This window comes from Allopseudospirillum japonicum (assembly GCF_900108915.1).
Lineage (GTDB): Bacteria > Pseudomonadota > Gammaproteobacteria > Pseudomonadales > Halomonadaceae > Pseudospirillum > Pseudospirillum japonicum.
Genome location: NZ_FNYH01000007.1, coordinates 1 through 115,343, shown reverse-complemented (window position 1 = coordinate 115,343; position 115,343 = coordinate 1). Strand labels below are relative to the sequence as shown.

The 115,343-nt window shown below is 46.3% G+C and carries 101 protein-coding genes, 1 tRNA gene and 2 pseudogenes (1 of these 104 running past the window's edge); 46 read left to right on the top strand and 58 right to left on the bottom strand.

The genetic code is table 11. The features are described from left to right. The 10 genes and pseudogenes from BMX05_RS08005 to BMX05_RS07955 form a co-directional block, all read right to left on the bottom strand. Positions 1-348: the 5' end (the start) of a D-alanyl-D-alanine carboxypeptidase family protein gene (locus BMX05_RS08005; RefSeq protein WP_093309986.1), read on the bottom strand. It extends 801 nt beyond the left edge of the window; only the first 348 of its 1,149 coding nucleotides appear in the window; its start codon is at positions 346-348; its stop codon lies beyond the left edge, outside the window. A gap of 133 nt (positions 349-481) precedes the next feature. Continuing rightward, a complete protein-coding gene (locus BMX05_RS08000) occupies positions 482-1,285 on the bottom strand; it encodes a septal ring lytic transglycosylase RlpA family protein (protein ID WP_093309983.1) in 804 nt (267 codons plus the stop codon). A 62-nt stretch (positions 1,286-1,347) separates the two neighbouring features. Further along, positions 1,348-2,409 carry a lytic murein transglycosylase B gene (mltB, locus tag BMX05_RS07995; protein ID WP_093309851.1) on the bottom strand — a complete coding sequence of 354 codons (1,062 nt, stop codon included), beginning with the start codon at positions 2,407-2,409 and terminating at the stop codon, positions 1,348-1,350. A 37-nt stretch (positions 2,410-2,446) separates the two neighbouring features. After that, entirely contained in the window at positions 2,447-3,586 is a 1,140-nt protein-coding gene (gene rodA, locus BMX05_RS07990) for a rod shape-determining protein RodA (RefSeq protein ID WP_093309849.1), read from the bottom strand. Further along, positions 3,583-5,535, bottom strand: a complete 1,953-nt coding sequence (gene mrdA / locus BMX05_RS07985; RefSeq protein WP_093309846.1) for a penicillin-binding protein 2 — start codon at positions 5,533-5,535, stop codon at positions 3,583-3,585. The genes rodA and mrdA overlap by 4 nt, the downstream gene beginning before the upstream one ends. A 309-nt stretch (positions 5,536-5,844) precedes the next feature. Continuing rightward, a pseudogene (locus tag BMX05_RS07975) lies at positions 5,845-5,928 on the bottom strand (hypothetical protein); the annotation flags it as partial. A gap of 27 nt (positions 5,929-5,955) precedes the next feature. Continuing rightward, complete coding sequence (gene rlmH, locus BMX05_RS07970; RefSeq protein ID WP_093309978.1) at positions 5,956-6,423, bottom strand: 23S rRNA (pseudouridine(1915)-N(3))-methyltransferase RlmH; 468 nt, start codon at positions 6,421-6,423, stop codon at positions 5,956-5,958. A 42-nt stretch (positions 6,424-6,465) separates the two neighbouring features. Continuing rightward, a complete protein-coding gene (gene rsfS, locus BMX05_RS07965; protein WP_093309843.1) occupies positions 6,466-6,834 on the bottom strand; it encodes a ribosome silencing factor in 369 nt (122 codons plus the stop codon). Positions 6,835-6,915: 81 nt separating this feature from the next. After that, on the bottom strand, positions 6,916-7,539 hold the full coding sequence (gene nadD, locus BMX05_RS07960; RefSeq protein ID WP_218139011.1) for a nicotinate-nucleotide adenylyltransferase: 624 nt from the start codon (positions 7,537-7,539) through the stop codon (positions 6,916-6,918). Positions 7,540-7,567: 28 nt separating this feature from the next. After that, positions 7,568-8,836 carry a glutamate-5-semialdehyde dehydrogenase gene (locus BMX05_RS07955; RefSeq protein ID WP_093309835.1) on the bottom strand — a complete coding sequence of 423 codons (1,269 nt, stop codon included), beginning with the start codon at positions 8,834-8,836 and terminating at the stop codon, positions 7,568-7,570. A 395-nt stretch (positions 8,837-9,231) separates the two neighbouring features. On the opposite strand from BMX05_RS07955, the gene BMX05_RS12495 reads away from it, so the two are divergent. The 4 genes from BMX05_RS12495 (at position 9,232) to BMX05_RS07940 (ending at position 13,556) form a co-directional block, all read left to right on the top strand. Further along, positions 9,232-10,179, top strand: coding sequence for a hypothetical protein (locus BMX05_RS12495; RefSeq protein WP_177166842.1), 948 nt, complete (start codon positions 9,232-9,234; stop codon positions 10,177-10,179). Then, the gene (locus BMX05_RS07950; protein ID WP_177166841.1) at positions 10,166-11,140 is read left to right on the top strand and encodes a GGDEF domain-containing protein; all 975 of its coding nucleotides are present in this window, start codon (positions 10,166-10,168) and stop codon (positions 11,138-11,140) included. Before BMX05_RS12495 ends, BMX05_RS07950 begins: the two co-directional genes overlap by 14 nt. A gap of 70 nt (positions 11,141-11,210) precedes the next feature. Beyond that, the gene (locus BMX05_RS07945; protein WP_093309830.1) at positions 11,211-12,617 is read left to right on the top strand and encodes a bifunctional DedA family/phosphatase PAP2 family protein; all 1,407 of its coding nucleotides are present in this window, start codon (positions 11,211-11,213) and stop codon (positions 12,615-12,617) included. A 12-nt stretch (positions 12,618-12,629) separates the two neighbouring features. Then, positions 12,630-13,556: a DMT family transporter gene (locus tag BMX05_RS07940; protein WP_093309826.1), complete on the top strand. Its 927-nt coding sequence runs from the start codon at positions 12,630-12,632 to the stop codon at positions 13,554-13,556. Between the two features lie 15 nt (positions 13,557-13,571). Here the strand turns inward: BMX05_RS07940 and BMX05_RS07935 are convergent, their stop codons facing one another. Beyond that, entirely contained in the window at positions 13,572-14,387 is an 816-nt protein-coding gene (locus BMX05_RS07935) for a carbon-nitrogen hydrolase family protein (protein WP_218139010.1), read from the bottom strand. A gap of 119 nt (positions 14,388-14,506) precedes the next feature. Here BMX05_RS07935 and thrH point away from each other — a divergent pair, with 119 nt between their 5' ends. Next, complete coding sequence (gene thrH / locus BMX05_RS07930; RefSeq protein WP_093309815.1) at positions 14,507-15,118, top strand: bifunctional phosphoserine phosphatase/homoserine phosphotransferase ThrH; 612 nt, start codon at positions 14,507-14,509, stop codon at positions 15,116-15,118. A 63-nt stretch (positions 15,119-15,181) separates the two neighbouring features. Here thrH and BMX05_RS07925 read toward each other — a convergent pair whose 3' ends face one another. From BMX05_RS07925 to BMX05_RS07880, 10 genes are all read right to left on the bottom strand, one after another. Then, on the bottom strand, positions 15,182-17,326 hold the full coding sequence (locus tag BMX05_RS07925) for an O-linked N-acetylglucosamine transferase, SPINDLY family protein (RefSeq protein ID WP_093309810.1): 2,145 nt from the start codon (positions 17,324-17,326) through the stop codon (positions 15,182-15,184). 55 nt (positions 17,327-17,381) lie between these two features. Continuing rightward, the gene (ispH, locus tag BMX05_RS07920; protein ID WP_093309808.1) at positions 17,382-18,359 is read right to left on the bottom strand and encodes a 4-hydroxy-3-methylbut-2-enyl diphosphate reductase; all 978 of its coding nucleotides are present in this window, start codon (positions 18,357-18,359) and stop codon (positions 17,382-17,384) included. Next, a complete protein-coding gene (fkpB, locus tag BMX05_RS07915; protein WP_093309805.1) occupies positions 18,359-18,799 on the bottom strand; it encodes an FKBP-type peptidyl-prolyl cis-trans isomerase in 441 nt (146 codons plus the stop codon). Before fkpB ends, ispH begins: the two co-directional genes overlap by 1 nt. After that, positions 18,796-19,323, bottom strand: coding sequence for a signal peptidase II (gene lspA / locus BMX05_RS07910; protein WP_093309800.1), 528 nt, complete (start codon positions 19,321-19,323; stop codon positions 18,796-18,798). The genes fkpB and lspA overlap by 4 nt, the downstream gene beginning before the upstream one ends. A gap of 179 nt (positions 19,324-19,502) precedes the next feature. Further along, positions 19,503-20,714: a glycosyltransferase family 4 protein gene (locus BMX05_RS07905; RefSeq protein ID WP_093309795.1), complete on the bottom strand. Its 1,212-nt coding sequence runs from the start codon at positions 20,712-20,714 to the stop codon at positions 19,503-19,505. Continuing rightward, positions 20,707-22,164, bottom strand: coding sequence for a mannose-1-phosphate guanylyltransferase/mannose-6-phosphate isomerase (locus BMX05_RS07900; RefSeq protein ID WP_093309790.1), 1,458 nt, complete (start codon positions 22,162-22,164; stop codon positions 20,707-20,709). The genes BMX05_RS07905 and BMX05_RS07900 overlap by 8 nt, the downstream gene beginning before the upstream one ends. Before the next feature lie 102 nt (positions 22,165-22,266). Beyond that, positions 22,267-23,688 (bottom strand): undecaprenyl-phosphate glucose phosphotransferase, encoded by a 1,422-nt coding sequence (locus tag BMX05_RS07895; RefSeq protein WP_245710577.1) that lies wholly within the window; start codon positions 23,686-23,688, stop codon positions 22,267-22,269. A gap of 17 nt (positions 23,689-23,705) precedes the next feature. Further along, positions 23,706-25,172, bottom strand: coding sequence for a TolC family outer membrane protein (locus tag BMX05_RS07890; protein ID WP_177166840.1), 1,467 nt, complete (start codon positions 25,170-25,172; stop codon positions 23,706-23,708). Positions 25,173-25,213: 41 nt separating this feature from the next. Next, a complete protein-coding gene (locus BMX05_RS07885; protein ID WP_177166839.1) occupies positions 25,214-26,596 on the bottom strand; it encodes an HlyD family type I secretion periplasmic adaptor subunit in 1,383 nt (460 codons plus the stop codon). Further along, a complete protein-coding gene (locus BMX05_RS07880; RefSeq protein ID WP_093309785.1) occupies positions 26,593-28,329 on the bottom strand; it encodes a type I secretion system permease/ATPase in 1,737 nt (578 codons plus the stop codon). The genes BMX05_RS07885 and BMX05_RS07880 overlap by 4 nt, the downstream gene beginning before the upstream one ends. A 326-nt stretch (positions 28,330-28,655) precedes the next feature. Here BMX05_RS07880 and BMX05_RS07875 point away from each other — a divergent pair, with 326 nt between their 5' ends. After that, complete coding sequence (locus BMX05_RS07875) at positions 28,656-28,895, top strand: DUF6447 family protein (protein ID WP_093309780.1); 240 nt, start codon at positions 28,656-28,658, stop codon at positions 28,893-28,895. 75 nt (positions 28,896-28,970) lie between these two features. Further along, entirely contained in the window at positions 28,971-29,492 is a 522-nt protein-coding gene (locus tag BMX05_RS07870) for a hypothetical protein (protein ID WP_093309776.1), read from the top strand. Positions 29,493-29,518: 26 nt separating this feature from the next. On the opposite strand, the gene BMX05_RS07865 is transcribed toward BMX05_RS07870, so the two are convergent. From BMX05_RS07865 to BMX05_RS07845, 5 genes are all read right to left on the bottom strand, one after another. Then, a complete protein-coding gene (locus BMX05_RS07865; RefSeq protein ID WP_093309772.1) occupies positions 29,519-31,351 on the bottom strand; it encodes an HD domain-containing phosphohydrolase in 1,833 nt (610 codons plus the stop codon). A gap of 278 nt (positions 31,352-31,629) precedes the next feature. After that, on the bottom strand, positions 31,630-32,634 hold the full coding sequence (locus BMX05_RS07860) for a DUF4340 domain-containing protein (protein ID WP_177166838.1): 1,005 nt from the start codon (positions 32,632-32,634) through the stop codon (positions 31,630-31,632). Between the two features lie 28 nt (positions 32,635-32,662). Then, positions 32,663-34,435, bottom strand: coding sequence for a GldG family protein (locus BMX05_RS07855; protein ID WP_093309762.1), 1,773 nt, complete (start codon positions 34,433-34,435; stop codon positions 32,663-32,665). A 114-nt stretch (positions 34,436-34,549) separates the two neighbouring features. Beyond that, entirely contained in the window at positions 34,550-35,128 is a 579-nt protein-coding gene (locus BMX05_RS07850) for an ABC transporter permease (protein WP_093309757.1), read from the bottom strand. Continuing rightward, on the bottom strand, positions 35,091-35,864 hold the full coding sequence (locus BMX05_RS07845; protein ID WP_093309752.1) for an ABC transporter ATP-binding protein: 774 nt from the start codon (positions 35,862-35,864) through the stop codon (positions 35,091-35,093). The genes BMX05_RS07850 and BMX05_RS07845 overlap by 38 nt, the downstream gene beginning before the upstream one ends. Before the next feature lie 14 nt (positions 35,865-35,878). Between BMX05_RS07845 and BMX05_RS12490 the strand changes: the two genes are divergently transcribed. After that, entirely contained in the window at positions 35,879-36,016 is a 138-nt protein-coding gene (locus BMX05_RS12490; protein ID WP_177166837.1) for a hypothetical protein, read from the top strand. Between the two features lie 3 nt (positions 36,017-36,019). Continuing rightward, a complete protein-coding gene (locus tag BMX05_RS07840; RefSeq protein ID WP_093309748.1) occupies positions 36,020-36,988 on the top strand; it encodes an AEC family transporter in 969 nt (322 codons plus the stop codon). A 124-nt stretch (positions 36,989-37,112) separates the two neighbouring features. Here BMX05_RS07840 and BMX05_RS07835 read toward each other — a convergent pair. Beyond that, positions 37,113-37,199, bottom strand: a tRNA-Leu gene (locus tag BMX05_RS07835). A 117-nt stretch (positions 37,200-37,316) separates the two neighbouring features. On the opposite strand from BMX05_RS07835, the gene queA reads away from it, so the two are divergent. The 8 genes and pseudogenes from queA to BMX05_RS13015 all read left to right on the top strand — a co-directional run. After that, positions 37,317-38,354: a tRNA preQ1(34) S-adenosylmethionine ribosyltransferase-isomerase QueA gene (gene queA, locus BMX05_RS07830; RefSeq protein ID WP_093309746.1), complete on the top strand. Its 1,038-nt coding sequence runs from the start codon at positions 37,317-37,319 to the stop codon at positions 38,352-38,354. A gap of 29 nt (positions 38,355-38,383) precedes the next feature. Further along, positions 38,384-39,496 (top strand): tRNA guanosine(34) transglycosylase Tgt, encoded by a 1,113-nt coding sequence (gene tgt / locus BMX05_RS07825; RefSeq protein ID WP_395855199.1) that lies wholly within the window; start codon positions 38,384-38,386, stop codon positions 39,494-39,496. A 28-nt stretch (positions 39,497-39,524) separates the two neighbouring features. Continuing rightward, positions 39,525-39,872 (top strand): preprotein translocase subunit YajC, encoded by a 348-nt coding sequence (yajC, locus tag BMX05_RS07820; protein ID WP_093309740.1) that lies wholly within the window; start codon positions 39,525-39,527, stop codon positions 39,870-39,872. A 98-nt stretch (positions 39,873-39,970) separates the two neighbouring features. Continuing rightward, a complete protein-coding gene (gene secD / locus BMX05_RS07815) occupies positions 39,971-41,827 on the top strand; it encodes a protein translocase subunit SecD (RefSeq protein WP_093309736.1) in 1,857 nt (618 codons plus the stop codon). An 81-nt stretch (positions 41,828-41,908) separates the two neighbouring features. Beyond that, positions 41,909-42,832: a protein translocase subunit SecF gene (secF, locus tag BMX05_RS07810; protein WP_093309732.1), complete on the top strand. Its 924-nt coding sequence runs from the start codon at positions 41,909-41,911 to the stop codon at positions 42,830-42,832. A gap of 78 nt (positions 42,833-42,910) precedes the next feature. Continuing rightward, complete coding sequence (locus BMX05_RS07805) at positions 42,911-45,253, top strand: Tex family protein (protein ID WP_093309727.1); 2,343 nt, start codon at positions 42,911-42,913, stop codon at positions 45,251-45,253. Between the two features lie 70 nt (positions 45,254-45,323). Next, complete coding sequence (gshA, locus tag BMX05_RS07800; protein WP_281246220.1) at positions 45,324-46,982, top strand: glutamate--cysteine ligase; 1,659 nt, start codon at positions 45,324-45,326, stop codon at positions 46,980-46,982. 116 nt (positions 46,983-47,098) lie between these two features. Next, a pseudogene (locus tag BMX05_RS13015) lies at positions 47,099-47,191 on the top strand (BREX system Lon protease-like protein BrxL); the annotation flags it as partial. A 28-nt stretch (positions 47,192-47,219) separates the two neighbouring features. Here the strand turns inward: BMX05_RS13015 and BMX05_RS12485 are convergent. After that, positions 47,220-47,447, bottom strand: coding sequence for a hypothetical protein (locus BMX05_RS12485; protein WP_177166830.1), 228 nt, complete (start codon positions 47,445-47,447; stop codon positions 47,220-47,222). Between the two features lie 90 nt (positions 47,448-47,537). After that, on the bottom strand, positions 47,538-48,518 hold the full coding sequence (locus BMX05_RS07790) for an integron integrase (protein ID WP_093309723.1): 981 nt from the start codon (positions 48,516-48,518) through the stop codon (positions 47,538-47,540). Between the two features lie 167 nt (positions 48,519-48,685). Here BMX05_RS07790 and BMX05_RS07785 point away from each other — a divergent pair, with 167 nt between their 5' ends. The 9 genes from BMX05_RS07785 (at position 48,686) to BMX05_RS07745 (ending at position 56,580) form a co-directional block, all read left to right on the top strand. Next, complete coding sequence (locus tag BMX05_RS07785; protein WP_093309720.1) at positions 48,686-49,768, top strand: HEPN domain-containing protein; 1,083 nt, start codon at positions 48,686-48,688, stop codon at positions 49,766-49,768. A 106-nt stretch (positions 49,769-49,874) separates the two neighbouring features. Beyond that, positions 49,875-50,624, top strand: a complete 750-nt coding sequence (locus BMX05_RS07780) for an NYN domain-containing protein (RefSeq protein ID WP_093309717.1) — start codon at positions 49,875-49,877, stop codon at positions 50,622-50,624. A gap of 43 nt (positions 50,625-50,667) precedes the next feature. After that, positions 50,668-51,108 (top strand): hypothetical protein, encoded by a 441-nt coding sequence (locus BMX05_RS07775; RefSeq protein ID WP_143051952.1) that lies wholly within the window; start codon positions 50,668-50,670, stop codon positions 51,106-51,108. Next, positions 51,108-51,419, top strand: coding sequence for a hypothetical protein (locus tag BMX05_RS07770; RefSeq protein WP_093309709.1), 312 nt, complete (start codon positions 51,108-51,110; stop codon positions 51,417-51,419). The genes BMX05_RS07775 and BMX05_RS07770 overlap by 1 nt, the downstream gene beginning before the upstream one ends. Further along, positions 51,406-51,816: a hypothetical protein gene (locus BMX05_RS07765; protein WP_093309704.1), complete on the top strand. Its 411-nt coding sequence runs from the start codon at positions 51,406-51,408 to the stop codon at positions 51,814-51,816. Before BMX05_RS07770 ends, BMX05_RS07765 begins: the two co-directional genes overlap by 14 nt. 108 nt (positions 51,817-51,924) lie before the next feature. Then, positions 51,925-53,529, top strand: a complete 1,605-nt coding sequence (locus BMX05_RS07760; protein ID WP_093309699.1) for a DUF4435 domain-containing protein — start codon at positions 51,925-51,927, stop codon at positions 53,527-53,529. Between the two features lie 94 nt (positions 53,530-53,623). After that, complete coding sequence (locus tag BMX05_RS07755; RefSeq protein WP_093309694.1) at positions 53,624-54,301, top strand: hypothetical protein; 678 nt, start codon at positions 53,624-53,626, stop codon at positions 54,299-54,301. 423 nt (positions 54,302-54,724) lie between these two features. Continuing rightward, a complete protein-coding gene (locus BMX05_RS07750) occupies positions 54,725-56,239 on the top strand; it encodes a hypothetical protein (protein WP_093309691.1) in 1,515 nt (504 codons plus the stop codon). Between the two features lie 146 nt (positions 56,240-56,385). After that, positions 56,386-56,580: a hypothetical protein gene (locus BMX05_RS07745; protein WP_093309688.1), complete on the top strand. Its 195-nt coding sequence runs from the start codon at positions 56,386-56,388 to the stop codon at positions 56,578-56,580. Between the two features lie 69 nt (positions 56,581-56,649). On the opposite strand, the gene BMX05_RS07740 is transcribed toward BMX05_RS07745, so the two are convergent. Next, positions 56,650-56,922 carry a Txe/YoeB family addiction module toxin gene (locus BMX05_RS07740; protein ID WP_093309686.1) on the bottom strand — a complete coding sequence of 91 codons (273 nt, stop codon included), beginning with the start codon at positions 56,920-56,922 and terminating at the stop codon, positions 56,650-56,652. Beyond that, positions 56,903-57,175 (bottom strand): type II toxin-antitoxin system Phd/YefM family antitoxin, encoded by a 273-nt coding sequence (locus BMX05_RS07735; protein WP_093309683.1) that lies wholly within the window; start codon positions 57,173-57,175, stop codon positions 56,903-56,905. Before BMX05_RS07735 ends, BMX05_RS07740 begins: the two co-directional genes overlap by 20 nt. A gap of 158 nt (positions 57,176-57,333) precedes the next feature. On the opposite strand from BMX05_RS07735, the gene BMX05_RS07730 reads away from it, so the two are divergent. From BMX05_RS07730 to BMX05_RS07710, 5 genes are all read left to right on the top strand, one after another. Next, a complete protein-coding gene (locus BMX05_RS07730; RefSeq protein WP_093309679.1) occupies positions 57,334-58,284 on the top strand; it encodes a DUF5655 domain-containing protein in 951 nt (316 codons plus the stop codon). A gap of 71 nt (positions 58,285-58,355) precedes the next feature. Beyond that, the gene (locus BMX05_RS07725; RefSeq protein ID WP_093309677.1) at positions 58,356-58,814 is read left to right on the top strand and encodes a hypothetical protein; all 459 of its coding nucleotides are present in this window, start codon (positions 58,356-58,358) and stop codon (positions 58,812-58,814) included. Positions 58,815-59,159: 345 nt separating this feature from the next. After that, positions 59,160-60,746 carry a peptide chain release factor 3 gene (locus BMX05_RS07720; protein WP_093309673.1) on the top strand — a complete coding sequence of 529 codons (1,587 nt, stop codon included), beginning with the start codon at positions 59,160-59,162 and terminating at the stop codon, positions 60,744-60,746. An 18-nt stretch (positions 60,747-60,764) separates the two neighbouring features. Further along, on the top strand, positions 60,765-61,550 hold the full coding sequence (locus BMX05_RS07715) for a TatD family hydrolase (RefSeq protein WP_093309671.1): 786 nt from the start codon (positions 60,765-60,767) through the stop codon (positions 61,548-61,550). 127 nt (positions 61,551-61,677) lie between these two features. Continuing rightward, complete coding sequence (locus BMX05_RS07710) at positions 61,678-64,044, top strand: methyl-accepting chemotaxis protein (protein WP_093309666.1); 2,367 nt, start codon at positions 61,678-61,680, stop codon at positions 64,042-64,044. A gap of 59 nt (positions 64,045-64,103) precedes the next feature. On the opposite strand, the gene BMX05_RS07705 is transcribed toward BMX05_RS07710, so the two are convergent. The 12 genes from BMX05_RS07705 to BMX05_RS07650 all read right to left on the bottom strand — a co-directional run bounded on the left by BMX05_RS07705 (position 64,104) and on the right by BMX05_RS07650 (position 81,440). Next, positions 64,104-65,528 (bottom strand): GspE/PulE family protein, encoded by a 1,425-nt coding sequence (locus tag BMX05_RS07705; protein WP_218139009.1) that lies wholly within the window; start codon positions 65,526-65,528, stop codon positions 64,104-64,106. Between the two features lie 10 nt (positions 65,529-65,538). Further along, positions 65,539-66,756, bottom strand: coding sequence for a type II secretion system F family protein (locus BMX05_RS07700; protein WP_093309661.1), 1,218 nt, complete (start codon positions 66,754-66,756; stop codon positions 65,539-65,541). Further along, positions 66,753-67,994 (bottom strand): ABC transporter ATP-binding protein, encoded by a 1,242-nt coding sequence (locus BMX05_RS07695; protein ID WP_177166836.1) that lies wholly within the window; start codon positions 67,992-67,994, stop codon positions 66,753-66,755. The genes BMX05_RS07700 and BMX05_RS07695 overlap by 4 nt, the downstream gene beginning before the upstream one ends. After that, the gene (locus BMX05_RS07690; protein ID WP_177166835.1) at positions 67,981-68,811 is read right to left on the bottom strand and encodes an ABC transporter permease; all 831 of its coding nucleotides are present in this window, start codon (positions 68,809-68,811) and stop codon (positions 67,981-67,983) included. Before BMX05_RS07690 ends, BMX05_RS07695 begins: the two co-directional genes overlap by 14 nt. After that, complete coding sequence (locus tag BMX05_RS07685) at positions 68,805-69,776, bottom strand: GDP-mannose 4,6-dehydratase (protein WP_218139008.1); 972 nt, start codon at positions 69,774-69,776, stop codon at positions 68,805-68,807. Before BMX05_RS07685 ends, BMX05_RS07690 begins: the two co-directional genes overlap by 7 nt. Positions 69,777-69,839: 63 nt before the next feature. Continuing rightward, a complete protein-coding gene (gene gmd, locus BMX05_RS07680) occupies positions 69,840-70,826 on the bottom strand; it encodes a GDP-mannose 4,6-dehydratase (protein WP_093309648.1) in 987 nt (328 codons plus the stop codon). Positions 70,827-70,832: 6 nt separating this feature from the next. After that, a complete protein-coding gene (locus BMX05_RS07675) occupies positions 70,833-71,999 on the bottom strand; it encodes a glycosyltransferase (RefSeq protein WP_093309646.1) in 1,167 nt (388 codons plus the stop codon). Positions 72,000-72,076: 77 nt separating this feature from the next. Next, positions 72,077-74,908, bottom strand: coding sequence for an isoleucine--tRNA ligase (gene ileS / locus BMX05_RS07670; protein ID WP_093309643.1), 2,832 nt, complete (start codon positions 74,906-74,908; stop codon positions 72,077-72,079). A gap of 39 nt (positions 74,909-74,947) precedes the next feature. Continuing rightward, complete coding sequence (gene ribF / locus BMX05_RS07665; RefSeq protein ID WP_093309638.1) at positions 74,948-75,952, bottom strand: bifunctional riboflavin kinase/FAD synthetase; 1,005 nt, start codon at positions 75,950-75,952, stop codon at positions 74,948-74,950. Between the two features lie 370 nt (positions 75,953-76,322). Continuing rightward, the gene (locus BMX05_RS07660; RefSeq protein WP_093309632.1) at positions 76,323-77,663 is read right to left on the bottom strand and encodes a DUF1329 domain-containing protein; all 1,341 of its coding nucleotides are present in this window, start codon (positions 77,661-77,663) and stop codon (positions 76,323-76,325) included. Between the two features lie 36 nt (positions 77,664-77,699). After that, complete coding sequence (locus BMX05_RS07655) at positions 77,700-79,670, bottom strand: DUF1302 domain-containing protein (RefSeq protein WP_093309627.1); 1,971 nt, start codon at positions 79,668-79,670, stop codon at positions 77,700-77,702. A gap of 51 nt (positions 79,671-79,721) precedes the next feature. Next, on the bottom strand, positions 79,722-81,440 hold the full coding sequence (locus BMX05_RS07650) for a fatty acid--CoA ligase (RefSeq protein ID WP_093309622.1): 1,719 nt from the start codon (positions 81,438-81,440) through the stop codon (positions 79,722-79,724). A 282-nt stretch (positions 81,441-81,722) separates the two neighbouring features. On the opposite strand from BMX05_RS07650, the gene BMX05_RS07645 reads away from it, so the two are divergent. From BMX05_RS07645 to panD, 6 genes are all read left to right on the top strand, one after another. Next, complete coding sequence (locus BMX05_RS07645) at positions 81,723-84,185, top strand: methyl-accepting chemotaxis protein (RefSeq protein ID WP_093309619.1); 2,463 nt, start codon at positions 81,723-81,725, stop codon at positions 84,183-84,185. 188 nt (positions 84,186-84,373) lie between these two features. After that, a complete protein-coding gene (gene pcnB / locus BMX05_RS07640; protein ID WP_093309615.1) occupies positions 84,374-85,696 on the top strand; it encodes a polynucleotide adenylyltransferase PcnB in 1,323 nt (440 codons plus the stop codon). A gap of 10 nt (positions 85,697-85,706) precedes the next feature. Further along, entirely contained in the window at positions 85,707-86,213 is a 507-nt protein-coding gene (folK, locus tag BMX05_RS07635) for a 2-amino-4-hydroxy-6-hydroxymethyldihydropteridine diphosphokinase (RefSeq protein WP_093309612.1), read from the top strand. A 262-nt stretch (positions 86,214-86,475) separates the two neighbouring features. Beyond that, positions 86,476-87,270, top strand: coding sequence for a 3-methyl-2-oxobutanoate hydroxymethyltransferase (gene panB / locus BMX05_RS07630; RefSeq protein ID WP_093309610.1), 795 nt, complete (start codon positions 86,476-86,478; stop codon positions 87,268-87,270). Further along, positions 87,267-88,115: a pantoate--beta-alanine ligase gene (panC, locus tag BMX05_RS07625; RefSeq protein ID WP_093309608.1), complete on the top strand. Its 849-nt coding sequence runs from the start codon at positions 87,267-87,269 to the stop codon at positions 88,113-88,115. Before panB ends, panC begins: the two co-directional genes overlap by 4 nt. 83 nt (positions 88,116-88,198) lie before the next feature. Beyond that, positions 88,199-88,579, top strand: a complete 381-nt coding sequence (gene panD / locus BMX05_RS07620) for an aspartate 1-decarboxylase (RefSeq protein WP_093309605.1) — start codon at positions 88,199-88,201, stop codon at positions 88,577-88,579. An 86-nt stretch (positions 88,580-88,665) separates the two neighbouring features. Here the strand turns inward: panD and BMX05_RS07615 are convergent, their stop codons facing one another. Beyond that, positions 88,666-90,729, bottom strand: a complete 2,064-nt coding sequence (locus BMX05_RS07615) for a putative bifunctional diguanylate cyclase/phosphodiesterase (RefSeq protein ID WP_093309603.1) — start codon at positions 90,727-90,729, stop codon at positions 88,666-88,668. Between the two features lie 3 nt (positions 90,730-90,732). Further along, complete coding sequence (locus tag BMX05_RS07610; protein WP_177166834.1) at positions 90,733-91,590, bottom strand: transporter substrate-binding domain-containing protein; 858 nt, start codon at positions 91,588-91,590, stop codon at positions 90,733-90,735. A gap of 387 nt (positions 91,591-91,977) precedes the next feature. Here BMX05_RS07610 and BMX05_RS07605 point away from each other — a divergent pair, with 387 nt between their 5' ends. Then, positions 91,978-93,561 (top strand): methyl-accepting chemotaxis protein, encoded by a 1,584-nt coding sequence (locus BMX05_RS07605; protein WP_093309600.1) that lies wholly within the window; start codon positions 91,978-91,980, stop codon positions 93,559-93,561. A 52-nt stretch (positions 93,562-93,613) separates the two neighbouring features. On the opposite strand, the gene BMX05_RS07600 is transcribed toward BMX05_RS07605, so the two are convergent. Then, positions 93,614-95,563 (bottom strand): acetoacetate--CoA ligase, encoded by a 1,950-nt coding sequence (locus BMX05_RS07600; protein WP_093309599.1) that lies wholly within the window; start codon positions 95,561-95,563, stop codon positions 93,614-93,616. 215 nt (positions 95,564-95,778) lie between these two features. On the opposite strand from BMX05_RS07600, the gene BMX05_RS07595 reads away from it, so the two are divergent. Further along, positions 95,779-96,705 carry a DMT family transporter gene (locus tag BMX05_RS07595; protein ID WP_218139007.1) on the top strand — a complete coding sequence of 309 codons (927 nt, stop codon included), beginning with the start codon at positions 95,779-95,781 and terminating at the stop codon, positions 96,703-96,705. Here BMX05_RS07595 and BMX05_RS07590 read toward each other — a convergent pair. The 4 genes from BMX05_RS07590 to BMX05_RS07575 form a co-directional block, all read right to left on the bottom strand. After that, on the bottom strand, positions 96,646-97,095 hold the full coding sequence (locus BMX05_RS07590) for a type IV pilus modification PilV family protein (RefSeq protein ID WP_093309597.1): 450 nt from the start codon (positions 97,093-97,095) through the stop codon (positions 96,646-96,648). The genes BMX05_RS07595 and BMX05_RS07590 overlap by 60 nt on opposite strands. A 25-nt stretch (positions 97,096-97,120) precedes the next feature. Then, positions 97,121-98,041 carry a hypothetical protein gene (locus BMX05_RS07585; protein WP_143051951.1) on the bottom strand — a complete coding sequence of 307 codons (921 nt, stop codon included), beginning with the start codon at positions 98,039-98,041 and terminating at the stop codon, positions 97,121-97,123. A gap of 103 nt (positions 98,042-98,144) precedes the next feature. Continuing rightward, positions 98,145-98,870 (bottom strand): hypothetical protein, encoded by a 726-nt coding sequence (locus BMX05_RS07580; protein WP_093309594.1) that lies wholly within the window; start codon positions 98,868-98,870, stop codon positions 98,145-98,147. Beyond that, on the bottom strand, positions 98,864-99,418 hold the full coding sequence (locus tag BMX05_RS07575) for a hypothetical protein (protein ID WP_093309592.1): 555 nt from the start codon (positions 99,416-99,418) through the stop codon (positions 98,864-98,866). The genes BMX05_RS07580 and BMX05_RS07575 overlap by 7 nt, the downstream gene beginning before the upstream one ends. An 84-nt stretch (positions 99,419-99,502) precedes the next feature. On the opposite strand from BMX05_RS07575, the gene BMX05_RS12895 reads away from it, so the two are divergent. Continuing rightward, a complete protein-coding gene (locus BMX05_RS12895; RefSeq protein WP_093309589.1) occupies positions 99,503-99,919 on the top strand; it encodes a type IV pilin protein in 417 nt (138 codons plus the stop codon). A gap of 5 nt (positions 99,920-99,924) precedes the next feature. Here BMX05_RS12895 and BMX05_RS12480 read toward each other — a convergent pair whose 3' ends face one another. Further along, the gene (locus BMX05_RS12480) at positions 99,925-100,071 is read right to left on the bottom strand and encodes a hypothetical protein (RefSeq protein WP_177166833.1); all 147 of its coding nucleotides are present in this window, start codon (positions 100,069-100,071) and stop codon (positions 99,925-99,927) included. 130 nt (positions 100,072-100,201) lie between these two features. Beyond that, entirely contained in the window at positions 100,202-101,395 is a 1,194-nt protein-coding gene (locus BMX05_RS07565; protein ID WP_093309586.1) for an amino acid aminotransferase, read from the bottom strand. A gap of 435 nt (positions 101,396-101,830) precedes the next feature. On the opposite strand from BMX05_RS07565, the gene BMX05_RS12745 reads away from it, so the two are divergent. Continuing rightward, positions 101,831-102,430, top strand: a complete 600-nt coding sequence (locus BMX05_RS12745; protein ID WP_093309584.1) for a DNA-J related domain-containing protein — start codon at positions 101,831-101,833, stop codon at positions 102,428-102,430. A 21-nt stretch (positions 102,431-102,451) separates the two neighbouring features. After that, entirely contained in the window at positions 102,452-103,546 is a 1,095-nt protein-coding gene (locus tag BMX05_RS07555; RefSeq protein ID WP_093309581.1) for a polysaccharide deacetylase family protein, read from the top strand. Here the strand turns inward: BMX05_RS07555 and ntrC are convergent. The 3 genes from ntrC to BMX05_RS07540 all read right to left on the bottom strand — a co-directional run bounded on the left by ntrC (position 103,543) and on the right by BMX05_RS07540 (position 106,893). Next, complete coding sequence (ntrC, locus tag BMX05_RS07550; protein WP_093309578.1) at positions 103,543-104,976, bottom strand: nitrogen regulation protein NR(I); 1,434 nt, start codon at positions 104,974-104,976, stop codon at positions 103,543-103,545. The two genes, BMX05_RS07555 and ntrC, sit on opposite strands and share 4 nt — an antisense overlap. 10 nt (positions 104,977-104,986) lie before the next feature. Further along, on the bottom strand, positions 104,987-106,108 hold the full coding sequence (glnL, locus tag BMX05_RS07545) for a nitrogen regulation protein NR(II) (RefSeq protein ID WP_093309575.1): 1,122 nt from the start codon (positions 106,106-106,108) through the stop codon (positions 104,987-104,989). Positions 106,109-106,299: 191 nt separating this feature from the next. Then, entirely contained in the window at positions 106,300-106,893 is a 594-nt protein-coding gene (locus tag BMX05_RS07540; RefSeq protein WP_177166832.1) for a DUF4124 domain-containing protein, read from the bottom strand. A 37-nt stretch (positions 106,894-106,930) separates the two neighbouring features. On the opposite strand from BMX05_RS07540, the gene BMX05_RS07535 reads away from it, so the two are divergent. Both BMX05_RS07535 and BMX05_RS07530 read left to right on the top strand, forming a co-directional pair. Then, positions 106,931-107,593: a DUF1007 family protein gene (locus BMX05_RS07535; protein ID WP_177166831.1), complete on the top strand. Its 663-nt coding sequence runs from the start codon at positions 106,931-106,933 to the stop codon at positions 107,591-107,593. A gap of 33 nt (positions 107,594-107,626) precedes the next feature. Further along, positions 107,627-108,628, top strand: a complete 1,002-nt coding sequence (locus BMX05_RS07530) for a nickel/cobalt transporter (RefSeq protein ID WP_093309570.1) — start codon at positions 107,627-107,629, stop codon at positions 108,626-108,628. A 39-nt stretch (positions 108,629-108,667) separates the two neighbouring features. Here the strand turns inward: BMX05_RS07530 and BMX05_RS07525 are convergent, their stop codons facing one another. Genes BMX05_RS07525 through BMX05_RS07515 form a run of 3 tightly spaced genes read right to left on the bottom strand, consistent with a single transcriptional unit; the run spans position 108,668 to position 112,956 of the window. After that, positions 108,668-110,047: a sigma-54-dependent transcriptional regulator gene (locus BMX05_RS07525; RefSeq protein ID WP_093309568.1), complete on the bottom strand. Its 1,380-nt coding sequence runs from the start codon at positions 110,045-110,047 to the stop codon at positions 108,668-108,670. Next, the gene (locus tag BMX05_RS07520; protein ID WP_093309567.1) at positions 110,031-112,346 is read right to left on the bottom strand and encodes an ATP-binding protein; all 2,316 of its coding nucleotides are present in this window, start codon (positions 112,344-112,346) and stop codon (positions 110,031-110,033) included. Before BMX05_RS07520 ends, BMX05_RS07525 begins: the two co-directional genes overlap by 17 nt. Before the next feature lie 34 nt (positions 112,347-112,380). Next, positions 112,381-112,956: a plasmid pRiA4b ORF-3 family protein gene (locus BMX05_RS07515; RefSeq protein WP_093309565.1), complete on the bottom strand. Its 576-nt coding sequence runs from the start codon at positions 112,954-112,956 to the stop codon at positions 112,381-112,383. Positions 112,957-113,087: 131 nt separating this feature from the next. Here BMX05_RS07515 and BMX05_RS07510 point away from each other — a divergent pair, with 131 nt between their 5' ends. Further along, the gene (locus BMX05_RS07510) at positions 113,088-114,110 is read left to right on the top strand and encodes a hypothetical protein (protein WP_093309564.1); all 1,023 of its coding nucleotides are present in this window, start codon (positions 113,088-113,090) and stop codon (positions 114,108-114,110) included. Between the two features lie 422 nt (positions 114,111-114,532). Then, positions 114,533-115,261, top strand: coding sequence for a TonB-dependent receptor plug domain-containing protein (locus BMX05_RS07505; protein WP_218139006.1), 729 nt, complete (start codon positions 114,533-114,535; stop codon positions 115,259-115,261). The last annotated feature ends 82 nt before the right edge of the window (positions 115,262-115,343 follow it).

Genomic DNA, 115,343 nt, shown 5'->3' with positions numbered 1-115,343 from the left:
AATAATTCCCTTGAGCAAATCATTTAACTCAACAAAAGTGCCTTCACGTACAAACATGCGCGAGCCAGGCGCACGCCAAGCTTTTTCACTAATACGCACCTTGTCTGTGAGTTTTAAATTACCACGTGCTAGTTCATGCTCAACTAAATAACTGGTCATCATTTTAGTTAAACTAGCTGGTGGTAAGCGTTGATCTGCTTGATATTCTACAATCACCTTACCACTATGCGGATCAACTAATAAGTAAGAGCTAGCAGATAGGCTCGGCGGTGCAGGAATTAAGACTTCATCAGGTGCTGCCTGTGCACTAGAAATACCGCAGATTAAGGTGGCTATCCAAGCCCACATAGGCTTAAAGTGAGGTTTAGATATGGAAGCTAAATAACCCATGCGTCTTATCTTCTTTAGATTAGTAATTAAAAAATAATAGTTTAACATACTCATGCCCCTAATTCTGACAATCCTGACATTGATACTGACTTCAAGGGTTGACAACTAAGGGTTGGCCCAACCCCTGTCCGCGTACTTGGGTACTGGCTTGGTTTAACGAGTTCTGATCGTATAAAGGACCGGCTTGAATGCGATACCAAGTTTGTTGCTGAATTTGCTGACGTTGGATGCGCACAGGCAAACCTAAGGATTGAATCAAGCGTGCCTTGAGTTTTTCTGCAGCAGGTGCAGAACTTAAAGAGGCAACTTGTAAATAGACCGGCCAAACTTGGTTTTGTTGTGCTTGCCATTGTTTAGGGTCAATCGCCTCCACTTTTACCTTGGCAGTGCCTTTTTGATGAAATCCTAAACGATGTGCAGCAGCATAAGATAAGTCAATTAAACGATTATCATGAAAAGGGCCACGGTCATTCACACGTACAATGACTTGACGACCATTTTCCAAGTTCGTCACCCTCGCATAAGTAGGCAAAGGTAAATGTTTATGGGCAGCGGTCATCTTGTACATATCATAGATTTCACCGTTTGAGGTGGCATGACCATGAAACTTGGTACCATACCAAGAGGCATAACCTATCGCTTGATAGCCTTGGTTGTGAGGTAACACGCGATACGTTTTCCCAAGAACACGATAGGTTGGCCCATTCCCCGAACGACTAAAAGGTTCGATTTGAGGTACAGCATCAGGGATCTGAGAAACATCAGGTGGATTTGCGGGATAAGCATCCTGCGCTTGTTGATAGCGGCTACTTTGGCTAGTAGGCTTAGGTGGTGATGAACAAGCACTTAGTATCAGCAAAGCACTTGCTGCTATTGCTAGTCGAGGTCTTTTCATAAAAGACGCTATAAAAGAGCGAGCCAAAAACAAGCGCATCTATAAAGTACCTAGTTAAAAAATTAGGGTGCCTTTGCCGCTGCTGCAATCGCCTGACTGAGCTGATACACAGCCATGGCATATAAGCGACTATGATTATAGCGAGTAATCACATAGAAGTTATGCAAGCCCGCCCAATGTTTAAATTGATTATCCGCCACCTCAAAGCGAATCGGCATCATCAGTGTCTGTGCCGATAAAGCCCCTTGGGTGACTTGAAAACCGGCTTGCTGCGCTTGGCTATAAGGCAAGTCCACTTTCAGATACTTACGATCCATGGAAGGTAACGCTTGTGGGTCACCTTGGAACTGAGCTTCTAACACAACCGCTTCCCCAGCACGCCATTGATGCGCCTTGAAATAGTTAGCAACACTGCCGATCGCATCTGTGGTGTTAGTCCAAATATCACGGAAGTGGTCACCATCAAAATCTACCGCATAAGCTCGATAACTTGATGGAATAAACTGGCCGTATCCCATCGCCCCTGCATACGAACCAATTGGGAGCTCAGGACGCAAACCTTCTTCACGCGCCAAGATTAAAAATTCGACCAGCTGCTTACGGAAAAAACTCGATCTTGGTGGATAATTAAAAGCCAGTGTTGATAAGGCATCTAGCACCCGATAGCTGCCTTTATTGCGCCCATAAAAGGTTTCTACACCAATAATCGCGGTAATAATTTCCTTGGGCACTCCGTAAGTTTGCTCTGCCCGTGCCAGAGTTTGCGCATTTTCACGCATAAAATTTACCCCGGCTTGTATACGGGATTCAGTAAGGAAAATTTTACGGTATTCATGCCACTTTAATACACGCTCTGCTGGCCGGCTGATCGCGTCAATAATCTTTTGTTGATATTTCGCTTCAGCAAATAAAGGCTGCAACTGCTGTGGATCAAACTGGTGTTCGCGTGCCATTTCTTCAATAAAAGCGGCCACTTCAGGGTGTTGACTAGGCACATAACTCGCTTGGTCTTGCAATGCTTGTGCTGAGGGACTCAACACTAAAGCACTGCCACTTAACGCCAATGCTGCTAGCCAGGTTTTATAAGCCGATTTTTTTGTCGTCAGTCGGTGGAAATTAAGCAAAATCTCGCTCCTTTATTTGCTTTGCACGCTCAACAAGTCAGCGTTTGAGTAAGTTTTTATGCGTTTGTATTGACATCAACATGCCAAAGCCAGCTAAGAGGGTGACACTTGAAGTCCCGCCAAAACTAATCAGAGGCAAAGGCACCCCAACGACCGGCAAAATTCCGCTGACCATGCCTATATTAACAAAAACATAGGTAAAAAATGTCAGGGTAATGCTGCCTGCAAGTAAGCGTCCGTAAGTATCTTGTGCATTCATGGCAATCATCATGCCACGCCAGATAATCACCAGATAGACACATAGAAGAATACATACACCAATTAAGCCGAATTCCTCAGCTAAGACGGCCACAATAAAGTCCGTATGACGTTCTGGCAAAAACTCCAACTGGGATTGCGTCCCTTGTAGCCAGCCTTTGCCGTCAATCCCCCCAGAACCAATAGCGGTTTTAGATTGGATAATATTCCATCCGGTACCTAAAGGATCTTTTTCTGGATCTAAAAAGGTTAGCACCCTTTGTCTTTGATACTCATGCATCACCATCCATAACAAAGGCAAACTTGCCCCTGCCAGCGCACCCAAAAACCCAATAATGCGCCAGCTTAAACCTGCAAGTAAAAGTACAAAAACTGCTGCTACCCCAACTAATAAAGAAGTCCCTAAATCAGGCTGCTTGGCAATTAAAAGCACAGGACCGGCTATAATGACTGCACTAATGAGCAAATGTTTCCAGCGTGGTGGTAAACCTTGACGCGCCAAATACCAAGCCATCATCATGGGCATGGTTAATTTCATCACTTCTGAAGGCTGAAAACGAAAAACACCCAGATTGAGCCAGCGTTGTGCTCCTTTGGCTTGTACTCCAAATAAAAGTACTGCAAGTAATAAAAGCACTCCGATTAAAAATAACATGGGGGAGAAACGTTGGAGTTGGCGTGGTGAGATTTGCGCAACCAACACCATTACCCCTAACGCAAATAATAAACGGTATACTTGGCGCAAGATGTCTTCTTGGTTTTCACTGGTCGCGCTATACAAAATAAAAAGTCCGCCCACAATCACAGTGAGCAGCGCCAGAAGTAACCATAAATCAATATGAACCCGCTCTAGCCAGCCGGCTTGACGTTGTAAATACACATCTGCATTCGGCAACTGACGGCGAAAATCTCGACTCATGCGCCTCTCCCCAAAGCTTGCCCTTGAGATGCAGGGACTGCTTCTTGTTGGGCCACGGCTGTCGGTTGGGTTGCTAATTTAGGTAATAAATAAGCATCCACGACCTTACGTGCGATAGGCGCGGCAGTCGTACTACCACCACCGCCATTTTCGACAACCACAGCAATCGCGATTTGTGGATTTTCCAGTGGTGCAAAGGCCACAAATAACGCATGATCTCGATGTCGTTCAGGGATTTTGGTTTCATCATAGGTCTCACCTTGGCGAATACTACGCACTTGTGCGGTTCCTGTTTTACCCGCCATCAGATATTGAAGGCCGTGACTAATACCACGTGCGGTTCCCCTTGGGCTATGTACGACATCTTTCATCACATCAAATACATAATCCCAGTTGGAAGCATCTCTTAATTTGACATCTGCTGGTGTATCCTGGAAATATCTGGGGAGTTCTTTGCCATCTGCAGAATGCAACAAACGTGCCTGCACCCAATGACCACGATTGGCTAAGATGGCAGTTGCACTTGCCAGTTGCAAAGGTGTGGCTAACCAATATCCTTGGCCAATACCAATACTTAAAGTTTCCCCGGGGAACCAAGGTTGGCGTCTTTCATTGCGTTTCCATTCTCGGCTCGGCATCAAACCACTAGTTGCATGGTCTACATCCACACTGGTTTGTTCGCCAAAACCAAATTTCGACATAAAATCAAAAATATTATCAATACCTAAGTTATAAGCAAGGTTATAAAAATAGGTATCATTTGAATACACCACAGACAAACGCAAATCCACCTTGCCATGCCCACTACGCTTCCAATTACGGTATTGGCGATCATCGTTAGGCAAACGATAATATCCAGGATCATAAATACTGGTATCACGCTTGACGACGTCATATTCCAACCCAGCTAAGGCCATAAAGGGTTTAACGGTAGAAGCTGGTGGATATTGTCCACGAATCGAACGATTGAATAGCGGTAAATCTGGATCTCGGCGTAAATCACGGTAAGTTTTACTATCAATACCACCAACAAATAAGTTGGGATCAAAACTTGGCGTACTGACCATAGCCAAAATACCGCCTGTAGCCGGTTCAACTGCCACAATAGCACCTCGGCGTCCTTGTAAAGCCTCATGCGCCACTTGCTGTAGCTGGCTATCTAAATGCAACACAAGGTTTTTACCAGGTTGAGGTGGTTGATACTCTAACACACGTAGAACACGCCCCCGCGCATTGGTTTCTACTTTTTGATAGCCGACCTCACCGTGCAAATCTGTTTCATAAAACTTTTCTACCCCTGTTTTACCAATATAGTGGGTGCCACTATAACGGGTACGATCGAGTTGATTGAGCTCTTCTTCATTAATACGGCCCACATAACCTAAGACATGCGCCATATAATCTTTTTGTGGATAGTGCCGTGAAAGTTGGGCTTCCACTTCCACCCCAGGTAACCTATGACGATTAACCGCAATTTGGGCAATTTGGGCTTCCGTCAACTGATCTAATAGTAAAGTCGGCTCGAAAGGGCGTCGCCTTTGCGCGGCGCGTTCGTGGATAAGCTCTTGATGTTCTTCATCTAATTTAAGGATGTGGCTAATGCGCTTGAGGACATTTTGTAAATCTTTGACCTGTTCGCGTACAATCGTCAAGCTATAACTGGGGCGATTATCCGCTAACAAAATACCGTTGCGGTCATAAATTAACCCCCGAGTCGGTGCCACCGCTTCCACATGAATACGGTTATTCTCTGAGCGTGTGGTATGCACATCATACTGTACAATTTGCAAAAATAGCATGCGACTGACCAAGCCCAACAGCATCACAATGACAATCACAATGGCGATCCAAGCACGCCGCTGGAAGACTTGATTTTCTTGATGGAGATCTTTAAAAGCACCTTTGACCGCTGTGTTTTTAGATGCTGAGGACGAACTCGAAGATGACATCTTAGCTCTCAACGTAAAACAATAGAGGGTTGACGTCTTCCCCACCTTGAAAGATGGAGATTGCTGGTTGTTGCCTTCCAAGTTCCTGCTTCATCATTATTGCCTGTTGCTCCTTGAGATTGCCCACAGAAACTGACACAAGCTTCACCTCCCGCGTGCTTTGCAATCATTTTCTGTTGGTGCTCTTGTAACCTGCTGGCACCTACCAAAATCGCCTCGTTTACCTTGATGGACATCCTTTTGGCAACCTTGATACAGATCTGCATGAAGAAGTGCCCACACCAAGCATGGGTACGCACACACAAAAAATTAGTGGCAGACGTACTCTTGCACGCACCCGAAGATCCGAAAAAGCAGGTTGGCTGACTCGGGCATCGGATAGAATCGATATGAGTAGGCACGCTAGGCGGTATTCATAAATCAACGATGATAAGGATGCCCTTGAGTAATCGACCAAGCTCGATAAAGCTGTTCTGCTAGTAAAACACGCACCAGAGGGTGAGGAAGCGTCAAATTAGAGAGAGACCAAAGTTGGTTAGCCCGTTGGCGGCAACTTGCATCCAAACCTTCTGGCCCACCGATCAAAAACACCAGATTTTGCCCTTGCATATGCCAACTTTCAAATTGATTTGCCAAAGCTTGCGTACTCCAAGCCTGGCCTTTTACTTCTAAGGCAATGACATGCTCATCTGCATCAATACGCGCTAAAATAGCTTCAGCTTCACGTTTCATGGCTTGGGCAAGATCAGCATTTTTACCACGTTGGCCGGCAGGAATTTCTTGAATCTCTAATCGATATTCCCTCGGAAAACGTTTTAGGTAAGTGATCACCCCTTCATTAACCCAAGCAGGCATTTTTTGCCCAACCGCCAAGATACGTATTTTCAATGCAACCTCCGCAAGTTCAGCGCGCAACCATTCCTAAAAGCTTTAGGGCGTTTGTGAAGAAGAAAGTGCCGTTTCGCTAGGAAATTGTGACCATAAACGCTCTAAATCATAAAACTGGCGCGTTTCAGGCAACATCAGATGCACCACAAGCTCGCCCAAATCGACCAAGACCCAATCTGTATTATTCTGACCTTCTACCCCTAAAGGACGATAACCGGCCTCTTTCATTTTCAGAACTAGGTTTTGTGCTAATGCATTTAGTTGGCGGGTCGAGGTTCCGCTAGCAATGAGCATAAAATCCGTCACACTGGTACTTTCACGCACATCAAGCAAGCAGATGTTTTGTGCTTTGATCTCTTCCAAGGCTTCAATCGCCAAGGCATTGAGGGGGATTTCTGTATAGGCGTGCATGGATTAAAGCAACCTCTTTAATAATGGAATCGACAAAGTAGGAATATTAGGCACCCCTTAAGCCAACATTTCACACCTAGCTTAAAGGTAGAGCCCTTGTTGTTGAATATAGGCCAAAACCTGATCGGGTAACCAATAGCGTGCTGAACGCCCTTGCGCCAATGCCTTGCGGATTTGTGTTGCTGAGATAGCTAAAGGTGTTTGCAATTGCATCAGTAACACCTTGCCACAAGGCAAGCGATGCAAAAGGTCAGCATTTTGTGTTTGATGTTGATCGAGCCAAGTTTGCAATTCTGCACTATAAAGCGCTTGATAATCAGGACGCGTTACCACCACAAGATGCGCATAGTGGGTGAGCTGACGCCATTGATACCAAGAAGGCAAACTAAGAAAACTGTCCATACCCACAGCCATCATCAAAGGGACTTGCGCACCTAAACGCGCACGCAAACTAGCTAGTGTATGTACAGACCAAGAGGCTTGATCACGTTCTAGTTCACAAGCATCTAACTGAAGACCTGCTTCTCCCGCAATCGCTAAAGACACCATATGCAAACGCTGCGCACTACTGGCAAGCGGTTGTTGACGGTGTGGCGGTTGATGACAGGGAATCAGGCGTACTTCCGCCACCGCGAGGCGCTCATAAAGCTCGACGGCGGTACGTAAATGCCCATGATGGATAGGATCAAAGGTGCCCCCTAACATGAGCACCCCTTGTCGATGTACTGACATTTTACTGGCGGATATGTCCATCACCCAACACAATATACTTTTGCGATGTTAAGCCTTCCAAACCTACAGGACCACGCGCATGGATTTTATCCGTAGAGATACCAATTTCCGCACCTAAACCATATTCAAACCCATCAGCAAAACGGGTCGAAGCGTTAACCATGACAGAGCTTGAATCCACTTCCGTTAAGAAACGACGCGCACGCGTATAGTTTTCGGTCACAATGGCCTCTGTATGTTGTGAGCTATAAGTGTTGATATGATCAATGGCGTCATCCAAGGAATCAACCACCTTGATAGATAAAATGGGCCCTAGGTACTCAGTCGACCAGTCTTCTTCCGTTGCCGCAATAACAGGTAAATGCGCACCTTGCAATAAAGCCAAGCTGACCTCACACGCACGCAACTCGACCCCTTTCGCAAGTAGATCTTGTGCAATACTTGGCAATAAGTTTGCTGCCACTTGTTGATGTACCAGCAGAGTCTCCATGGTATTACAAGTGCCATAACGTTGGGTTTTTGCATTTAAACTAATAGCCAGCGCCTTTTGTGCATCTGCATCTCGATCAAGGTACACATGGCAAATACCATCTAAATGTTTGATCACAGGGACGCGCGCTTCTTGCGTAATACGCTCAATCAGCCCCTTACCACCACGCGGCACAATGACATCAACGTAAGTATCCATACGAATTAAGGCGCCAACCGCTTCACGATCGGTGGTTTCAACCACTTGTACCGCATGCGCATTCACCCCCGCCTGCGCCAGCCCTTGTTGAATACAAGCAGCAATGGCACGATTGGAGTGCAGGGCCTCAGAGCCACCACGCAAGATCGCTGCATTACCAGATTTTAAGCACAGGCTCGCAGCTTCTACAGTGACATTCGGACGCGACTCATAGATAATACCAATCACCCCTAGAGGAACACGCATTTTTCCTACTTGAATGCCACTCGGGCGGTAGCGCATTTCGGTGATCTCACCAACAGGATCAGGTAGGCTCGCAACTTGGCGCAAACCTTCTAACATAGCTTCAATTCGTGCAGGTGTTAGTGCAAGGCGATCTAATAAGGCTTCTTCTAGCCCGCGCGCGCGACCTTGTTCAAGGTCCTTGGCATTGGCTTGCAGTAACTGCGGACTCGCTGCCTCTAATGCTTGCGCAATCGCATGTAAGGCGCGGTTTTTATCTTCTGTTGTAAGACGCGCTAAAGTCCGTGCTGCTTGACGTGCTTGGCGGCCTAAGGTTTGCATATAATCCTGTACCTGCATGAAAATTACCTACCTGTTGATTTTTGACGCGCATCAAATATATAGCGCAAGCTTGAGTAGCCGAAAAACAAAAAGTTACCTAAGATTACGCTAGTCTTATTGCAACGACAGTGCATCTAGGTGAGATGAGTGTCTGTGTTTGTGAATACCAGATTACAGCATTCAAGCAAGTGCATCCAAGTTGGTCCTTTTGTATTTGGGTTAACTTGGCATAACCTCACCAAAGGCATGAGTATAACACGACACTTCCGCCTCGGCTGAACAAGTCACACTCATTGCCACACACAAGATGCCGATAGAATAAGAGAGTACATGTGTGTACTTGCAAAGGCTGAGGGGATTCAATATAACCTCAAACCAGCACACATGGAGTGATTTATACGCTTGGAATAACAATGCATCCAAACTTTATTGATTATAAACCTTATGCGTTAACTCTAGGTGCCTTATGCTGGTGGGCGTTGGCATGGTCTCAACAAGCAGAATCTTGGTTACAAGTTGGCATTCTCACCAGTTTAGGCGCGCTTTTATTAGGACTTGCGTGGGCAATTTACCAGCACAAAGCGGCCGAGATTCGCATTTATGCTCATTTTGCTACAGCACATCTTGTGCTAATTTCCATCCTCAATACGCATTGGCTACTGCCTTTTAATCCTCACTGGTTATATTTGCAGCCGTTTGTCTTTTTCGCCTTGCTACCGTTCCAAACAGCGATCTGGAGCATGGCCGCTTATTCTTTACTCATTTGTATTTTGATTATGCTCGGTGACGATACTGTATATCGCTTGCAAATGCTGGTGCTCTATTGGATTTGCGCTACCTTGGCTGGTGTTGCCACTTACCATTATCTCAGTGCCAAACATCAATATTTGAGCCTTGCGCGACGCAATGATCTTACAGGCTTGCTCGATGCTCACCAATTGCAAGAAGATTTTAACCGCGAGCTCAACCGAGCAGCACGGGAACAAACCTTGCTGGCCTGTGTTTATGTGCGCCCACGCGTGCATACCAGTGAAGAAGTGAATACACTCGCCCAGATTCTCACGCACAACCTGCAAGCTTTCGAGCGCTCTTATCATAGTTTGGCACACAAGTCACAAACCGATTTAGTGGTATTATTGCCAACAAGTGATCTTGTCCAAGCGCGTGAACGCGTACATTGGTTAAGTCAACTACTTGCAAATGTGGACGCGCACATCTTTGCGGTTCTTGATGCACAACAAAGTCTTGCAAGTATCGAACAAGAAGCCCATCAAGCCTTTGCTCAACAGCCTGTACAAGCATTATCTATCAAGGAAGACACTCAAGCAGACAAGGAGACGCACTTACATGGCACTGCATGAGTACTCTGGAATTGCCAAACACAAAATAGTCGCTTGTATTTACGCTGCCTTAGCTATTTTATTGGCGGCCACTGCCTTACAAGCCTATTACCATGCTTGGTACTCCAGCATTTTATTGCCCGCATTAAGCGCACCTTTAATCGCCAGCTTTGCCGTTTACCGCTGGCTGATTACTCCTATACGTCAAGACTTAACGGCTTATCCTGTCTTGGCACTTTTAGCGCTTCAAGCTTGGCCTTTGGCCAATATTCCGCAAGCCCATGTTTTTCTATTACATTATGATTGGTTAATGCTGTTGCCTCTTCTAGGCTTTTTCCTTTTGCCGCTTAAATTAGGCACTTACTTTGCCTTGACAATGGCAGGATTTGCGGCATGGCATACTTATCATCTACATTGGCCTTGGATACAAGTCGCTAGCCAATATCTTATCTTTAGTGGTACAGGGTTTTTACTCGCCGCAGATCAAGCATGGCAGCTCAAGCGCTTAGAAAATTTTAGCATCCGTGATCGCACCACAGGGGCTTTCAATATCAATCATTTACATCAACGTTTGATTGCCGAAGTCAGCCGCGCACGCACCACACAACGCCCTTTATCCCTACTTTTAATCGAGCTGAATCAATACCCGCAGTTAGTGCAAGAATATGGCAGCACAAGCGCAGATACTTTATTGGCGCATTCGAGCCGAATCCTAATTCGTACTTGTCGCGTTGGCGATGAGCTGTATCGATACGACGCACAAACTTTGGTTTTACTACTTCCCAATACCACCACCAATGGTAGCTTAGTGCTGCGTGAACGCTTATATCACCAGTTACTGGATCAATTAGATTCCCCTTTAGGACCGGTCGATGTCAGCATGACACCTTTAACCCTTATTGCAGGTGAAAGTGCTGCTGAGCTCGAAGAACGTATCAGCAATAGTTGTATTCATAGCTTGCCTGAGCGTGTACAACTTTAGATGTTCTGTATCCCTTTCTTGTAAACCCCGTTGATACATACGGGGTTTGATTTTCTGCGGATTTTAACACTTGGATAACCTCGCCCAGCACCCCATTAGCCTTTGGTTAACCCAACACCCTGAATGGGTCTTGGTCAGCATAGGCCTCCTTGCCGCGCTAGAATCTTTGGCTGTAGTTGGCTTGCTTGTACCTGGCGTTTTACTGTTAGCCGCCGCCAGCTTTGTCGCAGGTCAGATGGAAATTTCTTGGCTGATGACTTTAGGGGCGGCAATGACAGGCGCCTTTCTTGGTGATCTGTGTGGCTTTTTGCTTGGTACAAGAGGGCGAACTTGGGTTTTAAGATGGAAAATTTGGCAAAAACATCCAGATTGGTTACCTAAAAGCGAAAAATTCTTTGTACACTACGGAATAGCTAGTGTATTTTTGGGCCGTTTTATTGGCCCCCTGCGCCCTTTAATTCCCTTAATCGCTGGTCTGTTACACATGCCCAGCAGGCACTTTATGGCAGTGAACCTAGTCTCATCTGTCATCTGGGCGCCCTTGTATCTAGCTCCTGGGTATTGGATTGGACAAGGGTGGACAAATGAAGCATCGACAGGGATAACCGTTATGATTCCTCTGGTATTGAGTGGCATTTTATTATTACTACTACTGGCATTTGTATTTTGGGGGCGCTTGCATTTACATCCGCAATACCCAGGCCCTTGGCAAGCACGTATCCAAGCTGTGCACCTAAAAATTCCTTGGCTGCACCCGTTTCACCAAGCAACTCATAGCCCATTAGCCACTTGGGTGTTAGCCCTTTTCAGCCTCCTGAGCTTTATTATTTGGACGCTTCTTTATCAACAACAAGTGTTCGCAGCTTGGGATGCACAAGTGTTGGCCTTAATGCAAACTTGGCAAACATCGACAGGACAGACCTTGATGCAAATGGTGAGTTTCTGGGGTGATTTGACTGGGGTGCTTGTGTTGTCTTTGCCTTGGGTTATTTACTTGGTATGGCGTAAAGCTTGGTGGTGGGTCGTGCATTGGTGTGTGGTACTTGCAAGTACTTCAGCCATCACCACCTTACTTAAACACAGTTTTGCACGTTTACGCCCGCATACACCAGAGCACCTTAGCCATTCCTTTGCTTATCCAAGTGCACACTCAAGTATTAGTGTGGCGCTTTTTGGGCTCATACTGACAAGTATTGCGGTACAGAAATCACCACCACATAGAAGTCTTTGGTATGTGCTGGCAAGCCTACCTGTACTAGCGACTTTAATTTCACGTTTATATTTACAGGTGCATTGGTTCTCAGATGTGATTGCAGGTGCTTTAATCGGCTTGGCTTGTGTCGCTTTAGGACGTGCAGGGTTACATACTTATGCCCCGCAAGCGCTTGTGGTCGATAAACTCCCTGCCGGCCGCTTACTGGCGCTGACCTGGATTATCATGTTGGTGCTGGGGATGCGCGTCTTTTTACCTGTCTAATCAAGGATTTTTGTGTTCACTTCTCGTACGCATCAGCCCAAAGCTTGGGCTATGGCAGAGCTTGCGCTAACTTCTGTACTGTTTGGTGGTACCGCGCTTTTTAGCAAACTCATTCCCCTTAATGCTTTAGATATGACCGCAGGACGCAGCCTCATTGCAGGGAGTGTTCTGCTGGCTATCTTCGCTTTACGGTCTTGGTGGCGTCGCCGTACCTCAGCAAACTCAACACAACACACCAGATCAAAGCCTGTGGGACTACTACGCCAAGTCAATTTGGGGCTCTTAATACTCTTAGGTGCCTTAATGGCAGCACACTGGGTCACTTACTTCCATGCCATGCAGGTCTCTAGTGTGGCATTAGGGATGTTAGCGCTTTTTACCTATCCAGTGATTACTGTGTTATTAGAACCTTTATGGACACGGCAACCCCTCGCTTGGCAAGATATAGTCGCTGCCTGTGTCGTCTTTGTGGGGGTCGCTTTATTATTGCCTTATAATCGCCAAGCTTGGCAGCAACTTGATGGGCAAATTACTGGGGTCTTGTGGGGCGTTGGTTCTGCTTTTTTGTTCGCCCTACGCAATGTTCTACAACGCCATTATCTGCAAGCCAGCTCACCTATATTAGCCATGGGGGTACAAGCTTTGGTTGTCGCTGCTTGTACTTGGCCTTGGGCTTCTTCTGCACTGAGCAACACAGACGCGCACACCCTCACCAATTTAGTCCTTTTGGGTGTTTTGTTTACCGCCGTCCCACATGCTTTGATGGTCAGTAGCTTGCGCGTTTTAGCGGCTAAAAGCGTGGCTTTAATCTCCTGCATTCAACCTGTGCTTGGCGCTTTGTTTGCTTGGTGGTTACTCGGTGAAGCAATCACGCCCACTATTTTATTAGGTGGTGCCTTGATTCTAGGCGCCGCATGGACGGAAGCGCGCCGCGCTTAACTATCACAATAAAGGCTACTCACGTAAACGTCGGTGCGTCAAGGCAGGTAATTGCTGGCGCACTTCTTGCAACCTTTGCGGCTGGATTTCTGCCAATAAAATATTTGGTTCCTCAGCCAGCTCAGCCAGTATCTCGCCCCAGGGATCAACTAGCATAGAATGTCCATAAGTCAGACGACCACCGGCATGACATCCAGTTTGCGCAGCAGCCAGTACATAGGCTTGATTTTCTACCGCACGCGCCCTCAATAATAAATGCCAATGCGCTCGCCCAGTCGGCACAGTAAAAGCCGCAGGAATAATCCATAAATCAATGTCTTGCAATTGGCGAAAAAATTCCGGAAAACGCAAATCGTAGCAGATTCCAATCCCTACGCGCCCCCAAGGTAAGTCCAATGCTTGTACCTGATCCCCAGCACAAATACTGCGCCCCTCATCATAAGTTTCATTTTTTCCCTGATAACTAAACAGGTGCATTTTATGATAATGATGAATACAAACCCCTTGTGGATCAAAAACTAAGCAGGTGTTATAGACTTTACCTGCCTGTTCAGATATTAAAGGAAGACTCCCTGCAACTAAATAAATGCCTAATTCTGCAGCCAACTGGCTCAAGCGTGTTTGTATTGGACCTTGCTGATAAACTTCGGCAATCTGCTGTTTTGCCTGTTCGTCTGGATGTAATAAGGGAAAATATTCTGGCAAAGCAACTAAATCTGCTCCTTGTGCAGCGGCTTGGCGTACACCCTGTTCTGCCATGTGTAAATTTTGCTCTAAATCGGCGCTTGAGGTCATTTGTACACTGGCGACTTTCACCACTTGTGTCAGCATCCTTTTACTCCTCCAAGATAAAATTCTCTGTCGCATTGCGCCTGAGGTCTGCTACCATCTTGGGCACTTGATATTTTACGGTTTGATTTTCCTTGCACCCTGTTACAGAGGATACTTTGATGGAACTTGCATGTCTTGACCTAGAAGGGGTTTTGATCCCAGAAATTTGGATTGCTTTTGCGGAAAAAACTGGGATTGAAGCGCTGAAAGCCACTACACGCGATATTCCAGATTACGATGTACTCATGCGTCAGCGCTTACGCATTTTGGAAGAAAATAACCTGAAATTACCGGATATTCAGGCTGTTATCGCAGAACTTTCTCCATTAGAAGGTGCTGTTGATTTTGTCAATTGGTTGCGTGAACGCTTCCAGGTCGTGATTTTATCAGACACCTTCTATGAGTTTGCTATGCCACTGATGAAGCAACTTGGCCATCCAACGTTACTTTGCCATAAACTAGAAGTGGATGATCAAGGGCGTGTTATTGATTACAAGCTGCGCCAACCTGATCCTAAACGCCAAGCAGTACGCGCGTTCCAGTTGCTTAATTACCGCGTGCTTGCTGCTGGAGATTCCTACAATGACACCACTATGCTGACGCAAGCTGAGGCGGGTATCTTGTTCCATGCCCCACAAAATGTGATTCAGGAATTCCCACAGTTTCCAGCAGTCCACACGTATGAAGATCTAAAAGCAGCTTTCCGTCAAGCTAGCTTACGCGATATTTAATTCGCAAAACGGGCAGTCTTTGATGCCTGCCCGTTTTTCTTCTCTTCAGCTTTAACATGCTTCTTAAGATTTTTCACACCAAGTATGCCACATCTGTCGGTAAAGCCTTTCCAAGTCTTGAGCAAACAAAAGCGTATTAAACAAAGGCGCACTGAGTCTTTGTTCTGCCAAACGTTGGCGTAACTGGGCGAGCTCTCCTTGTGGATCCTGCGCCAAAGCGATCGCACGCGTTTGATAGGTCTGGCGATCAGGGACAATCAACTCAGGTAAATGCATCGCCTGGAGCAAACTTGCTGAGACTCGGGAAGCGAAGTGTTGACCTTCTATCGCCAATACAGGCACTCCAGCCCATAAAGCATCACTGGTTGTTGTGTGACCGTTCACTAACTCTGTATCTAACACCAAATCCGCACATCCAAGCCGCGCTAAATGATCAGGTTTAGCCGCACGATCTGCAAAGATTAAACGCTCTGCAACCCCTTGACGCTCTGCATAAGTTAAAATATTCGCTTCTGCAACCGCATTAGAACGCAACAACCAAAGATAGCTATGAGGGCAGACTTTCAGAATCTCTAACCAAATATGTAGGATATGTGGCTGAATTTTATAATTTTGATTGAAGGAGGCAAAAATAAAGCCATCTTCAGGCAGCCCTAGATCCGTACGCGTTGGCCGTGGTTCTGTAATCGCCTGCTCCTGATCATTCACCTGATAAGTGTGCGGCATATAAGCAAAGGTTTCATTAAAATAAGCTTGGTATTCAGGGGGCGTAACTATCCGGTCAGTAATCACATAATCAAAAAAATCCGCGCCACTCGTCCCTGGGAAACCCAGCCAAGTCACTTGCACAGGTGCAGGACGTTGCGCACAAATCTCTAACCGCGAACCCTTGGTAAACCCTTTTAGATCGACCAAAATATCAACTTCATCTTGATAAATACGCTCAGCGGCTTGGCGATCATTCAATGGGCGTAAATCAACAAAATCATCACAGCCAGCCACAATACGCTGACGATACTCGCTATGATCAGCCCGTCCATAGGAATAACCAATAATCTCAAATGCTTGATGATCGTGATTTTTAAATAAACTCGCGATTAGGTGGGCAGTCGCATGGGCGTGATAATCACAGGATAAATAGCCAATTTTTAGACGTTGATTTGTGTTGAAACTTCGGTGGCTAAAATCAAAGGGTGCATATTGAGCAACCGCTTTTTTAGTCAAGCGCGCTTTCACTTGGGCCACTTGTTGATTGAGTGCCAAATCATCGCAATGGGTGATATTAGAAAAAGGTGACTCAATACTGGACCAATCTTCTTCTTGCAAGGCTTGCTGGGTAATTTGATCAACACGCACGCTCAATTCGGCGATTTCATCCCAAGCGCACAAATGCTGCAACTGGTACAAAAGATTAGAATAATTGCGTCTGTATTCAGGCTCATACTGGATTGCCAAACGATAATGTGCCGCCGCTTGTTCACGTTTGGATAAAGCCGCCAAGGTATTACCTGCATTCCGATGCGCCAAGCCATACTCTGGTTGTAACTCGGCCGCTTTTTGGAAAGCACGCGCAGCTTCCTCCGTTTGCTGATTGCGGTCAAGCGCGACGCCAAGCGAGTTCCAAATTTGCGCATCATCCGGCCGCAATTCCAATAAACGCCGAAACACATCTAAACTTGCACCCACCCCTTGGGTATCCCGCAGGTACTTAGCATATTCTTTAAGCAAATCAATATCATCTGGTAAGGCCGCCAAACCTTGACCCAGCAAGCGCCCTATTTCTTCTGTGCGTTTGAGTTTGCGTAAGACATGCAGCGCATTTTTATAAGCAAGTCGATAAGTTTTATCTAAAGCTAACGCCTGATAATAGCATTCTATCGCGGCTTCTGGTGCTTGATTACGATTTAAAAGGTGGGCTAAGTTATTATAAACCCTAGGATTTTTATCATCGAGTGTCAGTAAAGTTTGATAAGCTTTAATCCCAGCAGCATAGTCTTGGGTTTCTGTGTATAAACGCCCCTCGAGCAAAAGCACCTGCTTATGTTTGGGAGCAATACGTTTGGCTTGCTGCACCTTTTGGGTACAAATGATGAAATCTTTAGCAGCAAGGGCTTGCTCAGCTTCCTTACAAATCTGCGGCAATAAACGTAAGCCCTGTTGATTTGGCAGAGGATGACGTGTTTTTTTAGGCGCTTTTTTTTTAGCCATGCAAAAAGATCCTTGTTGCTTTATTCAATAAAAACCACTTGCGCTCTCTCGACACCTAAACCGCCTGTGTCGGAATCCTTAATGCTTTCGGCATGGAGAAGGTGATATTTTCTTGGCGACCGACCAGCTCTTGCGGTGCTTGTGCGCCCCAAGCCACTAAGCGTTCAATCACATCCTTGACCAAGATTTCGGGCGCAGACGCACCAGCGGTAATCCCAATACAGGCCACCTGCTCCAACCACTCGGGTAATAAATCCTGCGCGCCATCAATCAAATAAGCACGGGTCCCCATACGCTGTGCCAACTCACGCAACCGGTTGGAGTTAGAACTGTTTGGGCTACCGACCACCAAAACCACATCCGCTTGTTGTGCTAACTGCTTCACTGCATCTTGGCGGTTTTGCGTGGCATAACAAATATCATCTTTCCGTGGGCCTTCAATCTGCGGGAAGCGATCACGCAGGGCTTGGATCACCTGAGCGGTATCATCCACAGATAAGGTCGTTTGGGTGACATAGGCTAAGCCGTGTTGATGTCTAGGCTTGAGCCTTTGCACATCCTCCACGGTTTCAATCAAATCAATGCGCCCCCCGGCTTGCGGATCATAACGCCCCATAGTGCCTTCCACCTCTGGATGCCCTGCATGGCCAATCAGGATGCAATCATAGGCTTGCTGGCTATAACGCAGCACTTCCATATGCACCTTAGTGACTAGGGGGCAAGTGGCATCAAACACCTGCAAGCGGCGGCGTTCAGCTTCGGCTTGTACCTGTTGGGAGACCCCGTGGGCGGAGAAAATCACAATCGCCTGATCAGGCACTTCGTCCAGTTCATCAACAAAATGCGCCCCCCGGGCTTTCAGGCTTTCGACCACAAATCGATTATGGACCACCTCATGACGGACATAAATGGGTGGGCCGAACACATCCAAAGCACGGTTGACAATTTCAATGGCGCGATCCACACCAGCGCAAAATCCCCGTGGATTCGCTAACAAGATCTGGGCGCCTGCGGCGGCTTGATCCTTTGGCATTAGGGCGCCTCCACATGCAAAATCTTTACTTTAAAAATCAAAGTCCGCCCCGCCAAGGGGTGATTAAAATCAATCAGCACACTTTTTTCTTGAATCTGCGCGACCACCCCGGGTAACTCGCTACCGCTGGCATCCGTAAAGGAAAGCACCAGACCTCTTTCTAAATCCTGTCCTGCAAATTGGTCTTTCGCAAAACGCTGCACATTGCTGGGGTTATGCTGCCCAAAGGCTTGTTCTGGTGGCAAGGTATAGGTGGCTTCTTGACCGGCGCCCATGCCTTCTAAGCAGGTCTCAAAACTTGGCGGCAAGTTGCCATCCCCGATCACCAAGGTGGGGGCTTGCGCCTGTGCAAAGGTGGAATCTATCACCTGGCCGTCTTCTAATTCCAGCGCGAAATGTAAACACACTCGGCTGCCGGTTTGGATTAAGGCTTGTGTCATGGGGGGGTCTCCTGAGTTGAGGATGCGCGCGAGGATGCGACTGAGGTTTTCGGCCATAAAGCATCATAAGCCATCATAAGAGCGCCTAGGCTAATGGCCATATCGGCCACATTAAAGGCGGGGAAATACTTTTGTTGCCAGTGCAGGGCGATAAAATCCACCACATACCCCAGCAACCAACGATCATACACATTGCCAAGGGCGCCGCCGAGAATCAAAGCCAAAGCGATAGCGACCAGGGTGTCTTGCTTGGATAGGCGCGCCAACCAGACCAATAAAATGACGATAGTCAGGCAGGCAATGCCAATAAAAAACCAGCGTTGCCAACCGCTTTGATCGGCTAAAAAACTGAAGGCGGCGCCTGTGTTATGCAGCAAGGTGAAATCAAGAAAAGGCGTGATGGGCCAGAGTTCACCATAGGCGAGGTTTTGGCTGATCCAGGTTTTGGTGAGCCAATCCAAAGCAAAGACGCCAAGCGATAACCACACCCAAGCGAGCTGCCCGCAGATTTTTTGTTTTAACATACATCTCCTTGATCAGGCGGTTTTGCATCCCCTGTTGTGTTGCGCGGCGGGGGGCTTTTTTGGGGTAAGATCTGGGGTAAGATGAAAAAAAGGACCCTTAAACCCATCGAAAAACCCCGCACCTCACCGCCTTTTTTTAGACTCGTTTCCGCTGGAAAAAGTGTCTTAAAGGGTTTATTTCAACTGAGGGCATTTTGCCAACTTTCTTTTAACGCCTGCGCCGATTGTGCCCAATGGAAATCAGCGGCACGGGCTAAGCCGGCGTGGCGCAATTGCGCGCGGGCGGATGCATCTTCCAGTAACCCGCGCAAGCCTTGGGTGATCTCAGTGATAGAAAAAGGGTCCACCCAATGCGCGGCGTGCGCGGCGACCTCAGGCATAGCACTGGTATTGGCGGTCAGTACAGGCACCCCAGAGGCCATGGCTTCTAAAATCGGCATCCCAAACCCTTCATAACAAGAGACATACGCCAACACACTGGCCGCGCCCAACACTTGTGGCAAATCGGCTTGAGGCACATAACCTAAACGACGTGCGCGCCCGCGTGCTTCCAAAGCTTGGATATCCGCCAACAAATGGCTATCTTGCCAGCCTTTACCACCGACAATCACCAAGGGATAGGCGTGTTGCAAGGCTTCGGGTAAGGCCTGATAGGCGCGCACTAAATGACTGAGATTCTTACGCGGTTCTAAAGTGCCCAAAGCCAGCACATACTGCTTTGGCAAGGCATAACGGGCACTGATCGCGGTGCGCGCTTCTGGGGTTAACGGCTGGAAGGCAGCACTGACGGCGGGATAAATAATATCAATTTTTTCTGGTGGTAAATCAAAGGCTTGGATTAACTCCTGCCGAGTAAATTCCGAGATCGTCTGCACCCGACGGGCTTGTTGTAAAGCTTGGGGTAATTGCTGCTGCAAGCGCTGCAAATTACTGGGGTGGATCAACTCGGGATAACGCAGGTACGCCAGATCATACACCACAGGCACAAAAGGACGTGTCAGGCTGACGGGGATAAAATTCGGTTCCCAATACAGATCGGCTTTCTGTAATGCCTGCTGACTTTGCCAAGCTAACCAACGCTGATAACTGGATTGGCTGCCGGGGATTTTTTTGATCCAGGTGCGGACTTGTTGCTGCCATCCAGGGCGTTGGCCTGCGGAGGTTGCCGCTTGTGTGGCGGTCACCAGATCAGCGAGTTGCGCTTGCGTATACTGACGATGGCCGGCAAAGCCGCTCAACTTAAAATGGGTGCCTTCAATCTCTGGATGCGCCAACACCTGCGCCAATAACTCACGGGTATAGTGGCCGATGCCGGTTAAAGGGTTCATTAAGGGATCCAGATTGATGATCACCTTGGTGGTAGACAGGGGGGACGGCATAGACTCAGGCATGAGGGACCGTCTCCTGACGACCGTATTGGTCTTCAAAACGCACAATATCGTCTTCGCCAAGATAGGTACCGGTTTGCACTTCAATCAGCTTGAGCGGAATCACCCCGGGGTTTTCTAAGCGATGGACAGTCCCTAAAGAAATATAGGTGGATTCATCCTCAGATAATAAAGTGCTTTCTAGCCTCTGCGGATCTGTGGCACTTGCGGTAAGCACACGGGCAGTCCCTTGCACAATCACCCAATGTTCGGCGCGATGATAATGCATCTGTAACGAGAGGCTTTGCCCTGGGTTGACCACGATTTGCTTGACCTGAAACCCTTCTCCATGCACCAGGGTTTGATAATAGCCCCAAGGGCGGTACACCCTTTGATGGGTTTCGCATTCGGGGCGCTGGGCTTGTTTGAGTTGCTGGACAATGTGTTTCACGTCCTGGGTTTGGTCTTTATGCGCCACCAAAACCGCATCATCGGTTTCCACCACAATCACATCTTGCATCCCGACCGTGGCCACCAGGCGCGCGCTGCTATACACATAGGCATTGCGGGTGTTATGGGTGAGCACATCCCCGTGGGTGTACACGCCTTGGGCTTGGCCTGCTTGCATCACCTCCCATAAAGCATCCCAAGCGCCTACATCACTCCAACCGGCCTGCAAAGGAAACACCACGCCGGCTTGGGTGTGTTCCATCACGGCATAATCAATCGAATCCGCAGGGCAGGCGGCAAAGGCTTGCGCGGGCAAACGCAGAAAATCTAAATCCTGTTGCGCGCCTTGGTAGGCGATTTTGCAAGCCTCCAAGAGCGCGGGGGCATGGGTTTCGAGTTCTTCTAAATAGCGGGAGGCACGCATTAAAAACATGCCGCTATTCCAATAATAATCGCCGGCATCCACATAGGCTTGCGCTTGCGCTTGCGGGGGTTTTTCGACAAAGCGGGCAATAGCAAAGCCCCCATCAGCACGCGCCTTGCCACGTTGGATATAGCCATACCCTGTATGGGCGCAGGTGGGCACAATCCCTAGGGTGACTAAAGCCCCTTGGGCGGCGGCGGTGCTGGCTTGTGCGATTTGCGCAACAAAGGCGGCGGTATCCTGAATCACATGATCGGCAGGCAATACCAGCATTAAAGGATCTTCGCCCTGATGCAATAAGTGCAAAGCCGCTTGCGCGACTGCGGGGGCGGTATTACGTCCACAAGGTTCGAGCAAAATGGCACGCGCCTGCTGGCCCAGTTGTTGGATTTGCTCGGCCACTAAAAACCTGTGGTCTTGGTTGCAGACCAGGATAGGCGCTTGGATCCCCGTATCCAGCCCCTGAAGGCGTAACAGGGTTTGTTGTAGCATGGAGGCGTGTGCATCTGTGAGGTTTAAAAATTGTTTGGGATGATGCTCACGCGAGACCGGCCATAAGCGGCTGCCTACACCACCGGAAAGAATCACAGGGGTAATCACACAAAACTCCTTGCTTGCAAAAATCGCTTGCCAAAATCAGTACGGATGCCAGTGAGTGACCAAAAGACGCACTGGTTTGTGTCCACACCAAAACAAAGCCCGTTAAGGGGCGCGGTTATAAAAGCCTTTCACCAAGGTCAGGGCGATAATTTTTAAATCGAACCCCAGTGACCAATGATCAATATAAAAAAGGTCGTATTCGATCCGTTGTTGCATTTGTTGCAGATCTTGGGTTTCCCCGCGTAAGCCATTGACTTGCGCCCAACCGGTAATGCCGGGTTTGATGCGGTGGCGCTGCATATAGGCTTCGATTAAATCCTTGTAATACTCGTTATGTTCCAGTGCGTGGGGACGCGGCCCGACAATCGACATGCGCCCTTGCAGGACATTAAAAAACTGCGGCAGCTCATCCAAGCTCGTCCGCCGCAGTAGCGCCCCGAGGCGGGTGATTCTGGGGTCCCCTTGATAGGCTTGGGTCAACTGGCCTTGGGCTTCTTGATGCAGGCGCATGGTACGAAATTTATAGATTTTAAAATCACGGCCATCTAATCCGGTGCGGTATTGCTTAAATAAAATCGGGCCTTGGCTGGTGAGTTTGATGGCACAGGCAATACACAGCATCACCGGGAGGCTGATCAGAAAAAACACTAAACCTAAACAGCGATCTTCGAGGGCTTTGATCCAGCGCGCCGCGCCATCCAGGGGGCTGCGGTTGAGATCCAGGGTATAAATCCCCGCCACTTGGGAAACGCTATGGTTGAGTAAGCGCACATCGGAAAGATCCGGAATATAGCGAATATCCACCAAAACATGCGCCAGTTGATCCAGCAGTTGGCGCACTTGTGCCCCATAGCTTAGGGGCAGGGCAATCCAGATTTCGCGACAACCGGCTTGCAGGGCTTGTTGGATTTGCGTCTGCAAGCGGGTGCTTTCTGTGGGCGCATCTAGCGGTGTCTCTGTGGATGTTTCTGTGGATGGAAAAATCACTTGCGCGCCAAGGCAAAAGCCGGCATCGGGTTGGGCCTGCAGACGGGTGTGCAGTGTATCAATGGCTGCCGGGGTGCCGATCACAAGCACGGGTTTCAGGTTCCAGCCTTGGGCGCGTACTAGGCGCAAAAGTTTATACACCAGGATACGGCTGCTGACCGCGAAGACAAGTCCCAAGGCGCACCAGATTAAGGCCCAAGCACGCGGCAGGGCGTGCATTTCTTGGATCAAAAAGGCGCTGGCCACCAAAAGCGCAAGGGTCAGTAACCAAGCAAGCATGACTTGACCGACCAGGCTGGTCAGGCTGCGACCACGCCATGAGCGATATAAACCACATAAGCCGCCGACCCAGACCAGGAGCACACTGGCACCTAGGCTGATCAAGGCATGCTTGCTGAACTCGGTGGCAGGGGCTAACCAAGTGAAGGATTCTGCTAGCCACCAAGCCAGCCAAGCGGCGGCTAAGCTGAGGGCCAGATCCAGCAGGCGGGTGCTATGGGCGAGCCAATCCAAAGGGCCGGTTTCTGTGATCTTCACCAATCAGACCTCACACCTTAGGTTCGGCTGGACTCCGCAGGCGGGGTTTGGCCTGCAAAAATCAAATCCACCAGTTGCAAATCCTTGCCTTGTAAGTTGCCAACCGCGGCTTGCAATTGTAGGCGGTTGAGTAGATAGCGGTGCAGACCTTCCACATGCTGGATTTGGATATCAATCAGGCGCGCGCGCGCATCGAGGACATCCACAAGATCACGCAGACCGAGGCGGTTCCCTTGTTCGGCGGCTTCTAAATAGGCTTGGCTGGAACGGAGAGATTGCTGCAGGGCGTGCAGGCGTTTGACATCCCCTTGTACACCCGCGACATGCTTACGAATCGCTTGCTCGGCATTGTTGAGTTCTTGGCGATGGCGGGCTTGCTCACTGGTGAGGCGGTGGCGCGCTTGTTGGCTACTGGCTTGGGTGTGGCCACCTTGATATAAAGGCAGGCTGAGTTCCACCGAGGCCACCGCATCTGTGCGTTCGCGCAATTCATCGTCGGCACTGCGGTCCGTCCAACTTAAGCGGAGGTTGACCTCAGGCCAATATTGGCTTTGTTGCACTTTGACTTCACGTTCGGCGGCACGAATATAGGTATTGGCCAAGCGCACATTCAGGTTGTGCGGGGCTTGTTCAAGCCAGTGATTGGCATCCGGTAAGGCTTGGGGTAAGGGGTATTGGCTGCCATCAGGAATGGGTAAATCCGGTAGGCTTTGTTCGCGGCCGGTGAGGCGTTGCAAATCGGCGCGCGCTAAGGTCAGATCATTATCCGCTTGCACTTGCTCGGCGCGGGCTAAATCTAAACGCGATTGGGCTTCCAGCTTGTTGATTCTATCGCCGACGCCCAATTCAAACGCACGGGTCGCTTGTTGATATTGCAGGGTCAAGGCTTCGACTTTTTGCGTCATCAGGCGGACTTTTTGCTGTGCCAACAAAGCCGCGAGCCAGATTTCAGCACTTTTCAGCGCCAGGGTTTGCTCGGCCAGCGCCAGTTTATAATCCGCAGCGGAGGCGATGTATTCGGCCTTTTGGTACCTTTGCCAACGCTCCATGCTAAACAAGGGTTGGGTGAGACTCACCTGCACATAGTGGCTAGCGATTTGCCCACTGGAACGTTCCATTTTGGCATCATAATACCCACTGTCTGGGTCCGTATAAATATTGTCGGAATCTTCATACGAGTACCCTGTGTTGACACGCACATCCGGCAGTAAAGCGGCACGGGCTTTGGGACGCTCGGCGATTTCTGCCGCTTGGTTGGCGCGCGCAACTTCAATTTCTGCATCATAGGCGCTGGCTTCTCGGTAGATCTGCGTGAGCGTGGGCGCAGGTGTTAACACCAAAGCCTGGGCGCTGGGGCGATTTATCGACGAGTTAACAGGCGCACCCTGGCCGGTTTGTGCCCAACTGGGGCTGGCAAGGCTGGCAATCAAGGCGATCACAAGAGGCCGCAAGGCGGCCGCTGGGGTCTTGGGTGTGGCAAACATGGGGCAAGCTTCCTGTGGCATAGACTGGGGCTTTCTTTCCGTTATTCTTCTTTAAGCGCGCGCGCAAAGGTGTCTTCTAGCGGTTTGGCTAGATAGCGCACCAGGGTGCGTTCGCCTGTGTTGAGCATGACTTCCGCCGGCATCCCAGAAAGCAGTTGCATATTTTCGTTCATATCTTTGCGGCCTTGCTCAGTCACGCGCACGCGCACCTGGTAATAGGGCATCCCAGTGGCTTGATCCACTAAGCGATCGGCAGAAACATGAATCACTTCCCCTTCGATCACCTTGGTCAGGCGTTGGTTAAAGGCGCTAAAGCGAATGTTGGCTTCTTGTCCCAGATACACACTGTCGATATCTGCCGGATTGACGCGGGTTTCAATCACAAAATCATCATTGCGCGGCACGATACTTAAAATGGGCCGCCCAGGGGCAATCACGCCACCCAGGGTGTGAATTTCCATACCGACAATCGCCCCACTGACCGGGGCACGGATTTCTGTACGGGCCACCGTATCTTCTAGGGCGCGGAGTCTTTCTTGGTAATCGGCAACCTGGGTTTGAACTTCGCGCAGGCGTTCGGCGACTTCTTGTTGGAAGGCTTGCTTACGCACGATCACTTGGAGTTCGCTTTCACTGGCTTGGATACGCAAGCGGGCGATTTCGGATTCTCGGCTGGCGATTTCCCCTTGGTATTGCAAGATGGCGCGTTCTAGCTCACGGATTCTTTGGTTGTCCCCGAGACCTTCGCGGTACAGGGTACGGAAGTCGTCGGCTTCGGCTGTCAGGGAGGCAATGCGTTGCTGATTGGTACGGATGGCGCTTTGCAGGCCACGGATTTGCTCGTCAATTTGGCCGACCCGTTTTTGCATGGCGTCCAGCTCGTTATTGAGGGAGGCGCGCCGTACTTGGAAAAGTTGCCTTTGGACAGCCAGCACTTCTTTGATGGCTTGGTGATCTTGTTCTAGATCTAGCAATTCCTGCGGGAAGGTCAGCTCGCTTTCGGTTTGTTCGGCAATCAAACGTGCCTCACGCGCGCGCGCAATCCGGTATTGGGAACGGGCAATATCCAGTTGCGCCAGCGGTTGGGTGTTATCCAAACGAACCAATAAATCCCCTTGGTTGACATGATCGCCATCTTTCACCAAGAGATCTGCCACTATGCCGCCCTCTAAATGCTGGACGGTTTTTTTGTAGGATTCGGCGGAGACAATCCCAGGGGCCACAATCGCGCTGGAGAGTTTAGCTAAAGCGGCCCAAGCACCAAATAAACCAAAGCCCAATAACAGCACCATCATCCCTAAGCGCCGGTATTTTTTATCATCCAGCGGCAGGGGAATTTGGGTGTCTAGCAGGGGAGTCTGCTCAGTAGCGGGGGGACGCACCCCAGGGGTTTTGGTGCGTTCTGATTCGATCAGTTCGCTCATGCTTGGGAACCTCTTTGCGGGGCAGTTTGACCAACGGCTTTGGCGGCTTGATTGGGTAGGGCAGTAAATTGCGCCATCACTTGATCGCGTGGCCCAAACATGTGCACTTGCCCTTCCCGAAGGACCAGAATTTTATCGACGCCACGGAGAATACTGGGGCGGTGGCTGATCACAAAGACGGTGGCTTTTTCTTGCTTGAGTTGGCTAAGCGCGTGGATTAACGCCGCTTCCCCTTGATCATCCAGGTTAGAATTGGGCTCATCCAACACCAAAAAGCGTGGGTGTCCATAGAGGGCGCGTGCTAAACCAATCCGTTGACGTTGACCACCGGATAAAGCACCACTGGTGGCCCCGATGGGGGTATCGTAGCCCTGCGGGAGGCGCAAAATCATCTCATGCACGCCGGCTTTGCGCGCAGCAATCACCACTTGTTCTGGATCAAGCTCACCAAAGCGGGCGATGTTTTCGCTAATGGTGCCATCAAAAAGTTCGATATCTTGCGGCAAGTAGCCTACATGGGGGCCTAGCTCGTCTCGGTTCCATTGGCTGATGTCTGCCCCATCTAAACGGACTTTGCCCGCTTGCGCCGGCCAGATCCCTAAAAGAACGCGCGCTAAGGTGGATTTGCCCGCCGCACTGGGGCCGATCACGCCGACACTTTCCCCTTGATCGACCGCAAAACTAATCCCCCGCAACACCGGGCTTTGCCCTCCCGGCGGTACCGCTATCACACTTTCGGCAGTCACCTTGCCTTCCGGATCCGGAAGGGACATCCCGCGGGTTTCTGCTGGAATCTCCTCGAGTAATTCCTCTAAACGCTCATAGGCTCCCCGCGCACTGATAAAGCCTTTCCAACTGCCAATCATCATATCAATCGGCGCTAGGGCGCGGCCCATAATAATGGAGCCGGCAATCATCATCCCAGGGCTCATCAGGTTTTCTAACACCAGATAGGCCCCTAATCCCAAAATTAAGGATTGAAACAGGGTACGCAAGGTTTTGGAGGCATTGGCCAAGACGCCGGCGCGGTCGCTGGCAAGGGATTGCTTGGCGAGAAATTCTTGGTGTTTATTTTTCCAACGGCCACGAATATTAGGTAACATGCCCATCGCGTGGAGTACTTCGGCATTACGTAGGTTACTAGTAGCTAGGCTGCTGGCTTGAATATGCTCACTATTGGCTGCCGCCAGAAGTTTGTTAGTCGATTTTTCGTTAGTGATCGCCAAGATCATTAAAATCACCCCAGCACCTGTGGCAAACCAGCCGTAGAGGGGATGCATTAAAAAAAGTACCGCTAAGTAAATAGGTACCCAAGGCGCATCAAAAAATGCAAACAATCCATTACCGGTCAAAAACTGACGTAGACTCGTTAAATCATTAAGCGGCTGGGCGGATTGTGGACCTGGGCGGCGGACACTTCGGGTAAACATCGCAGTATATAAGCGTTCACTTAAATGCATATCGAGGCGGTTACCCACGCGAATCAGCACCCGCGAGCGTACGAATTCGAGTAGGCCCATAATCGTAAAGAGGAAAACAACGATCAGCGTCAGCATCAGCAAGGTTTCTTCGCTGTGGCTCGACAGCACCCGATCATAGACTTGCATCATATAAATCGGTGGTACCAGCATCAGGAAGTTAATAAAAAGGCTGAAAAAGCCGACCGTCACAAAGGAATTACGGCACGCTTGCAGTGCGAGGCGCAAATCCGAGGGTCGCTTGGTCTGTTTCATAGAAAGTCCAATATCTCGACAGCAACAAATAAATAAGTCATCACCCTTTAAGTACAAACTCAGGCATCAAAACACTTAAGCGACTTACAGGCACGTTTTAAAGCACTTAAAGGAAATGGCGCTTATGATACCAAAAACAACCCCTAGGGATAGGAAAAAGGCGTACCACTTATGATACATTGCAACAAAACATCGGCTTTGCTGAGGTACAAATCAACCTCTAAAAGGGCAGGGCTTTGCTTTACCATCTGCGCTTGTTAAACTGGCCGGCTTGAAACTTTCTTATCACTTTTTTCTTCAACCCCTTTGCTTTCCTAGGAGCCGATATGAGCCAAGAAAACGCAGCTAGTCAAAAAATTAATATTGACGGACAAGAATATGCTGTCAGTGATTTAAACGAGAAAGCACGCAATCTGATTGTGAATTTACGCGTAGCTGAGCAAGAGCTTGCTCGCTTACAGCAGCAAACTGCTTTAGTGCAAACCGCGCGTATGGCCTATGCCAATGCTCTAAAAGCAGAATTACCACCATCACCTACCGCTACTGAAGATAAATTCAGCTTCTAAGCTTTCGCTATGTATCAAGGTGTTAAAGCCTTGATACATCAGTCTTATCATCTATTTAAGGGATTTTATTCATTTATGGCTGCTGACTTTTGGTGCGCAACCCATATCAGCTTTCGCTTTGACCCTCAACAAGACCGCCTCGTGTGGATTCTACATACCCAAGCGCGACAAAGACGTGACTTTTACATCACCAGGCGTTTACTTGCGCATTTATTTAGCAAAATTCCCACATGGTTACAAGCGCAACACCCTATGGCAGATCGTATGTTAAGTACCCATCAACAAACGCTGGCTTGGCATGAATTAACACAGGCAGAACGCCAATTGCAACCAAGTCAAGATACACCACTACCTGAGGTAACAGAACACTTGCTTTTGGAGGAAATCAGCCTACGTACGCAAGCTGATGCGCGTATTGGTGTTTACTTACGTACTACGGATGAAACACATTTTAGCTGCGCGCTAATTATCACCCGTGAACATTTACTCCATATTTTAACCCTAAGCTATCGCTACAGCTGCCAAGCTGCTTGGGCACTCACAGACCCTTTTGCACAAACACGTCAAGCAGCTCAACAAAACCCCCAAGTGCATTAACCCACAGGCACATAACCCCATAAGCGTTAAAGGTTTGGCGCGAGCATTTGGTTAGACAAGTTATAACGGCTAGGCTCTTCTGGCCCAACCAGTTTACCCAAGTCCTGATTTTGATTGAGATCAATTTCTTCGCCTGGTAGGGGCTGTAATTGCTTCAGATCATAAACTAAACGTACGCGACTTGGTTTCGCCTGCTCGTTTAGCTCAGTCACAAAAGCAAGCTGACCATTTTCAAAGCGCACCAAAGAACCGACAGGGAATAATCCCAAAACACGAATCAACTGCTGTACCCAAAACGCATCAAATTGTTCAGGCTCACGATAAAGCTTCTTCATTGCAGCTGCAGGCACAGCGGCATTACGATAACAACGCTCATTGGTCAAAGCATCATACACATCAGCTACGGCAGCTAGGCGACCAAAAGTTGATATTTGCTCTTTGGTTAAACCTTCTGGGCGTCCACTACCATCCAAACGTTCACAGTTTTCCGTTGCAATACGCAAGGCAATATCCGGAATATCACGCTGACGGCTCAATAATTCACGTGTAATTAACGAGTGTTTGCCCATCACACGCGCTTCGCTTGGTGTCAGTGGCCCTGGCTTATTAATGACGTGTTCTGGAATTAAACCCTTGCCTATATCATGACATAAACCCGCCAATAATAAGTGACGCAAATCTTCATCATTGGCACCACGAGAACGCGCCAAATCTGCCATTAACACGGCAACACTCACACTATGTTCGAACAGATATTCTTGAGGCTGACGAATACGTGTTAATAGAAGCAAATATTGACGATCTTGATGCAAGGCATTTAACAACTGATCCACAGCATCACGGGTGGAACTCATGGGGAGTGGCTGTTTTAAACGCAACCTCGCTACCAAAGATTTCACTGCAGCGCGTGCATTGGCATACGCCTGGCGGACTTGCTGTTCTCTTTGCTGGCGGTTGACTTCAGCTTGACGTGCTTTCATTTCCTCAACACTGGAGCGAATAGACTCAGGTAAGTCACGTTTACGCTCGCTGGTGGCTTCCTCTGCTTCTGCAGGTTTAGGAATAAACAAAGGCGATGCTGAAGTAACCACCCCTTTTGTCGAACTAAAACGTGCGTTATCACGCTGGATTTCCGCCACACAAAAGGAAATACGACGCTCGTCCATAGCGCTTAACAAAATAAATTGGCACCCGCAAACTGTCATATCTCGCTTATCATTGTAAGCCACATGCCGCAGCTCGACACCGAACTCAATCGTTTGTCCGTTCGGATAAGTCATAATACATTGATCAAAGATTTGTCCCGCTTGCAAGATATCACTTTGATCTGTATTAAACTCGATTTGGCAACCTTGCGCAGAAAGGTCTCTTAACAAACCAAGATGTCGTTTTAACGGCTCGGAGAAGGTTCCTAAATCGACTTTCACTTCGACCGCACGCCGAATCGTGGCACGAAAAAAACGCCGTCTTTGTAAATAATCTAGCTGCTCGGGAAAGGCCACCTTATAAATGGCGCTACCGTCTTTCATGCCACGCGCAATGGCACGCATTTCACTGGAAGTAATCCGGCAACCTTGATAAAAGCTCTCAAAGAAAAAAGGCGTACCACGACTCATTAATTTGCCACCCCATTCGGGCATGACTTCATCAAAAATCACGATACGTTCTTTATAATCTGCTTTCACCACGTAAGTACCATAGACCCCTTCGACCGCATTAAAACGGATTTTTAAAGGGATATTACTATCCGACAACCGGTGCAATAAGCGATAAATGCTTTCCGGTGTGGTTAATAACTGGCCTTTTGGCTGTTCATCCAGTGCTTCTGTATCAGTGGATGTCTCGGAGGAGGTTTGCATGGAAATTGACTACGTCCGATCTAGGTCCACGGAGGTGAAATTCACATCCTTCCCAAGGGTTGAGGTTTAAAGCATTTACTTTAAACCCGCTAATCTGGCTCGCATCATAGCATAGTGCATGTCTAAGTGTGATGAGTCTTTACTGATTAATCTGCTAGATCACTGAGGCTTAGCAAGGTTTTGGCTCACCAAGATCTCAGAGGTAAAATACCAGCGTAAAGCTAATATACACAAAAACTCACTTATTTAAACAAAAGTTTGCAATGAATCCACTCTGTTTAGGCTTCAGGCGGCCATTGTGGATGCTGTAACTTATCCCATGTCTGCAAAAGTTGTTCAAAAGCATAAGGATTAATTAGGAAGTAGCCTGCTTGCCAAGCTTGATTGAGTGTGTGCGCTTTTGCCCCCGCAACGGGCTCAGTTTCCGGTAAGGTGCTCGCTTGTAGATGAATCCAGCCTCCTTGGTAAACTTTGACATCTAAAATTAATCCATCCCAAGTAATAAAGCGTATACGCATGATACTCGTCTGTTGAGGCGCTTGCCGCGCAACATCTTCTAACTGTAATTGACTCAGGCTCATAGCTAAGCCTTCCAACAAGGCGGTATCTAATTTGGTTTCCTTTTTAGGTAACAAAACCTGCAAAGGTGCGCCGTCTTCTGGTCGTTGCAAATGTAAATGTGGTTGGGTTTGCTCCCCACGGAAGTATAAAATTTGATGTACATTCGCCGCAGGAATATCCACCAAATGCGGCTCTAACCAAGCAGCAACTCGGGTTGGTACCTCAAATACTTGATCAAGCAGATACACCTCCTTTCCCGCAGTGAAACGCGCATATTGACCTTGCGCACTGGGATAACCTAGCAATACATCCAAAACTGGCCCTTGACGCGAAAAAACCTGTATTTGTACTGGTAAATCTTGTGCAGGCATGGCGACCCCGAAATGGGCATATTCATTCGTATCCTGAGTTTTGATATCAAGAATGCGTGCCTGACTTAACTGATGCAATAAGCGATCTGCATCATCAGCTTGGGCGAGATAACCTGCTCTTTGTTGCAAACGCCACTGTGGATTAGGGGCCTGTAAATCTCGGTATAAACTAATTACTTCTGTCGTCTGGATGTGAATCCGTTCTATTTGCTCAGGAATCAACGGATGAAGCAAGGTCTTTTCAGCACTCACTACCTGTGGTGGTTGACGTTGTAAGGCAAAAATTCCTGCCCCTATGAGAGCGATAAACACACCAACTTGCCAAATAGGAAAACTTAAGACCTTGTTCATCACCACCCTCATAAAAATGCGACTGTGCTTAGCAGTTTGCTTGGTGCTGTTTTTGCGACGCTATACGCAAAGATACCAGTAATCGTGTGCGCTTGCGTTGACGTATATGCCACGCAAACCCTGCACATAGCAAGGTAAATCCTAGCGGAAAGATAACAATATTTAATCCTTTCAGTAAATATTCTAGTGCCCGCACTTGCTGCGCTAGTTGTTGGCGCACTTGGACTAGTGCTTGTTGCATTTGTTGTTTTTGCAGCAAGAGGGCTTCCAATTGTGCGACTTGATCTTGATCCAGTCTTTGATTGGCTTCCAGCAAAGGCGCTAATTGCTGCTCTAATTCTGCTAAGGTTTGCGCTAGCACAGTTTCTTGTGCACGAAACTCAATGTCCGCTTGACGCTGCAAAGCCTGGACGCGTGTAAAAGGCCGTTCAATATTTAAAGGCGTACGCAAAGCCGTTAATTCTGGTGCTCCCAAATAAACATCAACCAGATTCAATATCCAAGACACATTATCGGCCCAAGCTTGAATATAAGGTTTCGCTAAAACTTGGGTTTCTTGGCCCCAAAAACGCAAATCCCACAAATCCGTATCCGCAATCAAGGCAAAACGTTCACCTTGGGCACTTTGAATATCTGCAGCCAAAATAAAACTAGCATCACCTAGCGGCGTTTGTGCAAACAAGGTTGCGGCATCCGTCGACCAAAGCGCTTTGGCTTGTTGCACACTTTGGCCCGAAGTCCACACAAGAGGTTGTACTTGCAACTCATGTGTCTGACTAAACTCAAGTGCCCCAGCACTAGCAAAAACAAGATGCTGCAAGTTTTGACTGCTTGGGTGATCCTTAGCAAAATAATCGCTTGTTAAACGCAAAATACTAGGGTTGGTTTCGATATGCCCTTGGTCATTTTGCACCTGCACCCCAAGATTTAAATCCGCAGTCCAAGTCTCTTGCGACCACTGAATCCCCCAAGATGCAAGCCAATCTGTGACTGAACTGATACTTGGGTACGTGTGACTTTCAGGGAGAGGGTCAACAAAAATTAATGCAGGTACTTGCGCTAACATTGCAGCTTTAATCTGCGCAAGTGTCTTAGCGTTAAGATGTTGCGGGGCCAATACCAGCAATAAATCAAAATCTTGTGCTTGCCATGCTGTGCTATTGCCCAAATAAGTCACCTGATATTGCTGATTTAACGCTTGCCACAATGGCCAAGCCGGTCGCGTGCGCGCCTTCTCAAAATCGAAGCTTCCTTGTAAAGGCAATAAAGTTAACACCCCCAAACGCGCCTTTTGTGGGTGAATTAATTGCTCTAAGTGTTGGCTGATTTGATACTCTAACAAGTGTGCCTGATCGGGATAAAAAAAAGGCACGACTTGCTGCTTTTTTTGCGGACTTTGCATCACCAAACCCAAGTATAAATCTTTTGCCAAAGCCCCCGTCGGGACAGCACTTAACCCTAGTGCTTGCGCTTGCGCGGCTTGTCTCGAAAATGCCTGTACGTCAATTAAATTAAAATGGATTTTTTCTGAGTACGCCGCATAGTGCTGTAAAAAATAACGTACATTATTTGCATAAGCTGCAAATTTAGGATGGGCTCTTGCAAGCGATTCAGAATAATAAAAATCAAAATGAATCTCTTCTGTGACCCGATCAAGCAAATTTTGACTTGCATGACTTAATGTATACATCTTGTTTTCGGTAAAATCCCAAGTATATTGGGCAAGGTATTTTTGATTGATTGACAATAGACTAATATAAGCTACCAAAAGGGCGATGACTTTTATTATTAACTTAAACATAAGCTATCCCCTAGCCTTAAAATCCTTGATGCTTCTGATATGTCAAAAACAGCTGATTCATCAGCAACCAAAAGCTAATACTAATTATAAAAAATACAATATCAGCCAAAGCCACTAGACCCAAGGTAAAATAAAATCTAATAGATGCTCCAAACTTAATAAACTAATCAGCAAACCTGTTATCAAGGCCAGTAGCCAAGCATTAATTTGATGTCGTGCCAATAAAGATAAAGCTTGCGCCATACTTAAATAAATACCTGCAAGCAGCCAGCTTCCCAAATAGCTACTAAAAATCACTTGATGATCTGGCTCCCCTAAATAAGCTAAACTTATCCACATCGGGCAACTAAAAATCAAAGTTAAACCAATTAGAGACCAAGCGGCCAGAAATTTACCTAAGATCAATTCATGATTTTTTAAATTTAGGCTTAAAATTAATTTGAGGCTTTGGCTAGCTTTTTCTTCCGCCCAAAGACGCATACCTAAAGCAGGCACCAGAATCGTATATAACCAAGGATGCAAATTAAAAAATGGCAGTAAATCAGCTTGTTGACGCTGATAAAAGTCTAGCCCATAAAAACTAATCCCTGTGCTTAAGGCGAGAAAAGCCCCCATAAAAATATAAGCTAAAGGTGAATAAAAATAGAGCGCAAGCTCACGTAGATAAACCGCATAGATTCCCTGATGACGCATAAGTATTCCAAAGTTTTTGTTGGGTAAAAGTGAGAAATGCAGTCTCCAATTGTGTTTGCTTTGTTATTTTTAATAACTGCTCTGGCGGTGCATCAAAGCGCAAGTACCCCTGTTCTAAAATCAATAAACGAGTACAAAAATGAGCTACTTCCTGCACCTGATGTGTACTCAGGATCAAGGTAGTTCCTGGAGAAATCTGCTGCAAAAACTGGTAAAAGTTATCTTTTTGTTGCGGATCTAGACCGTCAGTCGGTTCATCCAATAATAAAAGCTTTGGTTGATGTAAGCAGGCTTGTGCCAAACCAACTCTTTGTTGGTAACCTTTAGATAAATGCCGAATTGGGCGTGTCAGAACTTGCTCTAATGCAAAAATTTGTATAACGCTGGCTAAACGTTGGCTTTGTTCTGATTTTGATAATACTCGTGCGCGCGCGACAAAAAGTAAAAACTCCAACACAGGCATTTCCACACCTGCCAGACTGCTTTCTGGTACATACCCTAAATAAGCTTGCGCTTTTGGAAAATTTTGCCCACACACTTGCACCTGCCCTTGATCGGGAGTGAACACCCCCGCCAACAAATGCAAGCTGGTCGATTTACCTGCACCATTTGCCCCTACCAGAGCAATCCGCTCGCCTGCATCTGCTTCTAGGTTAAAATCATATATTCCAGTTCCAGAAGCAAAGGCTTTACATAAACCCTGTGCCTTGACTACCATAAACGCCCATTCATTCATCCAAGGAAATGCTTGTGTCTGACGATTCTACACCTTCACGCACACCGAGTGAACGTCCTTCTCGACAACCTGAAAATAAACAAAAGCGCAATTTAGTTTTTATCGCAGTTTTAATTGCGGCACTCGTTTATGCTTTTGCTGGGTTGTCATAATTTATGCAGACTTGGCTCAGTACCTTTGAAACCACTTTAGCTGTCACAGGACCTGTTTTTTTATTAGTTTTTTTAGGCGCGCTTTTATATCGAGCGGCTTGGATTAATGATGTCTTTGTACAAACAGGTTCTCAGCTAGTGTTTCGCCTTACCTTACCTTTACTTATTTTTATTAGTATTCTCAAGGCACCTTTAACTGATCTTTTCGATATTAAGCTACTCGCTTATGTATTAGTAGCAAGCTTACTGAGTTATGCTTTTCTTGTTTGGATTGCGCGACACTGGATTACTCAGAATGCAGATAAAGGCGCTTTTATTCAAGGTGGGTTTCGTGGCAACTTAGGGATTGTAGGGGTTGCTTTAGCATTAAATCAGTATGGCGCTACCGCTTTAGGACAGGCTTCTTTATTACTGGCTTGGTTAATTCTTGTATATAATTTTTTGTCAGTGATTGCTTTAAATTTATATTCACCTCAGCAAGTCAATCGGGCCAAGGGCCAGCAATATCTATTGATGTGTTTAGATATGATTAAAAACCCTTTGATTCTTGCCGTGGCTGCAGGTGCTGCTGTGCGCATATTCAATATCAGTGTGCCCGATACCTTAATGAAGACAGGGCAAACCCTAGGCAATCTCACCTTACCTATGGCACTTTTATGCATTGGCGCCAGCCTCAACCTCAAAGCCTTGCGTGAAGATCCCCGATTAGCGTTAATGGCCAGTGGCATTAAATTGATTTTAATTCCCGTGGTTTTTACGCTAGGTGCTTGGTTATTAGGCTATCAAGGACAAACGTTAGGTATACTTTTTCTATTTTTTGCGAGCCCAACTGCCGCAGCCAGTTATGTAATGGCACGCGCGATGGGGGCCAATGCAGCACTAGCGGCTAACATCATTGCGATGACGACCTTAGGTTCCATTGTTACCTTGACACTTGGGGTTTTTATTGGACAAAGCTTGCAGGTATTTTGATACAGGTGCAGATACAGAAATGAATTATGGGTTACCTTGGGTAGCCCTTAGATTCAGACTTATCGAATCGAGGGGACTATAAAGAATAGAGTGGGTTTACGAGGAACAACAAAAGATGATTCTATGGTGCCGGAGGCCGGACTCGAACCGGCACACTGTCGCCAGCGGTGGATTTTGAATCCACTGCGTCTACCAATTTCGCCACTCCGGCAAGAGGGGGTCATCAGGAAGTGATGCGTATTATAAGGCGTTTTCTGCCCTAGTCAATGACTTTTCGCATTTTTTCTATTAAGATGCTTTTTCTTCAAAGCTAGGTACTTCTGATCCCATGCAATTAAGTGATTTCTCTTTCGACTTACCCGAACATTTGATCGCCCGCTACCCTTGTCCAGAACGCACAGGGTCACGCCTACTAGTGCTCAAGGGCTCAGAATTACAAGATCAGCAATTTCCTGATTTGCTGCAACATGTGCGCGCGGGCGATTTAATGGTGTTCAATGACACTCGTGTAATTCCGGCACGCTTATTCGGCCATAAAGATACGGGCGGAAAAATCGAAATCCTCATTGAACGTTTACAGGGTACTCAGCAAGCACTAGCGCACATTCGCGCCAGCAAAGCACCCAAAGCAGGTACTCAATTGCACCTTGCCCAAGGGGTCTGTTTGCAATGCTTAGGACGTGAAGGTGATTTATTTCAATTGGAAGTAGTTGGTGATACACCATTACTCGATATTCTGTATGCACAAGGCCATATGCCCTTGCCACCTTATATTGATCGTGAAGATGAACGGCTTGATAAAGAACGTTATCAGACCGTTTATGGGCGTCATGCAGGTGCGGTTGCTGCCCCTACAGCCGGTTTACATTTTGACCAAGCCTTACTAGATGCCCTTACAGCAAAGGGGGTAGAAGTTGCCTTTGTGACTTTGCATGTCGGTGCAGGCACTTTCCAGCCTGTGCGCGTCCACGACATCCAAACCCACCAAATGCATAAAGAGTGGATTTGTGTCAGTGAAGCGGTTGTCGCACAAGTCAAGGCGACTAAAGCCCGCGGTGGGCGTGTGATTGCCGTAGGCACGACCAGTGTGCGTTGCTTAGAAACTGCCAGCGCCGGTGGTACCCTGCAAGCATATCAAGGGGATACACAAATCTTTATTTATCCAGGCTACCAATGGCAGCTTGTGGATTTGCTGGTCACTAATTTTCACCTTCCCGAGTCCACCTTGCTGATGCTGGTGGCCAGTTTTGCTGGGCATCAACACACTTTGGCAGCTTATCAACATGCAGTAGCCCATCAATACCGCTTTTTTAGTTATGGCGATGCCATGCTAGTTTATCCTGCGTCTCAGTCACCCCAAGCTTAACCAAGAGGTCATCCATGTCATCTTCTTTTATGCGTTTTGAGTGTTTGACCACAGAAGGCAAAGCAAGACGCGGGCGCCTGCACTTTCCGCGTGGTGTGGTGGAAACCCCCGCTTTTATGCCTGTGGGTACTTATGGCACGGTGAAAGGGGTTTTACCTCGTGATCTACACGAGCTAGGCGCTGATATTATTTTGGGCAATACCTTTCACCTGATGTTGCGCCCGGGGACAGAAGTCATTCAAGCGCATGGGGATTTGCATGATTTTATGCAGTGGGATAAACCCATTCTCACTGATTCGGGTGGTTTCCAAGTGTTTTCCCTTGGCGCCATGCGTAAAATCACCGAGCAAGGGGTTACCTTTCGTTCGCCAATTAACGGCGCCAAAGTCTTTATGGGGCCAGAAGAGTCAATGCAAGTCCAAAGAGCACTGGGCTCTGATATTGTGATGATTTTTGATGAATGCACGCCTTATCCAGCGACCTATGAACAAGCTCGCACCTCAATGGAGCTTTCCCTACGTTGGGCCGCTCGTTCTAAGCAAGCACATGCAGATAACCCCTCAGCCCTATTTGGCATTATTCAAGGCGGCATGTATGAAGATCTTCGGTATCGTTCTTTGGAAGGCTTGCTCAATATTGGCTTTGATGGTTTAGCCATTGGCGGCTTGTCTGTTGGTGAACCTAAAACCGAAATGCTCAAAGTTCTAGACTATTTACCTGCAGCTATGCCCGCCGACAAACCCCGTTATTTAATGGGTGTTGGCAAGCCAGAAGATTTGGTTGAAGGGGTGCGCCGTGGTGTGGATATGTTTGATTGTGTTATGCCAACCCGTAACGCACGCAATGGCCATTATTTTGTCACCGATGGGGTGATTAAAATCCGCAATGCCCGTTATAAAACCGAGACCGCACCTTTAGATGAACATTGCGACTGTTACACCTGTCAGAACTTCTCGCGTGCTTATTTACATCACCTAGATAAATGCGGCGAGATGTTAGGCGCCACCTTGGCCAGTATCCACAACTTACGTTATTACCAACGTCTGATGGCAGGTTTGCGCGCGGCCCTAGAAGCGGGTACATTGAGCGCCTTTATCGAAGATTTTTATGCACGTCGTGGCTTAGCTGTGCCCGAATGTTAATTTTATCCTTTTGTGTGGAGAGACCTCTATGAGCTTTACCTTAATTTCCCCTGCATTTGCTGAAGGCGCTGCGGTGGCTGCGCAACAACCTAACCCTATGTACCAGATTTTGATGCTGGTCGGGTTTGTAATTATCTTTTATTTCTTCTTAATGCGCCCCCAGCAAAAGCGTGCCAAAGAGCATAAACAGCTGGTCTCTTCTTTAAGTAAAGGCGATGAAGTCTCTATTGCCGGTGGTGTTGTTGGTCGTATCACCAAGGTAACCGATGAATTTATTAGTCTAGAAGTTGCTGAAAACGTCGAAATCAACGTGCAAAAGCAAGCTGTGACCGCTGGTTTGCCTAAGGGAACTCTCAAAGCGATCAAAGGTGCTTAAGCTTTCATATCTCAGCTAGCCCAGCTAATACGCTGGGCTAGCGCCTTCTTCCCTTCTGATTTTTCGCATCCCTCTTATGTAGGAAAAAGGAGCACACGATGCTCAATCAATACCCTCTATGGAAATACCTGCTGATTGCACTGCTGGTATTGGCGGGCTTTGTCTACTCATTACCGAACCTATTCCAAGAAGATCCCGCCTTACAAATCAGCGGGTCAAGAGGCTCGGTACAGGTTGAGCAAACCCAACTAAACCAAGCCATCCAAGCGTTAGAAAATGCAGGCATTACGCCTTTGGCCAGCGAATTAAGCCAAAATGCTGGCCTGATTCGTTTTAACACCAGTGAAGATCAACTGAATGCGAAACCGCTTGTGCAAGCAGCACTAGGAGATACTTATGTCGTCGCGCTTAATCTCGCCGAAAGTACCCCAGACTGGTTAAGCGCCTTGGGTGCCCAACCAATGAAGCTCGGTTTGGATTTACGCGGTGGGGTACACTTTTTGCTTGAAGTGGATATGCAAGCGGCAGTGAAACAACGCATGGAAGTGTATAGCAGTGAAATCAAAACCTTATTACGCAAGGAAGGCTTGCGCTACCGAGGCTTACAAGTTGAGCAAGGCCAGTTGCAAGTGCGGTTACGCAATCAAGAAGATCTAGAAGCCGCCGCCGCTTTAATGCGTCGTGAATACAACGAATTTACCGTCAGCACAGAAGCCCAAGCGACCGATTTTCGCTTAATGGCCATCCTCAATGAAACCTCAGTACGCGCCTTAGAAGATTATGCCGTGGAGCAAAACCTCACTACCTTGCGTAATCGTGTCAATGAGTTAGGTGTTTCTGAACCTTTAGTACAACGCCAAGGCCGTAACCGTATCGTGGTTGAATTACCTGGCATCCAAGATACAGCGGCAGCTAAACGGATTCTCGGCGCGACGGCCAATCTTGAATTCCGCCTAGAAGCCAAAACGTCCGCCGCCAGCACAGAAACCGAAGTCTTTCGCTTTCGTGATAACCCGCAGCGGAACGCCACTTTGGAACGGGATCTGATTATTACCGGCAATAGTGTTTCGAATGCCAGCGTGGGTTTTGACGAACAGAACAACCCACAGGTCAATATTCGTTTAGATGCACAAGGCGGTAAGCTGATGCTCGATGCCACCCGTACCAGTATTGGCCGGCGTATGGCGGTGCTGTTTATTGAGCATAAAACCCGCACCCGTGTCATTACCAATGCACGTGGTGAAAAAATCGAAGAACGGATTCCTTACGTAGAAAAAGGCATTATCTCCCTAGCGACCATTCAAAGTGCTCTAGGTAACAGCTTCCGGATTACTGGCCTTGATTCCACGCGTGAAGCCTCTGAGCTTTCTTTATTGTTACGTGCAGGTTCCTTAGCCGCGCCGATTTACTTTGTTGAAGAACGCACGATAGGCCCGAGCTTAGGACAACAAAACATCGACCAAGGGGTGACCTCTATCCAATTAGGCATGTTCCTTGTGCTGGTCTTTATGCTGGTGTGGTATAAGCGCTTTGGCCTTTATGCCAATCTTGCCTTGGCTGCCAATATTTTATTATTAACCGCAGCCATGTCGATTCTGGGTGCAACCCTGACTTTACCTGGGATTGCTGGGATCGTGCTGACTTTAGGGATGGCGGTGGACGCTAACGTGTTAATTTTTGCACGCATCAAAGAAGAGCTTGCCAATGGAGCCACCCCCCATGCGGCTATCCATGGCGGCTACGAGCGTGCTTTCACCACAATCTTAGATGCTAACCTCACGACCTTGCTGGTCGCAGTGATCTTATTTGCCATGGGCACAGGGCCGGTAAAAGGTTTTGCGGTAACTTTATCCATTGGCATTATCACCTCCATGTTTACTGCGATTGTCGTCACACGCGCCTTAGTCAACTTAACCTATGGACGCCAACGTCAATTAGAGTCTTTATCTCTCTAAGGCTGCCTTTGTGCAGGGCTTTGCTAGGCCCTGCCTGAGCAAATTTTTGGCACCTTGGACACCTTACACAGGCAGGTTTTTATGTCGCATTTATTAAAAACGCATCTTGATTTTATGGGTAAGCGCACCTTAGCGCTGATCGCCTCGGCTGTCCTGTTAGTGATTTCGATTGGTTCTTTGGCCATTCAAGGGATGCAATTTGGCCTAGATTTTACCGGCGGAACCTTGGTAGAACTACGCTATGAAAGCGCTCCCGAGCTGGCGCAAATCCGCGAACAGCTCGAGCAAGCCGGTTATGCCGATGTCACTGTGCAAAACTTTGGCACCGCCACGGATATTCTGGTGCGTTTGCAACAAGGCTTTTCACCCGATGTTGGCGATGAAGTCCGCAGTTTGTTACAAGCACAGCAAGCCTATCCCATTGAGTTGGTGCGTTCGGCTTTTGTCGGTTCTCAAGTTGGTGAGGAGCTACGCGAACAAGGCGGTTTAGGTATGTTGCTGGCACTTGGCGTAGTCATGCTATACGTTGCCTTCCGCTTCCAATATAAGTTTGCAGTAGGCGCAGTTCTGGCTTTGATTCATGATGTCTTGATTTTGTTAGGGATTTTCTCACTCTTTCAGCTCGAATTTGACCTGACAGTGCTTGCAGCTGTACTGGCGGTAATCGGCTACTCGCTCAATGATACCATTGTGGTGTACGACCGTATTCGTGAGAACTTCCGGATGCTACGGATTGAAGATGCCGCAGAAATTGCCAACCTTTCTTTAAATCAAACCTTATCTCGTACACTTGTCACCTCCTTAACCACCTTACTGGTACTATTAGCCCTCTTTTTTGTCGGTGGTGATTTAATCCATAACTTTGCGCTCGCGCTGATTATTGGCATTAGCGTAGGTACTTATTCCTCTGTATATATTGCAGGTTCGGCCTTACTGGCTTTAAAACTCACACGCCAAGATTTAATTGTCCCTATTCAAGGGGAAGTGGAAGACGACCGCCCTTAAAACCCCAGCAAAAGCTGCCGCCAAACCTCAATTTGGCGGCCATTTTGACATAATACCTATTTGCAAAAAGAATTCTTTATGCTGAGCATCAATCAAACCCTTGCACAAGAGTTAAATGTACGCGAACAACAAGTTGCCGCCACAGTCACTTTATTAGATGAAGGCGCCAGCGTTCCCTTTATTGCACGTTACCGCAAAGAAGTCACAGGGGCACTTGATGATACTCAGTTGCGCCAACTTGCTGAACGCTTACAGTATTTACGTGAGCTTGCTGATAGACGCACGCGCATTCTGGCCTCGATTGAAGAACAAGGCCAACTGACACCAGAATTGCAAGCCCATATCCAAGCTGCAGACACCAAACAAGCCTTAGAAGATCTTTATTTACCTTATCGTCCCAAACGCCGTACCAAAGCACAAAATGCGCGCGAGGCAGGGCTTTTGCCTTTGGTAGAAGCTTTACTCGCAGATCCAAGCCAAGATCCAAAGCAACAAGCCCAAATCTTACTTGAAGCTAAAGCATTGCAGCCGTTGACGGCAGAAGCGCCCCAGATTACGGACGTCAAAACCGCTTTAGAAGGTGCGAAGCAAATTCTGATGGAGCAATTTGCAGAAACCCCTACATTAGTCGGGGCTTTACGTCAGCGTTTGGCGCAAGAGGCCGTGATTGTTTCCAAAGCCTTGGCAGATCCAGCACCAGCAGATAGCAAATTTAGTGACTATTTTGCCTATCAAGAAGCCCTTGCCAATATTCCGTCACACCGTGCGCTGGCTTTGTTACGTGGCCGCAACGAAGGGGTTCTTCAGCTTAGCTTAGCCTTGCCTGAGGCATTAGAACTGGGGCCAAAAGACATACATCCATGTGAAATCCAAATCGCCCAGCATTTTCATCTTGTCTTGCATCAATTACCTGCATGGTGGCATGAGGTGGTACGTTGGACTTGGCGAGTTAAACTAGCACCACAATTAGAAACTGAACTCATTCAGCAAATGCGTGAAGCGGCTGAAGAAGCGGCCATTCAAGTATTCGCCGCTAACTTAAAAGATTTATTACTGGCCGCACCTGCAGGTGGCAAAATTACTTTAGGATTAGACCCAGGCTTACGTACCGGCATCAAGGTTGCTTTAGTCGATGCCAATGGGCATTTACTAACCACCAGCACCTTATACCCACACGCGCCACAAAATCGCTGGCAAGAAGCCAAAACCGCATTAGTCGATTTATGCCGCCGTTATCAAGTCGAGCTCATTGCCATCGGCAATGGCACTGCAAGCCGTGAAACCGATCGCTTAGCCGCCGAAGTGGTCGCAGATTTAGCCAGCGAACACCCAATACAAAAAATTATGGTCAGTGAAGCCGGTGCTTCTGTTTATTCAGCGTCTGAGCTGGCTGCACAAGAATTTCCCGATTTAGATGTGACCTTACGGGGTGCAGTGTCCATTGCACGACGTTTGCAAGACCCACTGGCAGAGCTGGTTAAAATCGAACCTAAATCGATTGGTGTCGGCCAGTATCAACATGATGTCTCCCAAGTTGCCTTAGCCCGTACCCTAGATGCCGTGGTGGAAGATTGTGTTAATGCGGTTGGCGTCGAGCTTAATACTGCCTCCATTCCTTTATTAACGCGCGTTTCCGGTTTGAATGCACGCCTAGCAGCACAGATTGTCGCTTGGCGTGAACAAGCGGGCGGTTTTAGCCAGCGCCGCCAATTACTTAAGGTCAAAGGCCTCGGTCCTAAAACCTTTGAACAATGCGCGGGTTTTTTACGTATTCGTCAAGGTGAACACCCTTTAGATGCGTCTGGCGTCCACCCAGAAGCCTACAGTGTGGTCGAAGCGATTGCACAAGAGCACCAACGCCCTTTAGGATCATTGATTGGTGATGTGCATTTTTTGCGCACCTTGCAACCGCAAGACTATATTAATGATCATTTTGGGGTGCCAACGCTTATCGATATCCTGCACGAACTAGAAAAGCCCGGCCGAGATCCACGCCCTGAATTTAAATTTGCCCATTTCCGCGAAGGTGTAGAAAGCCTTGCAGATTTAAGCCCTGGGATGCGTTTAGAAGGCGTGGTTACCAATGTCACCCACTTTGGGGCTTTTGTGGATATTGGTGTCCATCAAGATGGCCTAGTGCATATTTCTGAGTTAGCAGACCATTTTGTGAGCGATCCGCGCACCTGCGTCAAAGCGGGCGATATCGTACAAGTACGTGTACTTGACCTTGATCAGCAACGTAAACGTATTAGTCTATCTATGCGCTCCCCCTCGCGGGAAATGCCTGTAAGCCCAGCAAAAACGCGTTCTCAAGCCAGCACCAAAATGCCAACCAAGGCCAATGAACGCGCGCAGCCTTTCAATACCGGCTTGGCCGCGGCTTTACAAAAAGCCCTAAAGACAGAGGCAAAAAGCCACTAGCTGCTTGCGTTTTTTTTGATGCCTAGCCTTTGGCTAGGTCTAACCCTTTATCTTGCAAAGGTAGTCAGCCGTGTCTACTAGGCTCAATACTCAAAGTTCTGTTGTTACACATTTAGAGAAGCATCCTCTCAAGCTGCAAAGCATCGATTTGAAAAAACTACAGCGTTACGCACGCATGGGGTTATTTCAAGGGATTCGTCGAGGCATTGAAAAGGAAACCTTGCGTACCTGTGCCAATGGCGATATTAGCCAACTCGATCACCCTCAGGTACTCGGTGCGACCCTGACACACCCACATATCACTACGGATTATTCGGAATCTTTATTAGAGTTTATTACGCCGGTTTTTTCGGTGCGTGAGCAAGCACATGCTTTTTTAGAGGATATTCACCGTTTTACCTATCGACGTTTACATGCGCAAACTGAGCATCCACAGCTCGCTCAGGAAATGCTCTGGCCTACAAGTATGCCCTGCCGCCTCCAAGGCAATGAGAGTATCCGTATTGCTGAGTATGGTCAGTCTCATTCTGGTTTAATGAAGTTTATTTATCGTCGTGGTTTAGATATACGTTATGGGCGCACCATGCAAACGATTGCTGGTTTGCACTATAACTTCTCTTTACCAGACACCCTATGGCCTTTATTAGCCCACTTGGATGGTCTCACCCCAGAACAGGCAGATAAAGATTATCGTTCGGCGCGTTACTTTGGCCTAATCCGTAACTTCCGTCGTTATAGTTGGTTACTGATTTACTTATTTGGTGCGTCCCCTGCGGTTGATAAAAGCTTTGCCGATGCCTTCCCCCAGCATGGCCTCCAACCTTGGGACAAACAGACCTTCTACGCACCTTATGCAACGAGCTTGCGCATGTCAGATTTGGGCTATCAAAATAAAGCCCAAGCTAGCTTAAAGATTTGTTTTAACGCTTTAGATACCTATATAGAGACCTTAAAAACCGCGATTGCCAGCCAAGACCCGCACTATGCAGCTTTAGGGATTAAAGACGCTGCGGGTGAATATCAGCAACTTAATGCCAATATTTTGCAGATCGAAAACGAATATTACAGTGATATTCGTCCTAAGCGGGTGGCACGTAGCGGTCAGAAACCGACCGATGCGTTAGCAGAAGGTGGGGTGGAATATATTGAAGTGCGCTGCCTAGATGTAAATCCTTTCCAGCCAGCAGGGATCAGTGTACGCCAAATGCGTTTTGTCGATTTGTTTTTAGTCTTTTGCTTATTGGAAGCAAGCCCCTTTATTGAAGATGACGAATGCCATTATCTCGAGCAAAATCATGCACGCGTGGTCAAGCAAGGCCGAGATCCTCAACTCACCCTGTATACGCCTGATGGCCAACAAGTGCCTTTTGCTCAACAAGCTGAAGATTTATTTGCACGCCTAGCCCCTGTCGCTGAACTTTTGGATTTAGGAGAAAAAACCCCGATTTTCGCGCAGGCGCTAAGCCACTACCACCAACGGATTGCCGAACCAGAACGCACCTTGTCAGCACGTATGCTCGCAATCATGGCACGCGAGAAGTTAAGCTTTATCGAGTTAGGACAAATGTTAGCCGCCGAACAAGCCGCTTATTATCAACGCTCAACCATGGAACCAGCACGCAAAGCTTTATTTGCCCAATTGGTCGAGTCTTCCTTACAACAAGCACACGATTTAGAACAAGCCAACCAAGGGAGTTTTGAGGATTTCCTTGCGGCTTATTTTGCTTAACACTTTTTTGTGATTGCTGCGCTTTATTAGCCATTTTATGCAGGTGCTTTCCTCCTCTTCTAGGGGAGGAAATTTTTTGGTTCAGCTCGTTTTAATATGGCCGAGTTTGCTGCTCAATGTATTGCCGTATCACTTACAACGTTTGTGAGCTCGGACCAAGAGGGACAGGTAAAAGCCATGTCTACAAAGAGTGCTCACCAAACTCATTGCTTGTCTCGGGTGGACAAACAACTGTGGCTAACTTGTTCTATAACATGAACTCACGCCAAGCACAATCGCCCACCAATGGGTGCGAACCCGACGAAAATCCGCCCAGCGCAACGTCATCCCCATGCCCAGCATCACCGCCATCAACAACGGCACTATCGCGCTTTTCAACGCCACAAAAAAACACGGTACCCAAAACGCATACACCGAAAATATCAACACCCAAACTGGGAAAAGCTGAATCGAAAACACCGCCATATCGTTTAATCCTGCATTGAATCCAGTGAGCTCATTTAAACAAGTTCATTCATTGAATACCAACAAGACCACCAAGCCTGGCGGTTTCAATCACAGCGTATCAAACGGACTCGCAACCCCTTGTCCGCCCTGTTTCAATACATGAGTGTAAATCATCGTGGTTTGTAAATTAGCATGCCCCAATAAAGCCTGAATGGTGCGAATATCCGTCCCCGTCTGCAGCAAATGGGTGGCAAACGAATGCCGAAACGTATGCGCGCTCACCTTCTTTAAAATGCCGCACTGCTTTACCGCACGCTTGATCGCCTTGTTCACCAATGACTGATCCACATGATGGCGGCGTGTCATGCCCGAACGCGGGTCTTCCGCCAAACTCCGACTTGGAAAGACATATTGCCAGGCCAATTCTTTATCTGCATTCGGGTATTTTTTAGCCAACGCATAAGGCAAATAAACTGAACCAAAACCTTGCTTTAAATCCTGTTCATGCAAAGTTTTTACTTTAGCCAATTGCGCTTCCAACAACGGCACCAGATTATTCGCCAAAGGCGTCACACGGTCTTTTTTGCCCTTACCATCTCGCACCGTAATTTGCTTAAAACCAAAATCAATATCCTGCACCCGCAAACGCACCACCTCAGTAATCCGCAAACCGCTGGCATACAATAATTTAACAATCAACCCCGTTGTGCCATCCATCAACGACAAAACTTCCCCAACTTCCTTTTTTGTAAGCACCACCGGAATGCGCGGCTCCTTACGAGAACGGCACGCTTTTACCTCCGTAAACGGTGCATTTAAAACTCGGTTAAAACAATATACCAACGCATTTAACGCCTGATTTTGCGTCGAAGGCGCCACGTTTTGCTCCACCGCCAAATTCGTTAAAAACGACTCCACCTTCTGAGCCGAATCAACCAACATCGCTTCTCGGCTTTCAAACCCATGAAACGTCACGAACCGCCGTACCCAATCGCAATAACTATTCTCCGTTGAGTAAGCATAACCTTCTCTTCGCAAAATACTACGCATTTCATGTAGCAACGACGCTTTCTTTGGTGTATTTTTCATAAAATTGCCTTTTCGCTATGATAGGGAGTTAAATACAATATTGTATAACCTGTCAAAAAAACAGGTTTAACCCAATACAAGAGCATAAATACCTGAAAAAGACACCAATACAAAATAACAAGGCAAAAGTGCCTTATACTAAATGTTAGGCTCTCAGAGGAAATTAAATGACATTATCGTTAAGACCAGATGAAAGCATTCAAAAGTTGTTGGTATCAACGACCAGCAGGCTAATTGGAGAGTATGAAAATGAAGCCTTTCTTATAACTCATGCGCATAGTCATTTTGCAAGTGAGTCTGGTCGTGTCAGAGGGACTGAAAGCCCTGTTTCAAGAAATGCTTACATGATTGCATTTAGAACAGAAGCTCCACCAGAAAAACAAGCTGGTGTTGTTATCCCTGATTACTCAGGGGTTGGTGAAGTATTTTGTGCTTACTTATCGGTGTTATATGGTAAACGCTTTGATTCACATGGTTTGGTAGAAGGCAGTGGCTTTTTTCAAACACCTGATTTAACGACTTATAATCATATTTCCAATCATAGGTATAACTTCAACTCATATGAACCCCGAACTTGCTTTCGAGTTCCATTAAACCTGAATGTTGTTGAATCAATTCTTCCGCTCTTGCTCAGTAGTGACCTTGATTCTGACGCAGTAACGAAATTACTGGCGGCATCAAAATTTTATATGCGAGCACTTCAAAATGCGGAAACTGATCCAGAAATAGCTTATTTGCACTTAATAACCTCTGCTGAAATATTAGCTAGTTTCTTTTCGTATGAGCGCGATGAAATTATAGCTCCTTCAATATTGGAGTTATTCAATAATATCGAAGAGAATATGCCTGATGGTGCTAAAGTTGTTAGGCAGCTTCAAGGCAACTTTAGGTCTATCAAACGTTGTTTTGTTGAGTCCATTTGCAACTTACTGGATGATGAATTTTTCGATGAACAGCAAGGTTTCATGTTCTTAAGCAAAGATAAGATCAGAAACAGTATTGGTGCAGCATACGACCTTAGAAGTAAATATGTTCATGTGGGTGCAACATTTGGTGGGTGGGTGCGACCAAATGTACGTGCAGAAGAGTTACGAGGTGGGCGTCCAGTTGTTCCTGATAGTGAGTTTGCAAAAATTTTAGAAAAAGCCCCCGGCTTTCACGGGCTTGAACGGGTTGTAAGGTATTGTATTCTTAAAGTTATGGCAAAAAATGGCTTAGAGGCATTGATGTCACACAGGGAACGAGCCTAACAAAGCATTTAAGAGTGATTCCTTACGCTTGCCGGTTTCGCTTCGCTCACAGTATGGCAAGCGCGCGTCACACCTTAATGCGGCGTTAAGTTGCAAGGAGGCATAAGTGAAAGATAAAGAAAAAATTGCAGTATTTATTGATGCTGATAATGCTCCAGCAAAAAAGATTGATAAAGTGCTGTCTGAGCTTGCTCGTTATGGTGTGGTCAATATCAGGAAAGCTTATGGGAACTGGAAAAATCAAAACCTGAAAGCTTGGGAAGATGTGCTGCATGAGTTTGCTATTCAACCGATTCAGCAATTTGATCTTACAAAAGGCAAAAATGCGACTGATATGGCGTTGGTGATTGATGTCATGGATGTTCTTTATACGAAAAATGTTGATGTTATTTGCCTTGTATCATCTGATTGTGATTTTACTCCCCTAGTAACGAGGGCTCTGGCTGATGGTAAATTCGTTATTGGTTTTGGCGAGCGTAAAGCCCCAGTAGCTTTTGTGAACAGTTGCTCTCGCTTTCTATATTTAGACGATGAAGTAGAGATTGAACAACCCATTCAGAAACAAATCCGGAATATTAAAAGCGATACCAAACTAATTAATTTGCTACGACAAGCTATCGAAGCAGTGGAAGATGAAAAGGGCTGGGCTATGCTTGGACCTATCGGCACTCATATTTCTAACCATGCATCTTTTGACCAGCGAAATTACGGATTCAAAAAATTGAGCGATCTATTTATGGCAATAGATTTGTTTGAAATGAAAAAAACAAATGGCTCTGTATTGTGGGTTAAGGATAAGAAACGAGCAAAGCAACTTAACAAACCAATGCAGCCGACGCAAAATACGCGCGGCTGATTTGAGCGTTAGAAAACAATAGAACTGAGGATGCATGGTAGAGATGTTTAGAGCTACAGGAAAAGGGGTTTACTGGACAATACTCGTAGTTTTATTTGGGCTTGCTCAGCTTTGGGTTAAAATCGGATATTCTTTATACTCATATCCTGAACAGGTATCACTATTTTATATAACTAGAGATGGTGTACTGCTGTTTTTTACATTGGCTATAACCATGAGTGTAACCATGGATTTTTGGTTTGATGACACAAAGTCCAAAGAAGGCAGTCTGTGGAAAGCAACTGCATTCGCTTTTTACCCTATTATAATAATGGGCTTTGTTATTGCATCATTTTCCATTGTTTCATTCAGTGATGCTCCTGATAATGAAGAATTGGTTAATGCATTAAGTACAGGATCTGTTGTGCTTACCTTACTTTATGCTGTGGTTGGAAAAGCATATTTATTTCATAGAGCAAGACATTTATATGGAGGGTTACGATAGTGGCCTGGTTAGTTGTTGTTATTACCATTCTTGCAGTCGTTATTTTTCTTTCTGCAATGTACTTTAATTTTAATAATATTGAATTGGAACAGAGCTACCAGCAAACTAAATCTCCAGAAGTCGATTTGGAAAAGTTATCGTCTATGGTCGCTGAGAAGATTCTTGCTGAACTTAGAACGACCTCAGAAAAGGAATTAAATGAAAACGGCCTCGAATCAAACTTCATGTTTGGCCGTATTTCTGATGAAAAGACGTCAAATGTAATAGATTTTAATACTAGGGTAGAGGGCTTAAGAAATGTCGGAAATTGATAGCAAAGCTTTAATGTCATTATTAAGCAAAGAGTCGGGCTCTGATGCTACAGACCTATTAAAGCAGCTTATAAGTTCAGCGATTACTGAAAAGAAATCAGTTGCTACACCAGAAAAATTACTAGAATTATATGAGCGATATAGTCAACAACATATTTTTAAAAAAGGCGATCTAGTTCGGTGGAAATCTGGCTTTAAGGATCGAAAGCTTCCCTTGGAAGGAGAACCTGCTGTTGTTATAGAAGTATGCGAGAACCCAATATTTGATTCGCAAGATGATGCTGGATCTCACTACTTTCGTGAACCTTACGACATTCGTTTAGGGGTGCTTCAGTCTGATGGTACGTTTACAGCTTATTATTATAATAGCCATAGATTTGAGCCTTACTCTAAGTAGTTTTCTAACAAAGCCATAAACTCGGACAACAAAAAGCTGCGCTGCGCTCCACTTTTTGTGGCCGGTTATGGCGAGCGTTATGCCCTATAAAAACCAAGGTACGCACACATGCTGAACAATTACAAATTGACATTGCCAACGAAGGATCGAGGTAATGTTGAGATTGAAACCTCCAATAGCCTACTGTTCGTCGGTGCCAATGGCGCAGGTAAAACCCGGTTGGGAACTTGGATCGAATTCAATTCACCAGATGCTTCACGCGTACATAGAATTTCAGCCCAGAAATCCTTGGCAATGCCCGATACATCTACACCAACAGCAATTGATTTGGCCGAAACCGATCTTCTATTTGGCAACCCAATTCATGGAAGGCAAAACAAAAAAGCATACCGTTGGGCCGATAAGCCTTCAGTATCTCTGCTAAGCGACTTCGAGAAGTTAATGGTCTACCTTTTCTCCGACCATACAGAAGAGAGTGCCAAATACTTAACCGCATCGAAAGCTACCGATCTGCGCGTATCCCCTCCAACAACGAAATTGGACAAGGTAAAGAAGGTATGGGAAACCATACTTCCCCATAGGAAACTGATTATTGGGGGGCTCCGAATTCAAACTTCTGTCTCTAGTGATGTATCGAAGACATATAACTCATCAGAAATGAGCGATGGAGAAAGGGTTGTTTTCTACCTCATTGGCCAATGCCTGGCAGCACCTCAAAATGGAATCATCGTAGTTGATGAACCTGAACTGCATTTGCATAAGTCTATCCAAACTCCACTTTGGACAGAGATCGAACACTTAAGGCCTGACTGCCTTTTTATCTACCTAACCCACGACGTGGATTTTGCGGCTGCGAAAGAAAGCTCGAAGAAGATTTGGCTCAAATCGTTTGATGGAACCGTTTGGGAATGGGAGCCTTTTAATTCGGACGACAACATCCCGGAAGACTTGTTGCTAGAAATCCTTGGTAGTCGAAAGCCCGTCGTTTTTGTAGAGGGCATAAATGGCAGTTACGATTCCGCTCTATACACGGCGATTCTCAAAGACTTTTTGGTTATTCCCGTTGGGAGTTGTAGTCAAGTAATTCAGTCCGTGAAGGCACTCAAAGCAAATTCCCAACTTCATCATCTGAATGTCTCTGGAATTATTGATCGAGACCGGCGAGTGCCTGCTGAAATTCAGAAACTGGAGCAAGAATCAATTTTCGTTCTCTCAGTTGCCGAGGTTGAAAATCTATTCTGCACAAGAGAGGTTCTAGAGATAGTCAGTAACCGATTGGCACGCGATCACAACGCAGATTTTCAGGCCGTCTCCGATGCCATATTCGCCCGTTTGCAGGGGGAGCTGGAAACGCAGGTTTCACTTAGAGCTGCCAGTGAAATTAAATTCCAACTCAACATGTTTGATGAAAAGGCCAAAGGTGCTACTGCATTGACGTCTGCGTTGCACTCACTTGCAGGCGGAATAGACGTCGAAGCAATATATTCTCAAACGCTCGCAGAGTTCAACACGGTGATATCAGGTAGGGACTTTGAAGGACTGTTGGCGATATACAACCGCAAGTCACTATCCGCTCAAGCGGGTTCCGCACTTGGCCTAGCGAACGGGAGTCTTCCTGAGTTGGTAGTAAGGCTGGCGAAGGGCGACTGTCGAGACGTAATATCAAGCTCTTTGAAGAGGTACTTCGGCAATTTTGCACCTCGCATGGCATAACCCGGCGCTCAAGAGGGACGCTCCGCCGATAAGGCCGGCGGCGCGCCCCTTAGCTCCACGTTGGGCGTAAGACGTAACAAAACGGGAGAACTTTATGGATGCAGAAACTATTATATCGCTAATCGCAAGTATTGCTTCCCTGGTTTTAGCTATTGTCGCAATATGGCTTTCACTGCATCAAAAGAAAGAAACGGACGCTGTAAACGAAAATACCAAGCAATTGTTAATCGAAATTCGAACGGATGCAAAAGCGATATCTAATGTTGCTATGCCGGAATTAAGAGCATACGGTGAAAGTATGCGAAATTATGTCTTTCATGTTAAAGACGGTGGCAAGGAAATTGAGGAGTCTAGTGAAATAATCGATTCTGTAAAAAGAGAATTAGATGAGTTAAAGCAAAGCAAGCAAATATCCCAAGAATTATCAGAAAAAATCAATCGCATTGAATCCAAGCTTGACGCCTCTCAAACAGCTATCAAAAAAGGTGACGAATTTCCTGATGAAAACTCTTTAATTATCGACTTGTCTGAGTTTGGCTACAATGAAATGGAAGCAGAAATAAATCAATTCGATACAGTTCAGGATTTATTGAATACACTGTATTTTTCTTTTTTGAAAGACCATGTAGGGCCTTATACATATAACAAGCAGTGGGTTATTGAGGATGTGGACGCGCAGCAAAAAGTCTCATCATTCGGCAAAGCTGACTACAGAACATTACCTGAGGCAGGTATCATGGGCGGTGTAACATATCGAGTGAAACAAGTCTGATTGGCAATAGTCGCCCAACAAAAACTTCCAGCCGACGCGCCAAAGGCGCGCGCGGCTGAAGTTTGCCGTTAGGCATAATTAGCTTTTTGGTTGGTGCAAGCAGGGAGGCCAGAAACCCATCATGCTGTTCGTGCTTCCTTCCTGTTGCATTGGTTTTGCCCAGTTCCAAGCCTTGCAGTGCATCCCAACTGTGGCTGTTCCCTCCCCCCGTAGGCAGGTGGCGGTAGCGTGCCAGGTACGGTGGCAGGTTTGGCTGTCTGGCGTGAATCGGCGGCTATTCGTGTGTTAACTTGGGCTTCAATGCCTAACATACGGTTCAAGTCGTTCGCTTCGCTCACTGGGACGCCCGCGTACCGCGGCCGCCCCTTAACCTAAACGTTATGTTTCACAGTAGAAAATTAGACCCAACCAAAAGGGAACGAAATGCTAATTTACGTAAATCAGTTTGAAATATTAGGGCACGATAGTTTTTCTGTCGCTCTTAGAACAATCGCAGGCTGGCTTAAAACCGTTACAAAACAACACTTTACAAGAGACATGTTACTGAGTGGAGAAGAATTCTCTTTTGAAAAAACCAAAGTGAGAACATTTGCTGCTAGTGAACTAGCGCCTGCAATTTATTCCATCTTACTTAGCCATCCAGATCGAACTGTAAGAGGAAGGCAATGGATTACTGAGCTAGGAATTAAATACGAAGGTGATATTACAACTGTTTCAGTCCTACTCGAAACCAGCGACATCAGTACTTTGGTTAAGGATATACCGAGCACTACTAGACCAAAACTGGTCAGTTTCTTGCTAAAAAATGCCAACCTTAACCCTAAAACCACAGTTGGACTTCGCACTCAAAAGCTCAAGAATAATCTTGATGATTTCAAAGCACTTAGTTTTGAAGTTGAACGTTCAGAACGCAACTATCCGCTTGTTTTTGTTAGTAATTGCAAAAAGGATAATCAGCCACTAGTTGATCCAAATAGATTGCAAGAGCAGTTAGTTGGCTTAGCTCAAGTTGTCTACTCTGAAGAGGAGATTGATAGTTGGGAGTTAGAGGGGGTTCTTACCCGTCAATACTCAGCTTGGGATGGTGCTATAAACATTATCTATCCCTCTTTTAGTCGAGGTTATTGCTACAGTCGATTATTACTGCGAGATACCCTAACGGATGTCATTCAGTCCAATGAAAATTTAATACAGCATGTCCTTTCATATATCACCCATACGACTAACGGTTACAACAAGAAACGGCATTTTAGTCCAACAGATGTCAGAGCTAAGAGGCAAAAGGACTCCAGGGTTCAGCTAAAAAAACGTTTTGTAGAGCTTAGTAATGATAGTGAATATCAAGCTCTCGCAGAAGAAGCTTTTTCACAGCTTGAAGAACAAGAAAACGTTATAGAACAACTTAAGGAAAAGTACGAATACGAAATTAATGAGCAAATGCTTGCAACAATCGAAGCTCAAGAGCAGCTAGACAAATCTAAATCTGATTACCATGTATTGAAGCTTAGATTCGATGATCTTCAAGGTAACTCATCAAAGAAAGGCAACCCTATTCTGATTTTTGGCAATGAAAAAGAAAAGTTTAAAGGGGAAATAACTGATTTAGTCCTTGATGCTCTAAATGAATATGCTAAATCACAACAGGCGAATTCTAGGAAGCGACAACTGCTAAATGATGTTTTAGAAAACAACTCGATAGATGGCACTAGGGAACGAATTATAGAAGAGCTAAAGCAAGTTTTTAATAATTATAACGGGGTGACATCTAGTATGAAAAGCTCTCTCAAAGCCATGGGGCTAGAAGTAGTTGAAGATGGAAATCATAACCACCTACGGTTTATTGATGACAATCGTTATAAGGTTGCTTTTGCGAAGACCCCTAGCGATAAAAGAGTTGGGGCTAATATCATTAGAGATATCAAGGCAGCGATCATTTAGAAACATAATGAGGCGTTATGAAAATCGGGCAGCTTGTAATTTTGATGGCTGCCATAGTTGACAGAATGGTAGCCGGTAAATCGTGCCAGCGTTCTCGGTGCGGTCGAAGGCTTGGGTAATGGCCGAGGCTTTGGGAGGTTTCGGCCTTGAGTGCTTCGGTTGTGGTCCAGTGGTTGCGTTCGCTTGGTCACATCAATCCTGGTGCCATCGGTTGGCACGCTGGGCTTGGCGGTAGCGTGCCGGTTGGCATGGGGCGGTTTGAAACAGGGAAAGTGCAGGCAGATGGCTATCAGTATTTTTCCTCTATTTATTGGGCCTTGTGCGGAATTGAATTTCCATAACAAGGTGCTCAAGATCGTTTGCTGCCGCTCACTGAGACGCTCGCTTCGCTCGCGCCCCTTAGCACGGTGTTAGGGCTGGTCGTAGTGCCCACCAATAGCGAAGATATAAATGGACTTATCATCAAATCGATATATCAACCGGTCTTTCTGGGATATCCGCTTGGACCAAAGTCCTGACAGGTTATGTTTGAGTGGTTCTGGCTTTCCCAATCCAGAGGATAGATCATCAGACCGGAGCATTTCTTTGAGGAGTTTGCATAAAGCTTTGTGCAGTCGCTTGTCCGTTTCACGTATGGCCTCATATGCTTCCCAGGTATTACCCTCAAATACCAGTGATCTCATTCATTTGCTCATCAGTTGGTTTGTAGCCTTGTCCACGAGTGTGGGTTTCAAAAGAGTCGGCAATCTGCTGCATGAGATTCTGGCTTTGGAGTACGTGAAGGGTTTCTTGTTCTCGCTCCCAATCGTCGGCACTCATCACAACGAAGGCCTCACCAGCACGCCGAGTGACCTTGAGAGGTTCGTGTCGGCTAACTACCTGTTCCACAAAGCTTTTCAGGTTGTCTCTGAATTTATTTACGCTAATTGTGTCCATAACCTCACCACTGTGTACGGAAATACCGTACAACTATATACTGAAAACCCTAACAAGGCCAAACAGAGCGACCCATTTTCCGTTCCGCCTTTGGCTCCACTCCAATGGTCGCCTGTTGGCGGCGTTAGAACTCAAAGAAACAATGGAGTAATCATCAGGTGCCGATTTTCGATATTTCAGGAGACAAGCTATCTGCCGTCGAGCAAAAGATTTTTGCGCTGGAAAAAGATCTGCAGTCCCTAATAGAGAAAAATCTCGAAACGGTCTTTAATTGCAGATTTATTGCCAGCGAATTTTCAACCGGTGCACAGCATGCAGGTCGAATAGATAGCCTTGCTCTATCAGAAGAAGACAATCCGGTGATTATTGAATACAAAAAAGTCGAATCATCGGAGCTGATTAACCAAAGTCTTTTTTATCTACATTGGATTCAAGACCATAAAGGTGATTTTGAAATTGCTGTGCAAAAGCGGCTCGGCAGAAGCGTCAAAGTTGATTGGTCTGATATCAGGGTAATTTGCATCGCTCCCAACTATAAGAAATATGACCTACACGCTGTACAAGTCATGGGTGCAAATATCGAATTGTGGAAATATCGGTTATTTTCAAACAATTCAATATATCTTGAAGAGGTTTTTCATGCCTCAAAATCAGTAGCCACGTCTTCTGCAGCTATGACGACTGATAGTGGTTTTAAAAATCCCACTATGGTTGAAGCAGGTAAGAAAGCAGCTCTGACTCGTGCCACTGCAACTTATACATTTGATGAGCGGCTTGAAGGTAAGAGTGAAGAAATTCGTGAATTAACGACAATAATCCGTGAGTTTATTATCGGCTTAGATGAGTCAATCGAAGAGGTACCGAAGAAGTTCTATGTTGCATACAAGGTTTCCCAAAACATCGTATGTATGGAAGTGAAAGGTAAGAATATTAAACTATTCCTAAAACTTAAACCCTCAGATATCCCTAGAGGCACATCTAATTACCGGGATGTCACATCAATTGGCCACTATGGTACAGGCGATGTCGAATTCACGATATCATCTGAATCCGATTTTGAGCAGGTCAAAGAATTTATCGCCATGGCATACAATAAAGTCGGTGGCTGATGGCTTCTAACAAGGCGCTCACTGGGACGGGCTAAAGCCCGCCCCTTAACCAAACGTTAGGTCAATAAACTATGGCATGCTTCTTTGAGATTAAATTGGGTACATCAGATGTCATTGCGCTACTGGCTCTGCTCGTGGCTGGGCTATCTGCGCTGTACGCTCGCTGGTCATGGCGTGAGGCTAAAAAGGCCAATCAAATAAGCTTGCTTGGTCACAAAAAAGAAATCTATGACGCTTTCTTCGAACTAAAAATGCATATGACGCAAAAGGCGGAATTTGCTGAACTGGGAGAAGTTTCAAAATTTTACTATCCATCGAAAAATGCCAATATCTATCTCCCGTCCGACTTAGCCAAAGACATTGAAAAATATTTCGATGCGTGCTTCTGGATCTCAGATATCCACCGAAAATATGGCGGCATCTCAAAAGATAGTAGTGCGGAATGCAAACCGCACATAGAGGCTGAGAAAAAGCTCGCACCAAAAATCGAGAATGAAATCATCAAATTGCTCAAGGAGGCACAGGCCTAACAATGCACTCAACCTCACTCACTTCGTTCGCTGGACACGCAAAAGCTCCGCTTTTGCGTGCCGGTTAGCTTCAACGTTATGCCAAGTGAGGTGCTCAGTGGATCTTGTACTCTTTCTGAAAGACCGACTCGAGTTTGCTAAGTATTTTTTTAGCAATGCTTCGAAGCCGTTTGAAGCAACAATTGCAAACCGCTATAACTGAGCACCAACACACCCTAAGCGTCAATAGCAACCGATTCGATCACCACCAATTGTGTATCACCCTCAGATCAGCGAAAATACCTGTATTATCCTGTTCCCCTAATGGGAATATCGACGCACCCCCAGATTAGAAGACCCCCACAGATGTCAAATACCTCTACAGCGCAGCAAGTTGCACAACGCCGCACCTTTGCCATTATCTCCCACCCTGACGCGGGTAAAACCACCATCACCGAGAAATTACTTTTACTCGGCCAACTCATCCAAACCGCCGGCACCGTCAAAGGCAAAAAAAGTGATCGCCATGCCACCTCTGACTGGATGAGCATGGAGCAAGAACGCGGAATTTCCATTACTTCTTCAGTGATGCAATTTCCTTATCATGAGCGCATCGTTAACCTCCTAGATACCCCAGGACACGAGGACTTCTCTGAAGATACTTACCGCACGCTCACTGCCGTAGATTCCGCACTGATGGTGGTTGATGGTGCTAAAGGGGTTGAAGAACGCACCATTAAACTTATGGAAGTGTGTCGCTTGCGTGATACGCCGATTTTTTCCTTTGTCAACAAACTCGATCGCGACATCCGTGACCCCATCGAATTACTGGACGAAATCGAAGAAGTATTAAAAATTGCCGCCGCTCCTATTAACTGGCCGATAGGTTCTGGCCAATGGTTTAAAGGGGTTTACAATCTGTATACAGATGAAATCCATATCTATACCCCAGGACAAGGCCACACCTTGCCACCAGATCAGCGCATTCAAGGTTTAGATTCTGAGCAAGCACGTACTTTGTTAGCAGAAGAATATGATAGCTTTGTGGAAGAAATCGAATTAGTACGGGGCGCCACCCATGATTGGGATCAAGAAGCCTTTTTAAAGGGCCAGCTCACTCCTGTCTATTTTGGGACCGCCTTAGGCAATTTTGGTGTACGCGAAATGTTGGATGATTTTGTCCAATGGGCACCCGCGCCTTTAGCACGCCGTACCGAAACCCGACATGTTGAGGCAGATGAGGAAAAATTCTCCGGTTTTGTGTTTAAAATTCAAGCCAACATGGACCCAAAACACAGAGACAGAATCGCCTTTTTACGCATTTGTTCTGGCCGTTATCAAAAAGGTCTTAAAATACGCCATTGCCGCTTAAACAAAGATATCCGTATTGCCGATGCAGTCACTTTTGTTGCCGGCGAACGCGAATTAGTTGAAGAGGCTTGGTCAGGTGATATTATCGGCTTACATAATCATGGGACGATTCAAATCGGTGATACTTTCAGTGAGGGGGAAATTTTAAAATTTACTGGGATTCCCCATTTTGCGCCTGAATTATTTAAGCGTGTACGTCCACGTGATCCTTTAAAAGCGAAACAATTACAAAAGGGATTACAACAACTCTCCGAAGAAGGCGCTGTACAATTATTTCAGCCACTTAACAATAATGATTTGATTTTAGGTGCTGTCGGTCAATTGCAATTTGATGTGGTCATGTATCGTTTGAAAGATGAATACAAGGTCGATTGTCTCTATGAACCTATTAGCTTAGCCACGGCGCGTTGGGTCGAGTGTACAGACACGAAGAAATTTGAAGACTTTAAACGTAAAGCCAGTGACCAGCTCGCCTTTGATGGCGCAGGGTTACTCACCTACTTAGCCCCCACCCGAGTGAACCTTAGCCTAGCGCAAGAACGCTACCCAGAAGTTGTCTTCCGTGCAACACGTGAACACTAATCACCCTTGAGCCGACACATGTGGATTGATAGCCATACCCATTTGGATTTTGCGGTTTTTGATCCACTCTCACCTTATCTACAAGCCGCACAGGCAGCACAAGTTGAAGCCTGTGTGCTTGCTGGGGTACAAGCGAGTCGCTGGCCACCGCTTTATCAGCTGGCGCGAACGTCTCCCTATCCCTTGGCACCTAGTTTGGGCTTGCACCCTTATTTTTTAGATGCACATCAACCCGATGCAGATTTAGCCCAGCTTCAACAAACACTGCAAAGGCAACATCCCAACAAGCCTTGGATTGCGATTGGGGAGTTTGGCTTAGACCCCTACTGTGCACCATTAGCAGCCCAATGGCCTTTATTTGAAGCGCAAGTGCAACTTGCCAGAGCACACCAATTACCTGTGATTTTACATGTACGCCAAGTGCATGATGTGGTGTGTCAATATTTACGCCGATACCCTGTGTGTGGTGGCGTAATTCACGCTTTTAGTGGCAGCTTGCAACAAGCACATGCCTATCTGGACCTCGGTTTGCGCCTAGGGATTGGCGGTGCCTTAACCTACCCGCGTGCGCAAAAATTACGGCGCGTGATGGCTGCCATTCCTGCGGATGCATTCGTACTCGAAACGGACAGCCCAGATATGCCCCTTTGTGGTTATCAAGGGCAAACCAACCAACCCGCCCGTTTACCTATTATCGCACAGCACTTAGCCAAGTTACGACAACTTGACTTGACAGAACTCAGTGTACAAGCACGCCAGAATACGCTGGCCGCTTTGCCCTTGCTGGCGATTTATCTTCGATAATTTTCTATAGAGAAAAGCCAACTTATACATTTTGTTTTTGGTGTTTTTCTCTTTGTTATTTTTATGTAATCCCAAGTAAAATTCTTCTTCTAGCGAAGAAGACCAAAGCAATCAAAGGGGGACGTGTGTGTTTAAATGGATACTGAACATCTTGGGCATTCGTACTAGCTTATTATTAGCCGCTGCTGCCTTGCTGGTTATTTTTAGCGTGCCGGCCTGTTGGGAAATTTTCCTTGTCTACCAGCCTACTTATCAAAGAGCGCAACACCTAAATACTGCCAACCAACTCAGTGACACCAGTATTGAATTAGTCAGTCGTTTAGCGCGTGAGCGTGGTTTAGGCAATAAAGTGCTTGCTGGCAGTGAGAAAGATCGTTCTGCATGGCAAACCTTGCGTGCTGCTAATCGCCAACAAGCCACCAACTTGCTGCAGCAGATTGAGAACCAATTGCTGCCCTATAACCGACATATGCAAGGCTTTTGGCAAAAAACTCAGCAAGCACATCAAGCTTGGCTACAAGCAGATACCCAAGGGTTGGCACAATATCATGCCGCCAGTACCGCTTTTATTGAAGCGATTATGCATACGCAAGCCGCTGCTTTTGCACCTTTTTCATCCTTGGAATATGTCAGTCAGCATAATTTATTGCTCAAACAAACCTTGTGGAAAATTACCGAGTTTCTTGGCCGTGAGCGTGCTTTAATTGCACGGACAATCACTCAGGATGCCGCTTTAGATGAAGCAACTCGATTAAAAATCCATCATCTACAAGCTTCTATTTATGAAGAACTAGATAGTTTGCATCATTATTATTTGCCCTTATTAAAAGCTGATCCAGAAATTAAAAATTATCAGGAGATTAATCGCCAATACCAACAAGCCCTTGATTTTTTAACACAGCAAGTCAAACCGCTGCGTGACACTTTTTTATTTGAAAGTTATGCTGGTAATTATTCTGTTGATGCTAGCCACTGGTTTGCAACTGCCACCCAAGGGATCGAACATTTATTAAATTTAAGCCGTGCTATTAGTACCGATGCCGCACACCATAGCCAAGACTTATTATTTGAAAATGTACAAGGCTTAGTCACAGTGTCTAGCCTTGCCTTATTAGCCTTGATCATTATGGTGGGCAATTTCTGGATTTTAAATAATGTCAGCCAGCGCCTCAGTTTAACGCGCCAAATCATGAATCGTACCCAGCAAGAAAAAAACCTAGGGATGCGTATTCCAGTGCAAGGACGTGATGAGTTAGATCAAGCAGCACATGCCTTTAACCAAGTGATGGCCACTTTCGAAACCATGATTGCCCAACTACACCGCACCACAGTGCGTGTCGTTTTTGAAGTGGAAGGCGTAGCAACTTCCGCAGAAGGGAGTTTGATCGCCAATCAACGCCAGAAAGAAGAAGTGATTCAAGTGGCCGCAGCTTTGGAACAGCTCAGCGGTGCCATTCATCAAGTCAGCTTACATACCCAAGATGCCTCTGAAGCCGCTAGCCAAGCTTCTTATAGTGCCGCACACGAGCAACAAGAGCTCCATAATATTTTGCAGCATATCCAAGCTTTACAAGTGCAGGTCCATGCTGCAAATGAAGAAATCCACTCATTACAAACCGATGCACAAAATATCGAGGGGATTCTGGCAGAAATTAGTGCGATTGCCGAACAAACCAATTTGCTAGCGCTTAATGCCGCGATTGAAGCCGCACGCGCAGGCGAGCTGGGACGCGGATTTGCTGTGGTAGCAGATGAAGTCCGCACCCTATCTCAACGCACAGCGCATTCAACACAAGTGATCCGCGAACATATGCTGAAGTTGCAAGAGAAAATCGATACCAGTTATCAAAAAATTCAGCACACTCAACAAAGTACAGATGCTAGCGGGCAAGCAATTCAAGCCAGTGCACAACGTTTACAAAGTGTACTTACAGCAGCTCAAAGCGTTGGTGAAATGAATGAGCAAATCGCCGCCGCCATTGAACAACAAAGTAGTGCAGCACAGCAAATGCATACCAATATGCTGCATATTCGTGATCATGCACATACAACCACACAAAGAGCCTCTTCTAACCTGAAAGCCTCTCAACAAATTACTCATTTAATGGAACATTTAATACAGGAGGTCGAAGCCTTCCAGCTTGATGCGACTGGCTTGGATTTATCCAAAGCCAAGGCCGCCCATTTACGTTGGCGTAGTCGTTTGCGTGATTTTCTTGATGGACGTGGCAGCTTGACCCATGCCGAAGCTGTCTCCCATAAAGACTGTGTGCTGGGTACCTGGTATTACAGTGAAGGTTTGCAAGAATATGGACATATTGAGGCCATGCGCACGTTAGAACAACCCCATGTCCGCTTACACGCCCTGATCAGGGAGGTGATTGATTTAAAAGAAGCGGGTGATTTAGAAGCCGCGGAAGATCTTTATTTCCAAGTGGAAGATTTATCCAAGCAAATTGTTGATTTATTGGAACAAATAGAAACACAAGCCTAAATCATGAGAGAGGGCGCACTTGCGCCCTTCTTCCGGTCGCTAGCTGGGCACGCGCCTAGCTATTCCCCCGTGCGGATTTTCAGCGCTTCTTCTACGCTGGTTTTCCCTTCCAGCACCAAGGCCAAAGCTGCTTGGTTTAAACTTTGCATCCCCTGTTGGCGTGCATGGGCTTTGATTTGCAAAGTATCTGCCTGTTGACTAATCAAACCTGCCAAAGACGTATCCACTGGTAACAATTCATACACCCCGATACGCCCGTGATAACCACTGCCAAAGCAATGCTCACACCCTTGGGCATGAGCAATTTCTGGCAGAGTATCTTGCCAACCCAATAATTGGGCTTGTACAGGCGTCATCGGCGACCAAGTACAACAAGCCGAACATAAACGCCTTAGCAAACGTTGCGCCAGCACCCCACGTAAAGTCGCCGCCAGCAAAAAGGGATCAATTTCCATTTCGAGCAAACGCGCCACCGCACCGGCAGCATCATTCGTATGCAAGGTAGACAGTACCATATGTCCGGTCAGGGCAGACTCAACCGCAATCGCGGCAGTTTCACGGTCACGAATTTCCCCTACCATGATCACATCCGGATCTTGACGCAAAATCGAACGTAAACCTGCAGCAAAGGTCAGGCCGACTTGTGCATTTACCTGAATTTGGTTAATCCCTTCAATTTGGTATTCCACGGGATCTTCCACCGTAATAATTTTACGCTCCACCGAGTTAATACTTTGCAAAGCCGCATACAAACTTGTGGTTTTACCACTACCGGTTGGGCCTGTGACCAGCAAAATACCATTAGGATGTTGCACCAAACGTTGAAAAGCCTCTTGTAGATGCGCTGGCATCCCTAAATGTTGTAAGCCGACTTGTACATCACCACGATCGAGTACCCGCATCACCACAGATTCGCCGTTTTGTGTCGGCAAGGTGGAGACCCGCAAATCGAGGGTCAGTTCATCTAAGGGATAACGAATCCGTCCATCTTGTGGCAAACGCCGCTCACCAATATCTAGATTCGCCATGATTTTAATCCGTGAAATAATCGCCGCTTGTAGGCGCTTGGGCACATGATCGATATCCTGCATCACTCCATCAATGCGAAAACGTACCCGTAAATCCCGTTCACTGGGCTCAAGATGCACATCACTGGTCCGCGCTTGGATAGCCTTTTTGAGCATTTGATTCACATAACGGATAATCGGGGCTTCTGAGGCGAGATCCCGTAAATGATGGTCATCTTGCGCCTCTAGCGCTTCTTCCTCGACCGCTTGCAGGGCTTGTTCAGATTCTTGCCAATAGCCAAGTTCACGTTGTACTTGCTCAGGCGTGCTTTCGCGCAGGCGAATAGATGCATGCAAGGCTTGCATCAGCATAATTTGTACTTGGGACGAGGGTTTTTGTTGTGCGTATAAAAGCTCCCAATCCCCGTTTTCTTGCTGACGAAGGGCGCAAGCATGGGCTTCTAAAAAGGCAAGCAAGGGTATCTCCTTAAACCTGAATATTGGTGAGACTAAAGACCGCAGAAAGCATGGATACCACCACAGCGCCAACCAGTAAGCCAATACCAATAATCACGCTGGGTTCAACCAAACTCACCAGATGCTTAATTTCGCGTTCCACTTCACGTTCGTATTTGTGTGCAGCCTTACCGAGCAAAGGCGCCAGTTGGCCAGATTCTTCACCGATAGCACTAAAGTGAATCAAGGTATCTGCTTCACTCACGCGAAAATCTTGCGCTAATTCAGTTAACGCCTGGGTTAAAGGGCTGCCTTCACGTACGCCTTGTTCAACTTTCAGCCATGCCTGATTTAAAGCGGTATTCCCTATTACTTGGCGACTAATTTGCAATGCCTTGAGCAAGGGCACCCCACCGGCCAAAAGCACTGCCAGCGTATTGGCAAGACGTGCCAGTTCAATACGCCAGATTAAAGAACCAAATAAAGGCCAAGCCAGTTGCCAACGGTGCCAAGTTAACTGGCCTTGACGGCTTTGCCGCCAAAAATGCCAAACCAAAATCACCCCAGCTAGCGCGCCACCAATCCAAGCAATATAGGTTTGCATCCACGCACTCAAACTTAATAAGGCTTGCGTACTTGCAGGAGGTGCTTGCCCCATATCACTAAACACATTGGCGAACTGAGGCACCACATAGGTCATCAAAACCACCACAGAACCTAACCCCACAGCGAATAAAATACTTGGGTAAGTCATGGAAGATTTGAGTTGTTGGCGGCTTTGTTCCATCGAGCCTAAAAAATGCGCCATCTTGCTCATTAAAGTGGCTAGATTGCCTGATTCTTCGCCTGCGTAGACCATGCTAGACATCAAAGGCGGAAACAACTTGGGATAGCTTTGTAAAGCTTGTGAAAAGGTCATGCCCTCTTTCACCATGCGGCGCATTTCGCGCGTGGCTTCTTGTAAAGCTGGACTGGCTGTTAGGGTGCTTAATAAGGCGAGGGCTTTATCTAAACTCATTTTAGCATCCAACAAGGTCGCCAACTCTTCGGCATACATTGCTAAGTGCTCGCCTTTGACGCCTTGACGCCCATAAGAACGCGCCCACCAAGGGGTTGCTTGCGCTTGCACCTGAATCGGCAAGCAACCACTTTGTTGCAACATATTGAGGACTTCTTGGCGATTTTGCGCCTCCAAGGTACCAGAGATTTTTTCCCCTTGTGCATTGATCGCTTGATAAGCAAACTTCATAGCAAGGCCTGCATTTGAGCATGAAGATTACAAAGGCCAGCAAATTCTTGCCCGTGGACCCCTGAGATATGAAAACTCACCGCACCATCTATCCAGAAATAACAAGTATCCAAATGATGCCGCCCTGCATGACATGCCAAGGTTAAAGCATAAGCACCAGGGGCCAGATCCAACGTCAGCTGATAAATCAAGGTGCAACTTTGCCCAGCTTTAAGGGAGAAGTTTTGTCCAAGCAAATGCGAATTCGTACCATAGACATCAATCCCGAGACGATCACGAATCAAAATCCCTAGGCTCATATCTTCACAGGCTTGCTGTGCCTCTAGTTGGATATGAATTTGTATTGGATCACCAGAAGTAAACTCAGTTTCAGCCATACCCTCTAGATTCTGGGGGTCTGCTGGCTGATGCAAACGTCGCATTTGGGCATTCACTAGGCGAATTACTTGCGAACCATAGCCTTGCTGGCGCTCACGTCTGTGGGCTTGTTGGTCTGCATAACCAGCGAGTAAACTGGTGTAATACTGAGTTGCACTTAATGCATCTCCTTGATAGACAAGCTCGCCTTGCTCGAGCACCAGTGCACGTTGGCATAGACTTTTCACACTATGCAAGTCGTGGGAAACCAGTAAGAGGGCACCGCCTTGTGCTTGAAATTCACGGATTCTCTGCACACATTTTTGCTGAAAATAACCATCTCCCACTGCAAGGGCTTCATCAATGATAAAACATTGAGGTTGCGCATGTAGCGCCACTGCAAAACCTAAACGCATCAACATCCCAGAAGAATAGGTACGCAAAGGGGCTGCAAGTGCCTCTGCAGGCAACTCGGCAAAATCCAAAATAGCGGCTTGGCGCGCTTTAATTTCTGCTGGTGTCATCCCTAACAAAAGCGCATTAGCATACAGATTTTGATAGGCATTGAGTTCTACATCAAACCCAGTCCCCAATTCCAATAAACCGGTAATGCGTCCACTGGCGTGTATGTGCCCGCTATCTGGCAATAATACCCCAGCGATCAGTTTAAGCAGGGTCGATTTGCCCGCACCATTGCGGCCTAAAATCGCCACACTCTCCCCCGCGTGGACTTGCAGGCTAATCTGATCTAAGACCCTTTTATTGGTATGTTGGCAGCGACCACTTAAGGCTTCTACGAGGGCAGAGCTGGGTTTGGGATAGACTTTAAAGTCTTTACTCACTTGATCTAAAGTCAGTACAGGCGTTTTAGATGTGGTCACGTAAGGCTCCTTGTAAACGCTGTTTGAGCGCACGCGCGCCCACTAATAATGCCAAGGCGGCACCACCTAAAAGACCCAACACCCACAAGGAAGGATGTTGTTGATACAAAACCACATCTCGGAAAGCTTCTAGCAGGGGATACAAGGGGTTGAGGTACAAGCACCAACGCCAAGTCTCTGGCAAGATATCCGGCACATACACAATGGGGGTCATCCAAAAGCCCAGCTGTAAGAGCACAGGGACTAGCTCACGTAGATCACGCAAAAAAACCCCTAACATGGCGGCAAGTAATCCCAATCCCAAAGCCCATGCCAATAAAATCCCCAGCAACACAGGCAACCACAGCCAGTAAAGGGTAATACTGACACCAATAGAGGTAAGAAATAGCGCAAATAATGCCATCGACAGGCTATAAATCAGGCTTTCTGTCAAGGGAATATATAAAGGCAACACCAACAAGGATAAGGGGATCTTATGCAGCAAGTGCGCCTTGTGTTGGTAGACACTGGCCACCCGTGCTAAACAAGCACTAAAGGCCACCCAAGCCAACATCCCTGTGGTTAAATACAGGCTATACGCATAGGTCGGCGCGATCCCTACTTGACTGGGAATGGCATCCAAAGGAAGACGTGCGCCCATAATATGCGCAAAGACAAAAATAAAAATCAGGATATTGACTAACGGCTGAATCAAAGCCCAAAGGCGGCCAAAGACAGAACCTGTATAACGTTCGATTAACTCTTGGCGGCTAAAGTGCCAAATCAAGCTCAGCTGATGCGCTTGCAGCCGAGGCAAATCAAGCCAGCGTTTTAACATGAAATTTCCTGTGCAATCTGCCAACGCCAATGCGCTAATAACGCCTGTAAACATTGCTCCAGAGGCACTTGCGCTCGCCAGCCAAGACTTTGCAGCCTTTGGTTATCGGCACAGACACGCGCAATATCACTCGGGCGCAAGCGTTGTGGGTCTTGGCGTTGCTCAATTGGTATTTTGGCGTGGGCTTTCAGCAGATCCAGTAAGTTTTGCATCCTATGTGCTTGCCCAGAAGCGACATTCACCGCATATCCGCTTGGTACTTGTCTGGCCTGCTGCAATAAGAGTACATACGCAGCGACCACATCTTGTACCGCTAAAAAATCCCGCTGCGCGCTCAAATCACCAACCTCTAACACAGGTGCTTGCAAACCCGCTTCTATACGTGCAATTTGACGGGCAAAGCCCGATAAGGCATACGCTGGACTTTGGCCCGCTCCAGTATGATTAAAAGCACGTACGCGAATAATCTGTAAATCGCTGGTGTGTGCGTGTGCATAAGCGGCTAAATCTGCGGCGGCTTTGCTGGCAGCATAAGGATTTAAGGGCGCAAAAGGGCTATTTTCCTGCACGGGTTCACCATTTTGGAAGCTAGACCCATACATATCCGCTGAGCCAATTTGTAGCACAATCGCTTGCGGTGTGTGTCGTGCCAGTGCTTCCAACAAATAGCGTGTCCCGTGGAGATTGACAGCCCAAGTACGTTCTGGCTCGGCAAAGCTGGTAGGCACATGGGCTTGCGCGGCCAGATGTAATACCGCCTGTGGGCGTACTTTGGCAACCAGTGCCTCAACTGAGGTCGCTTGCGTCATATCCAGCGCATGCCAACAAATATTGGTGGCCTGCAACCCTTGTGGTATCACACGCGCACAAGCATGTAGTTTTGCTTGCGGCCACGCCTGCTGCAAGCTTGGTAAAGCCACACGGCCAACAAAACCGCTAGCCCCAGTGATTAAAATTGAACGCATAACATCTCTCAAGGCTGTTTGGCTTTGCCAACCTATGCCTTGGCCTAGGTTGGATCACTTGTGCTATTTCAGTGATGCAAGACGTGCTAAATCGGCATCGACCATTTCACAAATTAAAGATTCTAGGCTAGTGCTTGGCGTCCAACCGAGTTTCTGCTGGGCTTTGCTGGGGTCACCGAGCAAAATATCCACTTCCGCAGGACGGAAAAACTTTGGATCTATCACCAAATATTGATCCATCTCTAACCCTACATGCGCAAACGCAATCCGGCACATATCCCGCACCGTGGTAGTGCGTCCGGTGGCAATTACAAAATCTTCTGGGGTTTCTTGCTGCAGCATCAACCACATCGCTTCCACATAATCCCGCGCATGGCCCCAATCACGCTGCGCGTCAATATTGCCCAAACGTAACTCATGCGCCAAACCCAACTTAATTCGAGCCACTGCATCCGTCACTTTACGGGTAACAAACTCTAATCCACGTAAAGGCGATTCATGGTTAAAAAGAATCCCGCTACACGCATACAAACTAAAGCTTTCGCGGTAGTTCACTGTCATCCAATGCGCATACAGTTTGGCAGCCGCATAAGGAGAACGTGGGTAGAAAGGGGTGGTCTCGCTTTGCTGGGGTTCTTGAATCAAGCCATACATCTCTGAGGTAGAGGCTTGATAAAAACGCGCCTGTGGACGAATTAAGCGGATAGCTTCCAATAAATTTGCCGCACCCATCCCAGTGACTTGACCTGTCAGCAACGGTTGATCCCATGAGGTTTGCACAAAAGATTGCGCACCTAGGTTGTACACTTCATCGGCTTGTGAGTTTTGTAATGCACGGATTAAGCTGGAAAGATCGGTTAAATCCCCTTCCAAAAGCTGCACTTGCTCAAAAATCCCCAACCACTCAAGGCGAGTGAAATTGACTTCTGAGGTGCTACGTCGCGGGCTAAGGCCGTAAACTTTGTAGCCTTTGCTAAGCAAAAGCTGCGCCAGATAAGCGCCGTCTTGACCGGTAATCCCCGTAATCAGTGCAGACTTATTGGTTTGCATAACATGTTATCCTAGTGGTGATTCATACACACAATGCTGGGCGATTAAAGCTTGCATTGCCTCAATAAAATGCTGATGTTGAAATTTTTCTGCTTGGATACGACAAGCACGCGCAAAGTCTGCGTAGTCTTTTGCCTGCCAATGCCTTCGTTCTGCCTCTAATGTCGCTAAAGCGGCATTCAGCGCCTCGGGCGTTTGCTGCCGATAAAGATAACCTGTGTGACCATCGCGGATACTTTCACTTAAGCCGCCGCGCCCATAGGCAACTACGCAGGTTCCTAGCGCTTGAGCTTCCACGGGCAAAATACCAAAATCTTCTTCCGCAGCAAAAATAAACGCCTGTGCACGCGCAAGATAATCTTGCAATTGCGCATCCGCTTGATAACCCAATACCTGAATATGTGCATAAGGGGCTGCCAATTGGCGAATCTGTGCCAGTTGCGGCCCCTCACCAATCACAATCAGCGTACGTTCTGGATGCGATTGAAAAGCACGCACAATCAAGTCGATTTTTTTATAAGGGACCAAGCGCGAAGCCGTCACATAAAAGGATTCACGAACGCCTAAATTCACCGGTAGATTCGCCACCGCCACCGGTGGATAAATCACATCAGCCTCGCGCCGGTAACACGTACGAATGCGGCGCTGGATATAGGCAGAATTGGCAATAAAAGTATCCACACGGGCCGCGCTGGCATAATCCCATAAACGCAATTTATGCAACAGATAACGCACTAAAGCACTTTTTAATCCAGAAGTCAGGCCAGATTCTTGCAAATATTGGCCTTGTAGATCCCATGCGTAACGCATAGGGCTATGGCAATAACAAATATGCGTTTGATCTGGTCCAGTAATCACCCCCTTGGCCACGGCATGACTAGAAGAGATCACCAAATCAAAGCCACGCAAGTCCCATTGCTCAACTGCAAGCGGCATCAGTGGCAAATAATGGCGGTAATGCTTGCGTGCTTTCGGCAACTTCTGGATAAAACTGGTCTTTGCTTTGCGTTGGCCTAACGCCTGCCTGTCTGCCTCATTGAGAAAATCCACCACACTAAAAATCTGTGCTTGTGGAAAAATTTCTAACAAGGCGGCAAGCACACGCTCTGCCCCTGCATAAGTGACCAGCCAATCATGCACCAAGGCCACTTTCAGCCGAGTCAATTGCGACATGGATCCTTTCTCTTCAGTTGCACTAAAGCGCTGGGTTGCATCAGCAACCCAACCAACTTGCTTAGATAGATGGCTAATTAGGCGTACTGTCGGGTTTCGCCCGGACCTTCCGGCAAATTAGCCACACAACGGCGACAAAGTTGCGGGTGCTGTGGATCTTGGCCCACATCTTCGCGATGGTGCCAACACCGGCTGCATTTAGCATGCTGGGAATTAGCAACCACGACTTGCAAACCGGCCACCTCGGTTGTGCGTGCATCTGCTGGCGCTTGTGCCAAGGGGGCTAAAGTCACCTCTGAGGTCAGCAAGACAAAGCGCACCTCATCCCCTAAACGCGCTAAGTGTGCTTGCAGGGTATCATCCACATACAAAGTCACTTCTGCCGCTAAGGATGCCTTAATCAGTTTCTCGCTGCGGGCATCTTCTAAGCACTTATTGACGGCTGATTTCACATTCAGGATATGCGCCCAGAAATCCGCATCAAAATCACTAGTGTGGGCTTCTAAAGTGAACAAGTCTTGATACCAAGTGGTGAGGAAAATGCTTTCTTGTTTTTCCCCGGGCAAGGATTCGTACATTTCTTCCGCAGTGAAACTTAAAATCGGTGCAATCCAACGTACCAAGGCTTGCGCAATATGATACAGGGCCGTTTGACAAGAAAGACGCGCGCGGCTATTTGCTTGGGTCGTGTATTGACGATCCTTAATGATATCCAGATAGAAGCCACCCAGTTCATGCACACAGAAGTGATGCACTTGTTGATAGACTTCAAGGAAACGGTATTCTTGATACGCGGTTTCTACTTTCGCTTGCAAGCGTGCTGCGGCATCTACGGCCCATACATCCAAGGCCAACATCTGCTCAGCGGGGACTTGATCACGCGCAGGATCAAAACCATTCAGGTTAGCCAGCAGGAAGCGCCCCGTATTGCGAATTCTGCGATACGCATCTGCGGTACGCTGCAAAATTTGTTTAGAGACGGCCATTTCTCCCGAATAATCGGTGGAAGCCACCCATAAACGTAAAATATCCGCGCCTAGGGTATCTGTTACCTCTTGCGGGGCAATCACATTCCCTAAAGATTTGGACATTTTGTAGCCTTTCTCATCTACGGTAAAACCGTGCGTGAGCACTTGCTTATAAGGCGCACATCCATTGATCGCAATTGAGGTTTTGAGCGAAGATTGGAACCAACCTCGATGCTGATCTGAGCCTTCAAGGTATAAATCTGCAGGGAAGTGTAATTCGCTGCGATGACGCAAAACCGCATCATGCGTCACCCCAGAATCAAACCACACATCTAAAGTATCTGTGACTTGCTCATACTCGGCGGCTTCTGCACCTAAAAGGTCTTGGGGATCTAGCTCGAACCAAGCATCTATCCCGTCCACTTCAATACGTTGGGCGACAGCTTCAATCAGTTCTGCGGTTTTTGGATGTAGCTCACCAGTTTGTTTATGGGTAAAGAGGGTAATAGGCACACCCCAAGTCCGCTGACGCGAGACACACCAATCTGGGCTTTGTTCTAGCATGCCTTGGATACGATTTTGTCCCCACTCTGGGAACCAACGCACCCCTTCAATCGCTTGCAAAGCCGTTGACTGTAAGCCTTTGGCCTGCATGGAAATAAACCATTGCGGTGTGGCCCGATAAATCAACGGGGTTTTCGTACGCCAACAATGTGGATAAGAATGTTGGAAGCGTTTCAGATGTACCAATTTGCCCGCTTGCGTTAAAGCATCACACACAGGGGTATCAGCTTTATAGACATGAATCCCTGCAAAGGCACCGGCTTGCGCGCTATAAGTGCCATCCGCTTGCACTAGATTGAGCGTGCCGAGTTGATAGGCTTGTCCAACGAGGAAATCCTCCATCCCGTGATCCGGTGCCGTGTGTACTGCACCTGTCCCTGCCTCCAGGGTGACATGCTCGCCCAAAATTACAGGCACTTGTTTTTCCAAGTACAAAGGATGTTGCAAGCTTTGGTGTTCTAAAGCACGTCCCTGACAACGCCCCAGCACTTGGTATTGCTCTACATCCCAACGCTGCATAATGCTTTCGAGCATCTCGGCTGCGAGAATCAAGGCTTCTGGCCCTTGGCCCAAGTCGACGGCCACCAAGGCATATTCTAATTCTGGGTTGAGGGAAACCGCTTGATTGGCTGGAATCGTCCACGGCGTGGTGGTCCAAATCACTACAGAAATCGGCCCTTGGACTGTCTCAGTCGCCGCAAAGCAGCTGGCGACTTGCTCAGGATGGATACAAGTAAAACGCACATCAATCGCGGTCGAGGTTTTTTCTTGGTATTCCACCTCAGCTTCTGCAAGGGCGGATTGACCGACCACACTCCAATAAACCGGTTTGTATCCTTTGACCAAATGGCCTTGCTGCACAATTTTACCCAAGGCACGAACAATATTCGCCTCAGTGGCAAAATCCATCGTCAGATAAGGCTTTTGCCAGTCACCGAACACGCCTAAGCGGATAAAATCGGCTTTTTGTCCCTCGACTTGCTCGCGGGCGTACTCACGGCATTTTTGGCGAAACTCACGATAAGGGACTTTATCCCCTGCGCGCCCAATCAGGGTTTCCACCTTGTGTTCAATCGGCAAGCCGTGACAATCCCAGCCCGGCACATAAGGCGCATCATAACCGGCGAGGGTTTTAGACTTTACAATCATATCCTTGATGATTTTATTTACTGCATGACCGATATGAATATTGCCATTGGCATAGGGAGGACCATCATGCAAAACAAAGCGCGGGCGTCCTTGGCTGGTTTCACGGATTTTTTGATACAAATCCATTGCCTGCCAACGTGCAAGGCGTTCTGGTTCACGTTGCGGCAAATTACCACGCATCGGAAACTGGGTTTCCGGTAAATTGAGTGTGCTTTTATAATCAGTCATAACCTAAATCACAGCCTTTATTTATCAGTAGGAAACTTTTCAATACGCTAGCGGTGCCGAAGCTAAAGGAGGGTGTGCCCAAAGATTGACCGAGGCAGACGGTTGTACATGCATCGCCTTGTGTGCGTCAAAATAATCCCGTGCACTTTGAATATCTGCATAGATTTGCTGTTGCAACTGGTGTAAATCAGCAAATTTTTGCTCCTCACGCAGGCGCGCGCAAAAGATTACTTGCAAACGTTGACCATAAAGATGGGCTTGTGCATCGAGCAAATGGACTTCTAAACGTGGCACCAAGCTATCCACACTGGGGCGAAAACCGATATTAGCCACCGCAGGCCATATTTGATCGTCAACACGGGCTAGCACGGCAAACACGCCTTGCAAAGGTAACACAGGATGACGTAAGGCGATATTCGCGGTCGGCACCCCCCATTGGCGGCCTAATTGCCGGCCATAGATAACTCGGCCACTGATTTGATAGGGGCGTCCCAACATGACGGCAGCTTGTTGTAAATTACCTGAAGCTAACAGGGTACGCACCCGGGTACTTGAGACACGCTCATCGGCGCGCATAAAGGTGTGGGTATGGGCTACGTCAAAGCCGGCATCTTGCCCGACCTCTTGTAACAAATGGAAATCTCCCGCGCGGTCGCAACCAAAACGGAAATCATCACCCACCACCAAAAATTGAACCCCCAAACCATCCAGTAAGACGTTTTGAATAAAAGCCCGTGCATCCAGTCCGCGCAACCTTTGATTAAAAGCTAAGCATAACAGGCGATCGATCCCTTGCTGTGCCAGCAATTGGTACTTATCACGTAACAGACTTAAACGTGCAGGCGCTTGGCGCCTAGCAAAAAACTCGCGTGGCTGAGGCTCAAAGACCAAGACACAGGTCGGTAAATTGCGTTTTTGTGCCTGTTGTTTGAGTTGTGCAAGGACGGCTTGATGACCTAGGTGGACGCCGTCGAAATTACCCAAGGTCGCCACACAGCCTCTATGCTGAGGACGTAAATTATGTAAGCCGCGTATCAACTCCATAAGGGCTGCCTATGACTTGTGAGAGTGTAAAAGCTCAATCGCAAACTTGAAAGGCAGGGATTATAGCGCAAGGCAGGCCAAGGATTATACAAGCAGAAACGGACTGGAGAAGACACAAGGGGTTTTCAACAGGGCACACACTCTGCACTGCTAAGGGGAGCTTAGGGTTTTTCTTTACGGTACTAACAGCTTGGTTTGGGGGCTTATCAGGCAGGATTCCGCTTTACCTCCCCCCTTCACAGAGGGAGGCGTTTTCTTCTGAATCGGGGAAGGCCGCAAACTTTACACGAAACGCACCATTGCAGTGTAACAAATACACCTTTTCGGTGCGCAACACAAAAGTCTCCACGCGATCAATAACTAGCCCCTGTTAACGGCTACCAGCACGGCGCAGCGCGCTTGGCGTGTAATCGTTTTTATCGCTTTGGAAACCAAAATCATAACCTTGAGAATCGACACTTAAACCTGTTACCAAATAACGCCCATTGACTAAATCGTACAAGGTTTCTGCTGCATACCAAGGGATTTTCACATCATGGAAATACACGCTATGGCCTTCTGCAACCCGCCAGAGTTGGCCACGGCTATCATAATGATCTACGAGTGCAAGTTGGTAGGTATCTTCATCAAAATACATCACACGTTTGGCATAAATATGCCGCATCCCTGTATGAACTTGGCCTTCCACCTCCCATACACGGTGTAGCTCATAACGGGTATGCTGAGGGTTTAAATGCCCAGGATGCACCACATCCGCCACAGTTAAATCCTTTTGCAACAGTTGGTACGCATTGTAAGGAATGTATAGCTCGCGCTTGCCTACGAGCGTCCATTGGTACCGATCTGGCGCACCATTGTAAAGATCGAGATTATCTGAGGTTCTTTGCCCATCGGCAGCCGTTCCCGGACCATCATAAGCCACTTGGGGCGCACGACGCACACGACGCTGGCCCGCGTTATAAATCCACGCACGCCGCGGTTCTTTGACTTGGTTCATGGTTTCTTGCACCAGCAAGACCGTCCCTGATAAACGCGCGGGTGCAGTCACAGACTGCATAAAATAAAACAGGGTATTGTCTTGCACATCAGCGACAAATTTAAACTTTTCCTGCATTTCTACCGGCGTATACTCGCCATTGGCTAGCGGGATCACTTGCATAATTTCCCGCTGAGCCCCTTCCCCTCGGTAACGGGTCGCATGATTCCACACGAGTTCGACCCCAGATTTTGGGATAGGAAAAGGAAAATATTGCTGAAAACCTGTCACCCCATTGCCCCCATCCACCAACTCAGCTTGGGTAGCATTGGCTTTCACCACATCGTAAACCGCTTGCGGATACGCTGAGGTGCGGTGGCTGGGATAAATTGGCATTTTAAAAGTGTCTGGATAGGTTTTAAATAACGCGATTTGTCCCGCAGATAATTTATCCTTATATTGCTGGTAATTATTAGCATCAATCACAAATAAAGGTGTTTCTTCTGCAAAAGGATGCGCATAACCTTGTTGATAATTACCTTGTGCTTGGCTTAATCCCCCCGTCCATGCAGGAATACTGCCTTCAGCATTGCCAGCCATTTCCGCGCCTATGGGAGTTAAACGGGTTCCTAGGGCTTGCACCTCTTGTTCAGATACTTTCGCTTCTAAAGATCCACTCACCAAAAGACTGACAGTGATTGCTTTAATTGCAAATAGATGCGTGATTTTAGCCATTGTGTAACACTCCCTACTTTCTTGTTATTTTATTTGTTAGTAGCTCATACCTAGGCTGATGGCGATAAAATCTCTATCGTCTAAATCCCAATAATCGGTTTTTAAATACTCGGTATAACTTAAGCTGGCCTGATAAGTGTTTAAGTATTCTGCCGCCAATGAAAGCCCGATAATTTTACGGCCTTCATAAAATTGCGCGCCTGGCTCAGGGCCATAGCCTTGCACATCATGCGACCAAGCTAAGGTGGGCTTGATGGTCAAACCGCTGACCCACTGATTGGGATATTCCAAAGTAGCACGTAGACGATACCCCCAAGAAAAATCCGTGACATAGCCTTCAGAACCATAAGACCCATAAATACTTGAGCGCCCAAAACGGATTTGGCTTTGGTCAGGTAAATCCCCCACCCAAGTGAAGCCTACTTCCCCGACTAAACGTAAGTTATCCGCCGCCAGCACGCGATTTACATCATGGATCAAGGTGGTTTGTAACTGAGTCACAGGCAAACGCCGATAGCCTTCTACCTGAGTCCCACTGGCGAAAGCACGCACTTCCTCCGGTAAGCTATACCATAAAGAGGCATTTGGCCCTGCACTGGGGTTAGACACAAGATAAGGCGCTGCCCGTACCAAAATATCATTGGCATTGATCTGGATCGGTTGATCTGGGCGGTAACTCACTTCTCCAGACCAAGCGGTGCCCGTCGGTAAGGAGGTAGCAAAACTCATCCCATACACTTTAATATCTTCAGGATAAGCAATCTGGTATTGGGATTGTGTGCCTGCACTGGGGTCTTGCGCATTGGGCTGCCCTTGGCTGTTCGGGGTATTGGTGCCCAGCACACCATTCACATAAGGTAAGCGGCTATGATAGTTCAGATGATAGAAACCAAATTCCGTCCCATGATTGAGTGCCTCAGCATACCAACGTAGAGCAACCCCATATTGACCAGCATCTGACGGCTTTTGATCAGGCCCACGCGGTGCCACCAAGCTTACCCCTTGGCCTACAAGCGCTTGCACTTGTTGCGCAGCCCCAAGTAATAAGGGTAAATCTGGGTGATCTGGCTGGGTAGCGGCCAACGTTTGGATTTGTGCTAAAGAATAGCCCGTATTTTTTTGCACTAGGCTATTTTCAATCGCAAGTTCTGCAATTCCTACCTCGTTGGCCATTTCTGTATAACGCGATCCGCCAAAATACACAGGGCCGCAGCCTTCTGCAGCAAAATCATTATTTGAAAAATACGTACCGCAGGCATCAGGGCGGGTTTGCTCCCACTTTAACTGGTAGAAACCCTCTAAGCTCCAAGCATCATTCAAGCTTAAAGAAGCAGATAACATAGCAACCGGCAACAGGCCTTCTTTCAGTTCTGCCCCTGGCTTACGTAATGCCGGCACATCGACAGGGTTAATACTATTGATCCCCCCTTGGATAAAGGTGCTTTCCCCCCAGTTAAGGACATGACGCCCAAGCTTGACTTGGGCCGGTTGATCAGCAATGTCCAATTCATGCCAGAGATAAGCATCTAGTAGCTCTACCCCGCCTTTAGCTTCATCAAAACTGCGCGCATATTGCCAAGTATTCATCTGACCATAGGCAGATTCTCGATCCAGATGATCCAAGGCGGCATCGTACCAATAGCGGACGCCAAATTTAAAACCTGTCATCTCACGACTTAGGTTTAATTCGTGACTACCTTTAATCACCAAGGAAAACAATTCGCCGGTGTCATAATTTTGATTACCATCATCTGTGTTATTGGTTTGTTGCCCTGCTAATAAGGGATTGACTTGTGCTGGTGCTAATAAACTGCCTTGCTGTAAGGTGCCTGCGCCTAGGTAGTCAGAATTGCGGTCTCCTGCTCGCCAACTCGCCCCCACACTGATTTGTGAGTTCAATTGGGCATCCCAAGTCCCTAACTGGAAATCTCCCGCAAATGCTTGCCCACCTTGGGCAGCCAGTAGGGCCAAGCTGAATGCACTTAGCTTTGATTGATGCAAAGACATAAGTTACTCCCTCTTTTATTCTTATTGTTAGGTTAGCGTTCTGGGTATTGGCTATTCGTGGGTACTAATAAAACTTGCAGCTCCAATAGCCTGAGTATCCAACTGGCGACGAATGCGTTTTTTATCCAATTTGCCCACACTAGTTTTGGCAATTTGTTCGACACAATGGATTTGGCTCGGGATAGCCCATTTAGGTAGGTGGCCTTCACTGACTGCTTGTTTGAGATGCTGGCGAATCTCTGCGGCACTGGGCGCTTGATCTGGTTGATGCGGCACAATTAAGGCTACCGGGCGTTCTCCCCATTGAGGATCAGGCACGCCCACGACAGCCACTTCTAACACTTGTGGATGCTGGCTGATCAAATTTTCCAGCGCAAGGGAAGAAATCCATTCACCGCCGGTTTTAATCACATCTTTAATACGGTCATGGATTTGCACCCGCCCATATTCATCAATTGAAGCAACATCCCCCGTATGCAACCACCCATGCGCCCACAAATGCGTACTGCTTTGGGGATCTTTGAAATAAGCCTGTGTTAACCAAGGGGCACGCACCACAATTTCGCCCACGCTTTGGCCATCATGGGGTACAAAATGCCCATCCACATCCATTAAGCGCAAATCCACCAAGGGTACAGGGCTACCGGTTTTAGTACGCCATTCCAACTGTTCCTCAAAATCTGCAGCCCGTACTTGCGCAGGTAAAAACGCGGCGGTCAATAAAGGGCAGGTTTCTGACATCCCATAAGCTGCACGCACATCAATATTCATAGATTTTGCTTTGCGCGCCAGCCCTTTTGGCAAAGCACTTCCACCGATAAGCACCCGCCAGCCGTTAAAATCCATCTCTTGGGCTTGGCTCAAAATCATGCTTAAAATCGTGGGCACACAGTGAGAAAAATCCACCTTGTGCTTTTGGATCAGTTCAAGCAACACTTGGGGTTCATAACGCCCTGGATACACTTGCTCACACCCCATCAAGGTTGCAGAATAAGGTACCCCCCACGCATGGACATGGAACATAGGGGTAATCGGCATATACACACGATCCCCGTGTAGTAAGTCTGTACTTGGCGCCTGCAGCACATTGACTTCATTTAAAGTATGCAAAACCAGTTGCCGGTGCGAGAAACACACCCCTTTAGGATCTCCCGTGGTGCCTGTGGTGTAAAATAGGGTAGCAATCGCGTTCTCATCAAAATCTGCAAACTCGTAGCTGGCAGCAGAGGCGGCTAATAGAGCCTCATACTCGCCAACATAAGGCAGGATCTCGGTTGCTATTTCTGGCGTATCAGTTAAACGAAGATAACCACGAATGGCCGGTAACTCTGCTTGCATAGGCGCAAGCACGGGCGCGAAATCATCATGGGTTAAAATCCAAGTATCTTGCGCATGTTGTAAAGTGTATAAGATTTGCTCAGGTGCAAGGCGCACATTCACCGTATGCAAGATGGCCCCGAGCATGGGAATCGCAAAAAAGCTTTCTAAATAGCGATGGCTATCCCAATCCAAAACCGCCACCGTATCCCCTGCACGCACCCCAAGATCAGTTAAGGCATTGGCGAAACGGCACACTCTTTGATAAAGCGTTGGATAATCATAACTTTGCTGATCACGATAGATAATGCGATGTGGGCCGCCGGCTTGCACGCCAGATTGCAAAATACGCTTAATTAACAAAGGATAGGCATAGGCCGAATCCGTCGCTTGCAGGATTTTGGGTTGCGGTGTTGCGTCAGCAACTTGGGTAGAAGATAAAGACGTGGGCATACTCACTTTCCCTGATGCAGTGCATAGTTTTTATTATTAAGCACTGAATATAGGCGAGTTTAGCGCCTTGCCCATCCGCTGAAAGAGTGATTTCTTGCCAAAAAGCCGCCGTGCCCGCCTCGTAGATCAGTTACCCTGTTTCGCAAAGTAACACTTTATGCTAAAGGCTTGATATAGGTTTTGTTAATATTCGTACATTTCCGGTAGGATTAGCCTTCTAGCTTGTGCCCGCTTTGGTGGTACCTTCTAGGCTTTTTTTCGTTATGGAGCGGCGTTTTCATCATGTTTAAACATCTCAAACTACACGGCAAACTCTTTTTGCTGGTGCTGAGCATAGGGTTAGTCTCTTTAATGAGTGGCGCTTTTTATGCGTACTTAGTCGAACAAGATCTTGCCCAAAGCACACTGATCGAGCGCCGCCAGTTTTTAATCAACGAGGTCGAGCGCCGCTTAACCAAAAAACAAGAAATTGGCCTCACCAATGCCGTGGGTTTAACCACAAATACCGATTTGCATACCGCTTTGCTGCAATATGATCGTGATTTAGCCGCCCTTGCGCTTGAACATATTGGCGAGTTATACCGCAATAATACCAATTTTAAAGGCATCAAAATTCACCTACACACGGCACAAATGCGCTCTTTTGTGCGTAGTTGGGATTTAAATGCCTTCGGCGAGGATTTAGGGAAATTTCGTGCCAGTGTGCGCCAAGTGAACCAGAATAAAAAAGCCTTGGTCGGTTTCGAGCTGGGACGTGATGGCGCCATGATACGCGCTTTGGTGCCTTTAACTGAGGGCAACCAACTGCTTGGCACCTTAGAATTTATGCAAGGGGTAGGCAGTATTAGCCGGGATTTTGAACAAGATAGCCGCTTTTATTTGATGCTACTGACCCAAGAGGCCACCCAAATTGCCACCAAAGCCGCTAACAACCAAAAAGTTGCCGGTTTACCGGTTGCCAATAACAAATGGTTTAGCGATAGCACCCTAGCTGCCGCTCGTAGCTTAGAAGCACACGCCTTGCTCCAGCAAGAATATGTCTTGACCGATGCATACTTTGCCATTCGTCTGCCGGTGAAAGATATTGAAGGCCAAATTATCGGTTGGCATATTGTCGGTGAGCCACGCCGTTTTATTGATGCGCAATTGCAGGAAGTCCAGCGTTTAAGTACCTCTTTTCTTGGGCTGATCGCTTTGATGCTCATCGCGACTATGGGCTTTATTTTCCTTGGCATTCACAAGCTGGTGATTTGCCCCTTGGGCTACATTAGTACCGGCTTAAATGGCTTTTTCGAATATCTTTATCAACAAAGAAACGAGGCCAGCCGTGTCACCTTCCGCGGTAAAAGCCCCGAAGGGGCGGACGAACTGGCGCAAATGGCGCGCTTAATTAATACCAATATTACCCAAGTCGAACGCCAGTTTGTGCAAGATAAACAAGTGCTGGTCGAAGTGGAAGAAGTGGTGCGCCGTGTCGATGCCGGTTTTTATGCCTATCGTGTGCATCAACAAACCTCTAACCCACAGTTAGATGCCTTGCGGCAAATCTTGAATAATATGCTCGATTCCAGCCAGCTACATTTTGAGGAAATTCTCGCTACCATCTTATCCTTTGCTGAATCTAATTTTACTTCTCGTTTGGCCGTGCATGGCACTTCTGGCAAATTAGGCAGCCTGATTGCCGCGGTCAATACGTTAGGGGTGAGTATTTCTGAGCTGATGGCCATTATTCAAAATACTGGGGTGATTTTGCGCCAAGGGACAACAACCCTAGCCGATTCTGCCGAGCATTTGCGTCAATCTTCACATAAACAATCCGACATGATCCAGATCACCCATGAAGCCGTGCAAGAAGTCACCGCTCATATTCAGCAAAGTGATCACAAAGTCGGCAGTATGCAAGATCAGGCAGAAGTGATGAGCCAGTTAGCCAAAAAAATTGGCGAGATTGCCGATCAAACCAATTTATTAGCGCTCAACGCTTCCATTGAAGCGGCACGCGCCGGTGAGCATGGCCGTGGTTTTGCCGTGGTTGCCACCGAAGTACAACAACTTGCCGTCCATACCCAAGAAGCCTTAGCAGAAATTAACCGCAATCTTGGCGGACTGATGAAATTGGTGGCAGATATACGCACTGCCTCAAGCAGTCAACTGGAGCACATGGAAAAACTCACCCAAGTGGCCGACGAGCTTGCACAAATCAATATGGAAAATTCTGCTATTGGCGAGCAGGTGTACCAAATGACGGGGGAAATTGATCAAAGAGTCGCCAGCTTAGTGAATGTGGCTGAGCAAACCCGTGCGTTAAAACGTCCCACAGATCAAGTCTGTGATGTGGATTTAGTCTTTGAAATCAATAAAGTCAAACTCGAATACATCTGTTTTAAAGATGAGTTATTAACCCAACTCACCCAAAAAGATCGCTTACAGCAAGCCTCGCAAGATCAGTGCCCAATTCGCGCTTGGTTGCATCGAGATAGCCAAGATCCACGCCGCCAGCGCTGTGAAGCTTGGCAAAATCTTGTGCAGACTTATCAAAAGCAAGCCGATTTATGCGCCACCTTGATTCAGGCACGTCAAGCCGGTGAACGCTATGAACAAGTCCAAGAACTAATTAAGAATGTGGAAAAAGGTACAGATAGCTTGTTTGATGCTATTGATCGGGTCAAAACCCAAGAATGCCGCCAGCGCAATCTAGAATTAGAAGCACGCTGCCAGCAAGCACGGCAAACTTCTGCGCATTAATTCACCTGCCTGTTGCCCATCAGAAATCCTCTCGGCTTGTACTCTACTTGTAAAAGTGCAAGCCGGTATCAGCAACAAACCTATATCACAAACCAATTTTCGGTTAATCTTGGTGGCTTTCCTCAGGCACTTTTTGACCTGTAATTTTATTCTATGGCTAAAATGCCTTGCGTAAGTTGAAGAGATTGATGACTCACCCTGCTGAAATTCAAGTAATTTCCCCCAAACAGCACCCGATACGTCTGCGCCATATCAGCGAAGCAGCGTTGAAAGTCTTACATGGCTTACATCAAGCCGGCTATCAAGCCTACCTTGTCGGTGGCGCCGTACGTGATCCTTTGCTCGATCAGCAACCTAAAGACTTTGATGTAGCCACAGATGCGACCCCAGAACAAATTAAGCAAGTCTTCCGTCACGCACGTTTGATTGGGCGCCGCTTTCGGATTGTACATGTGCGTTTTGGCCGCGAGACGATAGAAGTCACCACCTTTCGCGGTGCACCAGAAGCCGACACCCACCCGCATCACCAACAACTTGCTAATGGCCTTTTGTTGCGCGATAACGTGTACGGTTGTATTCAAGAAGATGCACTGAGGCGAGATTTCACCGTTAATGCCCTGTATTACAATCTGGCAGATGCTTGTATTTATGACTATGCACAGGGTCTGCAGGATATCAAAGCGCGTCAATTACGCATGATCGGTGACCCTGAACAACGTTATCGTGAAGATCCTGTGCGTATGCTGCGCGCGGTACGTTTTGCGGCCAAATTGGATTTCACTTTAGAAGCCCAGACGCAAGCCCCCATCAGTGCGTTAGCCCCCTTACTGCTGCAAGTATCGCCGGCGCGTATGTTTGATGAAGTGCTTAAGCTTTTTCTCTCTGGCTATGCCTTGCTTTGTCTGCGCTTATTGCGTGAGTACGGCTTGTTTAAAATGCTTTTTCCTGCAACAGAACAGGCTTTCCAGCATATCCCCCATACTCTGGCGTTAGTAGAAGCGGCTTTGCACAATACAGACCAGCGCCTAGCAGAAAATAAACCTGTGACTCCTGCCTTTTTATATGCAGCCCTCATTTGGCCGGCCTTGCTCCATTTGCTCAGTAAGCGTCGCCTCAGCCTAGCCACCATGAAAATGGAAACCTTTCATGAGGCAGCGCAGATTAGCCTACAAGCTCAAGCCCAACACACCTTGATTCCGCGGCGTTTTTCCACCCCTTTGCAAGAAATTTGGACTTTTCAACTGCGCCTACCACAACGCCACGGCAAGCGCGCTTGGCGTTTAATAGAACATCCACGTTTTCGCGCTGCTTATGATTTTGTGTTATTACGCGAGCAAGCCGGCGAGGATTTACAAGGCCTTGGCGCTTGGTGGACGCAATTCCAGCAAGCCCCCGCAGAAACCCAAGTAGCTATGGTCAAAGCCTTGGGACCAGCCAATAAAAAACCCCGCACTAAAAAGCGTAAAAAACGGGCACGGCCGGCGGCTAAAACCACAGCCCCTTCCGCTTGAGGAGCATAAGATGCAAGATGCGATCACTTATATTGGCTTAGGTTCTAATCTAGGCGATAAGCAAGCTTATCTCAAACAAGCGCTCGCTGCGATCAATGCCCACCCTCAGATGCAAGTACTTGCGGTGTCGCCTTTTTTCCGTAGTGCACCTGTCGGCGTTTTAGAGCAGCCTGATTTTGTCAATGCCGTGGCCCAAGTACGCACGCACTTAGCCCCCTATGACTTGCTTGCGGCCTTGCAAGCAATTGAAAACGCACAGGCACGCGTACGTACCCAAGTGTGGGGGCCTCGTACTCTGGATTTGGATATTCTTTTATATGCGGATCTTGTGTTACAAGATAAAGACTTATGTATCCCTCATGCACACATGCGCACGCGTGGCTTTGTACTGTTACCACTTTACACACTTAACCCTGAGCTTTGTTTACCAACGGGGGAGCTGCTTTGTCAGCTTTTATCGGAAATCGATACACAGGACCTACAGATGCTGAATAATCTTGCAGATTGTGTTCAATAAAGAGTAAAGTAACTTTCTCAAAGTGCCTGCGCTTTTATCGTGCACTGGATGAGTAAAAGTCACCAAGCGTAACACCTAGCAGCAGGTGCTTGGTGCAAGCTAATCCATGTGCACCCCCTTGGTCATTGGCGAAACTCAGGTACTTTTATCAATTTGTAACAGAACACTGTAACACTTCGTGCCCACCTTTTCGCTTGCCTTGTACTGGTGATGTGCAGGCACTCAAGGGCCACCTTTAACCTGAAAGAAGTGGATCGTTTTTATGAAGACCCTCACCCTGAGCACCCTGAACACGCTCAAACGTAATGGGGAAAAGTTTTCTTGCCTAACCGCCTATGATGCAACCTTTGCGGGCCATGTAAGTGGCGCTGGGGTTGAGGTCATTCTGGTTGGAGATTCCCTCGGCATGGTTTTACAAGGCCATGATTCCACCCTACCTGTGACCTTAGAACACATGGCGTACCATGTTGCTTGTGTGAAGCGTGGTAATCAAGGATCTTTGATTATGGCGGATCTTCCCTTTATGGGAAATGCAAGTCTGCCTGAACTGCTCAACAATGCCGCAAGCTTGATGCGGGCAGGTGCTCACCTGATTAAGATTGAAGGTGAAGCTTGGTTGGCAGAAGGGATTCGAGAATTAACACGGCGTGGTATTCCCGTATGTGCACATATGGGTCTGACACCGCAAACGGTCAACCAACTCGGCGGCTATAAGGTGCAAGGTCGCGAACCAAGCCAAGCCGATGCCATTGTTCAAGCCGCTAAAGAGCTAGTAGACGCTGGGGCGAGTATGCTGTTGCTAGAATGCGTGCCCACCAGCCTTGCACAAGCGGTTACTCAAGCAGTCCAAGTGCCTGTCATTGGCATAGGCGCTGGCCCGCATACCGATGGCCAAGTGTTAGTGTTGCACGATATGCTCGGTGCCACCTTGGGACATACGGCCAAGTTTGTGAAAAACTTTATGGCAGAAGCCCCAAGTATCCCAGAAGCCATTGCCGCTTATCACCAAGCCGTTAAATCAGGACAGTTTCCCGCTGAGGAACATACTTTTTCATGAATACAGAACACAGCATTCAAGGGGTCCGTGCACAAATTCAGCGCGCCCGCAGCCAAGGAAAACGTGTGGCCTTAGTTCCCACAATGGGGAACTTACATGCGGGTCATATTCAGCTGGTCAATACTGCACACCAATGGGCTGATTTGGTGGTCGTGAGTATTTTTGTCAATCCGCTCCAGTTTGGCGCTCATGAAGATTTAGAGGCTTATCCACGGACCTTGGAAGCCGATCAAGTCCAGCTTGTGGATGCCAACTGTCATTTATTATTCGTTCCCAGTGTCCAAGAAATGTATCCCCAAGGGATGCAAGATCACACCCAAGTCCAAGTTGCCGGCGTCAGCCAAGGGCTTTGTGGTCAGTCGCGCCCGACGCATTTTGCTGGTGTGGCTACGGTGGTCAGTAAGCTACTTAATATTGTGCAACCTGATGTGGCACTTTTTGGTGAGAAGGATTATCAGCAATTAGCAGTGATTCGTAAATTGGTTGCTGATTTAAATATGCCCATCGAAATTCTTGGGGTGCCCACAGTACGGGATACTGATGGATTAGCGCTGAGCTCACGCAATGGCTATTTAAGTCCACAAGAACGCGCACAAGCCCCCGAGCTTTACCAAGCGTTACAACAAGTGGCCCAAACACTTAAAGCAGGGGCAGAAATTGACCAAGCCCTCCAAGTGGGTCAACACGCCTTGCGCACTTGGCGTCTGGACTACTTAGAAGTCCGGCAGGCACTGACCTTAGCACCTGCACAAGCAACAGATACCGAACTGGTGATTTTAGCGGCGGCCTATCTAGGCAACACCCGCCTGATCGACAATTTACAAGTAACATTGATCCCAGCCTAAAGTTACGGCATACTGCCCGACTTAGTTGCGCCACCGCAGCGCGCGCGGCTTCTAGGATCAGGAAAGACGAAAGGTTCAGCATTATGCAAGCAATTATGCTTAAAGCCAAACTGCATCAAGCTCGAGTGACTCATGCAGTTTTAGAATATGAAGGTTCATGTGCTATTGACGGCGATTTACTGGATATGGCCGGTATTCGCGAGTATGAACAGATTCAAATTTACAACATAGAAAATGGCGAGCGTTTCACCACTTATGCGATCCGTGGTGAAGAAGGCTCAGGGATTATTTCTGTCAATGGTGCCGCAGCACACTTAGCAGAAGTTGGCCAACGTGTCATTATTTGCGCCTACGCCAATTATAGCGAAGCCGAGTTAGTGAACTTTAAACCTGCCTTGATTTACCTGACTGAAGGTAATCAAGTGACTCATACTAGCAACGCAATTCCTGTCCAAGTCGCTTAAGCCACCCAGTGGCTGCTGTGGCCTATGCCAGCTAAGTGATCTATCAAAAAAGGCGCTATTTGTAGCGCCTTTTTGAGCTAGTATGCTTAATCTATCCCATGGAAAACTTGCCGCTCAGGTGCTTGAATCACCCCTTGTAAAGGCTGAGGCTTGCCATACAAATACCCCTGCAAATAATCACAGCCAAAGTTCGCTAGCGTATGGGCTTGCTCTTCCAGCTCAACGCCTTCTGCAACCACCTGCATCCCCAGATTATGCGCCATACGAATAATCGAATGCGTCAGGGCCAAATCCCTCCGGTTGCCTAGCATTTCACGAATAAATTCGCGATCCATCTTCAAAGTATCAAAAGCAAATTGTTTGATATAAGAAATCGCCGAATATCCAGTTCCAAAATCATCAATAGCGATTCTAAAGCCTAAAGATTTTAAATGTTCGATCCGTTTTTGTGCAGCATCTTGCTGCATAATCAAATTACGTTCGGTGATTTCTAATTCAATTTGCTGTGAACTGACTCCGGTTTGGAGCATTTTCTCATTTAAGTAGGTAACAAAGTTATCCGATTCAAAATGCTTGGGAGAAATGTTAATTGAATAAATTAATCGATTTTCTTTCCCATATTGGGCTGCATGTTTAAATGTTTCCTCGATCACCAAACGCTCAATATCAAAAATAAAGCTTGTTTCTTCTGCAATAGGAATAAAGGTCGCTGGTGACACAAAACCCAAAACTGAACTTTGCCAACGAATTAAAATTTCCACTTTTTTTAATTGGCGTCCTTGTGCACTGACAATCGGTTGATAATACAGTATCAACTCGTGATGCTTTAATGCATTAGGCAATTCCCTTTGGACTTTCAACTGTAATTTAAGATCTTGTTCATAATGTTGCTGATAAAAGCAGATAGAACCTCGTCCTTCTTTCTTAGCATGATATAAAGCAGCTTCTGCTTTTTGTATCAAGGCTTCTGTACAGCTTGCATCTTGCGGATAGATAGCAACACCTAGAGAACAACTTATTAAAACTTCATCTCCTGTATTGCTAATTTTAAAGGCAAAATCTTCCAATGTACGCAAGCGCTGTGCTTGCAATACAAGTTTCTCCTTATCAAAAACGCCTTGATTTTCTTCAAGCGTCAAAATTAAAATAAATTGATCTGCACTATAGCGAAAAACCCGACCAAGTTGCGTTTTCTGCAAGCGTGCGGCTATTTCTGCCAACATTTTATCGCCAATCACTTGACCATAAGCATCATTAATGGCTTTAAAACTATCCACATCAAAAAATAATAGTGCAAAATATGGATCTTCTGCTGGATTGGCAATATGTGAGCGCAGATATTTAAATAAACCATTACGATTTGCTATTTTTGTTAAACGATCATAGTTCGCTTCTTGCTCTAATTGTTGCTGATAATCAAGTAAACGCTGTTTCTCATAAATCACGTTAGCGCGTAGCCGATTCAAACCATCAAGTACACTGGCTAATTCATCTTGGCGGGGTGTTCTTGCTAAAGTAAAAGGCGCTGCCAGCTTATCAGACTCATGACGCACCTGGGCTGCCAAGGCCGTAATATGTCGGGTAATTTTTTGATGAATTAACCAGAGCATTAATAGACTGAGCACGAGTCCACTCACCCATGCATTAAAAAACACTGATGCGGCTGTTGCCGTGTGTGCTTGTTGACTTTGGGAGTTAATAAATAAACGTAGCTTACCTATCACCTGTTCATCTTGGGCACTTTGTAGGATAAACTCATGTATTTGATGCACCTCGGACACCTTGCCCCGCTTTAACACGACAAAAGGAGGCGCTTCTATTTCTACAGCTTCCACTAAATCTAAGTTAAGCAAACCTTCGACTTGGGAGCGGATTAACTTATCATCAAAGTTCCATACACTTGCGTATAAAGCATCTAAATGCGCATACTTTACATTATGTAATAGTTGCTGATGCGCTTGTTGGCGTGCTTCTTCATCTTGTAAGTAAGCAAACCAACCCATGAGCATAGAAACAATAAATCCAAAAGTTAAAATTTGCTTAAAAATAGAATAAGTGAGTGGATATTCACGCTTTAAATAGAGCCAACGCATATATTTGTGTTTAAAAAAATTTTGAGATATAGCCTGATGTGCATAAGATGCTTTCATAAGCTAGTGAATCCATCGATCAATAATGGCTTGATAGGCAGGTGTTGCTTTAAAAGCAATCAGGCGCTGTTCATATTCCTGCGCAATTTTTGGCAAATCCGGATAATGCGAGGCACGTACAAATGGCATCGGATAATCTTTCACCGCAACAATTTGCGGATAATAAGTTAATACATCCTGTAAGCCTAAACTTCTAATGAGATACAAGCCTGGCACCCGCTTTGCCAACACTAAATCCACTCGACCTGCAGCTAATTTTAGCAAGTTATGCTTCAAGGAAACCGCCCCTTCTAATTGCGGATTTAAACCTTTGGCAGCGGCTAAAGTATCCCCTTGAAATACCACGCTCGCATCTTTATAGGGAAAAACTTGCCAAAATTCAGGTACGTAGGAGTTTCCGTTAATAATCCCCACTTTCATTGCTGGCAAACGTTGATCTTGCAATCCTTGGAAATCAGCCAATTGATTGCTTCTGCGAGTAAAAAAAACCAGCTCACTGCGCCACATAGGCGTTTGCGGATAATAAAGATAAGGCTCGCGTGCCTGTTGACGACTGGTAGTGAGTACAGCATCTGCTTGTCCAGTTTCTACTTTAGCCCAAGCACGTTGCCAAGACGTGAGCTCGAATTGTACTTCCAGCCCCATTTGTTCTTGCAAAATATGACGTGCAATTTCAATATCGATACCAACTGCTTGTCCGTCACGCAGAAACTCATAAGGTGGAAACTCTTCTCCGGTAATGATCAAAGGGCGCGCTTTTGCAGCTGCGACCATGACAAAGCTTAGAATCCAACCCCAAACAAGCACTTTGATATACTGGCTTAATGTGTTGTTAAAGAAAACTTTTGCGATTGTGCGCACTTCACCCCACCTGAGAATAGGTATCCTCTTATAAACAAAGGAAATCAATGCCTTCCTTAGCTTGATTGCGGCCAAGTTAACAGCTTTTAATGACAAAATCATTGCATTTGTAACAGATAACCCCTATCTACAAGCTTGATACAAGTCAAAGCAGTCTGTGAGCATATCCCTTAGCTTTAACTAGCTTAAAATATACAGGTTTCTATAGCTTTGATTTATTTATCAATGAGTTATCTTAGAAATCTTTGATTTCAAGTTGCAGCTTGTTACATCTTTGTTCAGCGATATACCTTATACTGAGTAAGCTGGAGCAAGACAGTCTATGTCAGATTCGCTCTTCATCTGTCTCAAGTTGAAGAGTAAAACGTTTAATTGGTGCTTGTTCGCATGAAAATAAACTTGCCGGTTACGGATCAAGAGCAATCGCTTCCCAATGAGGGGCAACTTGTATCAACCACAGATTTAAAAGGTATTACCACGTACGCAAACCCGTTATTTTCCAAAATTAGCGGTTTTTCTAGTACAGAATTAGTTGGGCGAAATCACAATATTGTACGACATCCAGATATGCCACCGATTGCTTTTGCTGATCTTTGGCAACGCCTGAAAAAAGGTGAATCTTGGATGGGAATTGTTAAAAATCGTTGTAAAAATGGTGATTACTATTGGGTTGATGCTTATATTTCTCCTATTTATGAACAGGGTCAACTAGCAGGTTATCAATCGGTACGGGTTAAGCCACGTGCAGATTATGTAAAAAGAGCCAAAAAACTATATCAAGCCTTCCATTCTGGTCAGCGCAAAGCACCAAAAGCAAGAGTTAAATTAAGCCAACGTATTTTAGGTGTCTGGGGTAGTTTATTGATCCTTAATTTACTTGCCAGCTTAGGGCACTTTAATATAGATAATTTCTCAAGCCTGTATCTGATTATTCTATTTATTACCTCTTTATTGATAGGTATTAGTTGGACTTTCTGGCAATTAAAAGGGCTTAAACCCCTATTTGAACGTGCGCTTACTATTATTGATAACCCTGTCACGCAGGAAGTTTACAGTGGACGTATGGATGAGATAGGTGCCGCTCATTTGGCATTAAAAATGCAGCAAGCCCAGTTGCGTACGCTTGTGGGGCGGATTGAAGATACAACCCATAATCTAGGTGCAGTGGCAACCCGTACGCATCAAAGCGCGCAACAAGCAGAACAAGAAATTCGTACCCAAGAACAACAGCTAGATGGCATTGGTCAAGCAACGCATCAACTTACAGCAAGCATTCATAATATAGAAACCAATATGAATGAAATATCCGCCGCTATTGCGCAAATGGATAGCGCCACTCAAGATGGCAAAACCAGCATGGATACCAGTTTGGTACGTATTCAAACGTTATCACAACGCATTCAAGAAGCCATGCAAGGTTTAAATGCCTTGGCTGATCAGTCCAATGAGGTTGAACAAACACTCGCACAAATTACAGAAATTGCTGATCAAACGAATTTACTTGCATTAAATGCCGCGATTGAGGCAGCACGGGCCGGCGATCAAGGACGTGGCTTTGCCGTGGTTGCAGATTCTGTACGCCAACTGGCTGCAAGCACTAGAAAGTCTGCTGGCATAATTACACAGCGTATGCAGCAGATGCAAACTTGTGTTGAGCAGGCCGTTTCTAGCATGTCTGCCAGCCAAGAAGATACGCAAAACACACACAATCAGATTATTCATGCAGGGCAGCTTTTAACAGAAATCACCCAAGCCGCCGCTGCGGTACAAACACAAAATCAACACATTAGCACGGCCATTACGCAACAAGCACGTATGAGTGATGATTTAGAGATGAGCTTGGGCTTGATTCGTCAAGCGGCACAAAGCACTCTCACCACGTCTCATACCAGTGCGCAAGCCTGTGAGGCACTAGAAACCCAAGTTGGTGGTTTACAATCGTTGGTTAAAACCTTTACTTACCGTGCTTAATCAACAAGAGCCAGACAAAGCTGGCTCTTCAATGCTTGCATTCAGACAATAACTAGCTTTGCAATTCAGCTAAATTTTCAAACAAGCTTAAAGCTTCTGGGTTTGCCAAAGCATCCACATTTTTTACTGGACGCCCGTGCACGACATTGCGCACGGCCAGTTCAACAATTTTCCCCGAAATCGTACGTGGAATATCTGCGACTTCAATAATTTTAGCGGGCACATGACGTGGTGTTGTATTGGCGCGTATGGTTTCTTTAATCTGTTTACGAATTTCATCATCCAGCTGATAACCGGGCTGCATACGTACAAATAAAATCACGCGTACATCATCTTGCCAATCCTGACCAATACATAAGGATTCCAAAACGCTCGGGACTTTTTCCACTTGGCGATAAATTTCGGCAGTCCCGATACGTACACCACCAGGATTTAATACCGCATCTGAGCGCCCGTGAATAATAATGCCATCTTCTGCAGTAATTTCTGCATAGTCACCATGCGCCCAAACATTTGCATAATCGGCAAAATAAGCTGCTTGGTATTTCTCGCCGTTTTCGTCATTCCAGAAACCAATCGGCATCGAAGGAAAAGGCTTCACACAAACCAGCTCACCTTTTTGTTCGCGTACGCTTTCACCTTGATCGTTATAAATTTCTACCGCCATGCCTAAGCCGCGGCATTGCAATTGCCCGCGATAGACAGGACGAATCGGGCAACCTAACGCAAAGCAGGAAACAATATCCGTACCACCAGAAATAGAAGCTAACAAAATATCCTTGCCGATTTGTTCATACACATAATCAAAAGACTCATGCGCTAATGGGGAACCCGTAGACAGTACGGCTTTTAATGCCGTTAGATCAAAGCTTGCTTGCGGTGTTACACCTGCCTTTTCGCAAGCTGCAATATATTTGGCACTGGTACCAAAGATGCTGATTTTTTCTTCTTCAGCGATTTGCCATAAAGAGGAAGGCTGCGGATAAAAAGGCGAGCCATCATATAAAACCAAGGTAGCCCCGACAGCTAATCCGGAAACTAACCAATTCCACATCATCCAGCCGCAAGTAGTGTAATAAAATAAGGTATCGTCACGATGCAAATTGGTATGCAGCATATGTTCTTTCACATGCTGTAATAAAGTGCCACCGGCGGAATGCACAATACATTTGGGAACCCCTGTGGTACCAGACGAATACATAATATATAGCGGATGCGCAAAGCCTAATTCTTGGAACTCAATTTCTTGTGCTTGCGGGTCTTTGAAGTCTTGCCAGAGCTGAGCACGCGCTATGCTCTCAATGTTGGGTTGTTCCTGCACAAAAGGTAAAATGACCGCAGTTTCTATACTCGGAATACGCTGTAAAATTTCTGCTATTTTCGGCAAGGAATCTAGGGTTTTCCCTGAATAAAAATAACCGTCCGTAGCAAATAACACCTTAGGCTGAATCTGTCCAAAACGATCCATCACCCCATTGATACCAAAATCTGGCGAGCAAGAAGACCAAATAGCACCTAGGCTAGCGCTGGCTAACATTGCAATCACCGCATAAGGACTATTGGGCACAAAACCTGCAACACGATCACCAGCTTTCACCCCAGCACGCTGCAAACCTGCAGCTACTTCAGCCACCACTTTATAAAGTTGTGCATAGGTGTAGGTTTCACGTTGACCTTTTTCACCACGAAACACTAAAGCCAACTGATCATCACGATAACGCAGCAAATTTTCTGCAAAGTTTAACCGAGCTTCAGGAAACCAAGTCGCGCCTGGCATTTGCGCTTCATTGATTAATACCTGACTACCGACATCCGCAGCACGAATATCCCCGTATTCCCATACCATTTCCCAAAATTCTGCGGTGTTTTCTAGGCTCCACTGGTATAAATCGCTGTAATCTTGTAATTCGACCTCATATGCTTGGTTCACCGCTTGCATAAATTGGTACATATGGGTGTTGCGAATATAGTGTTCGGATGCCTGCCATAGGGGCGCATTCATGAGCCTATCCTCTTGTTGTTATCGAAAGGCGATTGCAGTCCAGCTTGAAGCTGCAGATTAGCAAAGCCTGCGCAAAATTCCAGCTTTTCGTTTACGTTAACGTAAAGCAAGAAGTGACTCAAGTTTGCCAATCCTTCCTTACTTAAAAAACTTACGTATTTTTACTGGTGTTTTTTGTACGTAAACCCTAATATCTTCTGTCTGCATCTTGGTTTATGGATGATCCTTATCACTTCTGGCGTGCCTTTCCCTATATGCCTATTGTCTTTGTTGCTTATGCAGCGGTTTTAACTATTTGGTCTACGACGCCTCTCGCGATTGTTTGGAGTAGTCAGGATTTTACCCCTGTGTTTGCTGCTTTTTCGCGGATGCTACTAGCCGCGCTTTTAGGTACCGGCTTGCTCTACCTTTTTAAAGTTCCCTTTCCAAGACACCGTCAGGCACTACAAGGCTATGCCGCAGCCTTGTTAGGTGTTTATGCCTCTATGATGCTGACTTATAGTGCAGCACCTTATGTACCCTCTGGACTTATGTCCTTATTATTTGGCATGGGGCCATTAATTTCTGGCTTGCTTGAACCCTGGTTACTTAAGGATCAAACAATGAGCCGTACACAAATCTTAGCTTTATGTATGGCATTTTGTGGATTAGGGATTATTTTTCAAGACGATGTTGTTGTCGATCAGCAGGTATTGACTTATAGTTTAATGGTTTTAACAGGTGTTTTTTTATTTTCTCTCAGTGCTATTTTAGTTAAGAAAAATGCCAGTGGCGTGCATCCTTTAGCACAAACCTTAGGTACTTTATGGGCTGCTGTACCTTGTTATGCCCTCACTTGGTGGTTATTAGATGGTGAGCTACCTCAGCTCGAAATCAGCAGCCATTCTTTATGGGCTATTTTATATTTAGCTATTTTTGGTTCTTTAGTTGGTTTTATTTGTTACTATTTTATTTTGCAGCAATTAAAGGCACGTACAGTAGCTTTAATCACCTTAATTACCCCCGTATTTGCCCTCATGTTAGGTCATTTGCTCAATCAAGAACCCTTAACCTCTCATTTAGCTTTGGGGGCAGGTTTAATTTTAATAGCCCTTATTTTGTATCAAGGTGGCCACTTGCGGTTGCTGCGTTGCAAAATTTGAATAAGTTGCTGAAATTAGTGGTTGATATGCTTGTAAATATATTGTTAAGCCTACCTGATGGGTTTGTGCTTGCGCATCAGACCAAGTGACTTGAACATCAACTTGCTGATATAAAACAGATGTTGCAGGATGACTTTGAGCTTGCAAACTAAAAACTATTCCTTGATTGGTATATTGTTCTGTTGCCTTAGTGGGTAAGCTTGCAAGATCCAAAGTATACAAGTTTTCTATATAAGCTTGTGCATAATTCATTGCTTGTTGACGTGCATAAACATAACTTGTTTGCTGCCATAATACTGCTTGTAAACTAAGCCAGCTCACCGCTGCTATGCCAATTAATAAAACGCCAATCAGTACCTCCAGCAAAGTCATTCCCTGTTGTGAGTACATTCTTATTTCCTCTTGTTATCTTATGCTAAAAGTCGCGCCAACTACCCAAAATCCGATGAACACCAATTCCTGCAATTTCTAAAGTTGCCCCTAAGTGATGATGACTTAATGAATAAATTTCCGTTTGTTTATTTAAGTTGTTTAACTTGCCATTCACCACCAAAGCTCCCACAATTTCTACTTGCTGCCATTGGCTTGCATCACAATCTCCCTCAATAAACACCAAGGCATACAAGGTCACATTTTGCAATTTTGGACAAGCAGCCTGTGCTGGAAAATAAATAAATACTTGCTGCTCTGGTGTCCCTAAGACTTGTGCTTCTGGCTGCCATATCTTTTGTTGAATTTTTGCTGCATCTACATAAAAAAATCGCCTTGCTGATACAGGGCGTACACTTTCTTGTTGCGCCAATTTTTTATAAGTTTCTCGATCAAGACGCGCGTTAACTAAATAACTCCAAGGGTCGTTAAGATCTGAGATAAATTGATGCTGCTGATGCACACATTCAGTATTGGCACTAGCATACGCATAAGGCAAGGGTTCGCCTTGCTGATTAAATCCAGGGTAAACACTTTCGGTTTCTATGCAGGCATGATTGATAATCGGCGGAATATTTTTGGCTGCTTCATTTAATAAAGGCAATTTGTCGGTCACCCAAATACTTTGCTGTGCCTTGATATGACTTTGATTGTCCGCATAAGCAGATGCTTTAATAAAAATATAAGGTGAAATTTTAGGAAAATATTGTTGTTGATATTGAATATTCACCTGATAGTTTTGTGCACCTGAACCTAATGCTGAAATTTGTAAATCAGCCCAACGTTGCTGATCTTGATATTGCCAATTTGGCTGATGACTCGGCTCACTCAACCAAGCAATGGCATAATCAATCCCTGTATTAGCTGCATAATAAGCTTTATGCGTCTCTTGACTTAAATGAGCCATCCGGATATCAGCTAAATTTATTCGTGCAGAAAACAAGGTCAAGCTAGCTAAGATAAACAAAATAAAGCTAACAAAGATTAAGCTCACTATTCCTTGTGATTTATTATAGCGAAGGTGCTTGATATATATCATTTCTCACTCTCACAATGCTTTCGAATGTTACTTTTAATTCTGGATATTTTGTATCTTGTGCTTGAATATAAAATTTTATATCACGGATCCATACACAAGCATCTTGTAACTGGCAAGGGGTTTCTTGATGTGCTTGACTTAAATTGATACTTCTCGCCTTTTGACTAGGTTTTTTTGCTTGATTAATATAAGTTACAGAAAAATTTTCAATGTGAATATGGAGAAGATTTAAAGCTTCGCCTTTCCAGTTATTAGATTGACAAGTTTCATCATCTTTACGCATCACAATATCTGGGTACTCCCAGCGAAATCCAAAGGCTTCATCTGTTTGATATTGACCGTCTTGATTTGCATCATAAGTATAAGTCACACAGTGGCACTGATTATCGATGCAATCATCTAACAATAGCTGATTTTCAGGTGTGTTAAATGGATTCTCTAGAAAATCAACATCATCTTGGTTTAAGTTAAGATGATGATAGCCTGCCCTACGAACATCCTTAGTGATTAGGGCAAGCATATTTTGTATATTATTTTGTAAATCCTTAGCCCGCATCATATAAGTATAATTTTTCAGGTGTTCAATATATAATCGAGTACCTGATAAAATCACAACTAACCCAAGGCTTGTTGCCAGTATAAACTCAAGCAAACTCATACCAGATATTTTGTAATAAGAGTTTTTGACTATTAACATGCATCAATTCCTGACAAATAACCAAGATCGACACAACTTCTTATACGCCCAGTACGGCTAACAATCACTTTTACCCGAGTATGCGGATGCTGAATTTCTAGCCAAAAGCTTCGATTAGAGATATTGCCTCGATAGGGATTAATATATTGATTGCCATTAGAATAATTTTTCCAGGTCACATGCGGATAAGTATCAGAAGTTAAACGTAGGCTTTGTAAAGTATTCGCATAAGGTAGGTAACAAGCTTGGCTTGCAGGCACAAATTGCCAGCAATCGCAACCTTCTGGATTTAAGCTCATACCTAAACACCAGAGTTGGCTGGTTTGTGCTTGACGACTAATAGTAATCATCTCTTGCCGACTGAGCGCTTGGGTACGTGCTTGTAAAAAATAGTACTCAAAATCGACGAGCGCTTGTCTTAACTCGGCTTTATAAATAAAGCTTTTTAATTGAGGGATAGCCCAAGTAAGGCTTAAACTAATTAAACTCACCAAGGTGAGCAACTCAATAAGACTAAATCCTGCGTCCTGTTTGCTTGCTTTATACATAGGCTTCTCCTAAACCTATATAGGCAATCTATCCTTATTTATCATCAACTCTATCTAAAGTAGTCAAACTAGGAGAGGAACAGGATGTTTTCTGCTAGAAGTTGTGATCTAAATCAAGGTTTTTCCCTTATTGAACTGATGCTTGTCATCTTGGCGTTAGGTATTTTAGCAGCACTTGCTTATCCTTCGTATCAACAGCAAGTGTTAAAAAGTCAACGCCAACAAGCTTGGACTTATTTAATGCGCATACAAATTGCACAAGAAAAATGGCGTGCATCACACCCAAGTTATACCCAAAGTTTACAAGATTTAGGTATGAGTAGTTTTACTGAGGAAGGGGATTATCAAATGGAAATACAAGTACTTGAAGAAGCTGCATGGGGATATCGCTTAATTGCAAAAGCTCAGGGTCAACAAACTAAAGATACTCCTTGCCAACTGATTATCTTGACATATCAGGCGGGAGTGACCCAAAAAACACCCCACGCCTGTTGGCCTTAAAGGCCTTATCCAAGATAAGGAATCATGGTACCAGAAAAATACTTGGTCCATACAATCGTTGCAGGCAATAAGCACATGGAAACGAGGACCACAGCTGCTAACACTACCCAGATTATACCGGCTTCATCACGGAAGTTTTCATCATGTGCCATAAATTAACCCATTCTCATATTTTGATGCATGTCAATAAGGTTTGTGGATTTTACACCGATTGGCTTCAATAAGAAAGCGCTACTAAAAAAAGCCCACCTTAGGTGGGCTTACTTCTTTAAGCTAATTGACTTACTGGCACACTTTAGCAATCGCTTGGCACAAATAAGGCAAGGTTTGATCATTAATCCCTGCAATATTGATACGTCCCGAGCGCACCATATAAATGCTGTACTCATCACGCAAACGATCGACTTGCTCAGGCGTGAGACCTGTATAAGAAAACATGCCTTTTTGCTCCGCGATACAGGCGAATTTATCGCCTAAGCCTTGCGGTTTGAGGGCATTAACAAAGGCATGGCGCAGATCAAGAATACGGGTGCGCATTTCGTCAAGCTCTTGCAACCAGTAGGCGGTTAGCTCGGTGCTTTCTAAAATAGTGGTGACAATCGCACCGCCGTGTGCAGGCGGGTTGGAATAATTTGCTCGTGCTACGACAGCCACTTGGCTTTTGACATTCTGCATTTGGTCGTGATTGGCAGCGACCATAATCAAAGTGCCTAAACGCTCACGGTACAAACCAAAATTTTTAGAACAAGAGCTGGTAATAATCACTTCAGGTAAGCGTTCAGCTAACAAGCGCACGCCGTACGCGTCTTCTTCCAAGCCAAGACCAAACCCTTGATAAGCAAAATCAATGAGAGGTAAAAAGCCTTTATCTTCAGCAAGATCCGCAATTTTTTGCCATTGGTGTTCAGATAAATCAAAGCCACTGGGATTATGGCAGCACGCATGCAATAAGACGACATCACCTGCTGCAACCTCTTGTAGATCCGCCAACATGGACTCAAAATCTAAGCTGTTGGTTGCCGCATCTACATAGGCATAATCTCGGGTTGGGACGCCTGCAGCTTCAAAAATGCTTAGATGGTTTGGCCAAGTAGGACGGCTCACCCAAACTTTGGCTTGAGGTAAAGTTTTATGAATAAAATCCGCTGCTAAACGCAGTGCGCCTGTACCCCCTGGAGCTTGCGTAGCACAAGCACGTTTGGCTTCAAGTACAGGAGATTGACTACCAAGCACTAAAGACAACAAATGCTGCCCATATTGAGGGTCGCCATGAGAACCGATATAGGATTTAGTCGTTTCACGCGCAAGCAACAAGGCTTCTGCTTCTTTGACTGCACGTAAAATGGGCGTATGCCCCTGAGCATCGCGATACACGCCTACCCCTAGGTCAATTTTGCTAGGGTTAACGTCCTGATTAAAGGCATCGATTAAACCAAGGATAGGATCCCCTGGCACGCGCTCAATTTGTTCGAACATGAGTTCATTACCTCGTCGGTATCTACCGTCACAAAGATTAGGATGTGCTGTGCAGGTGACTTCAGCACCTAAGCGCTCTTTCGGCTGCGACGTCTTGCAAAGAGGTCTAACAGGAAGGCATGACCACTTAACCGCGCCTAACGCTTACCAATAAGCACAAGAAAACCAGCCAAGCTCAGCAAGAAGTACAGCTGATTGATGCTGACTTTCCACAAGATCAGCAAGTTAGTGTAGCGGATACTCAAGGTTCTGATAAGTATACGCAGAAAATTTAGGGCTTCTTGATAGGAAAAAATACATATCTAACGAATGCTGACAAATCCATACGCACAAAAAGGATAGATTTTCATTCCGGTCCCTTATTGTTAACATGCACTCTAAACGCCTTTAGGGCTGATTTTGCGATTGACACCATACTAAGCGGACGGTTTTTAGATGAAGGCGCTACAACTGAGCCAACTACATCAGGATCTTGTCGAAGTTCTTAGCCAATATCCTGAAGGAATTAACGAACATACCTTGCTGAAAGTACTCCATGAGCGTGGTGTGGTGGAGCTAAAGGAAAATACTTTTAGCGATTCGGTCGAACTGTTTCGCACCCACTTTCTATTATATAACGCTCTTTACCAACTTAGAGATGAACTGTGGCGACATGCACGAGGGCATTTAGAAATTAGTGCGACTCGGGTGTGCCTAAGCCCGTATCAAATTGCCAGTGCGGCTCTCGATGAGTACGATCCTATGCGTGATTATTACTTGGATATGCAAGTACTTGAGCAAACCACGCGGGAAGATATCGATGCGGCCCTCAACAGCTTTTGGAAACGCTTTCATGAAGAAAATGTGTTTGCCAGTGGCGGTTTACAAGCACAAGCCTTGGCGACTTTGGGCTTAAGCACAGGAACACCAGCACAAGAAATTAAAAAGCAATACCGTCGCCTTGCGATGCGTCACCATCCTGACCGTGGCGGTGATCCGGGAAAACTACAAGAAATTAACGAAGCAATGGCGATTTTAAAACCTTTGCTACGCTAAATAATCAAGCAAGGCTGATTTATGTTGTTATCTAAACGCGGTTGGTTTTACTTAGTTGGTATCCTGTTAGTTTGGGTCTGTTTAATCCCATATACATGGGCAGCGCAACATGCGGTGATCTTACATTACGAGCATGTGAGCGAGCGCACACCGCCCAAACAGAGCATTAGTCCAGATGATTTTGCAAAACACCTTAAAATCATAGAAAAAGAAGGTTTCCAAGTTTGGCCTCTCCCCACGATTTTAAGTTATTTGCGCACTCGTAAACCCTTGCCTGATAAGGTCATCGCGATTACTTTTGATCGTGCCTATATTAGCGTGTATCAAAATGCAATCCCCCTGCTACAAGCCCGCCAGTGGCCTTTTACTTTGTTTATTAGTGCGCAAGATGTTGAAAGTATTTATCCCACATTTATGACGTGGAAAATGCTCAAAGAAGTGCAAGCCAAAGGCGTGACTTTTGCTAACCAAGCGTATCGGTATGATTTTCTTGTACGTTTACAAGCCCAAGAAACCCCACAAGCTTGGTATCAGCGTATTTTGACTAGTATTAAGGAAAATCAAGCGCGTATCGAAATGCATCTTGGGAAACAGCCGAAAATTTTTGCTTATCCCTATGGTGAGTATTCCCCTGAGCTGCAAAGCTTGATTGCGAAAGCTGGGTATTATGGCGTGGGTCAGCAGGAAGGCCCTGCAAGTTTATATGCGAGCTTGACGGCTTTGCCGCGTTTTTCTATGACAGGTGCGCATGCACAAGTAGCGAGTTTAAGTAGCAAACTGTATGCTCTGCCTTTGCCCGTGATTAAGCAAACGCCCCAATCCTCTGTATTAGATGGACAAGAACGCCGCCCGAGTGTGTATTTAGAACTAGAAAATGGTGATTACCGTTTACAAAGTTTAAATTGTTACGATCATCAAGGGCACTTATTGAAGGTGAAACGCGAAAAAAACCACCTACAAGCGTCACAAGTCTGGGTGAGTACGACTTATGATTTACAAGCGGGCCAAGGCTATTTTCAATGTAAGGCACCTTCGAAAGAAAGCGCCCGTACCTATTGGTGGATGATGCCTTGGTTTATTCCTGATGAAAACGGGCGTTGGTATCGCAAGCCCTAATCTTGCACTTCATCTTGGGCTAGCTTGCTGTCTAGCCCTAGTTCCTTCATCTTGCGGGTGAGAGTATTACGCCCCCACCCCAGTAATTCCGCAGCATCGCGTTTACGTCCGCCGGTATGCTTGAGTGCAACCTCTATCATAATACGCTCGAAAGTGGGTACAGCCTGGGCTAATAAGTTGTGGCCACCAGTTATCAAGACTTGTTCTCCCCATTGACGTAAAGCGGTTTCCCAATCTTGATGGGCATGGGCTGGGGTTTGCTGTTGTAGCTCAGGTGGTAAATCTTCAATGTGTACTTCGCGGCCGGAAGCCATCACAATAATCCAACGGCAGGTATTTTGTAGCTGACGTACATTGCCTGGCCAAGGGAGCGTTTGTAAATAATCCAAGGTATCTGCTTTTAATAATTTGGGTTCTACCGTCAGTTCTTTGGCAGCTTGTACAAGAAAATGCTGCGCTAAGCGTGGAATATCTTCGCGTCGATCGCGTAATGCAGGCAAATGAATACGAATCACATTGAGGCGGTGGAATAAGTCTTCACGAAAACGTCCTTCGTGTACTAAATATTCCAAATCTTGATGTGTGGCAGCAATAATACGCACATCCACCTTGACGGAAGTATGACCGCCTACACGATAAAATTCTCCATCGGCAAGCACACGCAGTAAACGGGTTTGAGTTTCTGCCGGCATATCACCAATTTCATCGAGAAATAAAGTCCCACCATTGGCTTGTTCAAAACGTCCACGACGCAAAGCCTGCGCCCCAGTAAAAGCGCCTTTTTCATGGCCGAAAAGCTCAGATTCCATCAGATCTTTTGGAATCGCTGCCATATTCAGTGCAATAAAAGGTTTTTGCGCACGCGGACTATGATGGTGCAAGGCATGGGCAACTAGCTCTTTACCGGTTCCTGATTCACCATTAATTAATACAGTAATGTTGGATTGGGACAAACGCCCAATCGCTCGGAAAACTTCCTGCATCGCAGGTGCTTCACCAATAATTTCTGCGCTGGCTAAAGTTTCCGCCTCTACGGATTGCGCTTTGTGCTGATCCTCATGTGCATGTTGCAAGGCGCGTTTGACTAAGGCGACGGCTTCATCTAAATCAAAAGGCTTGGGTAAATATTCAAAAGCACCGCCTTGATAAGAAGAAACCGCACTATCTAAATCCGAATGTGCGGTCATAATAATCACCGGCAAATGCGGGTAATTTTCGCGGACTTGCGCGAGTAAGCCCAAGCCATCCAAACCGGGCATACGAATGTCCGTAATCAAGACTTGGGGTTGCTGGCGACTGAGTTGGCGTAAAGCTGTATCCGCACGTTCAAAGGCGGTGGTGCGGATTTGCTCTTGTTCTAAAGCACGTTCGAGTACCCAACGAATGGAACGGTCATCATCAATAATCCAGACATGCGGCATGGCTTGCATAACTAACACCTTAAGAGTTGAAAACGGATGTCCCTGACGATTCGGGTTTATCTTGTGTAGGCTGACTTTGATCCAGGGGGATAAGTAAGGTAAATTCTGTGTGCCCCACTTCACTGCGGCATTCGATAAGACCTTGATGTTGCTGCAAAATTGATTGAGCAATGGAAAGGCCTAATCCTGTGCCTTGCGCGCGTCCGCTGACCATGGGATAAAAAATTTTCTCTAAAATATCTGCAGGAATCCCAGGGCCATTATCAATAATTTTCACTTGGCCAATCAGACGATGACGTTCCTGTCCTAAGGTGAATTGGCGTTTTGCACGTGTACGTAACACAATGCGCCCATTAGCTTGTCCCGCTTCTTGAACTGCCTGTAAGGCATTGCGTACGATATTTAGCAGGGCTTGCAGTAATTGTTCTTGATCACCTAAAAATTCAGGTAAGCTCGGATCATAGTCACGCACAAAACGCACTTGATCTCCAGCTTCTGCTTTAATCAGGGTATGGACTCGTTCTAGTACCGCATGAATATTGACAGAATCTTTTTGTAAAGGCTGTCTTGGCCCGAGCATGCGATCAACTAGATTACGCAACCTATCAGCTTCACTAATAATAATTTGCGTATATTCTTTCAGCTCTGGGCTTGGTAGGGCACGCTCTAATAATTGTGCTGCCCCTCTTAATCCACCAAGAGGATTTTTAACTTCATGGGCTAGCCCGCGCACCAAAACACGTACAGTTTCTTGTTTGGCTAGCAGATCTTCCTCACGTGAAATACGCAACACGCGATTACGTGGGTAGATTTCGACTAATAAAGGGCTTTGATGTTTTTCAGGCAAGGGATTGACGGTGTAATCCACAATCACCTGATCCCCGTTATGTAAAAGGAGCACGGCTTCGCGTTTGGTAAAAGGGTGACCGCTAATGGTGGAAGCTTCTAAGGTATCTAAACCTTCTTCTGGTTCCGTAAAGACTTGATATAAGGGTTGGCCAGAGGTGCGCGCCAAACTGGCCGCGAGCAGCATTTCAGCGGCAGGATTTAAATACTGGATATTGAGCTTTGCATCTAAAAGTAAAATGGCCGTGGATAAGTTATCTAATAGCTGGCGTGCAAATTCTGGATGTAAGTGCATAACAGGGCCCTCCCTCAGCCTAGTCAAAGCAAAATCTGCACCAAGATTTGATAATCATCAAAAAAAACCTAACTTTTAGTGCTTTTGCGGTGCATGCGCTTTAGGCATTTGAGGTCGCCTATGAATAAAAAAGCCCTTTTTTGGTGCAATTAAATATAAGCTAGCATTTTAGTGCACTGAAAAAAAGCGTATTAAGGATTTTGCGATGCTTTACGGCGCTCTTGTTGTGCTTGGGTGACGCGATGTAGATAAAAAGTACGCACTGGACTGGTATAAAACACACCACGGTAATCATCTAACACTTCTATTTGTAATTGATGCTGACCTGGCGGGAGATGATGCAACACAAAATACAAGGTATGCATTGGCGATTGATGTACGCGGCCATCAAGTTTTAATTGCACTTTATGGCCTTGCGCAAGCTTGGGTTGACTTTTAAGGGCGACTGTGACATTGCCAGCCGCATTGTAAATGTGGGCATTGGCTTGTGGTTCAATAATTTCAAAACTCTGGTACTGCACTGGCCATGCTGGGGGGGGGTGATTGGCTGGTGGACTGGTGCGCTTATTTGGAGAAGCCGGAGGCGTGCTCTCCTTTGTTGTGCTGCGCCACTGAGATGGCGGGCTCACTTCTGTATACGGTGGTAAATCGACTTCTTGTGCACCTTTAGCCGGTGTATTGGAATAGACACGACGTCCATTTTCATCGATCCAAGTATAGATTGTATCGGCCCAAGCGCTCGTGGCTATGAGCCCAGCAAAGACTGCGTATAATAACCGCCGCACCAGCTTTCCCCTCAAACTCAAGTGTGAGATTTTAACCATGAGTGTACCGAGTTTCTTGTTATTTGGCTTGCTTGTTAGTTTCACCTGTTGGTTAAGCCCTAAAGCCCATGCCCATCCTCATGCTTGGATTGATCTGCGGGTACAAGTCCTTTTCAATCAAGAAAAACAAATTGTTGGTCTACGCCAAGCATGGCAGCTTGATCCCATGTATAGCTTAATGGTGCTAGAAGATATGCAAGCACATGCAAGCGAGCAAGCCTCCTTAGATGCGCAATTGGATACTTTTGGCGCGCAAATGATTCAAAATTTGGCAGCTTATCAGTACTTTTCCGTTATTTATGTGCAAGGCCAGAGAATCAATACGCGTCCAGTGCAAGATTTTAGTATTCGCCATGTGAATGGGCGTGTTGAGTTAATGTTTGAGCTTTTGCTAGATCAGGCAAGTGATTTCTCCTCTGGACTAGAATACCGGATTTATGATCCTACGTATTACATTGAAATGCTGCACACAGAAGAAGCGCCTGCTTTAAGTTTGCAAAATCCACCGATTGATTGCCAAACGAATATTATTTCAGCCAACCCGACGCAAGAAGAAATTGACCGTGCTGCGGCTTTAGACCGTACGCAAGAAGCCCCAGATAATCTCGGCGTCATTTTTGCAGAAACTGCTGTGATTCGTTGTCCTACAACGAACAATTAAATGTTATAATATAACATTTTGGAGCTTGCCTTTATGTCGTTATCTTCTTCAAAGCCGCAAATCTTGCATACGTTAAAACCTTCCTTGGGGGCTTCCCCAGTACAAACTAGCTCATCAGCGGCACCCCCAGATTTTTCTCAATTACACTTTCAACCTTTGGTGAAAAAATCTCGTTTTCATATGGGATTATGGATTGCTGGGGCCTTGTTAGCACTAGGTTTAGGTGCACTGATTTATTTCCAGCAGGATATTTGGCGTTATGTCTTAGCAGAACAACGCCAATGGCATCATCAGTTAGCTAGCCAGTTACAAATATTAAAAACGCAAATCAATTGGCATGCTATTGCGACCTTATGGGGTCTGTCTTTTGCGTATGGCGTCTTTCATGCGCTTGGCCCTGGGCATGGCAAAGCCATCTTAAGCACGTATAGCCTCACACAAGGGCATCATTGGCGCTCAAGTGCTGGCTTGGCTTTGCTTGCTTCTTTATTGCAAGGCGTGGTTGCGATTCTTCTGGTTGTGGTCAGTACCTTGCTGCTGGATCAGGTGGCGCGTAAAGCACTGACACATGCCACACAGCTTGAAAGTTATAGCTTTATATTGTTGATGGGATTAGGGATTTATTTAATTGGGAGTGCCTTATATGCAGGGTGGCGTAAAAAAACGACTTGTGGTTGTGGGCATTCTCATACTCACCCGAAGCAGCAAGCCAGTTTTTACGCCACGGCACTGAGCGTGGGCTTGCGTCCTTGTAGTGGGGCGTTATTAGTTCTGATTATTGCTTCCTTGTTAGATATTTTAGCTTTGGGGATAGGCGCGGTTTTATGCATGGCATTAGGCACAGGCTTAACTGTTGCGGCCTTAACTGTAGCCAGTGTACAAGCCCGCACTTGGATATTTGATGCCTCTTCTGCACAGCAATGGCGTTATACAGGTTTAGTTTTAAAAAGCTTGGGTGGTGCGCTGATGTTCTGGCTTGGCTGGGGATTATATCAAAGTGCACAAGTACAAGGTGCGCATCCTATTTTGGGCTAGGTTGTTAATCAAATCCTTGCGCACTTGGGCGAGGAAGTCTCAAGGTACAAACTCTTCGCGCGATAGGGCATATTTTTTTAACTTGTCATACAAGGTTTTGCGTGGGATACCTAAAGCTTCCATCGTGGCTTTAATCGAGCCTTGCTGGCGTTCTAGTTCTTGCCGAATCAAGCTTTTCTCAAAAATTTCGACCTGCTGAGGCAGAGTAAGTGCTTGGGTGCTGGCCTGACCATTGAGCATTTCATCCAAGTCATAAGCATAAGCCTCACCTAAAAGGACATAACGCTCAGCGAGATTACGTAATTCACGTACATTACCAGGCCAAGTATGGCTCATCAGCACAGATAAATGACTGGCCTCTAAAGGTGGCGGACTTTGCCCAATCCGATTGGCTGCCACTAAGACAAAATGTTGAAATAATAAGGGAATATCTTCTAAACGCTCACGTAAAGGGGGAATATTGAGGGTGACCACGTTTAAACGATAATATAAATCTTCGCGAAAGCGTCCAGCCGCCGCTTCTTGTAATAAGTCGACTTTGGTGGCTGCAAGGACACGGATATCGAGCGGAATTTGCGTATTGGAACCAAGGCGCTCTAAAGTACGTTCCTGCAAAACACGTAATAATTTGACCTGCAAATTCATGGGCATAGATTCAATTTCATCCAGAAAAACTGTGCCTTTTTGTGCATGTTCAAACTTACCAATACGTTTGCGTTGCGCGCCGGTAAAAGCACCTGATTCATGGCCAAACAGCTCGGATTCCATAATGGCCTCAGGAATAGCACCACAGTTAATGGCGACAAAGTTCTGCGCACTTCTGGGGCTATGCGCATGAATATAACGCGCGATCAAATCCTTACCACTGCCGGTTTCTCCCCACAATAAAATATCGGTATTTACAGCAGCTACGCGAGTGATCATGGTATGTAAACGCTGTACGCTAGGCGTGCGTCCTATGATACGTGGACCTGGGGCAGAATGAACCGCAAGCTGTTGTTTTAAAATGCGGTTTTCTAACGTAAGCCGACGCTTTTCTAGGGCACGTCGCACACCATCTAATAAAATTTCTTGGCTGAAAGGCTTTTCAAGAAAGTCATAAGCGCCTTGACGCATGGCAGCAACTGCAGTGGAAATATCTCCATGCCCTGTAATTAAAATCACTGGTAAGTCAGGGTCTAGATGTTGTAAGGCTTCCAAAAAAGCGAGCCCGTCCATTTTAGGCATACGAATATCACTAATGATCACACCTGGCCATTCATCCACTTCGCCAATATGTGTTAAGGCTTCTTGCGCTTGTGCATAGGCAAGTACTTGGTAACCTGCCAGTTCCAGGGTTTGCCTTAAGGTTACCCGCAGATGATGTTCATCATCTACCACAATGACAGTTTCTAAAGCCGGATCAAAAGGTGCTTGCATCGGAAAATACCTGTCGCGAAGGGGAAGCCAACTGCTGAAGATCACTCGCTGGTAACAAGATTTGCATTTGGGTCCCTGTATGCAAGACTTGTGCGCTGAGCTCTCCTTGCAGATCTTTGATAATTTGATAAGAAATCGATAATCCCAACCCGAGGCCTTGCCCGCTAGCTTTGGTGGTAAAAAAGGGATCAAAAATATGCGGCAAATGGTCTTCTGCGATACCTACGCCATTATCATATACCTGCATGCCAATACGTTGCGGATATTCTGTATGTACAAAAGCACTCAACTTTAAGCAAGGATTCACCACTTCTTTTAACGCATGCAAAGCGTTGGAAACAAGATTGACCATGACTTGTTCAAGGCGCACAGGATCAGCTTGCACATAGATTTCTTCTTCAGGCACATCTAGGGTAACTTGAATGCCGCTTTCTTCAATCTGGGTTTGGTATAGACTCAAGGCATACTGAAAACTGGCTTGTACAGAAACAGGCACAAGATGGCCATCACTTTTACGTGCAAACACTTTCAGTTGGGCACTAATTTGCGCCATGCGTTGGGTGAGTTCAACAATTTGCTGCAAGTTATCTGTTGCCGCTTGATAACGCTCACGGGTTAAAAAAGCTTGCGCATTTTCTGCATACGCACGAATGGCAGCCACAGGCTGGTTTAGTTCGTGGTTGATACTCGCAGAAAGTTGACCAAGTAGCGCCAATTTAGCCGCTTGCACCAATTCATCGCGTGTATGTCGCAGCATGGCTTCTGTATGTTGATGCTCTTCAATTTCTTGGCGCAGTCTTTGGTTGCTTTCTTCTAAGTCTAAGGTACGTTCTTGGACTCTTTGTTCTAATAAATCATGGGCTTGCTGGAGTGCCGTTTCTTGTTGCTTGCGCTCACTAATATCATACAAGGTTGCCATCCAGACGACGCCATCGAGTTCGGGAAGCGGGCTGATGGTCAGTTCAATCGGAAAAAGGCGCTTATCTTGTCCCAAAGCTAACACTTCTAGGGGAAAGTGCTGACTGGCGTCTAGCTCAGCTAAACAGCGCTCACGATCTAAAGGCGCAATTAAATGGATCAAAGGCTGTTGGTATAAATCGCAAAACTGGCAACTAAATAACTGTGCCGCCATGGGGTTGATATACTGGATATGGCCTTGTGCATCCAAGGTTACAATGCCTGCGTGTGTATTATCGAGTAACGCCCGAATGCGTGCCTCATTACGTTCTAAGGCGAGTTGGCTTTGACGTTGATAATATTGACGCTCGTGCTGGCGTTTACGGCCTTGACGCCAGAATAAACCTGCCAGCACTAAAACTGCATAGCCAACGCCAGCAAGAAGGGTCATTTGATACACTTGCAGGCGTACCGGATGCGTTGGTTTAAGCATATGTAAACGCCAACCGGCTTCCGGAACTGGGTAAGAAATATGTAAATATTCCACGCCTTCCGCCTTTCTTGCCTGGGCAATACGCCAGATTTGCGTTTCCTCGGGTGTTTCTGTAGCCAAGGGTTCATTCGCAACTAGAGGAAATTCGGGTAAGGGATGACGTGCATAACGCCGCGAAGCATATAAAGCGGCACGTTCTTTTGCATTGAGTGTTTGTAAGGTGCTCAGACGCCAAGGCTCGTGCGAACTGAGAAAAATCACGCCTTCAGGGGTGCTTGCAAGGATTTCTCCACGGGCATCCTGCCAAGGATTTTCTAAGGCATCAATCCCAATTTTGGCAACGACGACGCCTAAAATATTCTGACTTGCTGGATCTCGTACCGGATAAGAAAAATAGTAACCACGAGCGCCTGAAGTGGTGCCTAAACCATAAAAGCGTCCGCGTAAACCTAAAATGGCATCTTTGAAATACGGACGAAAAGCAAAGTTTTGTCCAATAAAATTGCGCGGTAATTGCCAGTTGCTGGCAGCGACAGTTAAACCCTGTGCATTGAGAAGGTAAATATCTAAGACACCAGCAATTTTTCTATGCTCATCTAACATCTGGTTGATATCTTCTAAGAGCATATAATCTTCAGGCACTTTTAAATAAGTACTCAATTCATAGCGGGCAGCGAGCATCTCTGGTAGATATTCATACTTCGCCAATACCCCCCTTAAACTAGTCGCATGCAGCATCATCTCGCTGCGGGCTTCACTTTGCAGATGAGCAAATGCAGTGGTTTGTGTCCAGCGCGCTGTTTGCCAGAGTACGCCGACAAAAAGACTGGCTAAAAGCCCAGCAACCAATAAGAAACGCCAAGAAAGAGGGAGAGGGCGTGCAGGCAAAAAGGGGGTAGGTGTTTTCAAGGATACAAGACTCTAATTAATCAAACCGCTGAGTTTATAAATAGTTCAGCTTTAATTGGCGTAAACGGTAATTGACCTGATGGCGATCAAAGTGGCTTGGGTCAAACTTATCGGGCAAAAGCTGTAAAATATCTTGATAATCTGGATGTTGTGGATGGGTATAGGCATCTAAAAGTGCCTCAAATCCCCAAGCACCACCGCAATTTTCTGGTGGACAAGCGCGTCGTCCTGCTTTGCAATATAAAGGCGCACGCTTTAAATCATAAGTAAGAATTTGCTCTAAGGTAATGTCATGCAACCAGCTACAACCAAAATCATATTCATAGGTGAGCCAATCGCCTTCATATTTAAGCAAATCGCGTAAGCGCGTCTTTTGCTCTGCTGCCCAAGTGAAACGCGAAAAAGGATCCAAGTCCCCAATCACCTCATGGTGATAAATGAATTGGTGTTCGTGATAATTTTCCCACCCCATCGCAATTTGTAAGACTTGGTGAAAAGAGGCGAGAGATAAGGTATCTGTCACTAATAAACGCCGCCAGATAGGCGGACGCGCTTCGTGTAGGGAGACCTTGATTTGGAATAGGTGACGCAAGGTGACAAGATTGCTCATGGGAGGCGACTTCAGCTCACTAAGCCAGTAGGGCTTAAAGGTTTTTGCATAGAATATCAAAAAACGCTTTCGGTTTCAGGTCGTGCCGAAGAGGTTAATTTTTGGTACCCAATCTTTGGAGAATTTAGGTTATGTCTTTATCTGCAAGTGAAACCTTTGATTGGACGGATCCTATCATCCAGGATGCTGCGATCAAACTGTATCAGCAAGAGTGGATTAGTGCACTTGCTTACAATCAAGATTTAATCGATTACTTACTCGCGCGTACTTGGCTAGAGCCAACTCATAGAGATGAAGAATATGTACTAACTGGCATCGGCAAACAAGCGCTGGCGCAATGGCTGGATAAACATATTCCGAATTGGAATCAATTACCTAGCTCAGAAACCTTGCTAAATCAGCAACAACAAGAAGTCAACAAAAGGTATGAATTTATTCAGCCGCGTTTGCAGCAACCCTTACCTGAAGTCATTAATGAAAACGTTTTTAACTGTATTTTCACTGGAGATAATCAGGGAGCAGTCGCTGCGGAACTGAGGGAAAAACTCCCCAAGGAATATCAAATTTGCCAAGATAGGCGCTTACACTTGCGTGGTCATATGGATTTGCGTATTAAGCGTCATGCGCGCCGCCCCATTCGGCTAGAGCGGATAATGGAAATGCTGAGCGAGGTGGCTTTATCTGAGCGTGATCTGCTCGATATGCAAGAACTCGATGGCGAACTACCTTATTTGGTGATGACGGTGGAGGATTATGGGGTTTTTTTGGATATGCCTTTACCTGATCACTTATTACTTGTGTGGGCGCAAGCAGAACATCATTCTTTAGTGGCACGTTTTTTAAAGTTATTTCCACACTTTGTGCCGCATTTACATTTTGGGGATTTGGATCATTCAGGCCTTTTATTGGCAGAGTATTTATCCCGAGAAACTGGCCGTCCTGTACGACGTTTTATTCCGCATTTTTGGGATGAATACCGCCAATACTATGCGCAGCCAACTCAAGAAGAAGCAGGCAAAGGCGGACGTTGGCGCGGGGCAGTTTTGTCTGCACCTGTGCTCAAGGATTTAATGCAAGATCAACAATGGATGCCGCAAGCCACTTTGATCTTTGATCAAAGACTGCCAGAGGAATTGGCGAAGCTATTAGATTGATCTGATAAATCAGTGCTTATTTTGCTAGTTGCTGTAACCAAAGCAAAAAATCGTACAGAAAACACGTCTTTGAAGACATGAAATAGCTGCTATGGTGATAGCGATTTGATCATCGTAAATTAGCGGTAAAACTAGGCTTACGCCCCGAAATATTAAGCCGGCTTTTATGCACCTTGTGTGACCAAGGTGCGATTCAAGGACAAAAACCACACTAAAGGCTGATCAAGCTAGACTTGCTGCAAGATGCATAACCTAATTGCCCTAAAGAGGCACCTGCTTCCAAGGGCGGTTTCTATTGTCTACTGAAGAGGCCTTAGCCAAAAATAAAATATAAATTGCTGATTCCATTATTGCAATGTTATAACATAACATTATAAGATCTATCTTATATAAGTAACCTTGCATGACGGAATTCTCACCTTATGTCTCACACCAGCACCTTCTTCTATTATTTGTCTTCCAGCCTTTATTTTTGTGCGCTTGCACCTATGGGTTGGGCACACGAGGGCGGACATACGCCTGATGAATTAGCGACTTTAAATATTCCTGTGATTCAGGTGAAAGGACAGGTAGAGACTGATCCTTTTGTAAAGACGCTGGATACTGAGTATTTATCGCGTAGCCTAGCGCAGGACTTGCAAGATAGCTTTAAGCTAGATCCCGCTGTTCAAGTCGGTACAGGATCACGCAATGGACAAAAAATCTTCCTGCGTGGTATAGAAGATTTGCATTTGAATATACAAATTGATGGCGCACGCCAAGGTGGTAATGTTTTTCATCACCAAGCTAGATTACAAATAGATCCTTTTTTGATGAAGCAAGTCCGTGTGTTCACAGGACCAGCCCAAGCCGATGCAGGCCCAGGTGCCTTAGGTGGCAGTGTGGTACTGGAAACTCTTGATGCTCAAGACTTGTTACAAGGTCGAGCATTAGGTGCACGGGTCAGTACACATTATGAAAGCTCTAGCGATTTATTTGGAGGTATTACAGCCGCTTATGGTCAATTAAGTGATCATCTTGGGATATTGGCCTATGCACGAAAAAACTCGAATAATGAGGTACGTGCTGGTGGAGGCGATTCTATGGTCTCTACAGATGGTCAGCATGATAACTATTTATTAAAAGCGAGCTTGTTAGATTTAGCAGAATAGCCCGAAAACCCTCGCCCAATGCGGGCGGGGATGAAAGGGCTAATCAGGCGTAGCCTGATTTTGTACAAAATCCTTGTGATGT

What these genes read in the sequence shown, in the direction of transcription:
- BMX05_RS08000 (WP_093309983.1), bottom strand. Translation starts at nt 1,285, where the DNA reads ATGAAAAGACCTCGACTAGCAATAGCAGCAAGTGCTTTGCTGATACTA.
- rodA (WP_093309849.1), bottom strand. Translation starts at nt 3,586, where the DNA reads ATGAGTCGAGATTTTCGCCGTCAGTTGCCGAATGCAGATGTGTATTTA.
- mrdA (WP_093309846.1), bottom strand. Translation starts at nt 5,535, where the DNA reads ATGTCATCTTCGAGTTCGTCCTCAGCATCTAAAAACACAGCGGTCAAA.
- rsfS (WP_093309843.1), bottom strand. Translation starts at nt 6,834, where the DNA reads ATGCACGCCTATACAGAAATCCCCCTCAATGCCTTGGCGATTGAAGCC.
- nadD (WP_218139011.1), bottom strand. Translation starts at nt 7,539, where the DNA reads ATGTTAGGGGGCACCTTTGATCCTATCCATCATGGGCATTTACGTACC.
- BMX05_RS07955 (WP_093309835.1), bottom strand. Translation starts at nt 8,836, where the DNA reads ATGCAGGTACAGGATTATATGCAAACCTTAGGCCGCCAAGCACGTCAA.
- BMX05_RS12495 (WP_177166842.1), top strand. Translation starts at nt 9,232, where the DNA reads ATGCATCCAAACTTTATTGATTATAAACCTTATGCGTTAACTCTAGGT.
- BMX05_RS07950 (WP_177166841.1), top strand. Translation starts at nt 10,166, where the DNA reads ATGGCACTGCATGAGTACTCTGGAATTGCCAAACACAAAATAGTCGCT.
- BMX05_RS07935 (WP_218139010.1), bottom strand. Translation starts at nt 14,387, where the DNA reads ATGCTGACACAAGTGGTGAAAGTCGCCAGTGTACAAATGACCTCAAGC.
- thrH (WP_093309815.1), top strand. Translation starts at nt 14,507, where the DNA reads ATGGAACTTGCATGTCTTGACCTAGAAGGGGTTTTGATCCCAGAAATT.
- BMX05_RS07925 (WP_093309810.1), bottom strand. Translation starts at nt 17,326, where the DNA reads ATGGCTAAAAAAAAAGCGCCTAAAAAAACACGTCATCCTCTGCCAAAT.
- ispH (WP_093309808.1), bottom strand. Translation starts at nt 18,359, where the DNA reads ATGCCAAAGGATCAAGCCGCCGCAGGCGCCCAGATCTTGTTAGCGAAT.
- fkpB (WP_093309805.1), bottom strand. Translation starts at nt 18,799, where the DNA reads ATGACACAAGCCTTAATCCAAACCGGCAGCCGAGTGTGTTTACATTTC.
- lspA (WP_093309800.1), bottom strand. Translation starts at nt 19,323, where the DNA reads ATGTTAAAACAAAAAATCTGCGGGCAGCTCGCTTGGGTGTGGTTATCG.
- BMX05_RS07905 (WP_093309795.1), bottom strand. Translation starts at nt 20,714, where the DNA reads ATGCCTGAGTCTATGCCGTCCCCCCTGTCTACCACCAAGGTGATCATC.
- BMX05_RS07890 (WP_177166840.1), bottom strand. Translation starts at nt 25,172, where the DNA reads ATGTTTGCCACACCCAAGACCCCAGCGGCCGCCTTGCGGCCTCTTGTG.
- BMX05_RS07885 (WP_177166839.1), bottom strand. Translation starts at nt 26,596, where the DNA reads ATGAGCGAACTGATCGAATCAGAACGCACCAAAACCCCTGGGGTGCGT.
- BMX05_RS07880 (WP_093309785.1), bottom strand. Translation starts at nt 28,329, where the DNA reads ATGAAACAGACCAAGCGACCCTCGGATTTGCGCCTCGCACTGCAAGCG.
- BMX05_RS07875 (WP_093309780.1), top strand. Translation starts at nt 28,656, where the DNA reads ATGAGCCAAGAAAACGCAGCTAGTCAAAAAATTAATATTGACGGACAA.
- BMX05_RS07870 (WP_093309776.1), top strand. Translation starts at nt 28,971, where the DNA reads ATGGCTGCTGACTTTTGGTGCGCAACCCATATCAGCTTTCGCTTTGAC.
- BMX05_RS07865 (WP_093309772.1), bottom strand. Translation starts at nt 31,351, where the DNA reads ATGCAAACCTCCTCCGAGACATCCACTGATACAGAAGCACTGGATGAA.
- BMX05_RS07860 (WP_177166838.1), bottom strand. Translation starts at nt 32,634, where the DNA reads ATGAACAAGGTCTTAAGTTTTCCTATTTGGCAAGTTGGTGTGTTTATC.
- BMX05_RS07855 (WP_093309762.1), bottom strand. Translation starts at nt 34,435, where the DNA reads ATGTTTAAGTTAATAATAAAAGTCATCGCCCTTTTGGTAGCTTATATT.
- BMX05_RS07850 (WP_093309757.1), bottom strand. Translation starts at nt 35,128, where the DNA reads ATGCGTCATCAGGGAATCTATGCGGTTTATCTACGTGAGCTTGCGCTC.
- BMX05_RS07845 (WP_093309752.1), bottom strand. Translation starts at nt 35,864, where the DNA reads ATGAATGAATGGGCGTTTATGGTAGTCAAGGCACAGGGTTTATGTAAA.
- BMX05_RS07840 (WP_093309748.1), top strand. Translation starts at nt 36,020, where the DNA reads ATGCAGACTTGGCTCAGTACCTTTGAAACCACTTTAGCTGTCACAGGA.
- queA (WP_093309746.1), top strand. Translation starts at nt 37,317, where the DNA reads ATGCAATTAAGTGATTTCTCTTTCGACTTACCCGAACATTTGATCGCC.
- tgt (WP_395855199.1), top strand. Translation starts at nt 38,384, where the DNA reads ATGCGTTTTGAGTGTTTGACCACAGAAGGCAAAGCAAGACGCGGGCGC.
- yajC (WP_093309740.1), top strand. Translation starts at nt 39,525, where the DNA reads ATGAGCTTTACCTTAATTTCCCCTGCATTTGCTGAAGGCGCTGCGGTG.
- secD (WP_093309736.1), top strand. Translation starts at nt 39,971, where the DNA reads ATGCTCAATCAATACCCTCTATGGAAATACCTGCTGATTGCACTGCTG.
- secF (WP_093309732.1), top strand. Translation starts at nt 41,909, where the DNA reads ATGTCGCATTTATTAAAAACGCATCTTGATTTTATGGGTAAGCGCACC.
- BMX05_RS07805 (WP_093309727.1), top strand. Translation starts at nt 42,911, where the DNA reads ATGCTGAGCATCAATCAAACCCTTGCACAAGAGTTAAATGTACGCGAA.
- BMX05_RS12485 (WP_177166830.1), bottom strand. Translation starts at nt 47,447, where the DNA reads ATGGCGGTGTTTTCGATTCAGCTTTTCCCAGTTTGGGTGTTGATATTT.
- BMX05_RS07790 (WP_093309723.1), bottom strand. Translation starts at nt 48,518, where the DNA reads ATGAAAAATACACCAAAGAAAGCGTCGTTGCTACATGAAATGCGTAGT.
- BMX05_RS07785 (WP_093309720.1), top strand. Translation starts at nt 48,686, where the DNA reads ATGACATTATCGTTAAGACCAGATGAAAGCATTCAAAAGTTGTTGGTA.
- BMX05_RS07775 (WP_143051952.1), top strand. Translation starts at nt 50,668, where the DNA reads ATGTTTAGAGCTACAGGAAAAGGGGTTTACTGGACAATACTCGTAGTT.
- BMX05_RS07765 (WP_093309704.1), top strand. Translation starts at nt 51,406, where the DNA reads ATGTCGGAAATTGATAGCAAAGCTTTAATGTCATTATTAAGCAAAGAG.
- BMX05_RS07760 (WP_093309699.1), top strand. Translation starts at nt 51,925, where the DNA reads ATGCTGAACAATTACAAATTGACATTGCCAACGAAGGATCGAGGTAAT.
- BMX05_RS07755 (WP_093309694.1), top strand. Translation starts at nt 53,624, where the DNA reads ATGGATGCAGAAACTATTATATCGCTAATCGCAAGTATTGCTTCCCTG.
- BMX05_RS07750 (WP_093309691.1), top strand. Translation starts at nt 54,725, where the DNA reads ATGCTAATTTACGTAAATCAGTTTGAAATATTAGGGCACGATAGTTTT.
- BMX05_RS07740 (WP_093309686.1), bottom strand. Translation starts at nt 56,922, where the DNA reads ATGAGATCACTGGTATTTGAGGGTAATACCTGGGAAGCATATGAGGCC.
- BMX05_RS07735 (WP_093309683.1), bottom strand. Translation starts at nt 57,175, where the DNA reads ATGGACACAATTAGCGTAAATAAATTCAGAGACAACCTGAAAAGCTTT.
- BMX05_RS07725 (WP_093309677.1), top strand. Translation starts at nt 58,356, where the DNA reads ATGGCATGCTTCTTTGAGATTAAATTGGGTACATCAGATGTCATTGCG.
- BMX05_RS07720 (WP_093309673.1), top strand. Translation starts at nt 59,160, where the DNA reads ATGTCAAATACCTCTACAGCGCAGCAAGTTGCACAACGCCGCACCTTT.
- BMX05_RS07715 (WP_093309671.1), top strand. Translation starts at nt 60,765, where the DNA reads ATGTGGATTGATAGCCATACCCATTTGGATTTTGCGGTTTTTGATCCA.
- BMX05_RS07700 (WP_093309661.1), bottom strand. Translation starts at nt 66,756, where the DNA reads ATGAAGTTTGCTTATCAAGCGATCAATGCACAAGGGGAAAAAATCTCT.
- BMX05_RS07690 (WP_177166835.1), bottom strand. Translation starts at nt 68,811, where the DNA reads ATGTTAAAACGCTGGCTTGATTTGCCTCGGCTGCAAGCGCATCAGCTG.
- BMX05_RS07685 (WP_218139008.1), bottom strand. Translation starts at nt 69,776, where the DNA reads ATGCGTTCAATTTTAATCACTGGGGCTAGCGGTTTTGTTGGCCGTGTG.
- gmd (WP_093309648.1), bottom strand. Translation starts at nt 70,826, where the DNA reads ATGCAAACCAATAAGTCTGCACTGATTACGGGGATTACCGGTCAAGAC.
- BMX05_RS07675 (WP_093309646.1), bottom strand. Translation starts at nt 71,999, where the DNA reads ATGTCGCAATTGACTCGGCTGAAAGTGGCCTTGGTGCATGATTGGCTG.
- ileS (WP_093309643.1), bottom strand. Translation starts at nt 74,908, where the DNA reads ATGACTGATTATAAAAGCACACTCAATTTACCGGAAACCCAGTTTCCG.
- ribF (WP_093309638.1), bottom strand. Translation starts at nt 75,952, where the DNA reads ATGGAGTTGATACGCGGCTTACATAATTTACGTCCTCAGCATAGAGGC.
- BMX05_RS07660 (WP_093309632.1), bottom strand. Translation starts at nt 77,663, where the DNA reads ATGGCTAAAATCACGCATCTATTTGCAATTAAAGCAATCACTGTCAGT.
- BMX05_RS07655 (WP_093309627.1), bottom strand. Translation starts at nt 79,670, where the DNA reads ATGTCTTTGCATCAATCAAAGCTAAGTGCATTCAGCTTGGCCCTACTG.
- BMX05_RS07650 (WP_093309622.1), bottom strand. Translation starts at nt 81,440, where the DNA reads ATGCCCACGTCTTTATCTTCTACCCAAGTTGCTGACGCAACACCGCAA.
- BMX05_RS07645 (WP_093309619.1), top strand. Translation starts at nt 81,723, where the DNA reads ATGTTTAAACATCTCAAACTACACGGCAAACTCTTTTTGCTGGTGCTG.
- pcnB (WP_093309615.1), top strand. Translation starts at nt 84,374, where the DNA reads ATGACTCACCCTGCTGAAATTCAAGTAATTTCCCCCAAACAGCACCCG.
- folK (WP_093309612.1), top strand. Translation starts at nt 85,707, where the DNA reads ATGCAAGATGCGATCACTTATATTGGCTTAGGTTCTAATCTAGGCGAT.
- panB (WP_093309610.1), top strand. Translation starts at nt 86,476, where the DNA reads ATGAAGACCCTCACCCTGAGCACCCTGAACACGCTCAAACGTAATGGG.
- panC (WP_093309608.1), top strand. Translation starts at nt 87,267, where the DNA reads ATGAATACAGAACACAGCATTCAAGGGGTCCGTGCACAAATTCAGCGC.
- panD (WP_093309605.1), top strand. Translation starts at nt 88,199, where the DNA reads ATGCAAGCAATTATGCTTAAAGCCAAACTGCATCAAGCTCGAGTGACT.
- BMX05_RS07615 (WP_093309603.1), bottom strand. Translation starts at nt 90,729, where the DNA reads ATGAAAGCATCTTATGCACATCAGGCTATATCTCAAAATTTTTTTAAA.
- BMX05_RS07605 (WP_093309600.1), top strand. Translation starts at nt 91,978, where the DNA reads ATGAAAATAAACTTGCCGGTTACGGATCAAGAGCAATCGCTTCCCAAT.
- BMX05_RS07600 (WP_093309599.1), bottom strand. Translation starts at nt 95,563, where the DNA reads ATGAATGCGCCCCTATGGCAGGCATCCGAACACTATATTCGCAACACC.
- BMX05_RS07595 (WP_218139007.1), top strand. Translation starts at nt 95,779, where the DNA reads ATGGATGATCCTTATCACTTCTGGCGTGCCTTTCCCTATATGCCTATT.
- BMX05_RS07590 (WP_093309597.1), bottom strand. Translation starts at nt 97,095, where the DNA reads ATGTACTCACAACAGGGAATGACTTTGCTGGAGGTACTGATTGGCGTT.
- BMX05_RS07585 (WP_143051951.1), bottom strand. Translation starts at nt 98,041, where the DNA reads ATGGCTCATTTAAGTCAAGAGACGCATAAAGCTTATTATGCAGCTAAT.
- BMX05_RS07580 (WP_093309594.1), bottom strand. Translation starts at nt 98,870, where the DNA reads ATGTTAATAGTCAAAAACTCTTATTACAAAATATCTGGTATGAGTTTG.
- BMX05_RS07575 (WP_093309592.1), bottom strand. Translation starts at nt 99,418, where the DNA reads ATGTATAAAGCAAGCAAACAGGACGCAGGATTTAGTCTTATTGAGTTG.
- BMX05_RS12895 (WP_093309589.1), top strand. Translation starts at nt 99,503, where the DNA reads ATGTTTTCTGCTAGAAGTTGTGATCTAAATCAAGGTTTTTCCCTTATT.
- BMX05_RS12480 (WP_177166833.1), bottom strand. Translation starts at nt 100,071, where the DNA reads ATGGCACATGATGAAAACTTCCGTGATGAAGCCGGTATAATCTGGGTA.
- BMX05_RS07565 (WP_093309586.1), bottom strand. Translation starts at nt 101,395, where the DNA reads ATGTTCGAACAAATTGAGCGCGTGCCAGGGGATCCTATCCTTGGTTTA.
- BMX05_RS12745 (WP_093309584.1), top strand. Translation starts at nt 101,831, where the DNA reads ATGAAGGCGCTACAACTGAGCCAACTACATCAGGATCTTGTCGAAGTT.
- BMX05_RS07555 (WP_093309581.1), top strand. Translation starts at nt 102,452, where the DNA reads ATGTTGTTATCTAAACGCGGTTGGTTTTACTTAGTTGGTATCCTGTTA.
- ntrC (WP_093309578.1), bottom strand. Translation starts at nt 104,976, where the DNA reads ATGCAAGCCATGCCGCATGTCTGGATTATTGATGATGACCGTTCCATT.
- glnL (WP_093309575.1), bottom strand. Translation starts at nt 106,108, where the DNA reads ATGCACTTACATCCAGAATTTGCACGCCAGCTATTAGATAACTTATCC.
- BMX05_RS07535 (WP_177166831.1), top strand. Translation starts at nt 106,931, where the DNA reads ATGAGTGTACCGAGTTTCTTGTTATTTGGCTTGCTTGTTAGTTTCACC.
- BMX05_RS07530 (WP_093309570.1), top strand. Translation starts at nt 107,627, where the DNA reads ATGTCGTTATCTTCTTCAAAGCCGCAAATCTTGCATACGTTAAAACCT.
- BMX05_RS07525 (WP_093309568.1), bottom strand. Translation starts at nt 110,047, where the DNA reads ATGCAAGCACCTTTTGATCCGGCTTTAGAAACTGTCATTGTGGTAGAT.
- BMX05_RS07515 (WP_093309565.1), bottom strand. Translation starts at nt 112,956, where the DNA reads ATGAGCAATCTTGTCACCTTGCGTCACCTATTCCAAATCAAGGTCTCC.
- BMX05_RS07510 (WP_093309564.1), top strand. Translation starts at nt 113,088, where the DNA reads ATGTCTTTATCTGCAAGTGAAACCTTTGATTGGACGGATCCTATCATC.
- BMX05_RS07505 (WP_218139006.1), top strand. Translation starts at nt 114,533, where the DNA reads ATGTCTCACACCAGCACCTTCTTCTATTATTTGTCTTCCAGCCTTTAT.